The following is a 114,610-nucleotide window of genomic DNA, read 5'->3' as shown; positions in this document are numbered from 1 at the left end:
CGCGGGGCGCAGCGCGTGCGAAATGCGCCGCACTTCGCGCAGTACGTGCGACAGGCGCGTCAGCGCGGTGGCGAGCGCCGCCTCCGCGCTCGGTACGCGGACGTGCGGCGTGCCGGCCCGTTCGAGGCGCGCGAGCGCCGATTCGAGCAGCAGCTTGACCGAAACCATCATTTGGCTGATGCCGTCGTGCAGCTCACGCGATAGCCGCGCGCGTTCATGTTCCTGCGATTCGACGACCTGCTGCGCGAGGCGCTTGAGCTTCGCATCGGCGCTGCGATGTTCGGAGACGTTGAGGAACAGGGCGCATGCCGTGATGACGCCGAAACCCATCAAGGCGATGACACCGATCCACGTCATCGTCCGTCCGATGTTGGCTGCCGCGCGGGTGTCGATGCCGGCGAGCGTTTCCTTGACGCCGTCCAGATAGATGCCGGTGCCGATCATCCAGCCCCAGCGCCGCAGCGGCACGACGTAACCGAGCTTTTCCTCCAGACGATTCGTGGACGGCCGATGCCAGACATAGCGCACGTAGCCGCCGCCGTTGTTCGCTGCCGCAATGAGCTGCTGAATCGTGAGCGCGCCGTCCGGATCCTTGAGTAGCCACCAGTTGTGGCCGACGAGGTCGGGCTCGCGGGGATGCATTAGCGAATTGCCCTGCATGTCGTACACGAAGAAGTAACCGTCCGGACCGAAATCCATGCGCTGCAGGACGGCGAGCGCTTGCTGCTTGCGGGTAGCCGTGTCTTGCGCATTGCCGTCGGCGTCGTAAAGCGGCGCAATCGCGCTCGTGGCGAGATCGACATAATGCTTGAGCTCGGTTTGCTTGCTCGACAGGTAGGCGGCCCTGACCGTTTCTCGCTGAGCGTCGGCGAGCGCCGTCGCTTGCAGGTGCACCCCCATGCCGATACCCGCAATCGCCAGCAGAAATGGAACGATCGCCAGCAAGAAGATCTTCGTCTTGATTTTCATGGTCGATCGAAGGGGTGCAAAACGCCGCCTGGCTAGAAAACTGTTCATCTATTTTCGGGCATTTGCACGCGCGTTTCGCCTAGGCGTCAACCCTAACGAGCCTACTCGAGCGATCCGGCGCTTTGGCGCTTCGGTTGTCGGAACCTACGCGGTCGCTTTCAGCGATGCGGCAACGGGGCCGTCCCGGACAACGTAACGCCTCAAAACAAAGCGGCGCGGCCCCTTAGGACCGCGCCGCTCAACTTACCTGACGGGTGACGCGAACGCGAGGCGCCCGCCGGCGCAACGTCAGTGCGCCGCCGCCGCGCGTGCGTTCTTCGAATTGGCCGAGTGCTTGATCTCCTCGAGCTTGATCTCGACGTGACGCGAGAAGACGTATTCGGCCGGACGCTGCTTGTCGAGCGGAATGTCCTTGGAAAACGCGCCTTCGATCTTCGGGCCGCGCAGGCTCACGCCGAGCGCCTTCAGCGGATGGGCGACGGTATCCATCACGGCCGTCGCTTCGAAGCCGCTGTGAACCATGCAGTCGGCGCACTTTTCGTAGTTGCCCGTGCCGTAGGCATCCCAATCGGTCTCTTCCATCAGTTCCTTGAAGGTCTTCGCATAGCCTTCGCCGACGAGATAGCACGGACGCTGCCAGCCGAACACGGTACGCGCCGGGTTGCCCCAGGGCGTGCAGTGGTACGTTTGATTGCCCGCGAGGAAGTCCAGGAACATCGCCGATTGGCTGAACGACCAGTTCTTGCCGCGATTGCCGCGCTTGAAGATTTCGCGGAAGAGTTGCTTGGTCTTGTCGCGATTGAGGAAGTGCTGCTGATCGGGCGCACGCTCGTAGGCATAGCCCGGCGAAACGGTGATGCCGTCGACGCCCATCGGGCCGAGCGTGTCGAAAAACGCTGCCACGCGCTCGGGCTGTGCGTCGTTGAACAGCGTGCAGTTGATGTTCACGCGGAAACCGCGGCGCTTCGCTTCGCGAATCGCGGCAACCGCCTTCTCATAGACGCCCTCTTGCGAGACCGAGTGATCGTGCATCGCTTGGTCGCCGTCGAGGTGGACCGACCAGACGAAGTACGGGCTCGGCTCGTAGTCGTCCATCTTCTTTTCCATCAGCAGCGCGTTCGTGCACAGATAGACGAATTTCTTGCGCGCGATGATGCCCTTGACGATCGTGGGCATTTCCTTGTGCAGCAGCGGCTCGCCACCGGCGATCGAGACGACCGGCGCCCCGCACTCGTCGACGGCGCCGAGGCATTCCTCGATCGACAGCCGTTGATTGAGGATCGGGTCCGGGTAATCGATCTTGCCGCAGCCGTTGCACGCGAGGTTGCAGCGGAAGAGCGGCTCGAGCATCAGCGCGAGCGGATAGCGTTTGTTGCCACTGAAATGTTGACGCGCGATATAGGCGCCAACGCGAACTTTCTGTAAAAGTGGGATCGACAAGGCAACCTCCTTAAACTTGACGGGCTGCGACGGGCTCGAGGAGCTTCGTCGGCAGCTTGAATTCGACTTTTTCTTCGCGGCCGGCCATCGTCGAGACTTCGACGGGACCGAGCGCGCGCAGCGCGTCAATGACGTGCTCCACCATTTCTTCGGGCGCCGACGCACCGGCCGTGATGCCGACCGCCTGCGCATGGGCGAACCATTCGGGTTTGAGTTCCGAGCCGTCCGCGACGAGATAGCTCGGCACGCCCGTTTCGGCACCGATTTCGCGCAGGCGATTCGAGTTCGAGCTGTTCGTCGCGCCGACGACGAGCAGCACATCCACTTGCGCGCTCAGATCACGCACCGCGGCCTGCCTGTTTTGCGTCGCATAGCAGATGTCGCGCGTATCGGGCCCGACGATGTTGCTGAAGCGGCGCATGAGCGCTTCGATGATGCCGCGCGTGTCGTCGACGGACAGCGTCGTTTGCGTGACGTAGGCGAGCGGCGTGTCGAGCGGCAGATCGAGCTTGGCCACTTCGGCCTCGCTTTGGACGAGCAGCACCTTGCCGGGAATCTGGCCGATCGTGCCTTCTACCTCCGGATGCCCCGCATGGCCGATCAGGATCAGCGTGCGGCCGGCGGCGACGTACTGGCGGCCCTGGACGTGCACCTTCGTGACGAGCGGGCACGTTGCATCGAGCACGTCGAGGCCGCGCGCCTGTGCATCTTGCTCCACGCTTTGCGCGACGCCGTGGGCGCTGAAAATGGCGACTGCACCGTGCGGAACCTCATCGAGTTCCTCGACGAAACGCGCGCCCTTGCTGCGCAGGTTTTCGACGACGTGCCGGTTATGCACGATTTCATGGCGCACGTACACGGGGGCACCGTGCCGTTGCAGTGCGCGATCGACGATCTCGATCGCGCGGACGACACCCGCACAAAAGCCGCGGGGCTGAGCAAGGATGACTCGCATGTATGGCGAACTCCGACCGAATCGGGGTATCGAGCCGCCGGCATTGAGCCGCGTGATCGCCCTGACTCCAATATTATTAAGAACGCGGGCGTGATAGCCGGCAAACCAACCCAAACGCGCATTCTAACGCTATCGGGCCGCGAACGCTTCCTGACCGGCCCGGCGACCGTTGCAAGAATGCAAGTGGGTCCGTCCGAGGCCGGGGGCATTCTGGGGCACGCGTCGCAGCCGATCAGCCGGCGAGCCGCTACACTAGTGAGCTTCGCGTGCTTCGTTGCGGTTTCGTTGCGATCCTTGCGCCTTCGTTTTATTTTCTTTCTTTTTCCTTTCAATTTCATTCATCGCATGGCCGGCAGGATGTTTTCCGCTCATTTCTCTTACCGCTTACCGGGCTGCGGCCCCTTCGATGCCGCCGAGACGAACCGGGGGCGCGCATGACGAGCCTCGCGCTGTTCGCCTTGTCCATCCTCTCGCTCGTGATCTGGTGCGCCCTGCTGTTCGCGCGCGGCGGGTTTTGGCGCACGCGCTGCGCGCCGCGTGTCTTGAGCGAGGCCCTCGCCGCCATGGGAGACTGGCCGGCGGTCGTGGCCGTGGTGCCCGCCCGGAACGAGGCCGACGTAATCGGCGCGGCCGTCACGTCGTTGCTCGAACAAGCGTATGAAGGCGACTTCCATGTGATCGTCGTCGACGACCACAGCACCGACGGCACCGCCGATTGCGCCCGCGCGGCGGCGCTCGCCCTGGGCAAGCCCGAGCGATTGACCGTGATCAAGGCCGAACCGCTGCCGGCCGGCTGGTCCGGCAAAGTGTGGGCGCAATCGCAAGGCGTGGCGGCCATCGGCTCGCGCGGGTTGGCGGCCGATTATCTGCTGTTGACCGACGCCGACATCGCGCACCCGGCCGATGCCGTCGAACAGCTCGTTGCGCGCGCAACGATCGAGCGGCGCGATCTCGTTTCTTTGATGGTGCGCCTGCGCTGCGATTCCGTCTGGGAGAAGGCCCTGATTCCGGCGTTCGTCTTCTTCTTCGCCAAGCTCTATCCGTTCAGCCGCGTCAACAACCCGCGCAATAAGACGGCGGCTGCGGCCGGCGGCTGCATGCTCGTGAAGCGCACGGCGCTGGAGGAGGCGGGCGGCATGGAGTCGATCCGCGCGGCGCTGATCGACGACTGCACGCTCGCGGCCCGCATCAAGCATCGCGGCCAGGGTGGCCACGCGATCGCGCTCGACGTCGCGGCGAACAGCCGTTCGCTGCGCCCGTACGACGGCCCCGGCGAAATCTGGAACATGATCGCGCGCACGGCCTTCACGCAATTGCACTACTCGGCTTGGCTGCTCGTCGGCACGCTGATCGGCATGACCGTGATTTACCTCGTGCCGCCCGTCGTCGCGCTCGTGCTGGGCCCGCTCGGTTGGCCGGCATGGCTCGCATGGGCCGCCATGTGCTGTGCGTACGCGCCGATGCTGCGCTATTACGGTCGCTCGCCGTGGTGGGCGCCCGCATTACCGCTCGTCGCCTTGTTTTACGTCGGCGCGACGCTGGCCTCGGCCATTCGCTACTGGCGCGGCAAGGGTGGCCAATGGAAAGCGCGCGTGCAGGCGCCAGCGCCGGGGCAGGGCGGCTGACTGGGGCGCACTAGCGCTGCGTCAGCATCATGTAAAGCTGGACGGCGGCATCGGGCGAGAACGTGAACGGCACCCACCCGTGGCCCGTATGTCGCGCGATCAGTAGGCGATCGCCATTGGGCTGCTTTTGCATCGCCATGACGGGGTTTTTCGTCGATGCGAAACGCCAGCCGGCAGGAATCGCCATCGGCGGCTCCGGCGTCATCGAGGCGCGCGCGTTCGCCAACTCCTCGATCAATTGACCGATCTGCTCGGGGTGCAGCGTGACGGTTTGCGAGCCGATGCTCAGCGTCAATGCGTTATGTGAGGGGCGCGCCACGCACAGCGTGGGAATTTCGTCGTTCGTTTCAGACTCGCTGACGGCCGGCGATTCGGCTTCGGCTTCGGCCTCGATCTCGGCTTCAGCTGCTGCTTCAGCGATTACGCTGGCCGCTTGTTCCGCCGCCCGCGCTGCGTGGGCTTCGTGCAGGCGAGCCCGCTCCGTTTCCGCCCGCTCGGCGGCAGCTTGCGCCAGCCGGACGAGTTCACTGAGCCGATCGACTTGCGCGTCGATCGCACCGATCTGTTCTTCCAGGTTCATGCCGGGCCATTTCTACCAAAGAGACGCGATTTTACCGGCTGCTCGCCGCTTGTATCCCAGCGCGGTGCCGGCGAGTTGTAACAAAATGCACGCGCGGCGATCAGCGTTTCAGGTAACCGGCTTCATCGAACCATCGCAGCGCGTCGCGTAGTCCGTCGAGATAAGGCCGCGCGCGATAGCCGATGTCGCGTTCGGCCTTGGCCGACGTGAAATACATCTTGTTCTTCGACATCCTGAGGCCGTCAACGGTGACGAACGGCTCGCGCTTCGTCAGCTTGGCCACGCATTCGGCGCCCATGGCCAGCGGATAGAGCGGCCAGCGCGGCAGGCTGATCGTCGGCGGCTTGCGGCCCGTCTCCCGCGCGATGTCGGCGAGCATGCGTTGCAGCGGCAAATTCTCGCCGCCGAGAATGTAGCGCTCGCCGATGCGGCCGCGCTCCAGCGCGAGCAGATGGCCTTGCGCGACGTCGTCGACGTGCACCAGGTTAAGGCCTGTATCGACGAACGCGGGAATCTTGCCGAGCGCGGCTTCGACGATGATGCGGCCCGTGGGGGTCGGGCGCACGTCGCGCGGTCCGATCGGCGTGGACGGGTTGACGATGACGGCCGGCAGCCGATCGCGTTCGATCATGCGCTCGACGGCGCGCTCGGCCAGCACTTTACTGCGCTTGTAGACGCCGATGGCTTGTTGTGCGGTCAGCGGGGACGTTTCGTCGGCGATACGGCCTTCGCTCGTAACCTTCAACGTGGCGACGCTGCTCGTGTAGACGATGCGCTCGACGCCTTCCGCGAGCGCGGCCCGCATCGTCGCCTCGGTGCCTTCCAGGTTGGCGCGCTCGATCTCGGAGGGATCGGGGGCCCAGAGCCGGTAATCGGCGGCTACGTGAAACAGATATCGCACGCCGCGCAGCGCGGCGCGCATCGACTGCTCGTCGCGCATATCGCCGACGACGATTTGTGCGTCGAGTGCTTCGAGGTTTTTGCGTGGGCTCGTGGCGCGCACGAGCGCTCGCACGCGCATTCCGCGTGCGAGCGCCGCGCGGGCGACGGCGGAGCCGACGAAGCCCGACGCGCCCGTGACGAGCACGAGGTCGCCTGAAGATTCGGTCATGGTATGGCGCGAATGCGTTTGTGGGTTTGTTGCTCAGATGCGGCGAGATTGTACTTGCTGTCGTTGCCTGCCGTCCCCGATTCGACGAATCGCCGAACCGCGCCTAGCCATATGCGACCACGCCCTCGTTGAAATCCCGGATGAACGCATGCGCATCGGCGGCGGGCATGGGGCGCGCGAAGCGGTAGCCTTGCACGACGCAGCAGCCGTGCCGGCGCAGGAAAGCGAGTTGCGTCTCGGTCTCGACGCCTTCCGCGACGACTTTGAAGCCGAGCGCACGGCCGAGCGAGAGAATCGCGCGCGTGATGACTTCGTCTTCGCGATGGCGGCCGATGCCCGAGACGAACGACATGTCGAGCTTGAGCCGCTCGGCGTGGAAATTGCGAATGTAGGAAAGACTCGAATAGCCGGTGCCGAAATCGTCGATGGCCAGATCGATGTCCATCGCGCGCAACGCACGCAGCACGTCGAGCGCGCCCAGCGTCATCAGCGCACCCTCCGTGATCTCGATCTCGAGCAGGCGCGGCGACAGACCCGCACGCATGAGCGAGCGCTGCACGACGCGCAGGATGTCGCCGCGCCCGAACTGCCGCGGCGAGAGATTGACGGACATCCGCAGCCCCGGCAGGGTCTCCTGCCAGACTTGTGCTTGGAAGCACGCCTGCTGCATGACCCACTCGCCGATGGGAACGATCAGGCCGTTTTCTTCGGCGATCGGGATGAACGTCGCGGGACTGACGGGTCCGAGTTCCGTGTCGGTCCATCGCAGCAGCGCCTCTACCCCGGTCACGCGATTCGTCTGGAGATCGACTTGCGGCTGATACTCGAGCCGGAATTCGCCGTTGGCGAGCGCGGCGCGCATGCGGCGCGACAGCGCGAGGCGCTCGTCGGCGCGCCTGCCGAGCTCGGGCGTGAAGCGCTGCAACGCATTGCGGCCATTCGATTTGGCTCGGTACATCGCAAGATCGGCGCGCCGCAGCAGCGTCTCGGGATCGGTGCCGTCGCTCGGGAAGCAGGCCACGCCGATGCTCGTTTCGACGTGAAATTCCGTATCGTCGATCCACACGGGACGCGAAAATCCTTCCGCTACGCAGGCGAGCACTTCGTCCAAGCGATCGTCGCGCTCGCCCTGGCAAACCACCATGACGAATTCGTCGCCGCCGTAGCGTGCGACCGTATCGGCCTCGCTGACGCACGCGCTCAGCCGCGCGCTGATTTCGCGCAGCAGACGATCGCCGATACCGTGCCCGAGGCTGTCGTTGACGTCCTTGAAGTGATCGATGTCCATGAAGACGACGGCCACGCGTGTGCCGTCTCGCTGGGCGTCGCCTATCGCTTGGATCAGCCGCTCGTTCAGGCGGTAGCGATTCGGCAAGGCCGTCAGCGAATCGAAATTGGCCTGCCGCGTCAGCAGGTCGCGCGATTGGACGAGTTCGGTCACGTCGTTGACGACGCTGATGTGGTGCGTGACCTTGCCGTGATCGTCGCGTACCGGTGCGATATAGATTTGGTTCCAAACGAGCGAGCCGTCGCGCCGGTAGTTGCGCAGCAGCGTCGTGACTTCGCTTTCGTCGGCAAGTGCGCGGCGGATGGTATCGAGGCCTTCTTGGTTTTGGTCGTCGCCATGCAGAAAGCGAAAGTCCAAACCTTTGACTTCGTCGACCGAATAGCCCGTGATGCGCTGAAACGCGGGGTTCGTGTATTCGATCAGATCGCCGTCTTCGGTTACGCGCGTGATCAGCACCGCGTTGACGATCGCGTCGAGCGCGCGGCTTCGCAAGCGTAGCGCGAGCTCGACGCCTTTGCGTTCGGTCACGTCTTCATAGGTGGCGAGCAGACCCATGACGTTGTCATGGGTATTGCGCAGCGGCACCTTCGTCTTGCGCAGCCATCGCCATGTGCCGTTCGCCGCCGGTGCGAATTCCTCGTAGTTCGCGAGCGGCTCGCCCGTTTCGATGACTTCTCGGTCGCGCATGCGTGCGTTGCCGGCGGCCACGCGCCAGGGAAGGTCGTAATCGGTGAGCCCGATGATGTGCGATGCGTCGGCCAAGCCGACGTCTTGGGCGAACGCGCGGTTGCAGCCCAGGTAGCGCGACTCCGTGTCTTTCCAGAAGATGCGCTGCGGCACGCTGTCGATGACGGCTTCGAGCATTTGCTTCGATTGCCGCAACGCTTCCTTCGCGTTCTCTTTCTCGGTGACGTCGATGGCGACGACGAAGCATGCGCGCCGATTCGCGTAAGTCAGAAAGTGATAGGACGGTTCGACGAAAAAGCGCGAGCCGTCTTTGCGAACATGCTCGCGCACGCCCGTCGAGCCGCTGATCGGGGACTTCGCCGTGCCCATCGCGGCCGCGAGCTCGATGAAGCGAGCAATGAACTCGGCGCTCTCTTCGGGCGGCCGCAAGGCGGCGATCGACATTCCCGCCAATTCTTCGCGTTCGTATCCGTATTGCCGTACCGCGGCACCGTTGATGGCGGCGATGGTCAGCGTTTCGACGTCGTAGATGAGCATCGGCAACGGATGCTCTTCGAAGTATTCGCGAAAGCGCGCCTCGCCTTCCTGGCTGGAAATGCGGGCGCGGGCGCGCTCCAGCCCGAGGCGATGGTTCGCGAGGAACCCGTAGACGAGGAACACGAATGCCGCCGCGATGGCCGCGGAGAACGCCGTCCGCTCCGACGCATAGCGGCGCGCGATATTCTCGGCGCGCGGATCCGCGGAAAAGTTTTGTGCCGCATCGAGGCTGCGCAAGCCGACCGCCACCCGGTGGCGGCTGTCTTCGACGAGAACCAGTGCGTCGCGCGGCAGCAGGACCGAAGAGTCCTCCGGCGTTTCCCCGTGCGCGGTTTCGGCCACGCTGCGCTGCCATTCGTGCGTGGCCGAGCGCAGTTCGTCGACATCGTGCGCCTGCGTCGGCTGCTGCTTGAACGCCTGCGCCAGCGCATCTAGCGTTTGTTCGGTGCGTTGTACTCGCAACGCCGGCCAAGGATCGGTGTTCGAGCCCGGATCCGCGACGAGGCGTAAGAAATCCGCATCGGCCTCGGCGTAGAGCCCTTCCAGTTGCTCGACGTTGTCACGAAGTTGTAACGCGCGCGCCATCTGTGCGTCGTCCAACTCGCGTGCCGCGAAGATCTGGCTTGCGCCGAACGCGACGATGCCGACCGCGATCGCGCAGACGGCGACGGTCAGAAGGGTGGTGCTATGCTCGTCCAGCCACTGTTTCAGCAGGCTGCCGCGAGCGACTCGTGCCGCGCGATCCTGTAGCGCCACGGGTAGGTCTCCTCTCGCCAAGTGAGCGGTCGCGCATACGCAATCACTGCGTTTAACGACCGGGAGTGCGACTTTCTTTAGTACCGAATGTTAGGTCCAGCTAAAAAAATCGTTTTCGGCGGTGCGACTACAATGCGGGGGATCGATGTAAAGGCAATGGGGAAATGGTAATGGAAGGTCCCGATTTGGACAAAAAAGTCGAGACGTATTACGTGCATGTGCGCGGCGTGGTGCAGGGTGTGGGCTTTCGGCATGCCACTGTGCGGCAAGCGCACGCTTTGGGGGTCACCGGATGGGTGGCGAACCTCGCCGATGGCTCCGTCGAAGCGATGCTGCAAGGGCCCGCCAACCAAATCGACAGGATGCTCGAGTGGATGCGGCGTGGGCCGCCCTCGGCCCGCGTCACCGATTTCTTCAGCGAGGAGCGCAAGGTCGATAAGCGCTTCGCCCGCTTCGAACAGCATTGAATTCCAAATATTGGGCACCGATCGCGATATGCGCGTCATTGCCGATGACAATGACGTCGTAATCGGCGCTTGTGGCGCGCCGCACCTAAGATGAATCAACACGAAACGGGACGTGGGATTGCGCTGTCGGTCATCGCTACCACTTTGTTTGCGCTTTTATCCGTGTATACCCGGATGCTGCACCCACTCGATGGCTTGGGTATCTTTGCCTGGCGTATCGTCTGGACCGTGCCGGGCGCGTTGCTGCTAGTCGGGCTGCGGGGGCGCCGCGCGCAATTCGAGGCGCTCGTCCGTGCTTCGCTGCGCGAGCCGTTGAGAGGGCTCACGCTGATATCGGCAAGCGCGCTGCTCGGTTTGCAGCTTTGGCTCTTCATGTGGGCGCCGTTGCACGGCCGCATGCTCGAAGTGTCGCTCGGCTATTTCTTGCTGCCGTTATCGATGGTGCTCGTCGGGCGCTTCTATTACCGCGAGGAGCTCGTTCCGCTGCAGTGGCTGGCTGTTGCCTTCGCCGCGCTCGGTGTTGCGCACGAACTGTGGGCGACGCATGCCTTCTCTTGGCCCACGCTCGTCGTTGCCGCCTGCTATCCGCCTTATTTCGTTCTTCGCCGCAAGCTCGGCGGCGATTCGCTCGCTACGTTCGCGTTGGAGATGTTGCTGTTGCTGCCCGTCGCCATCGGTGTCATCGCGCTGAGTCCCGGTGCGCAGGCGGCGCTGCAGCGGCCGCTGCTTGGGGCGCTGCTGCTGCCGGGGCTCGGTGCGTTGAGCACGATCGCACTGGCCAGCTATCTTGCGGCGAGCCGCCTGTTGCCGATGGCGCTGTTCGGGATTCTCGGATATGTCGAGCCGGTGCTGCTGGTGCTTTTTTCGGTCACGCTGCTCGGCGAGACTTTTTCGGCGCGGCAGATCGGCACCTACGCGCCGATTTGGATGGCTGTGGCCGTGACGGCCTTGCATAGCGCGCTGTTGTTGCGCGCGCAACGAAGCGGCCGGATCGACTGACGCCCGCCGCTGCCTTCGCTTATTTCGATTTCAATCGCGCGATCGTGCTCAATAGAGCGTCGAGCATGACGGGCTTGGTCAAATGCGCATCGAAGCCGGCGCTGGTGGCTTCTTCGACGTCCGACGGCCGGCCGAACCCGCTCAGCGCGATGGCTTTCACCGCGCTCAGTTCGGGACGTGCGCGCACCGCCTCGATGAACGCCAAGCCGCTCATGCCGGGCATCCCCAGATCGGACAAGATCAACGACGGCGGCTCCTTGCCGATCCGCTCGAGCGCTTCCTCCCCGCTCATGGCAACCGTCACGACCGCTCCCTCCATCTCGAGCAGAAGCCTGAAGGTTTCGACTGTGTCGGGATCGTCGTCGACGAGCAGGACACGCTCGCCCTTCAAGAATGTCGTGGGGTAGGCGCCGCCCCCGGCATGGGCAACCGCATCGACGATACGCGGGAGCTTGACCGTAAACGTTGCCCCGCGACCGATGCCGTCCGAATGTGCCCGCACTTCGCCACCGTGCACGGCCACCAAATCCTTGACGAGCGAGAGTCCGATACCCAGGCCGCCGCGCACCGCGGACGCGCTGCTGCGGCTTTGCTCGAACATTTCGAAAATATTCGGCAACGCGGCAGGATCGATGCCGATCCCGTTGTCGGTGACGCTCAGCTCCGCATGGTGCTCGTCGATCGAGAGCTCGACGGTGATCTTGCCGTCGCCGTCAGTGAACTTCAGTGCATTGCTGACGAGATTCCAGACGATCTGTTCCACGCGCGTGAGGTCCGCATCGATCGAGACCGGCTCGTCGGGCACCGCCAAGCGGAAATCGATGTCCTTGCGCTCGGCTTCGTCTTGCATCGTATGACTGATGCGCAGCACGACCTCCTTCAGATCGACGGGCCGGCGCGTGATCGAGAGCTTGCCCGTGCGCATGCGCGACATGTCGAGCAAGTCGTCGATGATTTGCGCCTGCCCGAGCACGGTACGGCGTATCGTGTCCGCGGCGCGGGCGATCATCGCGTTCGCGCGCGCTTCGCGGGAACGCCCGATCAGCTCGGTGCTCGCGCTGATCAGATTGAGCGGATGCTTCAGTTCGTGCGAGACGACGGCGAGAAACTCGTCGCGCCGGCGCTCCTTTTCTTCGACCTTCGCTTTCAGTTCGGCGTTGGCGGTCGTCAGTGCCTCGCTGATCGCCTGCAACGCCTTCTTGCTCGTTTCGAGTTCTTCCCGCGCCGCGCGCAACGCCTCGTTGACCGCTTGCAGCTCCGCGTCGGCGTCGCCGGGCCCGGCGATGCGCAGTTCCTGGTCGACGATCGTGCAGATCAGCGGGGGCTCGACCACGTAGACGTGGTTTGGCTCCATGCGCACCGTCTGCCGGACCGGAACGACGGGCAGCGGGGTGACCGGCTGAAGCTCACGGCTGATCGAACGCGCCGAGCGTTCGGCCGCGCGCGGCACGATCACGAAAGCGGCGCCGGACCGCGCCGGCAGGGCGTTGAAGAGCTGCTTCAGCGCGTCGACGTCGTCGCCCGATGCGCCGATTCCCACGATGGGGAACGCCAACGATGGATGCGGGAGCGGACGTCCCTGACTTTGCTCGGACATATCGAATCTCGGTCGGAGCCAGGCCCGGCACGCGGGCAACTGGGGTTGATGGGCGCGTGCTGGCGCCTATGATACGCGGCCTAAGTGATGCGCGCGACGAATTGCAATCGATTGTCCAACCGCTACGGAACGCGTGCTACCGGTAAGCGAAATCGGGCGCTATACTCTGAGCCGCATTTGATTGCCCGATAGCCAGCTTTATCTTTCCCTTGCTGACGAATCGAGGGGGAAGAATGCCGAATTGCCCCATTCCACATGGAAAACAATAAGCGCGGCCAACTACGCCGATTGACGCCTGCAAACGGCTCGACTGGGCTGCGCTCGGGCGTTGCGGCAACCATCCTTTCGCTTGCGGCGCTGCTAGCATGTGGCGGCTGCGCCGTGGGGCCCGATTTCAAGCCGCCCCCGGCGCCGGCTGCGAAACGCGTCACGCCCGAATCGCTGCCGGCCGAGACGCAAGCCACACCCGTAGCCGGCGGAGCCGCGCAGCGGTTCGATCCAGCTGCCCAACTGCCGTCGCAGTGGTGGACGGCTTACGGATCCGAGCGGCTCGATCGGCTCGTTTCGGAGTCATTCGCCAATAGTCCGACGATCGCCTCTGCTCAAGCGGCGCTGCGCGTGGCGCAGGAGCAAGTCAACGCGCAGCGCGGGGCGTTGTTTCCATCCATTGGCGGTACCGTCGGCGTGACGCGGGAAAAGTTGAACGGCGCGCAGGAAGGCTTTCCGCAAGCCGGCAGCTTTTTGTTCACGCTCTACAACGCGTCGGTGAACTTGTCTTATAACTTCGACGTGTTCGGCGGCGTGCGGCGCGGTATCGAGGCGCAGGAAGCGGGGCGCGATGCGCAGCGCGAGGAGTTGCAGGCGACTTATCAAACGCTCGCCGCCAACGTCGTCACGGTGGCCGTGCTCGAAGCCTCGCTGCGCGCGCAGATGGAGGCGACGCGCGAGCTCGTCGCCTCGGCCCAGCACGAGGTCGATTTGACTCGGCAAGATTTCGAGCTCGGCGGTACCGCGCGTTCCGATTTATTGTCGGCACAGTCGAATCTGGCTTCGGTGCAGGCCACGCTGCCGCCGCTTTCGCAGCAGCTTGCGGCCGCGCGCAGCCAACTGGCCGTCTATCTCGGCAAGGCGCCGAGCGAATACGGCGATGCGCAATTCGATCTGGCTTCGCTGCAACTGCCTCTCGACATCCCGGTCATGATGCCGTCCGAGATCGTGCGTCAGCGGCCCGATGTAAGGCGGGCCGAGGCGCAGCTTCATCAAGCGAGCGCCCAGATCGGCGTTGCCACGGCGAACATGCTGCCGCAGATCGGCTTGACCGGTAACTACGGCGATTCGGCCACCTCATTCCGGTCGCTCTTCACGAGCAACGTCTTTTCGTTGGCCGGCAACATCACGCAGCCGCTGTTCCAGGGCGGTGCGTTGAGCGCCAAACGTCGCGCCGCCGTTGCGCAATACGACCAATCGCTCGCACAGTACCGGCAAACCGTGTTGCTGGCCTTCAAGAACGTTTCGGATGCCTTGCGCGCGCTCGACACCGACGCGCAAACGCTGGCCGCGCAGTATCGCGCGCAAGCGGCGGCAGCGGACAGCCTGCATTTGATCGAGCAGCGTTTCGGTCTCGGCGGTGCGAATCACCTCGACTTGCTCGTCGCGCAACAGCAGTACCAGCGCGCGCGCATCGCCTACGTTCAGGCGCTCGCGGCGCGCTACCAAGATACGGCTGCGCTGTTCCTTGCATTGGGCGGCGATTGGAAGGAAATCCATTAGATGACGGACAAATCGGATTTGTTGCGGCAGTTGCGAATCGAACGCGACGAGCGGCCCGCGCAAACGGCGTCTTCGCGCCGGTGGTGGTGGTTCGCGGCGCTGCTTGCGCTCTTGATTGCGCTCGGGGTCGGCGCATTTCTCGTGCTGCATACCGCGGCGCCGGTGGTGCAAGCCGCAGTGGCCAAGCCGGTCGCGACGGGCGCCGGAGGGGAAGGCGCGGCGTCGATTCTCGATGCGTCCGGTTACGTCGTCGCGCGTCGTCAAGCCACGGTCTCCGCGAAGATCACGGGTAAGCTCGATCAGCTGTTCATCGAAGAAGGCGTGCACGTCAAGGCAGGCGACGTCGTTGCCAAGCTCGACGAGCGCAACGCATCGGCCGCGCTGCTGCAGGCGAAAGCCGGCGTGACGCAAGCCGAAAGCACGGTGTTGCAGGCGAAGGCTGCTGCCGCCGACATCACGCCGATCTACGAACGCGACCGCAAGCTCGCCGCCGCGGGCGTCATCAGCGCGACCGCGCTCGAGCAGAGCCGCGCGAACTACGACGCGAAGCAGACGGACGTGGCCGTGGCGCAGGGCAACCTGGCCGTGCGCCGCGCGGCGCTCGAAGTCGCGCAGCGCGATCTCGACGATACGATCGTGCGCGCGCCGTTCACGGGCGTCGTGACGAGCAAGAATGCGCAGCCCGGCGAAATCGTATCGCCGCTGTCGGCGGGCGGCGGCTTCACGCGCAGCGGCATTTGCACGCTCGTCGACATGGATTCGCTCGAGGTCGAGGTGGACGTCAGCGAGAACTTCATCAGCCGAGTGCAGGCCGGCGAGCCTGCGACGCTGAAGCTCAACGCGTATCCGGACTGGTCGATCCCCGCCTATGTCATCGCGGTCGTGCCGACTGCCGATCGCAGCAAGGCGACGGTCAAAGTGCGCGTGGGCTTCAAATCGCGCGATCCGCGCATCCTGCCCGAGATGGGCGCGCGCGTCTCGTTTCTGAGCCGCCCGCAGAAGGACGCGAACGGCGCGGCGCCCACGAGCGGCGTCACGCTTCCGTTGGCTGCCGTGCAGGCGGCGAGCGATGCGGCGACGGGCGTAGTCTATGTGCTGCACGACGACACGGTCGAGCGGCGCGTGGTCAAGCTTGGTGCGCGCGGCACGGACGCGCAGACTGTGATTGCCGGAGTTTCGCCGGGCGAGCACGTTGCAGTCGGCGATTTGACGAAGCTTTCCGACGGCGCGCGCGTGAAGGTCGTCGAACATTGAACACTCAATACACGATACTGATCGCTGAAGTCTCGGCACGAGATTCTCATCGGCCGACGATGTAGCGGCCGTGACCGGCACGGCGCCCAGATCGAACGAGGAGCGATGCAAATGACTGCCATGGTGTCTCTCAAGAACGTCGTGAAGACTTACACGCGCGGCAAGCAGACGGTGGAAGTACTGCATCATCTCGACCTGGACGTGGCCGAGGGCGATTTCGTCGCGCTGATGGGCCCCTCGGGATCGGGTAAGACGACGGTACTCAATCTGATCGGCGGAATCGATCATCCGACGAGCGGCGAGCTGGTCGTGGCCGGAGAACGGATCGACCAATTGAAGGGCGGCGCACTGGCGCGCTGGCGCTCGAACAACGTCGGCTTCGTCTTCCAGTTCTACAACTTGATGCCGATGCTGAGCGCGGAGCGCAACGTGGAGTTGCCGCTCCTGCTTACGTCGCTCGGCAAGAGCGAGCGCATGAAACGCGTGCGCGTGGCGTTGGCCATCGTCGGCTTGGAGGACCGCGCCAAGCACAAGCCTTCGGAGCTCTCGGGCGGGCAGGCACAGCGCGTGGCGATTGCTCGGGCGCTCGTTTCCGATCCGAAGCTGCTCGTGTGCGACGAGCCCACGGGCGATCTCGACCGCACCACGGCCGACGAGATTCTCCATTTGCTGCAAGTGTTGAACCGCGACTACGGCAAGACGGTCGTCATGGTGACGCACGATCAAAAGGCCGCCGATTACGCGACGCATACGCTGCACCTCGACAAAGGCCGGTTCGTCGAAGAGCGGCAACGGACCGAGGCGTGATGCGATGAAATTCATCCCGTTGATATGGGCGATGCTTTGGCGCAAAAAGGTGCGCACGTCGCTGACGCTGCTTTCGATCCTGATCGCGTTCTTGCTGTTCGGCATGCTGCAAGGCGTGAATTCCGCGTTCAAGGAAACGATCGCGCGCTCGAACGTCAATCGCCTCGTGGTCACGAACAAGATTTCGATCACGGAAAGCCTGCCTTACGCCTACATGCAGCAGATCGAGGCGTTGCCGGGCGTCGAGCGCGTGTCGCACGAATCGTGGTTCGGGCCGTATTACCAGGACCCGAAGAACTTCGTGGCGGCCTTTCCCGTGGAGCCCGAACGCGAGTTTCCCGCGCATCCCGAGTACCAAGTGCCGAAAGATCAGTTGACCGCGCTCGAAAACACGCGTGACGGGGCGGTCGTCGGCGCGGGCCTCGCAAAGAAATACGGCTGGAAAATCGGCGATCACATTCCGCTGCATTCGACGATCTGGGTGAAGGCGGCAGACGGCAATTCCGATTGGGACTTCACCATCGTCGGGCTTTATGAAGACCCGGCCGATCGCTCGCGCGAAGATGCCATGTTCTTCAACTACAAATATTTCGACGAGGCGCGCAGCTTCGCGAAGGGCACGGTGGGCTGGTACATCGTCGTCGTGAAGGACCCCTCGCAATCGGCGCAGGTAGCGCAGGAGATCGATCGGCATTTCGCCAATTCGCCCGACGAGACGAAGACGCAAACGGAGAAGGAATTTCAGCAGTCGTTCATGAAGCAGATCGGCGATATCAATCTGATCGTGACTTACATCTTGTTTGCGGTGTTCTTTGCGTTGCTGTTCGCGGTCGGCAGCACCGTCATGCAGGCCGTGCGCGAGCAAGTGCCCGAACTGGCCGTGCTCAAGACGTTGGGCTTCAGCGATACGCGCATGCTCGTGCTGGTGCTCGTCCAATCGCTGACGTTGTGCATCGTGGCCGCGCTGCTTGGCCTCGGGCTCGCCGATCTGCTGTTTCCGGCGCTGCGCAATACGCTCGGGGTCGTCTCGCTGCCTGCGACGGTGATCGTCGAAGGCGTTCTGATGTCCGCGCTGCTGGCCGTTGCGACGGGCATCGTCCCGGCTTGGCGCGCGAAACGGCTCGTCATCGTGGAGGCTCTGCGGTCATGATCAAGCAAATCGTTGCCGTCACGTCGATGAACCTGCGCAGCTTGCCGCAGCGGATCAGCACGGCCTGGGTCATCGTGATCGGGATTGCCGTGACGGTGGCCGTCATGGTGTCGGTGCTCGCGATGGCGACGGGGTTTCAGCGCACGCTGAAGGGCACGGCGCGGGCCGATCGCGCGATCGTGCTGCGGGCGGGCTCACAGGCCGAGCTCGAAAGCACGATCGATCGCGGGAATGCGCAGACGATCATGGACGCGCCCGGCGTCCGTAAAGACGAGGCGGGCAGGCCCATCGCTTCTGCCGACGCGGTCGTGATCGTTTCGCTGCCGCAGAAGAAGGACGGTGCCGATGCCAACGTCACGCTGCGCGGCGTCGGTCCGAATGCGATGAAGCTGCGGCCGGAGATGCATCTGATCGCGGGCCGGATGTTTCGCCCCGCGGTGCGCGAGTTGATCGTCGGGAAGTCGGCCGTGGCGCAGTTCAAGGGGCTCGATCTCGGCAGCCATATCGCGTTTCGCAATTCTGATTGGACGGTCGTCGGCATCTTCGAAAGCGGGGGCGATGCGCATGAGTCGGAGTTGCAAGGCGATGTGGAGACGGTTTTGTCGGCTTATCGCCGCAACGGCTTTCAGTCGGTGACGGTGATGCTCGATTCGGCCTCGGCCTTCGATCGTTTCAAGGATGCGTTGACGACGGATCCTTCGCTGAAAGTTGGCGTGCAGCGAGAGGCGGACTATTACGCGGCCCAATCGCGCAATCTTTCGAAGCTGCTCGATCTATTGGCGTATTTCGTCGGCGGCATCATGGCGCTCGGCGCTTGCTTCGGTGCGCTCAATACGATGTACACCGCCGTTTCGACGCGCACGCGCGAAATTGCCACGCTGCGGGCGATCGGCTTCGGTGGGGCGCCGATCGTGATCTCGGTGCTCGTGGAATCGCTGTTGCTGGCGATCGTCGGCAGCGTAATCGGATCGGCCGCGGCTTGGGCGTTCTTCGATGGCAATACGGTCAATACGCTTGGGGCGGGATTCTCGCAGGTGGTATTTCATTTGACCGTGACGGCTTCGCTGCTCGTCACGGGCGTGTTCGTCGCCTGCACGATCGGGATGCTCGGCGGGCTGCTGCCGGCAGTGCGCGCGGCACGTCAGCCGATTGCCACGGCGTTGCGGGGGAGTTGAGGATCGGTGGCGTCACATCGCCTTAAGCGCGAACCGCTTCAGCTTGCCCGTTTCCGTTCTCGGTAGCGCTTCGATGAACTGAATCAGGCGCGGATATTTGTATGGTGCGACGGTCTGCTTCACGTACGCCTGCAATTGCGCGACGAGCGCATCGTCGGCCACGTACCCGGGCTTCACGACGACGAACGCCTTGACCACCTGCCCGCGTTCCTCGTCCGGCACGCCGATGACGCCGCATTCGGCGACGGCTTCATGCTGCATCAAAACGCTTTCGACTTCCGGCCCCGAGATGTTGTAGCCGGCGGAGACGATCATGTCGTCGGCACGTGCCTGATAGAAGACGTATCCATCCGCATCGACATAGACGGCATCGCCCGGCAGATTCCATCCCTCGCGCACGAACTTCTTCTGTCGATCATCGGCCAGATACTTGCATCCCGTCGGCCCGCGAACGGCGAGCTTGCCGACCGTGCCCGCGGGCACGGGCCGCATGTCGTCATCCACCACGGCGATCACGTACCCGGGAACGGCCTTGCCGATGGCATGAGGGCGAACGTCCGCGCCTGCGGATGCGATGAAGATGTGAATCATCTCGGTGCCGCCGATCCCATCGATCATTTCGATCCCGGTCGCGCTGCGCCACAGTTCGCGCGTCGAATCGGGCAGCGCCTCGCCGGCGGATACGGTGTTGCGAAGCGTACCGATATCGAATTGCGGCACGAGCGGCGCCATTTGACGATAGAACGTCGGCGCCGTGAACATCGTCGTCGCATGAAAGCGCTCGACCGTGCGCAGCAGCGTTTCCGGTGTCAACTTTTCGATGAGAACCGTCGATGCGCCCACGCGCATCGGGAAGCAGAGCAACCCGCCGAGCCCGAACGTGAACGCGAGCGGCGGCGTGCCGCAAAACACATCGGCTGCGGTCGGCTTCAGCACATGACGCGGAAACAGATCGCACATCGCGAGCACGTCGCGATGAAAGTGCATGCAGCCCTTAGGCGCGCCCGTCGTGCCGCTCGTGAATGCGATCAGACAGACATCGTCGGCCGCCGTGTCGCATGCGACGAACTGCGCCGGCTTCCCCACGGCCAACGATTCCATCGAATCGGGCGCGTCGCTATGAAAGACCTGCACGTCGCCCAGCCCGGCGCAGAAGAATTCGCTCTCCTGATCGCGGCATCGGTTCAGCTCGTCGACGAGCCGCGCATCGCACAGCGCCGCGCGAACCTGCGCTTTCTCGATGATCTGCTTCAACTCCTTAGCGCGCAAGAGCGGCATCGTCGGCACGACGACGAGCCCAGCCTTCAAGCTGGCGAGGAACGCAGCCGCCATCTGCAAGGTATTCGGCCCGCGCAGCAGAACGCGATTGCCGGGCACGAGGCCCATGTCTTGCACGAGCACGTGCGCCCAGCGATCGACCATCTCGCGCAATGCGCGGTACGTCGTACCGTGCGGCGCATCGTTCACCTCCGACCAGATCGCTACGCGATCGCCGTGGCCGGCCGCGATCGTGCCGTCGAGCAGCTCCGTCGCGCAGTTGAAACGCCTGGGATAGGCGACTTCAGGATGATCGAGCAGCAAGACGGGCCATTGATCTTGCGGCGGTAGATTGTCTCTTGCAAACGTATCGACATGGGCAGACGGTTCCATGGCTCGCTCCGGGTCAGTCGGGAATCACGGCAGTGGCTTCGATTTCAACTTTCGCTCGATCTTCGATCAGCGCGGCGACTTGCACGGCGCTCATGGCGATGTCGTAATCGCCGATCAATTCGCGGAATGCCTGGCCGACATCGCGCCCTGCGGCGAGGTACTCGCGCTTGTCGGTCACGTACCAGGTCATGCGCACGATGTGCTCGGGCCGGGCGCCGGCCTCCTTCAACACGGCGACGATGTTCGCGAGTGCCTGGCGTGCTTGATCGGCGAATCCGTCGGAGCGGAATTGCCCCTCTTCGTCCCAGCCGATCTGGCCGGCGACGAAAATCTGTGTGCCGTGTGCGGCGACGCCGTTGGCGTAACCGCGCGGCTTCGGCCAGCCGGCCGGCAAAAGCGGACGTTTCATGAGGTGCCCTTGTGTTCGGTCGTATAGGGAGAGGCGGCGGCCCGGGAAAGCGCCGCGCGGATGTCATCGGGAATGCTGATCGACCCCCCCGTCTCGAGCGACGTGGTGACGAGCACTTGCGTTGTGGCGAAGCGCACGCCGTCGTGCCCGCGGCCGACGATGCGAATCCGGATCGAGCGGCTGCTCACGTCCAGCAGCGACAAGGCCAACGAGATCGTCTCGCCCATCTTGCTCGGCCGCGAAAACTCGCAGTCCAGCTTGACGATGGGCAGGCCAACGCGGCGCGTGCCGATCATCTCGGCATAGTCGATACCGAGCGCGTCGGTGAACCAGTCTTCGACGAGCGCATTCGTGAGCACGAGATACTGCGGAAAGAACACGATGCCGGCGGGATCGCAATGGGCGAACCGAATGCGCACGGGGCGCTCGAATACGATCGGCGCGTTCTCGGTCATCGAGCGCTCCCCGCTTCTTGATGCGCTTTGAGCAGATCGCGGCCGACGATCAATTGCTGCACTTCGGTCGCGCCTTCATAGATGCGCAGTGCGCGAATCTCGCGATACAGCATTTCGACAGGCGTGCCGTTGCATACGCCTTGACCGCCCCAGAGCTGCACGGCCGCATCGATGACGCGCTGTGCGCCTTCGCTCGCATGCCACTTGGCCATGGCCGCTTCGCGCGTGACGCGCTTGCCCTGATCGCGCATCCACGCCGCGCGGTAAACGAGCAGGGCGGCCGAATCGATCGTCAGTGCCATGTCGGCGAGCTTCGCCTGCGTCAACTGAAAATCGCCGAGCGTTTGGCCGAACATGCGGCGCGACGATGCGCGGGTGAGCGCCTCTTCGAGCGCATGCCGCGCGAAGCCGAGCGATGCGGCGGCGACCGACGTGCGGAAGATATCGAGTGTGCGCATCGCGAGCTTGAAGCCTTCGCCCGGCGCGCCGAGCATTTGCGACTTCGGCACGCGGGCGCCGTCGAACCGGAGGCGCGCGAGCGGATGCGGGGCGATGACGTCGATGCGTTCGGCGATCGTGAATCCGGGCGTATCGGCATCGACGAGGAACGCACTGATGCCGCGTGCGCCCGGCGCTTCGCCCGTGCGCGCGAAGACGACGTAGAAGTCGGCGATGCCGCCGTTCGAAATCCAAGTCTTTTCGCCGTCGAGCACATAGGCGTCGCCGTCTTCGCGCGCGGCGAGCGACAGCGCGGCGACGTCCGAGCCGGCCTCGGGCTCCGACAAAGCAAACGCTGCGATGGCGTGCCCGCTTGCGACGCGCGGCAAATATCGGCGCTTTTGCTCGTCGGTGCCGGCCAGCGAGATCGCGCCCGAGCCGAGACCTTGCATGGCCAAGGCGAAATCGGCCAAGCCGGAGCGCGCGGCAAGCGTCTCGCGCAAGAGGCAGACGGCACGCGTGTCGATCGTGTCGCCGTGGCCGCCATAGGCTGCGCCGCCGACGCCATAGCGCAGCCAACCGCCGTCTCCGAGCGCACGCACGAGGTGGCGGCAGGCTTCGTCGACGCGGGCCCGCCCCTGTGGGCCCGATACGATCGGCTCGGCGTGTTCGAACGCGGCTCGATGTTCATCGCACCACGCATCGAGCTCGAGCGCCAAGGCGCGATGCCGTTCCTCGAAGAACGGCCAGTCCAGCATGTCGGATCGTTGTGCTGGGGCCATCTCAGTTTCCTTCGAACACGGGTCGCGTCTTGGCCGCGAAGGCCTGATACGCGCGCTCGAAGTCGCGCGTCGCCATGCAGATGGCCTGAGCTTGCGCCTCCGATTCGATGGCCTCGTCGACGCTCATGCTCCATTCCTGATGCAGCATCGTCTTCGTCACGCCATGAGCGAACGTCGGTCCCGCGGCGATGGTTCGCGCGAGCTCGTTCGCATCGGCCAGCAGACGCTCGGGCTCGCATAGGCGGTTGTAGAAGCCCCAGGAGAAGCCCTCTTCGCCACTCGCGGCGCGGCCCGTGAACAGCAATTCGGAGGCGCGTCCTTGGCCGATGATGCGCGGCAGAATCGAGCAGGCGCCCATGTCGCAGCCGGCCAGGCCCACGCGCGTGAAGAGAAACGCGAGCTTGCTGCGTGCGGTGGCGAGCCTTATGTCGGCGGCCATCGCGATGATCGCGCCGGCGCCGGCACATACGCCGTCGACTGCCGCCACGATCGGCTGCGGGCAGTGGCGCATGGCCTTGACGAGATCGCCCGTCATGCGCGTGAACATCAGCAGCTCAGGCATCGGCAGCCCGACGAGCGGGCCGATGATCTCGTGCACGTCGCCGCCCGAGCAGAAGTTCTCGCCCGCACCGTGAATGACGACGGCTTTGACGTCGGTGGCATAGGCGAGTTGCCGGAACAAGTCGCGCAACTCGGCATACGAATCGAACGTCAACGGATTCTTGCGTTCCGGGCGATCCAACGTGATGGTGGCCACGCCTTGCTCGAGCTGCCATCCGAAGTGGTGGGCCGAATACGAGGCCAGCGTCGTGCGATTGCCCGCACGCAAGGCATCGGCGCCCATAGCTGCATCCGTCATGGTTTCGTTCTCCTATTCAACTCGGGCTTTTGACACTGTCGCGCAAATGTTCCTTGAGCTTGCCGAGGCGTTGATGCATTTTCGATTTGTCGTCGATGGACAGGCCGCCGAACAATTCCACGACCCAACGTTCGTGCGCCTGCGCCATCTTGTCGAACAGCGTGCGGCCGGCCGGCGTGAGCCGTACCGTGAACGCGCGGCGATCATTAGGATCGGCGTCGCGCGCGACGAGGCCTTCCTTTTCGAGCTGATCAGTCAGCCCGGTGACATTGCCGCCCGTCACCATGAGCCGGCGCGAGATCTCGCTCATCTTCAGTCCTTCGGGATGACGCTCGAGTTGCGCCATGAAGTCGAAGCGGGGCAACGTGGTATCGAATTCGGCGCGCAGCCGCCGGCGCAACTCGGCTTGCACGAGGTTCGTCGTCGTCAATAGGCGCAGCCATAGCCGCAGGCTCATATGGCTATCGGCGCCGGTGCTCATTTCGAGGTCGACGACGTTTTCGGCGCGCGGCTCACGCGGTGCGGCCTTTCTTTTTGCGGAAGTGCGAAGGGTGTCGCTCACATCACTTCTCCACCGGAGATCGAAATCGACTGGCCCGTGATCGAGCGTGACTCGGGCATGAGGAGCCACAGCACGGCATGGGCAACTTCATCGGGCTCGATGAAGCGTCGTTGTGGGTTGGCACGTTGCAGGGCCGCGCGTGCGTCGCTCGCGGTGCGGCCCGTCTTTGCGATGACCTGATCGAGCGATTCTTGCAGCAGCGGTGTTTCCGTGTAGCCGGGGCAGACCGCGTTGACCGTCACGCCCGTCGTCGCGATTTCGAGCGCTAGCGAACGCGTGAGACCGATGACGCCATGCTTGGCGGCGCAGTAAGCCGCGACGTAGGGGTAGCCGATTTGGCCCGCCGTGCTGGCAACGTTGACGATGCGGCCGAAGCCGCGCTCGATCATCGCCGGCAAGGCGGCTTGCGTGCAAAGGAACGTGCCGGTCAAATTGACGTCGAGCATCCGTTGCCAGAGACCGAGATCGGTTTTGCCGAACGGGGCTGCTTGGGCTTGGCCTGCGTTGTTGACGAGAATGTCGACGGGGCCCAATGTCGCCGTCGCGGAAGCGAACGCGCGCTCGACTGCTTCGGGCCGGGTCACGTCGGCCGCCTCGCAATGCGTGGGCTGCGCCGTGCCAAGCGCCTGACGCTGCGCTTCGAGCTTCTCGGCGTCGCGGCCGATGAGCGTGACGCGCGCGCCGGCGCCGGCTAGCGCATGAGCGATAGCTGCGCCGATCCCGCTGCCTCCGCCGGTGACGACGGCGTGCTTGCCGTCGAGTGCGTTCGTTCGGGCGTTCATCGCGCGGCTCCTGCGATATGCGTGGCACGTTCGCGTTCGAGATTGCGTTCGAGTTGGGTTTTACCGGCCATGTATTGCTTAGGCCACGTAACGTCGAAGTAGCCGATCTTCGCGGCTTCGGTCAGCGTCCACGCCGGATTTGCCAAATGCGGGCGCGCCACGGCGCAAAGATCGGCACGGCCGGCAGCGATGATGCTGTTCACGTGATCCGCCTCGGAGATGGCGCCGACGGCGATCGCCGAAATACCGGCCTCGTTCCGAATACGGTCGGCGAACGGCGTTTGGAACATGCGGCCGTAGACGGGCCTTTCCGCTTTGCTGACCTGACCGGACGAAACATCGATCATGTCGGCGCCTGCCGTCTTGAAGGCGCGTGCGATTTCGACGGCATCGTCGGGCGTCGTGCCGCCGTCGACCCAATCGTGAGCGGAGATGCGGACCGAAATCGGTTTGCCTTGCGGCCAAACCCTGCGTATCGCTGCGAAGACTTCCAACGGATAGCGCAGGCGATTTTCCAGGCTGCCGCCATATTCGTCGGTGCGCTGGTTCGTGAGCGGGGAAATGAAGCTCGAGAGAAAGTAGCCGTGTGCGCAGTGCAACTCGAGCCAGTCGAAACCCGCCTCGTCGGCCATTTGCGTCGCGCGCACGAATTGCGCTTCGATCTCGCGCAGATCGTCGTGCGTGGCGGCATGCGACCATTGGCTCACGCCTTTGAGGTATTGCTGCGGCGACGCCGAAACGATCGGCCAATTGCCTTCGGGCAGCGGCTGATCGATCCCCTCCCAGCTCACGCGCGTGGATGCCTTTGCGCCGGCGTGCCCCAGTTGCATGCCGATCTTCGCGTCGCTCATACCGTGGACGAACTGAACGATGCGGCGCCAGGCCTGCAGATGTTCGGCATCGTACATGCCGGGGCACCCGGGCGTGATGCGTGCCTCCGGCGATACGCAGGTCATTTCCGTCATGACGAGCCCTGCGCCGCCCATCGCACGGGCGCCGAGGTGCGTCAGATGGTAGTCGCCCACGGTGCCGTCGACGGCCGAGTATTGCGCCATCGGGGAGACGACCACGCGGTTCTTCAGCGTGACGCCGCGGATGGAGAAAGGCGTGAACATCGGCGGGATCGAGTGACGATCGTCGGTGACGCGCTGCGCGCCAGCCTTTTCGGCGAGCCATTGCTCGAACGAGCGGACGTAGTGTGCGTCGCGCTCGCGCAGGTTCTCATGGGAGATCCGCTGCGAGCGCGTGAGCAGAGAGTAGGCGAACTGCTCGGGTTCGAACGAAGCGTAGCGATCGACGTGCTCGAACCATTCCGTCGAATTGCGCGCGGCGTTTTGAATGCGGAGCACGTCGACGCTGCGCGTTTCCGTGTAATGCGTCAGCGCCGCGCGCAGATCGTGCGGATGCGCATCGATGCTGTCGGCGAGCGCAATCGCGTCCTCTAGCGCGAGCTTCGTGCCCGAGCCGATGGAGAAGTGAGCGGTATGTGCCGCATCGCCCATGAGTACGATGGGTGTGCTTTCCCCATTGGCGCGCGGCCGATAGTGCACCCACTGCTGGTTGACGACGCGCGGGAAGCGAATCCATTGTGCCGAGCCGCGCAGATGGGCGGCGTTGGACATCAGCGGATACCCGTCGAGATACTTGGCGAACAGCCGCTCGCAAAACGCGATGCTGTCTTCCTTGCTCATGTCGTCGAGGCCGGCGGCACGCCAGACGCGCTCGGGGGCCTCGACGATGAAGGTGGAGGTGTCCTCATCGAAGCGATAGGCGTGCGCTTGAAACCAGCCCCATTCGGTCTTTTCGAAGGCGAACGTGAACGCATCGAAGAGTTTGTGCGTGCCGAGCCAGACGAAGCGGCAGTCTCGCATGTCGACGTCAGGGCGATAGGTATCGGCGTACTTTTGACGAATGGGGCTGTTCGCGCCGTCGCAGGCGATGATCAGATCGGCGTCGTAGTCTTCGTCGTTCGTGACGTTGGTTTCGAAGACGAGCTTTACGCCGAGCGCCTCGCAGCGCGCTTGAAGGATATTGAGCAGACGTTTGCGGCCGATGCCGCAGAAGCCGTGGCCCGACGAGCGGATCGTGCTGCCGCGGAAATGGACGTCGATGTCGTCCCAGTGATTGAACGCATCGAGAATCATCTCGGCGCTCGGCGCATCGGCGGCGCGCAGGTTTTCCAGCGTTTGATCGGAGAAGACGACGCCCCAGCCGAACGTGTCGTAGGGGCGGTTTCGCTCGATGACGGAGACTTCGTGCGCCGGATGGCGCAGTTTCATCAATAAGCCGAAGTAGAGGCCGGCGGGCCCACCCCCGATGCAGACGATGCGCATGGTCGCTCCTCGCGTGTCGATGGGGGAAATTTAGGTGTAAATAGTTTAGATGTCAAGTAAAAGGGTGATTCGGGACCGGTCACTTCGAGGTCGGTGATCCTAAGTAATAAAGTCCGTCATGGGAGAATAAAGTCCGTCATAGGGCCGGATCATGCGGGGACATTGCGACGACGACAGCGTGCGTGGTGGCAGGGAAGACCTGGCAAGCCGTTGAATTATCCGTCGGTGATGTGCTCAGATGCGTTACGACGGATGCTGGAGGCCGGTTCGGAAGGAGGCGTGCCTTTTTCGTCCGGACGTGCCTTCGGCACAAAGCTCTTATGCCCAGCCCGTGCCTGAATCAATGTACCGGCGACGCTAAAGGGCTCCCAAGATAGATGTCCACGCGTGCGGTTTCGGCTGTCTCGTTGAAGAGCAACACCATCACACCGCGTTGAAGTAAACGGTCGCGGTTCTTGCTGAACGTCGAGTGCTCCCATATCGTGCTGTCCATCGGTAGGCCGACGAACCAGCATGTTGTAGGAAATCTGTTCCACCCGCATGCGCTCGCTACGAACCGGGTACAGCACCTGCAGCAAAAGAGCTCGCACCAGGTTCTCCCGCGCGATGCTCGGCCGACCTCCTTTCACGTCAGCCTCGCACATCCGCGCGAAAACCTCGTCTATGCGTTTAAGCGCGTCATTGAGCCACGCGCAAATCGGACGCAACGGATGATCCTTCGGCACAAAATCGTCGTCCTTCAGCCCCGTGAACGTTGATTCCGCAAAATCGATCCAAATACGCGCACACTAATGAACATCCTGCATCGTCAACCGCGACATTTTCGGATGCGCACGTAGGAGGTCAACATTTGGAATCACCGGTTGCTATCGAGGCCGGACGACGTATCCGCACCGCAATGTCATACCCTTCGGCGTAACGGGAATGTCCGTCAAAGCGATTGAACCTGCGAGGAAAAACACGAGGGTGAAGTTCGTACCCCTGGTAGAGAAGAAACGCGGGTGTCGACATGTTGGTCACTCCACAGGGGTGGCGACCACTGTACTCCGGAACAGGCAATGCAGGGCGACGCAGATTTTTCCGAATTGCATTTCCCGAAAGTGCCGGTGCGTGTGAGGTCAACCACGCAGTTCGCAGAGCGGCGCATGTCCGCACCGGTATCCATCTTCTTTCCGAAGGCTGACGAAGGCACATGCACGGTTCGCGGCGCGGCGAAGCTGGATGAAGTAACGGCTGATATCGGCAAGGTCGTCAAAGGGGTAGACCTGAAGATACAGGCGTAGCGTGTCGAGTGGGAGCCGAGATGTTTGACGACGCGCTGGTCAGAAGCGGTGGCGCACGCAACACGCGCTTGCAATACCGCATCGGATCCTGATGAGCCCACTGTATACCCTCTTGAGCGGGAAAGGCAGCAATTCCGTTAGCCGCGATAATGGACATCGGCCGTCTTTCCAAAATCGCCCGTCTGGAGGGCCTGCATGGGTACCCCCGAAAATAGATCGCGACAGCATCATCAAAAGCGCCCAAACTGCGTGGCACGATGGTCGCGTCTGCGGCCAGCGAAATTGGAGAAATACGATGGCAAAGGGTCAAATGCGCGGCAACCGGGAAGCGAAAAAGCCTAAGCAACCGAAGAAATTGCCGGCCCCCGTGGCAGGTACGTTGTCGGCGGCAGTGCCAAAGCCCGCCTCATCCAGAGAGTCCGCAAGGAAGAAATAACAGCAACCAATCACGCAGACTGCGGTCTGCCTCTCTGTTGCGTCATCCCCCCACGCTTGTCGCAGCGTCTACGGATTGGCAACAGCAAAGCCCCGCACATTCCCCGCTCCGGAATGAATTGCGCAGTTCGTCGATGATCTGCACACGCGCGTCATCAATCCGGCACTAGTGACCTCCGCCCGTCCCAAAGTCCTCGCACGGCACCCTCATACGCGGTTCGTGCCGCGGCACCGGCATATCTCCGTCACACCGGCGGATCAAGGCGATGGCCGTGAACGTTCGACCGAGTCCTGTTTCGCCACGGCTGCCATCGATGGCGCCGGCCACATGCACATTTACCGGCGGTACACACCCGCTTTTTTCGTTCCGTCCATTTGCATCGGTTTGCGTGTTCAACCGCACAGGACGAGCGCCACCTCAGTCCGTACGCGCGGCGTCTCGTCCGGCTGTCACAGGAAGAACCCATCATGTATCAACCCGACAAACCGTGCACCGCCCCGAAGATGGCGCGCGGCACGGCCTTCGAAAGTATCGCGCGCGCGAACCGTCCGCCTCGTCTATTGACACTATCGACGCCGCAGGACGGACGCTCATGAAAACACTCCACCACTTTGCCGCGCTATTGCGTCCACGGGCGCCGCCATGGACCGACATCAAACCGGTGCGAGATGAATTGTTCGGGATCGAACGACTCGAGCAGCACGCGCAAAGTCTCGCTGCCGCACAGCCGGTGACAGACCAGCCGCCTGCCGTGCTGTCACTGCATACACGGCTCGACGACAACGCCGCGGTCCTGCTCGCCGCCTATCGTGCAAGCGCCGGAGAACTGGAGCGCGGCCGTAGCGTGGTGCCCGCCGCGGAATGGCTGCTCGACAACTATCACCTGGTCGAAGAACAGATCCGCGAGATCCGCGACGATCTGCCTCCCGGCTACTACCGGATGTTGCCGAAACTCGCGATCGGTCCGTTCGCCGGCTACCCGCGCGTGTTTGGTCTTGCGTGGGCGTTCGTCGCACATACCGACAGCTACTTCAACCCGCAGATCCTGCGGCGTTTCATCGATGCCTATCAACGGGTTCAACCGTTGACAATCGGCGAGCTATGGGCGGTCGCGATCACGCTGCGAATTGTGCTGATCGAGAACCTGCGGCGCCTCGCCGACCAGATCACGGCCGGCCGGGCCGCACGCGCCGATGCCGACCTACTGACCGACCGTCTGCTCGAGTCAGGCAGCGCGCGCTCCGCGCTCGAAGCAGATATTTCGACGCGCTCGTCGGGCTTGCTATCGGAACTGTTCGCGGCCCAGCTCGCTAAGCGGCTGCGCGATCAGGATCCCCGCACGACACCCGCGCTCGGCTGGCTGGAAGAGCGGCTCCGACAGCAGGGCTCGTCCGTGGAGGAGGTGGTGCGCCATGCACAGCAGCGACAAGGCGCGTCCAACGTCACCGTGCGCAACGTGATTACCAGCATGCGGATGATCTCCGACATCAGCTGGATCGATCTGATCGAAAGCGTGAGCCTCGTCGACGAACGGCTACGCGCGGGGAGTGCCTTCGCGGCAATGGATTTTACGACCCGCAATCGGTATCGCAGCGCAATCGAGCAACTGGCGCGCGGCTCGGCCTTCACCGAACTCGAAATCGCCGACCTCGCGCTGCAGCTGGCGCACACGGCCGCTAGGCCCGGCTCCGATCCAGCGCATGACGAACGCACGGCAGAGCCCGGCTATTACCTGATCGCCGAAGGCCGCGGCGCACTGGAAAACGCGATCGGGTTTCGTCCGCCGACGCGGTTGCGGCTCACGCGCTTCGGCGTCTGCCTTGGCATCGCTGGCTATGCCGGTGGGATTCTGGTGGTCGCTGTGACGCTTCTTGCGATGGCATTGTGGGCGGTGTTCGTGCTGGCACCGCAATGGCACGATGCCTGGGTGCTCGTGCTGTTCGCTGCATGCGGATTCCTGCCTGCTACGGAAATCGCGGTCGCGCTCGTCAATCGCGCGGTGACCTGGAGTTCCGGAGCGACCCCGTTGCCCGCGCTCGAGTTGACTGCCGGCGTGCCGTCGTCGCTACGTACGCTGGTGGCAGTGCCCATGCTGCTGACCAGCGAAGCCGATGTGAGCGAGCTCGTCGAACGCCTCGAAGTCCATCATCTCGCGGGCACGGGCGGCGATCTGTCGTTCGCGTTGCTGGCCGACTGGCTCGACGCTGATCAGGAGACCCTCGATGGCGATGCGCCGCTGCTCGCCGTCGCCGCAGCGGCCATCGAAGCGTTGAACGACCGCTATGGGCCCGGCCCCGGTGGCGACCGTTTCCTGCTGCTGGCCCGCCGGCGCGTGTTCAATGCCGGCGAAAACTGCTGGATGGGCTGGGAACGAAAGCGCGGCAAGCTGCACGAGCTCAACCGTTTGCTGCGCGGTGCGACCGATACCACGTTCGTGCCGATCGCGGGGTGCATGCCGCATGTGCCACCTGATGTGCGCTACGTCATCACGCTCGATGCGGATACCCGGCTGCCGCGCGACGCCGCATCGCGCCTGGTCGGAAAAATGGCCCATCCGCTGAACCGGCCGAGATTCAGCAGCGTCGAGCAACGCGTCGTGGGCGGCTACGCGATTCTTCAGCCGCGCGTGACGCCTTCGCTGCCGGTAGGCCAGGAAGGGTCGCTACATCAGCGCGTGTTCTCCGGCCCCGGCGGGATGGATCCCTATGCTGCCGCTGTCTCTGACGTTTATCAGGATCTGTTCGGCGAAGGCTCGTTTACCGGCAAGGGCATCTATGACGTCGATGCATTCGAAGCCGCGTTGCAGGGGCGCGTGCCCGAGAATGCGTTGCTCAGTCACGATCTGTTCGAGGGCGTCTTTGCGCGTGCGGGGCTGGCGTCGGATGTCGAAGTGGTCGAAGAAGCGCCGGCTCGCTACGACGTCATGGCGAAGCGCCAGCATCGCTGGACGCGCGGCGACTGGCAGTTGCTTCCGTGGATCGTCGGACATCGGCGCGGGGACCGTCAGGCGATGCCGTTGATCGGCCGTCTCAAGATGCTCGACAATCTGCGCCGCTCGCTGATCGCTCCGCTGATGGTCGCCGAGCTTGCGGTGTGCTGGCTCATGCCACTGCCCGCCGGGATTGCCGGTGTGGTGTGGATGCTATGCGTGCTCGCGATTCCTGCCTTCCTGCCGACCGTGTTTGCGATCCTGCAGCGTCGCACGGGTGTTCGTCTGCACAGCCGCGTTCGTACGCTGGGCGGTGACGCGCGGCTCGCCGCGCTGCAAACGCTGCTGTCCGCCGCGTTTCTCGCCGACCACGCGTGGCGCATGGGGGATGCGATCATCCGGACCCTGGTACGGCTGTTCGTGACGCACCGGCATCTGCTCGAATGGACCACCGCCGCGCAGTCGAAAGGCGACCCGCGGCTCGACCTGCGTGGCTTCTATCGGCGGATGGCCGGCTCGACCGCGCTCGCGCTGGCACTGCCTGCCGGGGCGATCGCCGTCGCGCCGTCGCGTTGGCCGCTGGTGCTGCCGATCGCATTGTTGTGGCTTGCCGCACCGGCGCTCGCGCTGTGGTCGAGCCGATCGCCGGCCGCCGCGCGGCGACTTGCCACATCCGGGCAGGACACACGCTACCTGCGTTTGATCGCACGACATACCTGGCGTTTCTTCGAGACGTTCGTGACCCCGGAAGAACACATGCTTCCGCCGGATAATTTTCAGGAAGACCCAAAGCCGGTCGTCGCGCACCGTACGTCGCCGACCAACCTCGGGCTGTATCTGCTTTCGGCCGTCGCCGCGCGCGATTTCGGCTGGGCCGGTACGACGCAAACCGTCGAACGGCTCGAAGCTGCATTCGCTTCGATGCAAAAGCTGACGCGCTTCAAGGGGCATTTCTATAATTGGTACCGCACCCAGGACCTGCAGGCGCTCGCACCGGCGTATGTCTCGTCGGTCGATAGCGGCAATCTAGCCGGTCATTTGATCGCACTCGCCAATGCCTGCGAGGAATGGCGGGATGCGCCGCTCGCGCCGGGAGCCCGCTCCGGCATGCTCGACAACCTGCATCTGGCGCGTACGGCACTGGATACATTGCGTGCGTCCGGCGGCGAACGCGGCAGGCAGTTGCTTGCCATCCTCGAAGAAATCGACACCCAGCTGCGCGGACTGCAGACGCTCGAAGCCGTGTCGCCAGTGCTTGCGCGCCTCACGAAGAAAGCGCTGGACGCCACGCGTGACATCATGCCCGCCGGCGGCGACGACGATTACGCCGACCTGCTGTTCTGGGTCGAGGCCATGGTGGAAAACGTGGCAGAACACGGCCGCGACCAGTTGGACCAGACCGCCGACCCGCAATCGCTGCGGAGGCGCCTGACCGCGCTCGCCGAAACCTCGCGTGCGATGGCGTTCGGCATGGACTTCGCGTTCCTGCTCGATCCCGAACGCAAGCTGCTGTCGATCGGCTACTCGCTTGCCGATAACAGCCTCGACCCGAGCTGCTACGATCTGCTGGCCTCCGAAGCGCGACTCGCGAGCCTGTTCGCGATCGCGAAGGGTGACGTAACGACGGCGCACTGGTTCCGCCTCGGCCGGGCCGCGACGCCGGTCGGCACTGGCTCCGCGCTGATCTCGTGGTCGGGATCGATGTTCGAGTATCTGATGCCGTCGCTGGTGATGCGCGCGCCGGTCGGCAGCCTGCTCGAACAGACGAGCACGCTGATCGTGGAACGACAACGCTCGTATGGGTGCGCGCTCGGCATTCCTTGGGGCATCTCGGAGTCCGCCTATAACGCGCGCGACATGGAATTCACCTACCAGTATTCGAACTTCGGCGTGCCGGGCCTTGGCCTCAAGCGCGGCCTCTCCGAAAACCGCGTGATCGCGCCTTACGCTACTGGCCTCGCGACAATGGTCGCACCACAGGCAGCCTGCGAAAACTACGCTCAACTCGCCGCGCTCGGTGCATTGGGACGCTATGGTTTCTACGAGGCGCTTGACTTCACCCGCAGCCGCCTGCCCGACGGCGAGCACTTCGCTATCGTGCGTAACTTCATGGCTCATCACCAGGGCATGACGATCGTGGCGATCGCCAACACCTTGCTCAACGCGCAGATGCGGACGCGTTTTCATCGTGAGCCGATGATTCAGGCAAGCGAGTTGCTGTTGCAGGAACGCATGCCGCGCGATGTGGCCGTCGCGCACCCGCGTGCCGAAGAAGTGAACATATCGGCGACCGACGCTGGTACGGCGCCGCGCATCGTGCGCCGTGTCGTCGAGCAGACATCCGCCACGCGGGCCCCCATCACGCATTTGCTGTCCAACGGCCGGTACGCGGTGATGTTGACCGCGACCGGCGCAGGCTACAGCCGCTGGCGCGATCTGGCGATCACGCGCTGGCGCGAAGACACGACCCGCGATAACTGGGGCTCATTTATCTTCCTGCGGGATACGCTACGCGACCATGTCTGGTCCGCGGGAGCGCAGCCGTTCACCGGCGAAGTCGAGTCCGGCGACGTGGTGTTTGGCGAGGATCGCGTCGAATTTACCCGCCGCGACGGCTCGCTCACCACCACAATGGACGTGCTCGTGTCCGGCGAGGCGGACGGCGAAGTCCGCCGCGTATCACTGACGAACAGCGGCCGCAGTGCGCGAGAAATCGAACTCACGTCGTATGCCGAATTCGCGCTGACGACCCAGGCCGCCGACAACGCGCATCCGGTCTTTTCCCGGATGTTCGTGCAGACGGAGCAACTCGCGGAATTCGGCGCACTGGTGGCGACGCGCCGCCCGCGCTCGCACGACGACCCACAGATCTGGGCCGCGCATTTTGCGGTCGTCGAAGGCGAGATCATCGCCGAACCGCAATACGAAACCGACCGCATGCGCTTTCTCGGCCGTGGCCGCAGTGTGGGCAACGCCGCATCCATCGTCAACGGCAGGCCGCTGGGCAATACCACCGGCACCGTGCTTGACCCGGTCTTTGCGCTACGCTATCGCGTACGGGTGCCACCGGGCAAGGTGGCGCGCGTAACCTTCTGGACCGTGGTGGCCGAGTCGCGCGCACAGTTGCTCGACCTGATCGACAAGCACCATGATCGCAACGCGTTCGATCGCGCGAAGACACTCGCGTGGACCCAGGCTCAGGTGCAGTTGCGCTACCTCGACGTCAAAGCCGAAGAAGCCGCGGATTTTCAGCGGCTCGCCGCACCTATCCTGTACGCCGACCCACGCTTCAGGGCGCCGTCCGAGGCGATCGTGCGCGGGGCCGGCACGCAGTCGGGCCTGTGGCCGCACGCGATATCGGGCGACCTGCCGATCGTGTTGCTACGCATCGGAGACGTCGAAGATATCGCCCAGGTCCGGCAGTTATTGAAAGCACACGAATACTGGCGAATGAAGCGGCTCGCCGTCGATCTCGTGATCATCAATGAACGGGCCTCGTCGTATATCCAGGGATTGCAGACGACAATCGAGACCGCTGTGCGCAGCAGCCAGACACGCCCCCGCTTTGGCGAAGAGCTGGCGCAAGGAACGGTCTACACGCTGCGCGCCGATCTGATGAGCATGGATACGCGTGCGTTGCTGCAATCTGCCGCGCGGGTCGCCCTGATCGCCCGGCACGGGTCCGTCGCGACACAGCTCGCACGCATGCCGTATGCCGAGAACGAGGCGCCCGAGCCGCGCCGGCAAAGCCGGCCGATGTTGTCGCCATGGGCCACCCCGCTCGATGCATCCGGGACCTCTCTCCCGATCACGGCCGTGCTCGAGTTTTTCAACGGCCTCGGTGGTTTCGACAAGAACGGCCGCGAATACGTGACCGTGCTGACTGCGGGCGCCGCAACACCGGCACCGTGGATCAACGTGATCGCCAATCGGGATTTTGGCTTTCAGGTTGCGGCGGAAGGCACTGGCTATACGTGGGCTGAAAACAGCCGCGAGAACCAGCTCACACCGTGGTCGAACGATCCTGTCGAGAATCCCGCCGGCGAAGCGCTCTACGTCCGCGATGAAATGACCGGAGACGTCTGGGGCGCCACCGCGCTACCGATCCGCGACGGCGGGACCTATATCGCGCGTCATGGCCATGGCTACAGCCGCTTCGAACACGAAGCGCACGGCGTTGCGCTCGAATTGCTGCAATACGTGCCGCTCGCCGATCCGTTGAAAATTTCCCGACTCACGCTGCACAATACGTCCGGTATCGCACGGCGCTTATCGGTGACGGCGTGGATGGAATGGGTGCTTGGTACATCCCGCGGTGCGTCGGGGCCGTTCGTCGTAACGGAAATCGATCCGGTCACCGGCGCGATGTTCGCGCGCAATCCGTGGAGCATGGCATTCGGCACGCGCATCGCGTTCGCCGACCTCGGTGGCCGGCAAACGGCATGGACTGCGGATCGCACCGAATTCCTCGGCCGTCACGGCGACGCCGCCGCGCCGCTCGGGCTGACGGGTGACGTACCGCTGTCCGGCGCAATCGGCGCGGGGCTCGACCCGTGTGCGGCCTTGCAGGGCTTCATCGAACTGGGCGCGAACGAGACGGTCGAGGTGGTCGCGTTCGTCGGTCAATGTGCGTCCGCCGACGAGGCGCGAGCGTTGATCCAGCGCTATCGCCGCGCCAATCTCGACGCCGTGCTCGCGGACGTGACGCAGCACTGGCAGAACGTGCTCGGTGCCATTCAGGTGAAAACGCCCGACCGCGCGATGGACCTGATGCTGAACGGCTGGCTGCTGTATCAGACGCTCGCGTGTCGTATCGAGGCGCGCTCGGCGTTCTATCAGGCCAGCGGCGCATACGGGTTCCGCGACCAGTTGCAGGACGGCATGGCGCTCACGCACGTGCAGCCCGACGAAACGCGGCGGCATCTGCTGCGCGCGGCGTCACGGCAGTTCGTCGAAGGCGATTTTCAGCACTGGTGGTTGCCGCACTCCGGGCAAGGGGTGCGCACCCGGATCTCCGACGACCGTGTCTGGCTGGCATTCGCCGCCGCGACGTACATTGGTTGCAGCGGCGACGCCGCCGTGTTGGACGAAAACGTATCGTTCCTCGATGGGCCGCTATTGCGGCCCGGCGAGCACGATGCGTTCTTCCAGCCGATGATCGCGGACGAATCCGCGTCGCTGTTCGAGCATTGCGCCCGCGGCCTCGATCAATGTATCGCGTTGACCGGCGTGCATGGCTTACCGCTGATCGGCACCGGCGACTGGAACGACGGGATGAATCGGGTCGGTGCGCAAGGCAGCGGGGAAAGCGTCTGGCTCGGCTGGCTGCTGCTGCGCACCGTCGAGCTGTTCGCTCCGCTCGCCGAAGCGCGCGACGCACAGCGTGCCGCACGCTGGCGCGCGCATGCAACGTCGGTGCGCATTGCGCTGGAGCGCGACGCATGGGACGGCGAGTGGTATCGCCGTGCGACATTCGACGACGGCACATGGTTAGGCTCACACACGAACGAGGAATGCCGGATCGATTCGATCGCTCAGTCATGGGCAGTGCTGTCGGGTGCCGCGGACCCGGCGCGTGCCGCGCTGGCCATGGTTTCGCTGGAGAAGCATCTGATCCACCGCGACGACGGGATGGCGCTGCTGTTCACGCCGCCGTTCGATCGCACGTCGCGCGATCCGGGCTATATCAAGGGCTATCCGCCGGGGCTACGCGAGAACGGCGGTCAGTACAGCCATGCGGCGATGTGGGCGATTCTGGCGTACGTGAAACTCGGCGACGGCAACCGCGCAGCTGAACTGTTTGCGCTGCTCAATCCGGTCAACCATGCGCGCACGCCGGTCGAGGTCGATCGCTACAAGGTCGAGCCCTATGTCATTGCAGCCGACGTATATTCGGTGGCGCCTCATGTCGGCCGCGGCGGCTGGACCTGGTACACGGGGTCGGCGGGATGGATGTACCGCGCCGGTGTGGAGGGCATTCTGGGAATCAGGCGGGAAGGCGATTGGCTGGTGATGAACCCTTGTATTCCGGATGCGTGGCCCGGCTTCACGGCAACCGTTGACATGCATTCGACGCGGTATGAGATTTGCGTCGCATCAATCTCGCGCTGCGGCCCGATGCATGCCGTGCTCGACGGCGAGCCTGTTGACTGCAACGGGGAAGGCGTCCGGGTGCCGCTGGATGCAGGATCGCATACGCTGTTGCTGGACTTATCTGTGTTGGTCGCGACCTTATCTGAAAGTTAGCCCGAGGCACACATTCAAAGAGGCGGCGAGCCAAACCCATGGACGTTCTGCAAAGAAAGAACACCGGTATTGTACAAAGGGTGTACAGTGGTTTGACCGGTCGCCTTACGCTACCTACTGCTGCGAGAGCAATCATGCAATCACCCATCAAACCTGCTTCCAGACCGACTGGCGCCCCGAGCGAATACGCCATCGAGCGCAAGACCGCTGCTCAACGACTCGAAACGGCGGACGCTCTGCGCGCTGACAAGAGACGTCTGAGCTACGCCTCCATCGATTCAAACGCCAGCAAGTGGCGTTATTCGGTCACAAACGAGAAAAGCTGATCGTGGCGCTCCAATTTCCCAACCCTAGTCGCAGCTATGATGCGGGCCGTCACTGCGTAAGCTTCTGGGGATACGACAACTCCCGGGAAATCACCTTCGTGGTCGACGATGCGATGCTGAAAATCTGCAGCCTGGCGTGGGCAATGACGAACGCTCGATACTCGGTGCCTTCGATGTGTGCCGCGAGAAGCTGCTCGAAATCGCCAGAAAGCTGTATGTAGGTGGTCTGCAAAACCGCTATTCGATTTTGTGATCCTTATTATCAGAATGGCCGCTACCGCCCCCAACCTATCGTGGCACTCGGCTGAACTCACCCTGATCGTTCCATTCCAGCCGCGCACCATCGTTGCAGATGACGGTTCGATTTCGATCGATGGGGGCCGAAGTCTAGGAATTTTACAACGGCCGTTGCGCCTTGACACCATCACGCACCCAGCCGAGCCAGCGCAGGGTAGAGGATCGCCAGTTCGTCGATGTGCTTTGCCGAGCTATACCGGCTTTGCATCTGTTCGAGAATAGTTCGAGTTTCATTGGCAATCATCAATGGCGCCCCCATTCGGCTCGCATACATGCAGCCTTCCTGTAGATGCTTCGTTGCTTCCTGAATGGACGAAGCACTCAGATACTCGCCTTCCGTCAGCGCATGAAAGATATTCCGAGATGCAGGGCGCATTCAACCGGTCGTCGCAACACCTTTGATCGAGGAGGTGTTGCATGAGACGCAGTGCGAAGCAGGTGTATCGGTTGACAGGGCGTGAGGCGATGTACTCTCCGGGCGCGCCATCACTTGGACATGAGATCGAGCGTCGGTTCTGGCAACACATCGCGACTGGCATTACAAGTGAGAAAGCAGCGGAGGCGGTCAGCGTGTCTCAAGCGGTAGGTTCGCGCTGGTTCCGCTATCGTGGCGGGATGCCACTATTCATGTCGAAACCTATTGCGGGGAACGTTTGGAGGGCAAAGTATATGGCACTGATGGACGTGAAATTTCCGGGCCGAGGCAGGCGCCGTTCAAGGGACGAAATAAACCGCATCGCGGTGACCGAACGTGGGTCAACAGCTGGTCACCCGAGCAAATTTCCAATCGATTGCAGGTAGATTTCCCGGACGATGAATCTATGCGCATCTCTCACGAAGCGATTTACCAAGCGCTCCAATGCTCACATGTCGTTCAACACCTCTTCCAGATGTCCGTTCCTAAATGAGATAAAGTCGCCGCCATACATCCAAAGATCAACGATACCTGTAGGCGTTTGCTTGGTGATCACGCGATTTGGCTTCCCCCAAGCTGACGCCAGTACCTGTTCCTCGGTCATTCCAAATGAAACGTTGGAAGGCTTTTCGGCGTCGGGACCCAGTGATGCATACCACCCCGCGCCAGGCCGACCTTTGAGGCGAGCATCGACCGCTCGAGGGTCTTCCTCAAAAATCTCAGGGGTAATTTTCATTTTGACCCTGGGGTCAGCATTGTATAAATGAATGTTGAATGCTGAATCATCCATCCACTTCAAGGTCCCGTCAGAGAAGCGGACCTGATATGTTCCGCTATCGGAATTGGGTCGCGCTGAAAGCTGTGTCACCGTAAAGCTTTCAGTATCCTTAGCCGCAATGCCGTGTGTAATGCTATCGGCCGTATTTTCGTCGCCGAAGCGCACGAACTGATAGGTGGAGTTAGCATTCGGCCTCACCCAGTAAGTCCTTCCTACCCGGCTCATCAGGCGTACCTGGCCTCGCGTGGTAGCGTGTTCCGGCTGATGCCGCGCCGCTATATGTAGTCCGAGAAGCTGCAAGTAGTGGCCTACTAGGAGCAGTCCCAGGCCAATGCCCAACCACTTGTATTTGCGTTGCATAGCCACCCCGTTATCCTTTCACTTTCTGGTCTCTCTACCGGCCAACCTGCATCGCGCCGATTCTATCGTTGAAAGCTCACAATCCGTAGAGTATCTGTATTTGGGGGCCGTTAACGACTAATAACAGTCCTCTGACTGGCAGTGGCCCGAAGGCCGAAGTGGGTCGTGCGTCGCCGATCGGTGACGCGGGCGATCAGTCCACCCGGTACCAGCGACCAGATTCCGGGCACACAGCAGCCGGTGCGCCGTTCAACAAGACCTGCTCTTCATCCCGTTGCAGCGAGTCCGAAGTGTCGATATCGAATGCCACCTCGAGCGCGCGCGCGACATCGGCGTCTTCAATCGGAAGCTCCCACGTCAGGAATATCTGGAGGCAATCCTGGTCTGGCCCGAAGTCGGCCATACTAAAACCGCTGCTGCGTCGTTGAATGACGCCATGAGGGTGGCCAGTATCGAATATCACGGCTGTTCCCCGGGTTAGAGGAATGTGAAGGCCTGTAGAGGGAAAATGCAAGTCCAGCCCCTTGTCCTCGCTCAGGAAGAGATTGCAAAAGGCCGCACCGCCATATTGGGCACCGTCATGGTGGTACCTCGCGCCGCGACAGGCCATCAGGGCCACGTCACTGGAGGCAAGTACGTTGGACAGTCCAAGCGCGCCCGTCCAGTCGGACATTGCCTGCACGCAGCGCTTGTAGTCGGGCCAGCGCGCTTGCGTTCGTGCCAAAGGCATCACCTCGACGTCCCCGGGTTCCAGGACGAGCCGCGACGACGTCTCCCTATCCCAATCCGCAAGTACGCGTGCAGACGGCACAGGCACGTCGACCGTGCCTGATAAAACGATGTCGCTCACGCGTCGACTGCGAATGGCATCGCCGCTCCAAAACCAGGACGTCAGAATGTCTCGCACTCGGTACTTCCGAAGGAGGAACTCAACGGGGTAATTGTAACGATTCAACGGGGATCATTTCGGCGCAAATCGGCGACGACACGTCGTCCTCCGAGACCGCCAGGCGAACCCTCGTACGTCGGCCCCACCTTCGGAAGCGGACATCTGGCTTCCACCAGGGCGACCGGCCGCTTGGGGCCGGCCTCTCCCCGGCCTCCGGCGTCGGACCGTAGTGCCTACCGCGCGAGCGGTTTAGTCCGTCGGCCAGTTTGGAGCCACTTCGAACGTGGGCGACAAATCGACGAGTGCGCGTATCGATCATATCGTGCAGGCCGTCGTAGGTGCTTTCCCTAGAGTTCGAGAGATGTGATTGACGGCCGAATACGGGCCTCGTAAATTTGCACGATCGATTGCCTGGTTTCAAGGGCAATCAGCGGCAACGATGCCGCGCTACATATGGAAGGCTATGCAGCCCCCGAACTTGCGTACTACGCCAGTTCGGGGGCTTTTTGCTTTTGGAGAACAAAATTGGAAATCAAGCAGCACGCTCTGCCCGAGCAGGGGAGCACCAGCACCTTCGTCGCTTGCATACAGATGGAGCCCCACGTCGGCGAAAAGCGAGAAAACGTCGAGCGTTCGGTTCGCTACATCGAAGAGGCGGCACGCAATGGCGCCTCCCTGGTGGTATTGCCCGAGCTAGCCAACACGGGGTATGTCTTTGCGGACAGAGATGAAGCGTTCGCGCTCTCGGAAGTATTGCCGGACGACGTAACGACTCGGATTTGGGCGGATGCGGCACGACGGCTCGGAGTTCACATCGTTGCGGGCATTGCCGAACGGGCGGACAACCGGCTCTTCAATTCGGCCGTTTTTATCGGTCCGTCAGGAACGATCGGGACGTACCGAAAACTCCATCTTTGGAACGACGAAAACCGTTTCTTCGAACCCGGCGATCTCGGCGTGCCGGTCTTCGATACCCCCTTGGGGCGGATCTCGATCGCCATCTGCTACGACGGATGGTTTCCCGAGGTCTATCGGTTGGCTGCCACGCAAGGTGCCGACATCGTCTGCGTCCCGACGAACTGGGTTCCGATGCCGGGACAACCGGGCGATCGAACGGCGATGGCCACGATACTCACGATGGCCGCGGCGCATAGCAATGGTCTGATGATCGCTTGCGCGAATCGGATCGGAACGGAGCGCGGCCAGCCCTTTATCGGCCAGAGCTTGATCGTGGGCGCCGACGGATGGCCCATGGCCGGCCCGTCCAGTTGCGACCGCGAGGAAATCCTGTACGCCGCACTCGATCTGGAGCGGGCGCGGTCCGGGCGCACGCTGAACGCATTCAATCACGTACTGCGCGACCGGCGCTCCGACGTGTACGACCCAATGCTGGGCACTGGCTGGACTTCCTCGCCCGCATAAGCGAGCCAACGATGTCCGCATGATTCTGAATCCAATCCCACGATACGTGAAGGAGACACTATGAAACCGTCCAAACTACAGATTCTCATCGGCGCCGTCAGCATGGTCGTGGCTGCGCTGGCGTCGAGCACCGCTTCATGCGCCGCGGAACCCATCAAGATCGGCGTTGCCGTGGGTTTGTCCGGCGCCAACAGCGTGGTCGCGCCTGCAGTCGTGCAGTCGTCGCAGCTTGCCGTCGACGAAATCAACGCGGCAGGCGGAATTCTCGGGCGCAAAGTTCAGCTCGAGATCGCGGATGACGCGTCCGGCGCCGTCGGCGCGCAAAAGGCGTACGACACGCTGGTCTTCCAGAAGAACGTCGATGCCGTCATTTCGATGGAAACCAGTGCGGCCCGCAACGCGGCGCTGCCCATCGTGGCCCGGGGAAAGAAGCCATTCATCTATACGTCGTTCTACGAGGGCAAGTCTTGCAGCCCATGGATGTACGTCAACGGTTGGGTGCCGGACCAGCAGGTTGCGCCGGTGGTCGACTACTTCGAGAAAAGCAAAGGCGCGAAAACCTTTTATCTCGTCGGCAACGATTATGCCTTTGGCCGCGGCATGCTCGATTTCACGGCGAAATACATCACGCTGCACGGCGGAACGGTGATCGGCGAAGAATACTTGCCGATCGACGGCACGGACTGGACGCCGATCCTCTCGAAGATCCGCTCGGCTCATCCGGACGCGCTGATCAGCGCGACAGCCGGCGGCGCGCCCAACGTCGCCTTGGCCAAGCAATTGAAGGCGTCTGGGCTGACGCTGCCCTACGGCAACCTGGCCATCGACGAAGGTACCGCGAAGAGCATGGGGGACGTCGCCACGGGCATCTATATGTCCGGCTCCTACCTGACGAGTATCGGTACGCCGGAGAACGGTAAGTTTCTCGACGCGATGCGCAAACGCTTCGGCAAGAATCTGAAGACCCCGAATGAACTTTCGGAGCCGCAATACGAAGCGTTTTTCCTCTACAAGGCAGCGGTCGAAAAGGCCGGCACGACGGATCCCGATAAGGTCATCAAGGCACTCGGGCAGGTGTCGTTCGACGGGCCGCGCGGCCCTGTGAAAATGGACGAGAGCCGCCACACGCCGCTTGCGATGCGGCTCGGGCAGATTCAGACGGACGGCTCGGTGAAGATCCTTCAGACATTCACGAATGTCGACCCGGGCAAGCAATGCCCGAATATCAAGTAAGGATTTGAGATCGCACGTTTGCTTGCTCGTCCTTCGATAGGTTGTGCGGGCAAACGTGAACCGGAGACGGACATGGTTTTGGCACTGGACGTTTTAACGACCGCGGCGATCCTTTTTATCGTGACTGCCGGGTTGATGGTGATTTTCGGCGTGATGAAAATCGTCAACTTCGCGCATGGCGCTCTGCTGACGATGGGCGCCTATGCAAGCTTCGTTGTGACGCAATTGAAGCTCGATCCTTGGATCGGGCTACCGCTCGCGCTGGTCGTCGGCGTGGCAGTCGGCATGCTGGTCGAACAAGTGATCGTGCGGCCTCTGTATAAGCGCCCGCTCGATGCGATTCTCGCCACATGGGGGCTCGGGATCGTGATCGGCCAGCTCATCGTCATGGCGTTCGGTCGCGAGGTGCAGTTTGTCGAAACACCGCTGAAGGGGGCCATTTCGGTCGCAGGCGTCGAATATTCGGCCTACCGCTTGCTGTTGGTCCCGATCGCCGCGGGCTTGTGCTTGCTTTTGACCGCGCTGCTTTCCGGCACACGCTTCGGCGTCAAGACCCGCGCGGTAATCATGAACGAGGACCTGGCACGCGGGCTCGGAATTCACTCCGGCCGGATTCGCTTCATCACCTTCAGCCTCGGCGCCGCGCTCGGCTCCCTGGCCGGAGCGTTGATGACACCGCTATCCAGCGTCGAGCCGAACATGGGACTGGCTTATCTGATCAATGCTTTCATGCTGGTGATGGTGGCGGGATATTCGATGGTGAGCCTGCTGGCCACGTGCCTGGTATTCGGCGCATGCCAAGTGCTGGTCAGTACCTTCGTCAGCCCGGTATTGGGCGGCCTGACCATCGCTGTGCTCGCTGCTTTTACGTTGCGTATCCGTCCGCAGGGGTTCTCTCATGGCTAAGGTTACTGCGTCGCCGGGCAATGTCGGCATCGGACTGCGCGCGGCCGACAATCGGATGCGGCACATGCGCGGATTGCTCCTGGTCGGCGGGCCGGCGATCGCGCTTCTGATCGCCGGTCCTTTCCTGTTCGGCACGTATCTGCTGAACGTCCTGATTCAAGCGTTCTTCTTCTCGATCGTTGCTGTGACCGTGGACGTGCTCTGGGGCTATACGGGTTATCTGACGTTCGGTCAATCGGCCTTTTTCGGCATCGGCGCTTACGCGGCGGGTCTCGTCTTCACACATGGCGGGTTTTCGCCGAGCTACGTCTTGCTGGGACTCGGCGTGGCGATCGCGGTGGCCGCGGCCGTCGCCGCAGTGCTCGGCTGGCTGTCCTTCTACCGCGGCGCATCGCCTTTCTTCGCGACCGTCATGTCGCTCGTGCTGCCGATCGTGCTGTCCCAATTGCTGTTGTCGGGCGGCGAGTGGACGGGTTCGAGCTCGGGCCTCACGGGGTATGAAACCTTCGACCTGTCGCTTCAGGCATGGTATGGAATCGCGGGTGCGGGCTTGCTGATCGTCGCAACGCTAGCCTGGTTCTTCGTACGCAGCGACGGCGGCCGCACGCTGGTGGCGATTCGCGACAACGAGTCGCGCTGCCAGTACCTCGGTATCGATACGTCGCTCGTCAAGATCGTCTTGTTGATCGTAGCGGCGATCGTCGCCGGTGTCGCGGGGTTTGGTTACGGCGCGTTTAGCGGGGTGGTCGCGCCGGAACTCACCGGGTTCGTTCTCGGCACGCAATTGATCATCTGGGTGGCGCTCGGCGGCCGAGGCACCCTGTGGGGGCCGGTCGTCGGCGCGCTCTTGATCAATGTCGTGACCTCGTACCTCAGCGGCAGCTTGCCGTTCGCGTGGCAATTGATTCTCGGCGCTGCGTTCGTGGCCGTCATCGTCTTGCTTCCACAGGGGCTTGTGCCGTTGCTCGCGAGGCCATTCCATAGGCTGGCCGGTGCCGGCACCGGCACACAACCTATCCTGGTCGAGCGAGCTGTGCAAGCGCGGTCCGCGCAGGGGGCCTCAGAACCTGCGCTGCAAATGAACGACGTCGCAAAGCATTTCGGCAGTCTGAAGGTGCTGCAGGGTATCGATCTGCATGCCGATGCCGGCGAGTTGATCGGTTTGATCGGCCCGAACGGCGCGGGCAAGACCACATTGATGCGTTGCATGAGCGACGGCGCCGAACGTTCCGCGGGACGAGTCGTGCTGTGCGGCAACGATATCAAGCAACTCCCGCCGGACCGCGGCGTGCGGTTCGGGTTGGGCCGCAAATTCCAGAATGCCAATATCTTCGATAGCCTGACGGTCGCGGAATGCCTGCGGATCGCGGGTACGCTCATCGAGCAGCCTTCGCTGTTTCAGCGCTCGAACTCGCTGGCGCTACCGCCCTATGCGCTTGAAGTCGTTCGCGCGACGGGCCTCGACCGGAAGCTCGGCACCGTTGCGAAGGATCTGTCGCACGGTGAGCAACAAGCGCTAGAGCTCGCCATGGTGCTGGCGCTGGAACCGCGCATCGTTCTGCTCGACGAACCGACAGCGGGGTTGACCAAGACCGAACGTACTCAGATCGGGAGTGTCCTTGCCTCGCTGGCCCATCGATATCGGCTCTGCTGTCTGCTTGTCGAACACGATCTCGATTTTGTCGCCGAGATCGCCACGCGGATCGTGGTCCTTCATCACGGTCGCATCGTGATGCAAGGCAGCTTCGATGAAGTCGTCAATTCGGAGCTTGTCAAAACGATCTATGCGGGGACGCCGCAGTCTGCGGCGGGCCACGGATCCGCCAATCGCGGGGAACCATCATGAGCGCTATCGCATTGAACTTGCAGGACGTGACCAGCGGATACAAGGCCTCGATCGTGCTGCGCAAGCTATCGATGACGGTGTCGGGCGGCGAGGCCGTCGCATTGCTCGGCAAGAACGGCATGGGCAAATCGACCTTGCTCAAGACGATCATGGGCTATCTGCCGAAGAAATCCGGGGCGATCCAGGTGAACGGGCTCGACATCACTCATGCACCGTCGCACCAGATCGCGCGGGCCGGCATTGCCTATGCGCCCCAGGAGCACGCGCTATTTCAGGACCTCACCATCCGCGACAACCTGCGGCTCGGGCTGCCGAAGGTATCCGTCTTCGACGAGCGCTTCGCGGAAATCGAGCCCATATTTCCTGTGTTCAAGAGTCGCCTCAAGCAGTACGCCGGAACGCTCTCCGGCGGCGAACAGAAGATGCTGCTAGTTGCCAGAGCGTTGATGATGCGACCCTCGGTCATCCTGCTCGATGAAATCACGGAAGGCCTGCAACCTTCGGTCATCGATCGTCTTGCGCAAGCGCTGCTGTGGGAACGCAACCGCCGCGGCACGTCACTCCTGCTCGTCGAACAGCACGTTCCGTTTGCCCTCGAGGTCGCGGACCGCTATGCCATCCTGAAGCAAGGCGAGATCGTCGACCACGGCGACGCGAAGGATGAAGGCGCGGCGGAATCGATCTTCGGTCACTTGCGCGTCTGATCGCTGAAAACAGGAAACCCGAATCCGATGATTGCCAATTCTCTTTATCAGCCCGTCTCGGGATTGAAACCCGCGCTTGGAGCCGGTGGCGTTCCACGTGAGCGCGGCGCCATGGTGCTCGACTCGCTCGCGCGCATCGACGAAGTCGATCCTCGAATCAACGCGATGACTGCCGTTACACGGCGCGAGGCGGCGATGGCGAACGCCGCGGTTGCGTCGGGGCCTTTGGCCGGCATTCCGGTTGCGGTGAAAGACATCTACGACACCCAAAATTTGACGACGAGTTACGGGTCGCCGATATATGCCGGACATCAGCCCAAATCCGATGCGGCCATCGTCACGCTGTTGCGCAGGAACGGCGCGATCATCGTCGGTAAGACGACAACCAGCGAGTTCGCCTATATGGCGCCGACTGTTACGCGCAATCCGTACGACATGGAGCGAACGCCCGGGGGATCGTCGTCGGGATCCGCTGCCGCCGTGGCAGCCGGAATGGTACCGTTCGCGATCGGCTCGCAGACGGGCGGCTCGACCATCCGTCCCGCGTCGTTTTGCGGGATCGCCGGCTATAAGCCCACGTTTGGATTGCTATCGACGGTCGGTATGAAGTGCTTCTCGTGGTCGTTCGACACGGTAGGCCTTTTCGCCGCGGGCGTGCCCGACGTGGCGTACTTGGCTCAGGCCTTGTCGGGGCGTCAACTCGCGGTCGGCGATGTGGGCGACATGCCAGCGTTTGGCATTCCGGAAAGCTACCCATGGACGAAGGCATCCGCAAATGCGAGCGCCGTGCTGGATGTCGCTATTGCAGCGATCGAAGGGGCGGGCGGTCGTGTGAAGCGGATTCGCTTCGATTCTTGGATGGCCGATTTGATTGACGCGCACGACACGATTCAAAGCTACGAGGCGTGGCGCGCGTTGGGATACGAGTTCGATCATCATCGAAACGACTTGTCGCCCATCCTTGCGGGATTCATGGATCGGGCGAGCTCGGTGGACACGGCGGCATACGCGAAGGCGTGTGCCTTGATGGGGCATGCCAAGGATAGGCTCGCGCGATTGTTCGAGGGTGTCACCGCGCTCCTGACACCGAGCGCGCCCGACGAGGCGCCTGTGGGATTCGATTCCACGGGCGACCCCTCGTTCAATCGGAATTGGACGCTACTCGGATGTCCGTGCGTCAGCGTCCCTGGATTGCTCGGCGAACGAGGGGGGCCGATCGGCGTGCAGATCATCGGCCGTCCGTGGGACGACGCACGATGCCTGAGTGCCGCGGCATTCGCGGAACGCGCGATTGCTGCGTATCGTTCTTGAATCAGGGAGTTGCTTCATGACTAAGGAAAGCCAACCTGCGAGCAACGGGCGCGACGAGCAATGGCGCATCGGCGTTTTGTATTCGCGGGCCGGCGTGACCTCGGTAACCGAATCGGAGCACTTCTTCGGTACCGTTCTCGCGATCGAGGAAATCAATGCGGCGGGCGGCGTCGCAGGGCGCCTGCTCGATCCGGTGGTCTACGATCCCAAGGGAGACGCGGACGAATACCGCCGCCTTGCCACGCGCATGCTGCAGGAAGACGATGTGACGGTCATTTTCGGGTGCTCGACTTCGTCGAGCCGGAAGGCCGTGTTACCGGTGATCGAGCGCAATAACGCGTTATTGTGGTATTGCTCGATCTATGAGGGATTCGAGTATTCGCCAAACGTGATCTACACCGGCGCGGTGCCCAACCAGAACAGCTTGCAACTCGCGGCCTGGCTGCTGCGCAACGTCGGGCGACGGTTTTTTCTTGTCGGTGCCGATTACATCTATCCGCGTGAATCCAACCGTATCATTCGAGACATCGTGGAAGACCACGGAGGGGAAGTCGTCGACGAAGTCTACCTGCCGAGCGATGCCGATCCGGCGTCGCTAAAAACCGTCATCGACGAGATCGAATCCGTCGGCCCGGATGTGGTGTTTTCGACGCTGATTGGCCGCGGGGCGCGGACCTTCTACAAGTTGTACCGCGAACGGGGCTTCGATCCGACGCGCCATCCCATCGCCAGCCTGACCATGACCGAAGGCGAGATTCGTATGATCGGCCCGGAACTGTGCGGCGGGCATATCGTTTCCGCCAGCTATGTCAATACGCTGGACAACGAGAGCAATCGCCGCTATTTGAATGCGTGGCGCGCGCGATTCGGAGATGAGCCGGCCAGCATGTGGTCCGAGATGGCTTACAACCAAGTGCATCTATTCGCCCGGGCGCTTGCGCGGGCGCAAACGCTCGATACGGCGAGACTGGTCGAAGCCGTTCATGAGGTGGAATTCGATTCGCCGGAAGGCCTGCTTAGGATCGATCCCGGCAACAACCACGCTGTCTTGACGCCGCGCATCGCGATTTGCAGATCGGACGGCAGGTTCGATGTCGTATGGGAGAGCCGCGGGCCCGTCAAACCGGATCCCTATCTAACCGCATACGGCCTAGCCGAATTCTGGCTTGACGGGGAACGTTCATGACGAGCGCGCGTCGCTTATTCGATGATCTGCGCTCGCTGCGCGCGGCCGTCATCCATCCGCCGGGTGACGACCGAAGCGTCTTGGAGGAGCAGTTGCGCCGGATCGGCTGCCCGGTCCGCGTCATCTGGCCGTTTCCTGCTCAGTTGCCGGCGGATGCCGACGTCATATTTTTTCTGGTGGGACCGGAGCTTCGATGCGCTGGCAATTGGTGCGCGGCCGATACGAACGCGACGTTGATCGCCTTGTCCGACTACGAGAATCCCACTGCCCTGAAAATGCTGGTGGACACGCAGGCGCACGGCGTGATCACGAAGCCGTACCGTTCCAGCGGGATCCTGAGCACGCTCGTGCTCGCCCGGGCCTCGTCGGGCTACCAGCAACGGCTGCAAAACAAGATCGGCAAGCTGGAGGAGGCGATCAAGGCGCGGCGCCATGTCGAAAAGGCCGTGCGTATCCTGATGGAGGCGCAGCGGCTTACCGAGAACGAAGCCTATGAACACATGCGCTCCCGCGCGACGGGATTGCGTGTCACCGTGGGCGAGATCGCGACGATGGTGATCGACGCGTACGAGGCAATCGAAAAGCTTGGACTGGGGAAGGTACCGAAGGTTTGAACAACCGAGTTCGCCCGCATCGATGAGCCGCTGACACGAGGAGGCTGCTGAACACCATGAACGAACCGCGGAATACCGCCTTGGCCAAAGCGCGCGCCGTGCCCATGCCTAGTAACAGCGTGCTCGCACCGCTTTACGCTGGCGCGGACCTTTTGGACGCCTTTGCAATTCGACTGCCGGCGGAGGCCAGCGATGATCTAGAGGTGTTGGCACGCACGGCGTTCGAGCGGCAGGCGTGGTGGATTCGCGCGCTCACGTGTGTTCGCGATGGGGTGATGGTGACAGCCGGCGTCAAATCGTCTCGCGCCGTCGGTCTTGCCGCAGCGGCGCGTGGGCCGGTAATCGGCTACTTGCCGCTGCTGTCAAAGAGCGCGACGGAGTTGGTAGTGGGCGCGGATGACCGGCATCTCGACTTCCGCGCCACCATCCAACTTCTCGCCGAAGCGGAAAATGGACGAGAGCTGCTCGCGGGTACGGTGGTGCATTGCCATAACAGACTAGGCCGAATCTATCTTGCGGCAATTGCGCCGTTTCATCGCGTGATTGTGCGGGCAAATTTGGAACGGGCAGTAAGGGCAATGAGGATTTAGGCATGATTGACGCGCGGCAATCTCCGGCCATTCGCCCCAAAAAAATTTGCTCTGAATCTGTGCTCTTAAACCAGCATCGACTGCTGGGCGAATATGCCTGCCATCGCGCCCTGCGATGATGCCTGGGTGACCGAGGGCAAGAAGGGGGTGGCGAGGTCGCCGGCGGCGTAGATGCCGGGCATGCTGGTTTGGCGGCGCTCGTCGACTTTGAGGACGATGCCAGTCGGCGTATCGACCGTGGCGAGGCCTAGTGATTCATGCAGGCTTGCGGACGGCTTGTTGCGCGGATGCGCGAACAGGATGTCGACCGCGACATTGCGGCCGGAATCGAGATTGACGGTGGCGGTATGCCCACCGTGACGGGCGATCTCGACGATCCGGCCATCGACGACAGGTATCTTGCGGCGCGCCAGATCGACCTGGATATCGGGGGAAATGTCGTGACCATCGGCGAAGACCGTCAACTTGTCGGTCCAATCGTGGAACAGCCTGGCAGACTGGTGCGACTGCGGGCCGGACCAGACGAGGCCCCAATGCTGGCCGGCGACTTCAAAGCCGTCGCAGTAGGGGCAGGGCACGATGGACGTGCCCCAGCTTTCGGCAAAGCCCGGAACATCAGGCATCTGGTCGGCGACGCCATAGCTCAGGATCAGGCGGCGCGCCCTTAGGCTTTCGTTATCGTCAGTGACGACGCAGAAATCGTCGATGGCGCCGGTCACGCTTTCCGCCCGGGCATGGACCAGCCTGATCGTTGGATAGCGCGCCAGCTGCTGCCGCGCCTCGAGTAGGATGTCCAGCGGCGGCTTGTGATCATGGCCGAGCAGGCCATGCGAGTGGCCGGCAAAGCGGTTACGCGGCCGGCCGGTGTCAAGAACGGTGACCTTGCGGCGGGCACGGCCGAGCTGCAGGGCGGCGGCGAGGCCGGCAAAGCTGCCGCCAATGATGATGACGTCATCCATGGTGATGGGCTCCGTGTTGTGGATGGAGGGGTGGGCTGGGCCTGGTGCGCAATATCGTCCGGCGATACGCGCTCAAGACGGGCAACGCGCAGGGCTTCGGCATCGACGAGAAAGTCACCCATTGCTGTGTTGACCGGCCGGACAATGCGGCTTCGATATCGCCGGACGGCCCTGCGGAAACCTCATTTGGAGGACGCCAACCCATTGGCTTGCACATTTCAGGTACTGCATGGTATCGTAATTAAAGTATTGAGATACTGTCAAGTACTGGAATTGTCGTGACCGAAAGTAGACAGGGCCGGCGTGGCCGGCCCGCGAACGAGGCGCTTGCCCAAACGATCGTCGACGCCGCGGGCGAGCTCTTTGTGGAATTGGGTTTTCAAGCGACGACGTTGGACAAGGTCGCCCAGCGGGCGAAGATATCGAAGCTCAGCATCTATCGGCACTTCGAGAACAAGGAGGCGCTGTTCAGCGCGGCCATCGCGGCCGGCTGCCATCAGTTGTTTGCACCACAGGCCCTTCTTGAAGGCGTCGACGGTTCGGTCGAAGATCAGCTCATGGCGGTGGGATCGTTACTGCTTCGCACGCTGTTGAGATCAGACGTCCGCAGTGTCGAAGCCATGGTCATGGCCGACAAGACGAATCAAAACTCGTTGAGCAAGCTCCACTACGAAGCCGGCCCCGCCCATGTCATCGCCCAAATCGAGGCCCTGTTGCGTCAGTTGCATGTGAAGGGGGTTCTGAACGTGCCCGATCCTCTCCGGTCCGCCCGCTTGTTTGCCGCGCTTTTCAAAGGATCCGATCTCCTGATGATCGCGCGCTTCGATCAGGCGAGAGCCGAGGACGACAACGAAATCGAATCCTATTGCCGGTCGGCCGTCGCCATGTTCATCGCCGCGCACCGTGGCAACGACCGCGCGGACAGATAGTCTGGTTAAGAACGGATTGGAAAAGGAGATGGCATGGCAGAGAAGAATGTTTATCAGGTAGCCGACTGGAAGGGCCAAAGCGGGGAGCGCTGGGTCGCGTACCAGGCCCGGCTCGATGCCATGATGGCGGCCTTCGGTCAAGCCGCGATCGAAGCCGCCGCGCCCGCCGCGGGCGAACGCGTGCTGGACGTCGGCTGCGGCGCGGGCGCGTCTAGTCTGGATCTGGCCGCCCGCGTCGGCGCGGGTGGCCAAGTGCTCGGCGTGGACATATCCGAACCGCTGATCCGCCGAGCGCGCGCGCTTGCGCCACAGGATACGCCGGCCCTGTTCCGGGTGGCCGACGCCCGCAGCGCCGAGCTGCCCGAGGGCGCGTTCGACATCCTGTTCTCGCGCTTCGGAGTGATGTTCTTTGACGATCCTACGGCGGCGTTCGCTCATATGCGCCGTGCGCTCAAGCCGGGCGCGCGGGTCGCGTTCGTCTGCTGGCGCGGCATGGCCGAGAACGATTGGGTGCGCCTGCCGATGGGCGCGGTCAAGGGCATCGTCCCGCCGACGGCGCCGCCCGATCCCGAAGCGCCCGGCCCATTCTCGTTCGGCGACCGGGGGCGCGTGGCACGCATCCTGACGGCGGCCGGCTTCACCGATATCGCAATCGCGCCCTTCGATGCTTCCGTCCCGTTCGGCGAGGGCGGGACGCGGGACGCGGCGATCGACGACGCGGTGAAGATGACGCTCGAGGTCGGCCCACTGTCGCGTGCGCTCGCCGATCAGCCCGACGACATCCGCGCCCGCGCCTCGGCCGCGGTTCGTGCCGTCTTCGCGGACCTCCGCGGCGAGCGGTCGGTGATGATCGACGGCGCGGCATGGATCGTCATGGCACGCAATCCGGCAAGCTGACTTACCTTCATTTCCCGATGCGCGGTCAGAGCTTGTACCCGCCGCTCGCTTCAATCGTCTGGCCGGTCACCCAGTGGCCTTCATCAGAGGCCAGGAACGCCACGACGGCGGCAATTTCCGAAGGCTCGCCAAAGCGGCCCAGCGCAATCTGGGCCTCGACCGCCTTGACGAGTTCGGGATTCTCGCGAAAATCGGCGTTCGCATCGGTTCGCGTGAAGCCCGGCGCTACGGCGTTCGCGGTGATGCCACGCGGCCCCAGCTCGATTGCGAGCGTATGGGTCAGTGTATTGATCGCCGCTTTCGCCATCGAGTAGACGGGCGCAGCCGTGACGGGCTTCGTGGCGGCCGCGGAAGAAATGTTGACGATGCGGCCACCATCGGCGAGACGCTCGAGAGCGGCCTGAATGATGAAGAAGGGCGCGCGGGCATAGACGGCCATTAGGGTGTCCCAGCTCTCCGGCGTTGCCTCCTTGAAGCCAAGCCAGCCGGAATTGCCGGCGTTGTTCACCAAAATATCGAGGGCCTTGCTTCCGTGCCGCTTGGTGAACTCGTCGTCGAGTCTTTCGAATAAGGTTGGGACGGTCGCCGGGTCAACGAGATCGGCGTGGATTGCGAACGCGGTGCCTCCCGTTTTCTCGATGGCCGCGATCGTCTCGTCCGCGCTGGATTTGCTGGCGTTGTAGGTCAGTGCGACTGTCGCCCCGTCGTTTGCAAGACGTTCGGCGATGGCGCGGCCAATGCCCCGCGATGCTCCGGTAACGAGCGCCGTTTTGCCCTTTAGTGATTGCGTCATCTGATTTTGCTCCTCAGAGTTGAGCCAAGCCGCCGTCAACGGCGACCTCGCTGGCGGTCATGAAGCTGCTGTCCGGCGACGCAAGAAAGGCGGCCACGGCTCCGATCTCTGCCGGATCGGCCATACGCTGGAGCGGCGTCATTGCACCGTAGGCCTTCTGGCCCTCTTCGCCCAGCGCCTCCTTGGCTAGTTCGGTCGCTGTCGCCCCGGGCGACAGCACATTTATCCGGATGCCGGTTCCCTTCAGGTCCTCCGCCCAAGTCCGGGCGAGATTGCGCACCGCGGCTTTGCTCGCGCTGTAGGCCGTGAATCCCGGGGCGCCCGTGGTGCCGGCGCTCGATCCGGTCAGGATGATCGAACCGCCCGAGTCCATCAGCGGCAGCGCCTTCTGCACCGTAAAGATCGTCCCTTTCACATTCGTGCCGAAGATGTCGTCGATGTGCTCGGCGGTGATCTGGCCGAGAGGAAGCGGGCTTCCCGTCCCGGCGTTGGCGAAGACGATGTCGAGGGTTCCGCGCTCCGCCTTGACCGCCGCGTAGAGCCGATCGAGATCGGTTGGATCGGAGACCGAGCCCTTCACCGCGCGGACATTGGGTCCAAGGTCGGCCACCGCGGCGTCGAGCGCCTCCTGCCGGCGGCCGAAGATGAAGACGAAAGCGCCTTCCTCGATGAAGCGCTTGGCTGCGGCGCGGCCGATGCCCGTTGCGCCACCGGTGATCACAGCGGTCTTTCCATTCAGTCTGTTCATGTCATGCATCCTTCGAAACGAAAGCGACAACCCCGATTCTGGCGTGCTTGATTCATGAAGCCAATTGACTGAATATCTATAAGTACCATCTACTTTCTAGATACATGCTCGACAACGTCACCATCAATCAACTTCGCGCGTTCGTCGCCGTGTGTGACCAAGGAAGCTTTTCCGGGGCCGCGCGGGAACTGAGGCGTGCGCAGTCGGCGATCAGTCACGCGATCAGCGCGCTCGAGAATGCCTTTGACGTGATGCTGTTCGAGCGCAATACGCGCAGAGCGACGCTGACGGCGGCGGGCCGCAGCCTCCTGCCTGATGCGCGCGGCGTGATCTCACGCACCGAGGAAATGAAGATGCGTGCGGTTGCGATTGCTGAGACCGGCGTCCCGCAAGTCTCGATCGCGGTGGATACGTATTTTCCGCGGGCGCACCTGATTGAATGCCTGCGCACACTGCAGGCGGACTTTCCAACGATTGCCATCAATCTGCGCATGACGACCATGCAGGGCGGCGAGCGGTTGGTTCTCCAAGGCACGTGCGGATTGGCGGTAACGATCACGGACGTGCCCGAGGTCAGCCCGGGCACCATAGAACGACATCATTTATGTGATGCGCAAATGGTGACCGTCTGTGGGCCATCGCATCCGCTGGCCGCAATGGCGAGGCCTATCCCGCGGGAGGAATTCGGCCGGCACATCCAGCTCGTCGTAACCGACAATCAGCCGGATGCCGAAAAGACACAACAGGGGGTCGCCAGTGAACGCCAGTGGTGGGTGAACGACCTCGGCGCAAAGCACGATCTACTCAGAGGAAGCTTGTGCTGGGGGCACATGCCGCGGCATATGGTCGAGGAAGACCTGGCCAAGGGGACACTTGTCGAACTGCAACGACGCGCATGGCACATGCGGCCGCTCACGTTCATGATCTCGCAGCGGCGCGGGTACTCGTTTTCCGGATGTGAGACACGGCTGGTCGAACTTCTTGGCAATCGCTTCGAAACCCTCGACGGCCGGCGATGATCAGAGATCGCCGCGTACTTCGCCGGTTCCCAGGACGTTCCGCCGGTGGTTGACTGCTTCCCAAACCTCATTGCTGTCGTCATTGCGCAGCAGGATCACCCAGTCCAGTTGATCGTTGGTTATGCCGAAGTAGTCGAGGATTTCCTTGCGAATGGCATCGAGGAACTGCGCGTATTCCGGGGTTGCTTGGGCCTGTGCGTGCAAAGCGTCGTATGCCGCATCGTCCGCGCCACCGCCGTGCTCATCGATGTACCGCGAGATCCACTGCTCCCGTTCGTAGTCGTAGTCGGCCTCGGCGCGCATCGCTTGCATGGCCGTGTAGAAATCCAGTTCGGCAAACGCGGCGATCGCCGCCGCTGTGGCCTCGTCGAATGCAGGTGTCATTTCAAATCTCAGGTTTGCCGTGGTGCATCATCGCACGGCTGCGGCTGGACGGGGGCGGGGGCCGGATAGGCAGTGGGGCCCTGAGCGCTGCATGGGCGAGTGCAATGGACGCGGCCCGGCCGGCGGCGGTCTGTAGGCGACCCAGTTCAGTCTTCCGTTCCACGCGTATGAACGTCATGACCGAACTCAACACCAGTCACTCCAGGCGTCGTTCATGCCCGAGCCTGCGCGCGACGCGGCCCTTGTTGTGACGGACGCTTGTCTGCCACGACTAGCCGGCGGGGACCGCGGCGTGCGGCATCAGTTCGGTTACATCGCGGTGCGGTGGCGTGCCGAATTGCCTCGCGTATTCCCGGTTGAATTGGGAGGGACTTTCATAGCCCACTTCATAGGCAACTGTCGACGCATTCAAGCCCTTGACCAACATCAACCTTCGAGCCTCGGTCAGGCGCAGCCACTTCTGGAACTGCAGCGGACTCATCGATGTGAGGCGCTTGAAGTGGTGGTGGAAGCGGGACACGCTCATGCCCACTCGGGCGGCGAGCTCAACGATGTGCAGGGGCTCACGAAAATGGTTTTTCAGCCAGTCGATGGCCCGAGCGATGCGCTGGTTCTGATCGGCAATGGAAGCCATCTGCCACACGTGGCCCTTAACGTCGCTGCGAAGTAGGCGATAAAAGATCTCGCGCTGTAGCAGTGGGGCTAGTACTGGCAATAACTCGGGCTCGTCCAACAGCCCGATCAGTCGATCCAAAGCAGACAGTAGCCCTGCCGTCGTCTTGCCCAACACGATGCCGGGACCGTTGGCCGCCCGCTCCCGGAGATGCTGCAGGCCGGTCTCCACGACTATGTCACTGATCGCACGCGAGTCGAGTCGCAACACCACGCTCAGGAACGGCAAGTCGAGCGAAGCCTGCGCAACCTGCATCGCCACAGGCAAGTCCAACGACGTGAGCAAAAAGCGATGCCTGTCGTAGGTGTAGACCTCGGAGCCCAGCCACGTTTGCTTCACGCCCTGAACCGGCACCGCGATGGCGGGTTCCATCAGGCAGTCGAAGGGCGAATCGGCGTGTGTGTGCCGGTGCAAGGTCAGGCCTGCAATCGCAGGCCTGTACTGCTCGGCGTCGCCAGTCCACCGCGCGATTCGCGACGCCAAGCGGCGTCGATATGTCTCGAAGTCGTCGTCCATGGACCCAACTTTAAGCGTGGGCTCCGCCTTCATCAAGAAGATTGGCCTGACCTCAGGAGGATTAGGCAATTTTCCGGGAGCATCCACCTTCCGCGACCGATCGGGTCGGGCCAAACTGCATTGCGTGCACGACAGGTGTCGTGCCAGGCGTGATCGCCGTTCTGAATACCGCAAAGGAATCCCGATGAAAGCTCATGTGTACCGCCGAAACGGCGAGCCGACCGAAGTGCTCGGCTTCGAAGACATCGCCGCCCCGGCGCCACCTGGTCCCAACGAAGTCACAGTCCGCATCACCAAGCGCATGGTGCATCCGCTCGACGACTTGATGGTGCGCGGCTACATTCCCGCGCCGATCCCTGCTGAGGGAACTGTTCCCGGCGGCGACGGTGTCGGTGTCGTTGAACAGGTGGGCGCGGGCGTCGATCCCGCCACCGGCATCAAGCCGGGCCAACGTGTGATGCTCTTCCCGGCGAGCGGTACGTGGTCGGAGCGCGTGGTCGCGCCCGCCATGGCCGTCATTCCGGTCCCGGATGATGTCAGCGATACGACCGCGTGCCAGATTGCCATCAATGGCATCACCGCGATCGTGCTCATGCGTGCGGCACTAGCTGCCTCCGGCGGCGCGCCGTTGCTGGTCACGGCCGCCGGCTCCGGCGTCGGCCACAACCTGATCGCGCTGGCACAGATGCACGATGCCAAGGCCATCGCGCTGGTGCGCAGCGACGCCGGTGCAGCGATCCTGGCGCCCAGCGTTCCCGGCGTAGCCGTCGTCAGCTCGGAGCACGACGGATGGGCTGCCAAGGTGACCGCCACAGGCGGGCAGGCCCCGGCCGTGGCGATCGATCCGATCGGCGGCGAGATGAGCGCCCAACTTCTGAACGTGCTCGCCGATGGTGGCACCTTGCTGACCTATGGTGGCCTCGACCCACGACCGTCGGCGATCTCCACGATCCCCCTGACGGTTCGGCAACTGACGTTGAGGGGGTTGAACGCCTATGGCTGGCTTGCGAGCACGCCTGTGCAACGTGCATCCGACATCGCCGACCTGTTCGAACTGGCGCGCCGGGCGCCGCAGAACTTCGCGGAATACCGCGAGTTCGTTTTCACGCAAGCGACCGAAGCGCTCGCTGCGGCCCACGCGACGCCGCGACGCGGAGCGACGATCTTGACTTCGGAAACTTGAACCATGCAGCAGCTCTTCCCTGACCTCTGGCAGACGCAGACGGAACATCCGTTCCACGGCGTCACCTCGCACGCCTATCTGCTGACGCGGCCGGAAGGCAACATCCTGTTTTACGGCACCGGTGTCTTGGAGGAGCTGCAGCCGATCAAGGATCTGGGCGGGATCGTCCGCCAGTACCTGTCCCACCGGGACGAGGCCGGGCCGGCACTGGCAACGATCAAGCAGACGTTCGGGTCGGCCCTGTGCTGCCACAAGCTGGAGGCCAAGGCGGTCAAGTCGTACAGCCCCATCGACGTGACCTTCGACGCGCGCGAGACGCACCTGGGCAACATCGAGGTCATTCCGACGCCGGGGCACACCTCGGGCAGCACCTGCTTCATGTACCGCTCGCCGCACGGCAAGACCTATCTCTTCACCGGTGATTCGCTCTTCCCCAAGGGGCAGTCTTGGGGAACGCTGATCTGGCCCCTCTCGGGAGGGCGAAAATCCAGTCTCAGAGCCAGTCTTGGCCTGTTGCGCGAACTCGATCCCGACGTGGTGATTGCCAGCGCCTGCCAGGGCCCAACGCCGGTCTCGATGACCTCCGCTGATGAATGGCACGCCATCGTGGACGGTGCTATTGAACGGCTATAGCCATACGGCCGCGTTGATCTGATGGAAATTAGCACCGTCGCAAATTTCGTTGACGACAACGATGTGAACTGTCCGCGAATGGGATTGATGCGTGCGGAGACTGCCCAGCCAGTAGCCCATGGTGCCCGGCTCGATTTCAACGCCGTGGCGCGCGTACATGACCGACTGACGGTAGAACGCGATAAGGTACGCGAATTTCGACACGGGGAACGGTACAAGTCAGATGCTTACTGAGAGAGCGTCGGAGGGACGCGACATCTACCGCATGCGTCCCTTTGTGAGTCGGAAACGGCCTTTCAATAAATCGTCGTAGATGTCTGTTCCTGACCGACCCCGGCCAGACGTCGACCAGCGGGCGAAGTCGGCCATAGTCCGGGCCGCGTCGGACAGCTGTCGACCCACAACGGTCCTACGCCGCCCTCCAGAGCGGACGGTCATGCGCTACGGGCCAGCATCCACCCGAGCCTTCCGCTCGCCAAAGCTGTTCCGAAGAGCACGATCGCGCATCCAGCGATCATCACCAATGTGATCGCCTCCCCCAGGAAAGCCGCGCCCCAGATCATTCCAAAGATAGGGATGAGAAAAGTGACAGACGCAGCGTATGCGGCACCGACACGCTCAACCAGCCTGAAAAACAACACCGAGCTCCGGTGCCGCCACACGCATAAAAAGAAACGATGCGCCCCAGATAGCAGCAAGCACGAGCAGTTCGATTACGTTCATTGAATATGTCGATCCAGTGGTTGAATAACAATAGGCACTTGCATTCGTCACTTCTGCAAGGCTGCGAGTGGCGGGTGCACGAGTGAACCGCGCGACAATGCTTCGTCGCGATGGAGATCGGGGCCGTTAAAGATCGCCTCGCCCGGGACACTCAAGGCACCTTCGCTCTACGGGCCGTGAACTCGGCAGACTGGGGTTATTCGCGTTGCGCTTCGTGGCGACGCCAAACGTGCAACGTTGCATAAGCTCGCCACGGCTGCCATCGTTGGGCGTGTTGGTTAAGTGCTGGTGCGCTCGAATAACCTAGCTGCTTCTTCAGTACGGCATCGCCGTGCGCTTTGATCTACGCATTCGGTCGAGCGGTCGGTTTCGGCAGGTAGGAATTCTCGCCAATGATGAAGGGAAGGATTCGGGACGAAGAGGCCCGCGAGCGGTTGATCCTATGGATCCGGCGTCGCATGGACGAGTTCGGCATCACGCCGCAAGTTCGCCGAGTCTCGAGTGGTCGGCCACCGAGAAATCTTCCATGCCAATTATTCCGCTAGCGATGATCACGAAACGCGCTAGCGGTATGCACGAAACCCGCTAGCATCGGCTATGTCCAAATGCAGCCGTGCGGCGGCAGACATGCCGTCATCGCAGCGCTGCGAGCGCTCGATCGACTTGATGCCCAGAGGGCCGGGCCCGAGCGCGACATCGCCGTCGCGCTCGGTGAACGTGGCCGAGAGGGCACAGCGCCTTCGCGAGAAACCGTTGTTAGCGCAATTTGAGACGACGATTCGGCTGCTATCAGGTTTCCTGAATGGCGCTGCAAATATTGTGGCTTAATCGCCAATTCGCGAGTGACACCCGTAGGAAGAAGAAATTTAATGAAATCAAAGGCTTGAGATGCCTTCTCGCTAGCACATTTCGTGATCATCGCTAGCGGAATTTGCGGATCTCAACACCGGATAACCCCGAACTGATGGATCTCCTTGATGGATCAAAAGCAGATCCCCTCCCGGAGGTGCGATTCGCATCGAACTTTGACCACGACGCATGAGTTTTCAAACGTCGCAAGAAAAGGAATCGCGAACGCGAAGGGATTGCATAGGAAATTTGAAGCAGGAGGGCATAGGTCATTGACCACAATCGCCACGCGTGCTAACTCCAGTTATCTTAATAGCCTATCTGCAATGTCCATATCGGAGCGCCATTTGACCGTTCGTCGAGGTGCTCCCATTTCAGCGAACACCCCGTCGTCGCCTACACTGCATTACATTCGAACCACGTCAAGAAGAACCTTCTTGCCATCCCTATAAGAAAAGATAGATATCGCACCATGCCGGAGATCCCCCTGCGGCGTAAAGCTCGTTTCGCCAATCACGCCCTTGTAGTCTGTGGACGGCATCGCTGCGAGGATTTTAGTCGGATCGATCGAATCTGCTCGCTTCATCGCGTCGACGATAATGTAGACCGCATCGTAAGAAAACGGAGCGTAGACCTGCAGCGGCTGGTGGAAACGCGCCTCGTATTTCCGCGCAAACTCTACTCCGCCCGGCATTTTCTCGAGGGCCATGCCTGCCTCCGAGCACACAATGTTGTCCGCTGCCAGCCCGGCGAGCTTGACCACATCGGTCGAGCAAACACCATCGCCGCCGAGAATCTTCGCTCTCACGCCCAGCTGCCGCGCCTGTTTAGCGAACGGTCCACCCGTTGCGTCCATGCCGCCATACATGATCGCGTCGGGATTTTCGCCCTTGATCTTGGTTGCGATTGCTCGAAAATCGACGGCCTTGTCATTCGTTGCGTCTCGCGACAACACTTTTACGCCAACGGCGCTGGCCGCCTTTGCGAATTGATCGGCAAGCCCCTGTCCATACGCGGTCGCATCGTCGACGATCGCCACGGTCTTCACCCCCAAGCTCTTCGCCGCATACATCGCCAGCGCAGGACCTTGCTGGGAATCCGTCGCGACGACGCGATACGTCGTATTGAATCCTTGCTGCGTGTATGCAGGATTCGTCGCGGCCTGAGAAATTTCGACCACGCCGGCTTCCTTGTAGATCCGCGACGCGGGGATGGTCGTACCCGAGTTCAAGTGACCAACCACGCCCACCACCTTATCGTCGACGAGCTTCTGAGCAACCTGTGTGGCAGTGCGAGGATCTCCCGCGTCATCTTGGGGATCCAGTTGCGGCGTCACGCGCTTTCCGCCGACGACAAGCCCCTTGGCGTTAATTTCCTCAATGGCGAGGCGAGCACCGTTCTCGCTGTCTTTGCCGAGATGGGCGATTGCGCCGGTAAGCGGTCCAACATGGCCAATGCGCACGATGTCATCAGCATTCGCTGCGAAAGGAAGCGTAAGGACCGCCGTTGCGATCAGGTGGCCCAGTGTGTTTTGTCTCATTCCCATGTCTCCTTTGATGCGCGCGCATGCACGGGTGCGCGCGCGGATTTTTCGTGCCTTCAATGGCGAACAACTGCCTGTGCCGATGAAATTGGCTTCGCGTGCTCGCCAAGCGCGCTGCTTACTGCCATGCCGTACAAATCTTTCGGATCGTGCGGTGCCGGAATGAGATCGAGTTCAATGCCGATGTTCCGCTCTCGCGCGGCAGCATAGAGATAGCGAAGCGCCGAGAAGTCTTCCAGCGCAAAGCCTACGGAATCGAACACCGTTACCTGCTCGGGCGACTCTCTGCCCTTATCTTCGCCAGATACGATTCGATGAAACTCGACAACGGGGAACTCGGCCGGCAATTGCTGAATGTCGCCCTCGATGCGCGTTTGCGGCTCATATTCGACGATGACACGTGCGCGCCGCAGGACATCCGCATGCAGTTCCGTCTTACCCGGACAATCGCCACCTACGGCGTTGATATGTACGCCCGCTTCGAGCATGTCTGGCGTCAAAATCGTCGCATTGGTCTTGTCCGCCGTCACTGTCGTCACGATGTCCGCGCCGCGCACGGCTTCCGCGGTGGAGCCGCTGCGAACGATACGAAGGTCCCTAAAGCGCTTCAGATTGCGCGCGAGCTTCTCGGTCGCCGCTTCATCGACATCGAATACGCGAATTTCGTCGATACCCAGCATCTCGTGAAAGGCGATGGCTTGGAATTCGCTTTGCGCACCGTTGCCGATCAACGCCATCGAGCGCGAGTCCTTTCTTGCTAGAAAACGCGCGAAGAGCACGGAGGTCGCGGCAGTACGAATTGCAGTCGTCAGCGTCATTTCGCTAAGAAGCAAAGGGTAGCCTGTATCGACATCCGCGAGCACGCCGAAGGCCATCACCGTCAGCAAGTCCGCCTTGGTATTCTTCGGATGGCCGTTGACGTACTTGAACGAGTACAGTTTTGCGTCCGACGTGGGCATGAGTTCGATGACCCCGTCGAGCGAATGACTCGCTAGCCGAGCTGTCTTTTCAAACGTATTCCAGCGCCGATAGTCTTGCTCGATGTAGCTCGCCATCGAGGCGATGACACCCGTTACGCCTACTTCGTGGATCAATTTCGAAACATCGTTGACATCGATATATCGCGTCATGTTTAGTCCCTCTGAGTTTTCCTGAGTTTCATATAGCGCGGCGTAGCTGCCCCAAGCCTCGTCACACTTTGCCCTCGAAGCCAAGTAGGACGTTTACCGCGTTGATCCCGATCTCATCCACCATGTAGCCGCCCTCCATCACGAATAGCGCGGGGAATCCGAACCGCGCGATGGTTGCCCCGATGCGCAGGTAATCGGGTGTACGCAAGCGAAAGTGACTGATGGGATCGTGCTCGAACGTATCGACGCCTAGCGAAACGACCAGCGCATCGGGTGCATGCCGCGCAATCGCGGAGCCGGCCAGACGCAGCGCGGCCTCGTATTCGGTCATCGCCGTGCCCTTCGGCAAACCCAGGTTCAGATTGAAGCCCTCTCCCGCCCCGACGCCTCGCTCATCGGCATAGCCCGAGAAATACGGGAAACTCACTGCCGGATCGCCGTGCAACGATATGAACAGGACATCGGAACGGTCGTAGAAGATCTCCTGTGTGCCGTTCCCATGGTGAAAATCGACATCGAGCACGACCACGCGCTTGGCGCCTTGCTCAATGCATCGTTGTGCTGCGATCGCTGCGTTGTTCAAGTAGCAATAGCCACCCATGTATTCACGACCGGCGTGATGGCCGGGGGGGCGGCATAGAGCGAACGCCGCGCGCGAGCCGGTGGAGAGGCGATCCGCGCCGGTCAACGCAGAGTTCGCGCTCGCGCACACCGCGCCCCATGTGCCGGCGTTAATGGGTGAGCCTGCATCCATCGAAAAGAAGCCAAGCTTCCCGTCTATGAATTGTGGCAGTTCGTGGCTGGGCAATCCGCTTACGGGCCATACGAGCGGCAGCGCCTGGCAGGTGCGGCCGGTTTCCATCCATTCGCTCCATGCGGTTGCCAAAAATTCGACGTACCGCTCGCTGTGCGCGCCGATATAGGCTGAGCGGTCGTACGATTTCGGAGCGATGACGTCGCCCAATCCTGTGGCCATAACCTGCGCAAGAACGGTCTCGGCACGGGCGGGTTTTTCGAATGATTCAGAAACGACGCCGTCCTTGAGTTCGACGCCGTGATGCAAGCGATGATCGCTGCTGTAGATGGTGAGCATGTTTGACTACCCGGTTGACGGTAGCAAACAGTCTACGGACGACCGGGTGCAAAGATTTTGCTTTCCATATCGGCTGAGGCTAGACTAGTGGATAATTTATCTACGAAACGCGGAAAGTGAGCACAAAAGGTCCAAAGGTGGAAATGGATACGGTCGACCGTTCAATGTTGCGCCTGCTTCAGGATGATGGCTCGCTGTCGAATGCAGCCCTGGGAGAGAGGCTCTCGCTGAGCGTGACGCCCTGCTGGAGGCGGAGGAAGCACCTCGAAGACGCGGGCGTGATTACGGGTTATCACGCGAACATCGATCGGCGCGCGGTCGGCCTGGATCTGCTCGCCTTTGTGCAGATCCGAATCAATATTCACTCGGACAAAACGGCTGACAACTTCGAAGCTGTGATCCGTGGTCGGCCCGAAGTTCTGTCGTGTCACAAGATTACCGGCGACGCTGACTACATCTTGCAAGTCGTTGCACCCGATCTCGATGCGTATGGTGAGTTCGTTGAACGCGTGTTGCGGCGGCAAGCCGGCGTTGCGTCAATTCAGTCGAATCTGGCGCTGCGCGAAGTGAAGCTCTCGTCACGCATTCCCATACCGGATGAAAGCTAGCTCGCAGCGCCCGGAACCGCGTCCCGTATAGATGATTTTCACGCACCGTCTTCTCGTTCGCATATTTTAAGGTCACTGCAGGAGGAATTTGCGAACACGAAGCGAAGCCGTTAAAAAGCCTGGGAAGAGGTCATACGGAGGGGTATCGTCTCTCTACTCTAACCATGAGACGGGAGCCGCCATGCGCGCGATCGTTCTTGAGTTTTGAAGTTGGCGATGGGAGCGTGGTCAAGCGAATCGAGGTCATGTGGCGCAACCGGGTCCCTGAGGACCCCAGACCTCTGAGGACGTGGGACTGTCGCTTGCTGAAGGCAAGTCATTTATCCATTGCATCCAGCAGCTGATCCCGTTTCCTTCGAAGAAAACGAGAGGGGAGAACTCACCGCGATGTATCGCGAGTTACGCCCCGGTACGAAGGTCCATCGATGGGGCTTCATCAAAGGAGTGAATCTTCGACCTGCCCAATGCGCAGCCGATCCCCGAGCCGCCCAAAGTCGTGCCGCCCCGCCCGGGCAAGCAGCGCCAAAGCGTGCGCGGTGGAAATCCCTGCCCGGAAGCCGGCTGGTGGTATACGCACGCCATGCAAAACAGCCGGCGATATTTCAAGCAAGGAGAACCGATGCCGGTTATCGAGGGCAGCAAGTGGGGGGCAACGTATTGGATTTGGGAGCCCAGCCAAGCCTGCAACTGCGCGGTGCCGCCCGGCGAGGTTTTCTGCCAGCGGCGCAGCACCGTGGCGCGCAGGGAACGGAACTCGGCGACCACATCGTCGATGCTGAATCCGTGCGACAGGTGATCGTCCGCGTGCAGGCGCGCTACCCGGTCGAAGTTGGAATTCGGGGCGTCCTTATCGCCGCGCGATTTGGTTTCCTGCTGCGCGGCGCTCTGCGTCTCACGCATGTCCGTCGCGATCGCCGTGAGGATGTCAGCCGCCGAATTACGCAACTGTGCTTCCGTCAACTGGCTGTCCTCCTGACGAGCGCGAGCGCATAAGTGGTCCAGTCGTCCACCAGACCGGGAAGATCGGCATCAATGAAGTCGGCGAGGTTCATCGGGATCTCCAGCAGATTTCGACCTCCGCGGTCGTACAGAATGCGTTGGCCGGGACTTGAATCGCGACCCGGCTGCTACGCCTGATACGGATCGCGCCGCACGATCGTATCGTTGCGCTCCGGGCCCGTCGTGATCAGGGATAGCGGAGCGCCGGCGATCGCTTCGACGCCTTTCACGAAATCGCGTGCTTCCCTCGGTAGATCGTCGAAGTGCCTTTGACCTTTGACCGGCACTGACCATCCCTTGAAGCGTTCATACACCGGTTTCGCGCGCGATTGGGCCGCTAGGCTCGCCGGTAAGAAATCGGCGCGCCGTCCGTCGATGTCATAGCCGATACACACTTCGATGAAGTCGAGTCCGTCCAGCACGTCCAGCTTCGTTAGGGCCAATGAATCGATGCCCGAAACCTTCACGCTTTGCCGCAATTGTGCGCCGTCCAACCAGCCACAGCGGCGTGGTCGCCCGGTGTTCACACCGAATTCGCGGCCTTTGTCCCTGAGCATTGCGCCAATCTCATTCCAAAGCTCGCTCGGAAAGGGACCCTCGCCCACTCGGGTCGCGTAGGCCTTGGTGACTCCGAGTACATGCCCGAGCCGCGAAGCGCCGACCCCCGCCCCCGTGGCCGCCGCTGCGGCGATCGTGCTGGAGGACGTGACGTAAGGATACGTGCCCCAATCGACGTCGAGCATGGCTGCTTGCGAACCCTCGAAGAGAATCTTCTTGCCCTCGTCGATCGCTTCGTTGAGGTATGCCCATACGGGGCGGACGAACCGAAGCACTCGGGGCGCGATGTCACGGAGGGCCGCCAACATGGAATCCGCGGAAAACCCATCGAGCCCGAGTCCTTTGAACCAGGCGTTGTGATGATCAACCAATGCTTCGAGCTTTTGCGCCATTGCGTCTGGGTCGGCAAGATCGCAAACCCGCAGGCCGCGACGACCGACCTTGTCCTCGTATGCTGGGCCGATCCCTCGCAGGGTGGTCCCGATGGGTTCGCGCCGCAGTTTCTCCTGTGCGAGATCCACTGCTCGATGGATGGGCAACACGAGCGTTGCATTTTCCGCGATTGCGAGGTTGTCGGGCGTCACGGTCAGGCCGAGTTGTTCCATGCGAGCGATCTCGGCGAGCAGCGCCTCAGGATCAAGCGCGACGCCATTTCCGATCACGCCACATTTCCCTCTGACGAGGCCGCTCGGAAGCAGCGCGAGCTTATAGGTTTTTCCATCCACGACGAGCGTGTGCCCCGCATTGTGACCGCCGTTGTAGCGCGCCACGATGTCTGCCTCTGCGGCCAGCCAATCCACGAGACGTCCTTTTCCTTCATCGCCCCATTGGGCGCCGACCACCACGATATTCGGCATTGTGTAGTACAGTCCGTGTGAGAATTTGAGACACGGTCATTCGTTACTGATGACCATTTACCCGGAATATAGGCCGTAGTAGTACATGGAATCAAACGATTAAACCTGACGAGTCATGTGAGAAATTTTCACGCGAACGAATGATGGCCCGCAAACTTCCACCGTTGAATTCGCTACGTGCTTTCGAGGCGGCTGCGCGCCTAAGCAGTTTTTCACTCGCCGCGGATGAGTTGTGCGTGACGCATGGCGCGATCAGCAGGCACGTCCAGCAGCTAGAGTTGTGGCTTGGGCATCCCTTGTTCGAGCGATATAACAGGCGAGTCGTGTTGACCGACGCTGGGAGCAGCTATCTTGCGGAGATCGGAGCCTCGTTTGATCGTATCGCGATCGCTACCGCGCAGCAGATGCAGCGCGGGCAACAGAAAGTGCTACGCGTAAGCGCGCCGGCCACTTTCTCCTTGCGCTGGCTCGTGCCGCGGCTCTCTTCTTTTCAGGTCGTCAATCCGACAATCGAGGTACGGCTTTCGACCTCGAGCGAGCCGATCGAAAAGTTGCGCGACGATATCGACATCATCATTCGAGGCGGCCCACAAAATATCGACGGATATGTCGCCGAGGAATTTCTTTCCGAGGTGCGTCTTCCGGTGTGTTCACCGAAGATTCTCGAGGGCAAGCCGCTGAAAAAGCCGAGCGACCTGGCCCACTTCACGCTCCTGCATGCCGCAACCTACCCCAGCATGTGGCCCGATTGGCTCGCGCAAGCCGGCCATGCCGATCTGAAGCCGCGACGATCGCTCACGCTCGAGCATTTCTATTTGACGCTGCAAGGCGCACTCGACGGGCTCGGCGTGGCAATGGGACCCACCGCCCTGGTGGCGGACGATATCGAAGAAGGGCGGCTCGTGCGTCCCTTTGAGGGGCCGGCGCTTCCGCCCTGGCGGTATGTCGCCTACGTCGCAGCTTCTCGGTTCGAGGATCGAGCCGTGCAAGCATTCATGAGCTGGCTCAGAAGTACCGGTGGCGCTACCCCACAGGCTGCAAATCCTGAAGCATCGTCGGCACGAGTTCGCTTACGGTCGGATGGATATGCACCGCGCGGCTGATCGTGGTGTACGGTGCTTTCGCGTACATCACGTCGAGCAGCGAATGCACCACTTCGTCGCCGGTCACACCAAGAATCGAGGCGCCGAGAATCGCCCGGGTGTCCGCATCGACGATCACTTTCATGAATCCCTGGCTCTCGCCTTTTTCCACGGCGCGTCCGACGCGCGTCATCGGCCGGGTGCCCACCAGCAGCTTACGGCCTGACTGTTTCGCTTCATTGAGCGTCATGCCGACACGGCCAAGCGGGGGATCGATGAACAACGCGTACACCGGGATGCGGTCGGACACCATGCGCGGGTCGTCGTCGAGCAGGTTGGCCGCAACGATCTCGTAGTCGTTGTACGACGTATGGGTGAACGCGCCGCGGCCGTTGCAGTCGCCCAGTGCCCAAATGCCGGGGACGTTGGTGCGTAACTGTTCATCCACCTCGATGTAGCCGTGCGCGTTGGTCGCAACTCCGGCTTTCTCCAACCCGAGATCGTCGGTGTTCGGCGCGCGCCCGACAGCGAGCAGAAGATGCGAGCCCGCGGCTTCCCGTGCCCCGCCGGAGCAATCCAGTCCGACGACGATCTTGTCTCCATCGCGTCGCGCGCTCAGGCAGTTGGAGTCGAGTTGGACATCGATCCCCTCGGCCTCGAGGATTTCCCGCACGGCCTGCGACACGTCCTCGTCCTCGCGCGGAATGAGGCGCGGCCCCCTCTCCACGATCGTCACGCGCGACCCGAAGCGCCGGTACATTTGGCCGAACTCGAGCCCGATGTAGCTGCCGCCGACTACGATCAGGTGCTCCGGTAGGAAGTCGACTTCCATCATGGTCGAATTCGTGAGGTAGGGCACCTGATCGAGCCCTGGCATGGACGGAATCAGTGCCCGTCCGCCGACGTTGATGAAGATCCGTTCCGCTTCGAGCAATTCCCCGCCGACTCGCACGGTATTCGCGCTTTCGAAGCGGGCATGGCCCTCATAGACCGTGCAGTGCTCCAGGCCACGCATCCAATTTTCGACGTTGCGGCTGGAGCGCTCCGAAATCTGATCTTTGCGCGTCTTCACCTGCTTCATGTCGACGGTGACCGGCCCACCGATCATGACGCCGTACTCGGCAGCTCGCCGGGCGAGATGGGCAGCATAAGCGCTGGCTACGAGCGTCTTGGTTGGGATGCAGCCGGTGTTCACGCACGTTCCGCCGAACCGCGCCCGTTCGATGACGGCGACTTTCATGCCCGCTCCTGAGAGCCTCGCGGCGAGTGCGGGGCCGGCCTGTCCGGTACCGATGATGATTGCGTCGAAGCGTTGACTCATCGTGCTCTCCTTTGCGGCTTGGCCGCCATCGGACGGCGTTTTCGCCGCTGGGTTGCGTTCGTTCCTGCTCATGGTGTCGGTGTCGTTTGCGCGCGCACTGACTCGAGTACGATTGATTCTTCCTTCGGGCGTCCGTATATTTGCATGCCAAGCCGCAAGCTGCGCGAGGGTGCGCCAACTCCAAGATGAAAAAACTTCTGCCGCTCGCCGTGTGCCTCGCTTTTACGGCGGGACATGCCATAGCCGCAAGTTCCTCTACCGCCGAGATGCGCAAAAAGGCTTGGGTCGCGACCAAACACGAGCCTAGCGACATCGACGGTGTCGATTGGGTTGCGTCATACGAGCCCGGCCCGCTACGCGCCGCTTATCGCGCAGAGACCTTATGCTCGCTGCCGCTCAACGACCCGTACGTGATTGAACGCGATGCCGACAAAGGCCTGGTTTTTCTGAAAGATCAGCATGATCGAAGGGTCAAGGAGTACGCGATCCCCGGCGGGCGGATACGCGCGATCGTCCACATCAAATACGGTACGAATGCTCCCGACCGGGCCGACCTGGTATTCACCGACGGCCGCGGCCGAAACCTCGTGCTGATCCATACGACCATCGAGAATGCCGGAATATTCACGAGCAGCGATGTTTATCCGCTTGCATACCGGCACGGAAAGGTAATCGACAGCCATCATCTGATAGATGACCCCACCTTGGCCAAAAGGGTCGCAATGGGCGTTTCGCTCTATCGCGAGGCGTCGCAGGCCGCCCGTTCGAGGTAGAGCGTGTCTCGCTGAGCGAACTGCTAAGCCACTTATTCGTCCGAGCCTACCGTCTGCCGGGGCCGATCGAACAGGCAAGCGCGTGGCTTTTTCGCGTCGCCCGCAACCGCATCATCGACGGCTTCCGCAAGAAAGAGGAACAACCGCTCGTCGATCTGTCCGACGGTGATGCCATCGCGGACGAAGACGACTACAGGCTGGATCTCGCACTGCCCGCTCACGATGCCGGCCCCGAAGCGCTCTACGCGCGCAGCGTCGTGCTCGAGGCGCTGCAGACGGCGCTCGACGAGTTGCCGGCGAATCAGCGCGAAGTGTTTATCGCGCACGAACTAGAAGGGCGAAGTTTCAAGGACATGGCGGCGGAAAGCGGCGTGGCGATCAACACGTTGCTCGCACGCAAGCGCTACGCCCGCTGCCTACCGCTGCGCGGCGGCCCGTTCTCGAAAAACGGACGGGTTATGCCAGTTCGGCGAAGAACCCATGAAGTCGTCGAAGTAGGCAATGGCGATCGACGGTTCCTCGATCAGATTTTCGCGGAACGATTGCCAGATCTTGATATCGTCGAATTTTTCGGATGGAGCGACGAACTGGCCGCATTCCTGCGCGATGACTTTGCGCACGAGTCCGACGCAGAACATCGTCGAGGCAAAACCCGTTGGCCACCACTTTGCGATCGCGTTGCCGTTGCGTGCCGCTTGCTCTCCCTCGATACCGGGCACCGCGTCGATCGCATGCGCCGCCAGCAGTCGCGCAAGCAGAGACCCGACGAGGAACTGAAAATAATCCGGGGTCTTGCGGCGGGGATCCGCAGCATGACTCTCCACGATTTGAGCCCACCCGAAGAATGCGGTCACGAGCGCGCGCTCGTTGATCTCGACGGAGATGCCGAAATCCGAGGCCATCGCTTTGCAGTGCTCGTGAAGCAGCTCGTTGAATGACGAGTGCCTGGTGGCTGCTTGCCAAACGTTGCGTCCGCGGCCTTCAATGGTCGTGCTGCGCTCGCGCATGCCAAAACCCCCATCAAAGGAATTTCATGATCGATGCGAATTCTTGCTCGAGCGCCGCTTCCGATTTTCGCTCGTGTAGAAGCTCGCGAAATCTCGGCTCGCGGGCACCGAGAATGTCCGCGGCGAGGCTCACCGCATGGTCGGGATCGACAGGGAGCGAATCCGGGCAGGCGCTTCTTGCGCACCCGAGCAACCCGAGCAGCAGGAACACGTAAGCGTTCGGCTCGGCGACCAGCCACCAAGGCGCGAGGACGTTCGGGAGTTCGACGAACCGAGCACTGCGGATGGGATGTTTGTCGATCAGCGATAGGCACAGGCGCGCGAATACTCGGCACACTTCGGCCAAGGTGCGCAATGGCGGGGCGACGATGACTGCCTCGGACGACGACAAGCCGCGAGAAGCGTCGCAAAACGCGACGAATCCCTCGTTGATGCGATGTTCGAAGATCAAGACGTCCGCCGCGCCGGCGCGCAGAATGAAACGCTTCGCAGCAGCGTAATAGACGGCCGAATAACTTCGAACGCGCTTCATATCGTCAGCGCAATGCATGAGCGATTCGACGTCGATGTCGAGATCGACGGGAAGCTTCCAGTGGTCTTGCAGCGGCGGAATGGCGTGGCCGGCATAAGTTTCGGCCGTTTCGAGCAGCGAATCGGCGAAGTGCCCGACCGAGCCGAGAAAACGCGGCAGCGGTGGGCGCCCGATCGCCGATTGCCGAGGTGGCGTTCCGCTTACGGCCGAGTCCGTGCCCGGAACGTTGCGCGCCGTGTAACGGAACTGCCTGGCGCAATCGACGAGCGCAAGATGGATTTGATTCAAATCCGGGCCGATATGACGGGGAATCAAGGGCTTCGCTTCCATGTTACCTCGGCGATGCGGCGTTCGAAGTTAAGATAGCACGATTGCCTTGACTCGACTGCCACTTTCAATAGGGAGAAAACGGGGTGCCGAAAGCGACGAACAAGCTGCGCCAAGACGATGTCGACGATCGAAATCCGGCTCAGCGGCTGCGTTTGCGCGCTTCCTGGATGTATTACGTCGAGGAGATGACACAGCAGGAAATCGCGCAGCGCCTGGGTATCGGGCGCGTCACCGTCGTGCGCATGCTCGCGCAAGCGCGCGAGCGCAATGAAGTCAGAATCGTCATTCAGGATCGGCTCGCTGAATGCGTCGATCTCGAGCGCAGGCTCGAGCAGCGGTACGGCTTGCGAGAGGCGATCGTCGCTCCGCTCTCCTCGCCGGATGCGGATGCCACCGGGCCCGTCAGCGCGGCCGCGGGCGCCTATCTTTCCGACCTGGTGCGTTCCGACATGCGTATCGGCGTTGGCTGGGGGCGCACACTCGTGAATGCGCTCGCCTACATGAGCGAAAAACCCGTGGAGAACGTTTCGGTCGTATCGCTGCTCGGCGGCATCATGAAAGCGCGCGCATTCAACCCCGCCGAGTTCGCATGGCGCTTCGCCGCGCTCTATCAAGCCGACTGTCATCTGATGACGGCGCCGATCGTCGTCGATAGCCCCCAGACGCGCACGACGCTGATCGAACGCTGTGGGTTGCGCGATCTCTTCGACATGGCGCGCACGCTGGACGCGGTCGTTCTTGGCGCGGCAGGGATGGGCAAAGATGCGACGGCCTATCGCTCTCACTTCATCACCGACAGCGATCGTGAGTCGTTGATCGCGGCCGGAGCGATTGGCGATCTGCTGTTCAACTTTCTCGACGCGGAAGGTCAAATCGTCGACCATCCGATCCACGAGCGCGTCATGTCCGTACCGCTGCCCATCGTCAAGGAAGTGCCGCAGCGCATCATCGCGGCGGGCGGGATGACGAAGGTGCGCGCGCTTCGCGCATCGATCAATCTCCTCGCGCCCACCACCCTGATCACCGATCAATATGCGGCCGCCGCGCTGCTGAGCTGAGTCGGACAGGCCGAACGGGCCGAACCGGCCCGGTACGCTCGACGCGCAACCCCTCTGCGCGCTGCCTTTCTCGGCGGCGTGCGATGTTCTGCCCTCGCTTCCTCGCTTTTCCCACCCCATCCGAATTTACCCTGAGAAACGACGTTTCGTCGTGGTCGACGCTTGCTCTTGAGTGAACATATCACTAGTATAAAAGACAAATGTACATCAAACAACCTCGGAGCCGGCATGGCGCAGCACGTTGGAGGTGATCGCCGCCACTCGGTCGAAACTCGGTTCGGCGCCTGTACGGGCCCTCATCTCAGGAGATTTTGCTGATGTTGAACATCATCCCAAGCGGCCTCGCCGCCTCGCTGCAGGCTCGCGCGCAAGCGGGCAATCCCATCCGAATCGGCCTGATCGGCTCCGGAGAAATGGGGACGGACATCGTCACGCAAGTGGCGCACATGCAAGGCCTTCAGATCGGTGCCATCGCCGATTTGCGCGTGGAGGCCGCGTGCGACGCGGTGCGCGTGGCGCGTCAAGCCGACGACGGCTATCGGGTCGTCGAAAGCGGAAGCGACATCTCGCGTGCGATCGAGTCGGGTTCCATCGCCATCACGCAGGACGCGGCGTCGATCTGCACGCACGATCAGATCGACGTCGTCATCGATGCGACGGGCAAACCGGCCGTCGGCGCGCAAATCGGCCTGCTCGCCATGGAGCACGGCAAGCATCTCGTCATGATGAACGTCGAGGCCGACGTCACCATCGGCGCGTACCTGCGCCGCGAGGCCGAACGGCTGGGCGTCGTGTACACGCTCGGCGCAGGCGACGAGCCCAGTTCCACGATCGAGCTCATCGATTTCGTGAGCGCGCTGGGCTATCCGATCGTCGCCGCCGGCAAGGGCAAGAACAATCCGCTCAATGTCGACGCGACGCCGGACGACTACGCCGCGGAAGCCAAGGCGCGCAACATGAACCCGCGCATGCTCGTGGAATTCGTCGATGGCTCTAAGACCGCGGTGGAAATGGCCGCAATCGGCAACGCAACGGGCCTCGTGCCGGACGTCCCGGGGATGCACGGCCCGTCGGCAACGCTGGACCGGCTTCACGACGTGCTGTGCCCGGTGGCGGACGGCGGCATTCTGAGCCGCAAGGGCGTGGTCGATTACACGATCGGCAAGGGCGTCGCGCCGGGCGTATTCGTCGTGGCCGAGTTGGCCCATCCGCGTCTACGCGAGCGCATGCACGATCTCAAGCTCGGCAAGGGGCCGTACTACACCTTCTATCGCCCATATCACCTGACGAGTCTCGAGGTGCCGCTCAGCTGTGCGCGCGCCGTGCTCTACGGCAAGTCCGACATGCGGCCGCTGCCGGTGCCCGTGGTCGAGGTTTGCGCCGTGGCGAAACGCGATCTCGAGCCGGGCGCGCATCTCGATGCGATCGGCGAATACACCTATCGCGCTTGGGCGTTGGCGGCCGACGACGCGTTGGCGAAGGACGCGCTTCCCTGCGGCTTGCTCGAAGGCGGCACCGTCAAGCAGCCGATCAAGAAAGGCGAGCTGCTCACGCGGCAGAACTGCGCCGTCGATCCGAACGCGGCCATCGTGCGGCTGCGTCAGCTGCAAGACGAACTGGTGCTGGGCGCGCGTCGCGCCGCGGCTTGAGGAGCGATTCATGGGATATGTTGAAGACAAGGTCGACGGCACGCCGGCGATATTCCGTGCCGTTTCCGAATCGGCGCTGCGCGAGGCGCTGCGAAAAATGATTCTCGTTCGTCGCTTCGAGGAGAGCGCGGAGCAGGCCTACATGCGCGGCCTCATTCACGGCACGATGCATCTGTCGATCGGGCAGGAAGCCTCGGCGATCGGCATGACGATGCTGCTGAACGACGATGACTACATCACGTCGACGCATCGCGGCCATGGGCATTGCATCGGCAAGGGTGCGGATCCGAAGCGGATGTTCGCGGAGTTCTTCGGCAAGGAGACGGGCTACTGCCGCGGGCGCGGCGGTTCGATGCACATCGCCGACGTCAGCCGCGGCAATCTCGGGGCCAACGGCATCGTGGGCGGCGGGCTTCCCATCGCGGTTGGGGCAGGGCTCTCGATCAAAAAGCAGGGCCGCGATTCCGTCGTGGTGTGCTTTTTCGGGGATGGGGCGAACAATGAAGGCGCGTTCCACGAGTCGCTGAACTTCGCGGCGATCTGGGATTTGCCCGTCATCTTCGTCTGCGAAAACAATCGGTACGGCATGTCGATGTCGGTCGAGCGCTCCACGGCGGTCAGCCACATCTCGCAACGTGCGGCGGCGTACGACATGCCCGGCGTGACCATCGACGGCAACCGGTTGAGCGATGTGCTGCAGGCGGCGCAGCAGGCCATATCGCGAGCGCGGACCGGTGGCGGCCCCACGCTCATCGAGTGCGAGACCTATCGAATCCGCGGCCACTCGAAGAGCGACCGCAATCGCTATCGGACGCGGGAGGAAATCGACGCTTGGGGGGCCCGCGATCCGATCACGCTCTTCGAAAAGCAATTGCTCGAGTATGGATTCATCGATGCGGCCACGGTGCAAGCCATGCGCGCCGACGTCGAAGACGAGGTCAAGGCGGGCCTCGATTTCGCGCAGGAGAGCCCCTCGCCGGAGATCGGGGAACTGACGCGCGATGTCTATACCGGCGCCCCGCAACTGACGCGACAAGGAATGCGGCAATGAACACGGCAACGAACACGGCAACGAACACGGCAACGAGCGAAGAGCGAGAACTGACTTACGCCCAAGCAATCAACGAAGCGCTGGCGATTGCGCTGGAGCGCGACGATAGGGTGTTCCTGATGGGCGAGGACATCGGCGTATACGGCGGCGCGTTCCAAGTGACGGGCGGCCTTTACGAGCGCTTCGGCCCCGAGCGTGTGATGGATACGCCCATTGCCGAGCTCGCCGGCGCTGGCATCGCGGTGGGTGCGGCGATGACCGGCTCGCGGCCCGTCTATGAATTTCAGTTTTCGGATTTCGCCACGCTTGCGATGGAGCAGATCGTCAATCAGGCAGCGAAGATGCGATACATGCTCGGCGGAGGCGTCTCGGTTCCCGTGGTCATGCGCTTTCCCGCGGGCTCGGGCACCGGCGCCGCGGCGCAGCACAGCCAAAGCCTCGAAGCATGGTTCGCCCACGTACCGGGCCTCAAGGTCGTTCAACCGAGCACGCCGCACGATGCCAAAGGGATGTTGCTGGCTGCGCTCGACGATCCCGATCCGGTGATGATCTTCGAGCACAAGCTGCTGTACAAGAGCAAGGGCGTCGTTCCCGAAGGCTATTACGTCGAGCCGCTCGGCAAGGCCGTGATACGGCGCGAAGGAGCGGACGTCACGATCGTTGCCACGTCGATCATGAGCGTGCGCGCCGTCGAGGCCGCCGAGGTGCTGGCCCAAGAGGGCATCGATGCGGAGGTCGTCGACCTGCGCAGCATCCGTCCGATCGATCGGCAGGCGATCATCGACAGCGTGCGGAAAACCGCTCGGCTGATCTGTGTCTACGAGGGCGTGCAGCAACTGGGCATCGGTTCGGAAATCGCGGCCATCGTGAGCGAGGGCGAGGCGTTCGATGCACTCGATGCGCCGATCGTTCGGCTCGGCGGCGCGGACTGCCCGCTGCCCTACAACCCGCAGCTCGAAAAGGCTGCGGTGCCGCAGGTGGCCGACATCGTGGATGCGGCCCGGCGGCTCGTCGGCGGGAGGATCTGAGATGCCGACAGAGGTCATTCTTCCCCGCGTCGACATGGACATGACGGAGGGCTCGATCACTGCGTGGTACGCGAGCGACGGCGATGCGGTCAAAGCGGGTGCGCCGCTGTTCGACATCGAGACGAGCAAGGCCACGATGGAAGTCGAGTCGCCCGCTTCGGGCATCGTGCGCAAGATCACCGCGAGCGTGGGGGACACCGTGCCGGTCGGGACGGTGATCGCATGGATCTATGCGAGCGATGAAGCGGTGCAGGCGCAGCCGGAAGAGGCGCTACAAGCCGCAGGGGCGCGAGCGCCCGAGCCGTCGGCGGCGGTTGCCGACCCTCAGCCCGCGCCGGTCGCACGCGAATTGGCCGTTGCCGATGCGGTAGAAATGCGGGCTGGCACCCGGGCGAGCCCCGCCGCACGCAAGGCCGCACGCGAAAGCCGCATCGAACTGACGGAGGTCAGAGGATCGGGCCCGCACGGACGCATCGTGAAGAACGACGTGCTGTCTTTTTTGCGGCATGCGCCGGCAGCGGCAGACTCGTCGGTGCGCCTCAATCGCATATGGCTGCACGAGGGAAATGCGGCTACGATCGTCCTGGTGCACGGGTTTGGCGCGGAATCCAACAGCTGGCGGCCACTCTTGCATGCGATGCGTGAGGCCGGCGTGCTCGCCGATATCGGCGTGCTTGCCATCGATTTGCCGGGACATGGAAAGTCACCCGATGGCGACGGCCTTTCGCTGCAGTCGATCGCCGATGCAATCGAAGCGGTATTGCGCGAGGAATATGCGGAGCCGGCACACCTCGTCGGTCACTCGTTCGGTGGTGCGGTCGCCGCTCAACTCGCCGCGTCTTCGCGGTTTGCAGTGCGGTCGTTGACCTTGATTGCGCCGGCCGGCATCGGCGAAAGTTGCAATTGGGCATTCATCAACGGCCTGACGAAAGCGACGGATCGTGCAACGCTCAGACCATGGCTGGAGGAACTCGTGCAAGACGCGTCGTTGATCGATGAGGCGTTCGTTGCCACGGCGGAGCAGCAGCTCGGCCGCCCGGGCAGGCGGGAGACGCTCCAGCGCATGGCCGCCGCTTTCTTCCGCGATGGTCGGCTGCAGATCGATCTGACACCGGTGCTGTCGGACTTGCGAATACCGGTGCGGGTGATCTGGGGCGTAGCCGACCGCATTTTGCCGATCACGCATGCGGAGCGCCTTCCGCGCAACGTCGCGCAACATCGATTCGCAGGCGTCGGGCATCTCCCGCAAGTCGAGGCTGCCGAGGCGGTAGCGCGCGTAATCAGCGAGCAGTTGATGCGTTAGCGGCGCAAGCCTTCCGCGTCTTGCCCGAGACATCCGCGCCGATATATGTATTAATAAGTAGGATCAAACGCTCAACAGCCGGGTGCGCGGTATGCCCGGCCCCCGCCGAGCTCGGCCATGGGCCGAGACGGCAAGGAGACAGGCAATGGAACTCGTCCGGCTTGGTTTGTTGCTGCTTGCTTTGATGTGGGCCCTGCAAATCGTCGCTTCGTGGATTCAATTGCGCTACTACCGGAGCGTCGTTCGAAGAACGGCGACAGCGTGGAACAGCGGATTTCTCGGGGCCGGTTCTTTCAAAGCCAGGCTCGGGCGGGGTGCAGTCGCAATCGTCGTGATCGATGATCAGGCGCGTGTGTGCGAGGTGCTCAGCATGTCGGGCCTGTCGGTTTTTGCGCGCTTCGAGGCGCTCGACGATTTGTGCGGCGCGGCTGCCGATTTCAATCAGCGTGTCGCTATGTCTCCGCTTCCCTCGAGCGTCAAGCAGGCGCTCGCGAAAGCATTCGAAGTCGCATGCCGGACGGCGAACGAACGTCAGCAGGCGCCGCTGATGACGTGGTCTTAGCCGAGATTCCAGTTTTTCCGCGGTTGGTTTCAGTTCGACAATTACAAGACAACTTGTTAAGCACGGTGTTCCATATCAGGAGAACAGCATGAACCCTTTGGATTTTCTGACTCACGCTGCCGAAGCGTTTATCGGTGTATTCAATGCGGGCGGCAAGACGTTCGTCGGTTTCGTGACGGGAATCTTACCGACATTGATCGTACTGTTGACGGCGGTTTATACCATCATTGCACTCGTTGGCGAGCAACGGATTCAAGGTCTCGCGCGCTTCTTCTCAAAGAACGTGATCACGCGCTATACGCTGTTGCCGTTGCTGGCGATGTTTTTTCTGACCAATCCGATGGCCTACACATTCGGCGTCTTTCTCGAAGAAAAGCACAAGCCGGCATTTTACGACTCCGCCGTATCGCTTTGTCATCCGATCACGGGCCTCTTTCCGCACTGCAATCCCGGCGAGCTCTTCGTCTGGCTCGGGGTGGCCGCCGGCATCACCAAACTCGCCGAAAATCACGCCGCTCCATTCTCCCTTCCGAAGCTTGCGCTGTTCTACCTCGGTGTCGGCTTGGTGGTGAATCTGTTGAAGGGCATCGTGACTGAAGGGATCACCCGGATGATCGCGAAGCGCGAAGGGCTCAAGCTCTGATCACCACGAGAAACCACAAGAGACCACAAAAGGACACTGGAGGAAGACATGGACACGCGTACTTATCGTGCCGTACGGATCGAGAAGGGACCTAACGGCTGGGGCGGCCCGCTCGTCATCACCCCCACGCTCGAGCGCAATAAGATCGTTGCCGTCACCGGCGGCGATATCCCGAAGGTAGCCGCGCGGCTAGCGGAAATGACGGGCGGTATCGTCGTGGATGGCTTTCGCAATCCGCCGCTCGAATCCGAGATCGCGGCGGTCGTCATCGATTGCGGCGGCACCGCACGATGCGGCGTTTATCCGCGCAAGCGCATTCCAACGATCAATCTGAGCCCCGTGGGGCAATCCGGACCGTTAGCGCAATTCATCACCGAAGACGTCTATGTATCCGGCGTCGAACTGCATAGCCTCCATGCGGTCGACGATGATGCGGCGCAAGCCGCGCCTGCCATCGTCGCGTCCCCTTTTGCCCCAGCCACCGGTGCCGCGGCGGCCACCGCCTCAGTGGCGGCCGCGGGCGCGGAGCCCGTGCACTCGGGGGGGATAGTAGGTTGGATCACGTCGATCGGGCGAGGGATGGGCGGTGTGGTCAATGTGCTGTTCAACAGCGGCCGCAAGTCGATCGACACCGTGATCCGGAACGTCCTCCCCTTCATGGCGTTCGTGACGATGCTGATCGGCGTCATCAACTCGACAGGGATCGGGATGGGGCTCGCTCACGTGCTCTCGCCGTTGGCCGGGAATATCATTGGACTCGTGGTTCTGTCGGCGATTTGCGGGTTGCCGTTTCTGTCGCCGGTGCTGGGCCCGGGTGCGGTCATCGCCCAGGTTATCGGCGCCGCCATTATCGGCCCGGCGATCGGCAATGGGACGGTCCCGCCGCAAATGGCCCTGCCTGCGTTGTTTGCCTATGACACGCAAGTCGGCTGTGATTTCGTGCCGGTGGGCATGGCGCTTGGAGAGGCGAAGCCGGATACGATCCGCATCGGCGTGCCGGCCGTGCTCATTAGCCGTCAGATCATGGGGCCGGTTTCGGTGCTCATCGCGTGGGTTGCAAGTTTCGCCCTTTGATCACATTCGGAAATGACTATGCATTACTACAAGACCGTTATCTCGTCGATCGGAGAAGAAGTGCAGGCACTGCTGGAGGGCGGGGTGCTCATCCTTTACTCCGACGGTGCCCCCCCGGAATTGGCTGAAGTTTCCGTTCTTCATCGCGTCGAGCAGGCCAGCCGTGAGGTACCGCGGATCGGCTCCGTTTTGCGCATCGGAGAAGACTCGGCGATCGTGACTGCCGTTGGACCGACAGCATGGAACAAGGTCAGCGAACTGGGCCACGTCGTGATCAATTTCAATGGTTCGCGCACAGCCGATCGTCCGGGCGAAATCTGCGTGTCCGAAGTCGATTGCGCTCGGCTCTTCGACGGCATGAAAAGCGGCACCGTCATCGAGATCGTCGACGCTTGATGCGCGCGTAGCCATCGAACCGATATTTTGCCGAAACCTAGAAAGGGCACGTCATGTTGGAGACACCGGTCGTCGTCAAGGTGCATGAAGGGCTGCACGCTCGTCCCGCCACGCAATTCGCCAAGCTTGCCAAGAGCTTTACCTGCTCGCTGAAGATTGGCCGAGGCGATGCGTGGGCTGACGCGAAAAGCGCAGTGAAACTCATGCTGTTGGGTATCAAGCAAAACGAGCAGATCGTCTTGCGCGCGGAGGGCGAAGACGAATGCGAAGCGTTGGGGCGGCTGGCGCAATTCCTCGCCGATCCGAGCATTGCATCGCCGGCTGCCGGCCAGGCGGGAGTGTGCGTGCCCGGCGCCGCTGCCGAGCACGAAAGTCCGACGTTGAATGGCGCAGGTGCCGGCGCGCCGGCCGTCGATGCACGGGGTCTTTCATTCAATGGCGTCGCGGCGAGCGAAGGCTTGGCCTTCGGGCAGACGTACGCTTATTTCAGGGAGGAGATCGTCGTGGATCGGCAGTCCATCGCGCCGCATGAGGTAGACGGCGAATTGGGCCGTTTCGGTACGGCACTCGAGGATACGCTGCGAGCGATGCTCGCGCCGCGCGGCGATGCCGCCGAACACGACGAGATCTTCGATGCGATCGCGGAAGTGGCAAGAAGCGACGATTTTGCCGGAGCGATTCGCGCACTGGTGTCTTCGCAGTGGAGCGCCGAAGCGGCCACGCTGAAATGCGGGCTCGATTTGGCGGTTGCATTCGCGACGCTGCCCGATGAGTATCTGCGCAGCCGCGCCGATGATATCCGCGGGTTGACGCGCGCGGTTGCCGCATCGCTTCTCGGCAAGCCGCTGCCGTCACTCGGCGAATTGCCGGGCCCGAGTATCGTTCTTGCTGAGGACCTCAGTGCGCCCGATCTGGCACGCGCCGATTTGCGGAACATTCTCGGCATCGTGTGCACCTCTGGAAGCGCGACGTCGCATGTCGCGATCATCGCGCGTGCGCACGGCATTCCCGCCATTCTCGGCGTGCAGGCGGATCGAGAAACGCTGCGCGCGGCGGCCAGAGCGGCGATCGATGGCGGAAGCGGTCAGCTATGGCTCGATCATTCGCCCGAATTGGAAAAAGCCATGTCACGGCGGTTGGATCTGCAGCGCGAAGCGCAGGCGAGCTTGCTCGCATACCGGGACGTTCAACCGCGGACTCAGGATGGCCACAAGGTCCAGGTCGCGGCAAACCTTGGATCGCTTGCGGAAATCGAGGCGGCACAGCGTGCCGGGGCAATGGGAGTCGGTTTATTCCGGACGGAACTGCTGTTTATGGATCAGCGCCGCGTGCCCTCGGAAGACGAGCAGTATGAGGTGTATTCGACGCTCGCGCGCGCGTTCGCACCGTGGCCCGTCATTATCCGGACGTTGGATGCTGGAGCGGACAAACCGCTGCCTGGGGTGCGCTTTCCCGAAGAGGAAAACCCATTCCTTGGGTGGCGCGGGATTCGCATGTGCCTCGATTGCCCGGAGATATTCGAGCCGCAGTTGCGTGCACTGCTGCGAGCCGCGGTGCATGGCAACCTGTGCGTCATGCTGCCGATGGTGGACGATATCGAGGAAATTCGCCGGACGAAAGCGATCATGGCGCGCTTGTCGAGTGCGTTGACCGAGGAGGGCATTACTCACGGCCAACCGAAATTGGGCATCATGATCGAGACGCCGGCCGCTGTGCTGACGGCGGATCTATTGGCGAAAGAGGCCGATTTTTTCTCGATCGGCACGAACGATCTCACGCAATACGTCATGGCCGTCGACCGGATGAATTCTCGTCTTGCTGCGCTGTATCGCACCGATCATCTCGCCGTGCTTCAGGCAATCCGCATCGTATGCGAGGCGGCGCAACGCGCAAAAATCAGTGTGGGGGTGTGCGGCGAAGCCGCGTCGCGGCCGGAGATGATACCGACGTTGGTTAGGCTCGGTGTCGACGAATTGAGCATGAGCCCTTCAGCGATCCTTCGAGCGAAGAAAATTATTACCGAGATCGAAGGGACGCAGCGGGATGCTGCTTGACATTGCCCGTTGGACGCCGCATCGAAACGGCTCGTTTCGAGCGGCGACGGTCATCACGGAAATCGAAGCGGTTCAGTCGCCGAACAACTCGCGGTAACCCCCGGCCCTGAGCCGCGCGCAGCGCGCGCAGCAATTGCGCCGATCTTTACGCATTTTTTATATCCCCACCGCTAATCTTATCGCGGCGTTTACTCCGGATCGCCTACGCTTGACGCTGTCCTGATCCGCTAATGGGAAACGCCGAAATGGATTTCGTCTACATCGCGGGCATCGCCGCCTTTACGGGGCTGTGCCTTGCATTCGCAGCCGGTTGCGAGAAGCTGCGCAGCCGCGCGCCGGGAGGCCGTCCATGACGGCGTGGATGCTGTGGCTCGCCGGAGCCTCGACGGCGATTCTGCTCGCCTATCTCGTCTACGCGTTGCTGCGCGCGGAGGACCTCGACTAATGAATGCCAACGATATGTTTCAGACGGCGCTTTTGATCGTCGTACTGATTGCATTGGCGGTGCCGCTCGGCCGGTATATGACGTCCGTGCTGGACGGCTCTTCGGTGGTGGTGCGCCGGATCGGCAGGCCGATGGAGCGCGCCATTTACTGGGTCGCCGGTGTCGATGATCGGGCGGAAATGTCCTGGAAAGCCTACGCTGCCGCCCTGCTGATTTTCAACGCATTGGGGGCGCTTGCCGTCTACGGATTTCTGCGCCTGCAGCAGTGGCTGCCCGCGAATCCCGAAGGATTCGGGCCCATGACGCCTGACGCCGCGTTCAATACGGCCATCAGCTTCGTGACGAACACGAACTGGCAGGACTATGCGCCCGAATCGACGGTCAGCTACCTGACGCAGATGGCCGGCCTGACCGTGCAAAACTTCGTCTCGTCCGCGACGGGGATCGCCGTCGTGGTCGCGCTGATTCGCGGCTTCGCCCGGCATACGGCCAAGACGATCGGCAACTTTTGGGTCGACCTGACACGCATCACGCTATACATTCTTGCTCCGCTCGCGATCGTCTTTGCGGTGGTCCTCATCGGCCAGGGCGTGATCCAAAACTTCAAGTCTTACGAGGACGTTTCCACGCTGCAGGTGACGACGTACCAAGCGGCGAAGACGGACGCGCGAGGCGATCCCGTGAAGGATGCGAAAGGCGATCCCGTGATGCAGGACGCGAAAGCCGATAAGCAGACGCTTGCCATGGGGCCCGTCGCTTCGCAGGAAGCGATCAAGCTGCTCGGCACGAACGGCGGGGGATTCTTCAATGCGAACTCGGCGCACCCGTACGAGAACCCCACGCCCCTTTCGAATTTTCTGCAAGTTCTCGTGATGCTGATCATTCCCGCGGCGCTCTGCGTGGTTTTCGGCCGCATGGTCGGTGATCGCCGGCAAGGCTACGCCGTGCTCGCTGCGATGACGATCGTGTTCGCGGTGGCGTGCTGTGGCGAAATCACGGCCGAACAAGCCGGCAATCCGGCTTTTACGTCGCTCAATATCGATCAAAGTGCCTCCCCGCTGTCTCCGGGCGGCAACATGGAAGGCAAGGAAGCGCGATTCGGCATCGCGCAGACGGGCATCTTCACGATTGCGACGACGGCCGCATCGTGCGGTGCCGTCGACGCCATGCACGATTCGCTCACGCCGATGGGCGGCTTCGTGCCGCTGCTCCTGATACAGCTCGGCGAAGTCATTTTCGGTGGAGTCGGTTCGGGCCTGTACGGCATGCTCGTCGTCGCGCTGCTCGCGGTCTTCGTCGCCGGCTTGATGATCGGACGCACGCCCGAGTATGCGGGCAAGAAGATCGAATCGTTCGAGATGAAGATGGTGGCGATCGCGATTCTCGTCACGCCGTTCCTCGTCCTCGTCGGAACGGCGATCGGCGTGCTGTCGCCGCCGGGCACTGCCGGCATCGCGAATCCCGGTCCGCATGGTTTCACGGAAGTGCTCTATGCGTTCAGTTCTGCCGCGAACAACAACGGCAGTGCGTTCGCAGGGCTTTCGGTGAACACGCCGTTCTACAACGTGCTGCTTGCGATTGCGATGTGGTTCGGTCGCTTCTCGTCGATCGTGCCGGTGCTCGCCATTGCGGGCGCGCTGGCGAGCAAGAAGCGTTTAGCGGTTACAGCGGGCACGCTGCCCACGCACGGTCCGCTCTTCGTGGTGCTGCTCCTCGGCACGCTCTTGCTCGTCGGTGCGCTCACCTATGTGCCTGCACTCGCACTCGGCCCGGTCGTCGAGCATCTCCAGCTGATCGCAGGCCACTGATTTCGAGGAACGCATGACTCCTGTTCATCAAACGTCTGCCCATCGTCCCGACAACCTCGGGCAGGCACGCACGGCAGTGCGCTCGATGTTCGACTCGGCGTTGTTGAAGCCGGCGATCGTCGATTCGTTCAAGAAGCTCGCCCCGCGCACGCAGCTTCGCAATCCGGTCATGTTCTGCGTCTATCTCGGCAGCGTCCTGACGACGATACTGTGGGTGGCGGCGGTCGCGGGCGAGGCGGAGGCACCGGCCGGATTCATTCTTGCGATTGCGCTCTGGCTTTGGTTCACGGTGCTCTTCGCCAACTTCGCGGAGGCCCTCGCCGAAGGGCGCTCGAAGGCGCAGGCCGCTTCGCTGCGCAGCGCGAAGCACAACGTGACGGCCAAGAAACTCGGCGAGCCGCATCCGAAAGCACCGATCCGCATCATGGCGTCGACGGATCTGCGCAAGGGAGACGTCGTGCTCGTCGAGGCGGGCGATACGATCCCGGCCGACGGTGAGGTCATCGAAGGCGTTGCGTCCGTCGACGAATCGGCCATCACCGGCGAATCGGCGCCCGTCATCCGAGAATCGGGCGGCGATTTTTCGTCGGTCACGGGCGGCACGCGCGTGCTGTCGGACTGGATCGTGGTGCGTATCAGCGTGAATCCGGGTGAAGCGTTCCTCGACCGCATGATCGCGATGGTCGAAGGCGCGAAGCGCCAAAAGACACCGAACGAAATCGCGCTGACGATCCTGCTCGTCGCGCTGACGCTCGTGCTGCTCTTTGCGACGGCCACTTTGCTGCCGTTCTCGATTTTCGCCGTGGCCGCCGCCAACGCAGGACATGTCGTCACGATCACCGCGCTCGTCGCGCTGCTCGTGTGCCTCATTCCGACGACGATCGGCGGTCTGCTCTCGGCCATCGGCGTAGCGGGCATGAGCCGGATGATGCAGGCGAACGTCATTGCCACGTCGGGCCGCGCGGTCGAAGCGGCCGGCGACGTGGACGTGCTGCTGCTCGATAAGACCGGCACGATCACGCTCGGCAATCGTCAGGCGTCGACGTTCCTGCCGGCGCCTGGCCTGACGGAGGAGGCGCTTGCCGATGCCGCGCAGCTTTCGTCGCTCGCCGACGAAACGCCCGAGGGCCGCAGCATCGTCGTGCTCGCCAAGCAGCGGTTCAACATCCGCGAGCGCGACATGGGAACGCTGCATGCCGAGTTTCTCGGGTTCACCGCGCAAACGCGCATGAGCGGCGTCGATATGCCTAATCGGGAAATCCGCAAGGGCGCTGCCGATGCGGTTCGCCGCTATGTCGAGGGCAGCGGCGGCCGTTTCCCCCAGGAAGTGCAAAAGGCCGTCGACGACGTGGCGCGCCGCGGCAGTACCCCGCTCGTCGTAGCCGAGAAAGCGGGTGCGCGCGGCGAGGGGCAAAATGCAGCGCGCGTGCTCGGCGTGATCGAGCTGAAGGACATCGTCAAGGGCGGCATCAAGGAGCGCTTCGCCGAGTTGCGCAAGATGGGCATCAAGACGATCATGGTGACGGGCGACAATCGCTTGACGGCGGCGGCCATCGCTGCTGAAGCCGGGGTGGACGATTTTCTGGCGGAAGCGACACCCGAGGCCAAGCTGACGATGATTCGCTCGCATCAGGCCGAGGGGCGACTCGTCGCGATGACGGGCGACGGCACCAACGACGCGCCGGCCCTGGCGCAAGCCGACGTTGCGGTGGCGATGAATACCGGCACGCAGGCGGCGAAGGAAGCGGGCAACATGGTCGATCTCGACTCGAACCCGACGAAGCTCATCGAAATCGTGGAGATCGGGAAGCAAATGCTGATGACGCGAGGCTCGCTGACGACTTTCTCGATCGCCAACGACATCGCCAAGTACTTCGCGATCATTCCGGCGGCGTTCGCCACGACGTATCCGCAACTGCGGGTGCTCGACGTGATGCATCTTGCGTCGCCGGCGTCGGCGATTTTGTCGGCCGTGATCTTCAACGCGCTCATCATCGTTTTCCTGATTCCGCTGGCATTGAAGGGTGTCAAATACCGCGCGCTGGGCGCCGCCGCACTGCTGCGCCGCAATCTGCTCATCTACGGGCTCGGCGGCATCATCCTGCCGTTCCCGTTCATCAAGCTGATCGATGTGTTCCTCAAGGCGATGGGCTGGGCTTGACGCTGCCACCACTGGAATCGAACGACCATGAAGACTCTTTTGCGACCCGCGGCGGTATTGTTTTTGGCGCTGACGGTGGTAACCGGCATCGTCTATCCTGTCATCGTCACGGCGATCGGTCAGGCGATGTTTCCCCGGCAGGCGAACGGCAGCCTCATCGAAAAAGACGGAAAACCCGTCGGCTCGGCGCTGATAGGGCAGCAGTTCGACGCGCCGTATTACTTCTGGGGCCGGCTCTCGGCCACGACGCCCAATCCCTACAACGCGCGCAATTCGGGCGGCTCGAACCTAGGCCCGACGAATCCGGCACTCGTGGCTGAAGTCAAGGGGCGGCTTTCCGCGTTGCACGATGCCGACCCGGCCAACGCGGCGCCCGTGCCCGTCGACCTCGTGACATCGTCGGGCAGCGGTCTCGATCCCGACATCTCGCCAGCGGCGGCCGATTATCAGGCCGGGCGGGTTGCGAAGGCGCGCGGGGTCGCGCTCGACCAGGTTCGACGACTCATCGAGCAAAATACGGCAGGGCGTCAATTCGGCGTGCTCGGCGAGCCGCGCGTGAACGTCCTGAAGCTCAATTTGGCGCTCGACCGGCTGAAACCGGTACATTGACGCAATAGGCCACACGAGCCGCGCCGGTATAGGATGCGATGCACGCAGGGGTGCAGCCTGCGATAACCAGCTAGACCGAACGCTGGGGTTTGTTTGCCGACATATGGAACACACGTGCGAATGCTCGAAGTCGTTCGGGGGCAAGCAGACCTCAAGGGATGACGCCTCATGGAACGACCTGATCCCGACGCGCTGCTCGACAAGATTCAGCGCGACGAAGAAAAGCAGCGGCGCGGCCGGCTCAAGATCTTTTTCGGGGCCTCGGCTGGCGTGGGGAAGACGTTTGCCATGCTGCAAGCGGCGGCACGCCGCAAAGAAGAAGGTGTCGATGTCGTGATCGGCATCGTCGAGACGCACGGCCGCAAGGAAACGCTTGCGCTGCTGGAAGGGCTTCCCGTCATCGAGTCCGCCAAGATCGAGTATCGCGGGCGGCTTCTCAATGAATTCGATCTCGATGCGGCGCTCGCGCGCATGCCCGAGCTCGTGCTCGTCGACGAGCTCGCGCATACGAACGTGCATGGCTCGCGCCATTTGAAACGTTGGCAAGACGTCCATGAGCTGCTCGACGCCGGTATCGACGTCTATACGACCATCAACGTACAGCACCTCGAGAGCCTCAACGACATCGTCGGACAGATCACGGGTATCCGGGTTTGGGAAACCGTCCCTGATCGCGTGTTCGATCTCGCCGACGAAGTCACGCTCGTGGATCTGCCCGCGCAAGAGTTGCTCGATCGCCTGCGTGACGGCAAGGTCTATTTGCCGCATCAAGCCGAAAACGCCGTTCGGAATTTTTTCCGCAAGGGAAACCTCATCGCGTTGCGTGAGTTGGCCTTGCGCCGCACGGCCGACCGCGTCGACGCCCAGATGCGCGAGTACCGTGCCGATCAGTCGATCGAGCGAATCTGGCAGGCGCGCGAGCGCATCATCGTTTGCGTCGGCGCCGGGCCCGAGAGCGCCATGCTCGTGCGCGCGGCTGCCCGCCTTGCCGCGAGCCTGAAAGCAGACTGGCTAGCCGTCTATGTCGAGACGCCGAAACTGCAACGGCTGCCCGATGCGATGCGCGAACGCACGCTCGATGCGCTGAAGCTTGCCTTGGATCTGGGTGCCGAGACGGTGACCTTGCAGGGCGAGGACGAAACGCAGACGTTGATTGCCTATGCGCGCATGCGCAACGTGTCGAAGCTCGTCGTCGGTGCGTCGTCTTCGTGGGGGCTTCGCGCGTGGTTGCGTCGTTCGACGGCGGAGCGCCTGGTCCGGGCGGCGCGCGACATCGATGTGACGCTCGTGAATACCGGTGCGGTGCGGGAAGAGGCCGAGCGTCGCGAGTCGGCGGCCCGGTTCGCCGGCATTGGCCTCGGCGGCCGACGTTCGAAGCCGATATCGTATGCCTATGCCGTTGGAATCTGTGCGGCGATCACGGTGCTCGCGAGCCTCGCGCTCGGTCGGATTTCGCTCGCGAACCTGATCATGCTTTATCTGCTCGGCGCGATCTTCACGGCTGCGCGGCTCGGGCGCGGTCCGGGCGTGCTGTTTTCGTTCCTTGGCGTGGCATTGTTCGATTTCTTCTTCGTCCCGCCGCGCATGTCGTTCACGGTTGCCGATACCCAGTATCTGCTGACGTTCGCCGTGATGCTCGTCACGTCCTTGACGATCAGCAATCTGACTGCGAGCCTGCGCAGGCAGGCGCGCGTCGCGACGATGCGCGAGCGACGCACGGGCGCGATGTTCGCGATGACGCGCGAGCTCGGTGCCGCGCTTGCGACCGTGCAGATCATCGAGATCGGCTCGCGCCACGTGGCGGAAGTTTTTCAGGCTCGCTTGGCGATTTTGCTGCCCGACAGCAGTGAGCAGGTTCGTCAAAAGCTCGACAACCCGGATCCCGCCGTTACGCTCGACGAAGCGGACCTCGACAGCGACATCGCGCAGTGGGTTTATGATCAGCAAAAGCCCGCCGGTCGCGGCACCGACACGCTCCCAGCCGCCGCGGCGCTTTATTTGCCGCTGAAGGCCCCGATGCGCACGCGCGGCGTCATCGCGCTCGCGTCGCCGCATATGGACGAGCTCCAAGTGCCCGAGCAGCGCACGATGATCGAAACGTTCGCGGCGCAGATCGCGCTTGCGCTCGAGCGCGTCCACTACGTCGAGATCGCGCAGGATGCACTCGTCAATATGGAATCCGAACGATTGCGCAACTCGCTGTTGTCCGCGATTTCGCACGACTTGCGCACGCCGTTGACGGCGATCGTCGGATTTGCCTCGGTGCTCGCTGAGGATGAGACGGATAAGGGCGCGCGCGGGACGCGCGCGCACGAGCTTGCCGAAGCGATACACGACGAAGCGTTGCGCATGACGGGGCTCGTTACGAACCTGCTCGATATGGCGCGCCTGCAGGAGGGCAGCATGCGGCTCAATCGCCAGTGGTCGTCGATCGAGGAGGTCGTCGGCGCCGCCTTGGCCGGCTGCCGGCGCGTGCTTGCCGGCCGACGCGTGCAGGCCACGGTGCCTGCCGATTTGCCGTTGGTGCGGCTCGACGCGGTGCTCGTGGAGCGGCTTTTCGCGAACCTGTTCGAAAATGCCGCGAAGTACACGCCGACGGGCTCGCCGCTGTCGATCTCGGCCAGGGTGATGCACGACGGGGATGCGCGTTTCGTCAGAGTGGAGGTTCACGATAGCGGCCCCGGCTTACCGGCCGGCATGGAAACGCGCGTGTTCGAAAAGTTCACGCGCGGCGAGAAGGAGTCGGCGAAGCCCGGCATCGGCCTGGGCCTTGCCATTTGCCGCGCGATCGTCGAGGCGCATGGTGGCAAAATTGGCGCGACGAACCGGCTGGCTGTGGACGGCACGATCGCCGGATCGACGTTCTGGTTCACGTTGCCCGCCGACGAGACCCCTCCCGAGACACCGATGCTCGATATGGAAGATGCCGAACCTACCTGACTGACATAGCCATGTCCGACGAATCTCCCACCACCATCGTTTTGATCGAAGACGACAGCCATATCCGCCGCTTCGTGCACGCATCGGTGCAAACCACCGACATGCGCGTGCTCGATGCCGAGTGCGGGCGGCGCGGTCTCGCATTGGCGGCCAGCGCGAGGCCGGATCTCGTCATTCTCGATTTGGGGTTGCCCGACATGGATGGCGTCGACGTCATTCGGCAATTGCGCGATTGGTCGTCGATACCGGTCATCGTGCTTTCGGCGCGTACGCGCGAGGACGAGAAGGTGGCGGCATTGGATGCGGGCGCGGACGACTACCTGACGAAGCCGTTCGGTGTCGCCGAGCTCATGGCACGGATTCGGGCGCATCTGCGCAGGCACAACCGCAATGCGGCCGACACGGCTCAAACGTCGAGAATCTGCTTCGGCGAGGTTGCCGTCGATCTCGAGGTTCGGCGCGTCGAGCGAGAGGGGCAGGTGGTTCACCTGACGCCGATCGAATACCGCTTGCTGGTATCGCTGATCCGGCATGCGGGCCGCGTCCTCACGCACAGGCAATTGCTGCAGGAGGTCTGGGGCCCGGGGCGTACCGATAGCGCGCACTACCTGCGCATCTACATGGGCCACCTGCGCCGCAAGCTCGAGCGCGATGCGGCGCAGCCCGAGCACATCGTGACGGAGACGGGCGTTGGCTACCGCCTCGTCGGCGTCAAATAGCCGTCGATGCCTCTTTGCCGGTCATTCGGAGGGAGGCTGCCGGCACTCCGTTTGGAACCAATAATCGACGAGCCGCTGCGCGGCTTGTAGGTCAGCTGGGTAGTACGGATCGTCAACCCATGGCCACGGATCGTAGCCCGCTTTCCTCAGCACTTCGGCCTCGGTTTGATGTTCGGCCAGCGTCGGGTGCGCGCTCGTCTTGAGCGCCGCCAGGTCGTGGCACTCCGCCGGGCTCAAGTGCCGCCCGGTGTACGTCGGCATGCCGCCGACGGCGCAGCCAGCAAGCAGCAGCGCGAGAACGCAAACTATCAACGGGGTTTTCTTCGGCTTTTTCATCGGACGTATCCCTTAGCCGCGGCGGCATCGTTCGATCACGGTTGCTTGCTCGAATGATATGCCTCCTGGCAGCAAGGACCGTTCCGTGACACCGCATGGGCGACGCTTCGCTCGGAAGGCGTTCGATGGGAGCACGCTCGCGACAGCGCGCCGTGGGATCTGCCGAAAGGCAACGGGCGCCTTCAGCCTCGGTGCAGGGTGATTGCGTCTGATAAGACTCCGCCGTTTGCCGGCCCGATCCTCACTGCTGGCAACATCACGGGTCCAAAGATCGGAACTCAGATCGCGCCCTAGACACCTATACCACTGAGTGGTATAGTTAACTCACTCCAACGTCCGTATGTTCGTCGCCAGAGCACCCCTGAGAGTATTCAAAACGGCATGGTTCACGAAGAAGGCGAGGACATCTGAAATATCCGATGCAACCTTGTGCAAGGCTGCTAGGGAACTGGGCGCCGGGCAGGGCGATGATCTCGGCGGGAACGTTTGGAAAAAGAGGCTGGATAGGAACACGAAACGAGGCATCATTGTCAATAAAGTGGGCGATTTTTGGGTGTTCGTCTACCTGTTCGCGAAGAGTGAACGAGAGAATATCGACGATCGCGAGTTGCGCGATTTCAAGCGACTCGCTCGCGACTTTGGTAGGGCAAAGAGCGCCGACATCGAGCGCATGTTGTCATTGAAGGAATTAGTGGAGATTTGCCATGGCTCGGACTCGCTTCAGAAGTGATGCGTCGGAAGCGATTCATGGCGCTGCGTCTGGTATGCACCGCGCGAAGGTCATCGATAAGAAGACGATGCGGGAGTATGACGACCTGTGCATCGAAAAGGCACCGGAGTTCAATCCCCAAGAGATTGCCCGCATTCGCAAGGGCGTGAATGTTAGTCAAGGCGTGTTCGCCTTATATCTGAACACGACGGCATCCACGATACGGCAATGGGAGCAGGGGGATAAGAAGCCGAGCGGCATCGCGGCTCGTATGCTCCAACTCGTGCAAAAAAACGGGCTGGGAATATTTGCCTGATGGGAGTGCGCCGGCAGCCGCGCCACCACGGCCTCGACAACGATATCGGCGCGGTCCTCAGCGTCTATAAGCGTTCTAAGCTCGAGGCGGCGCAATGTCCATATCGAGCACGATCGAGCTGACGGACTTGCCGTGTGCATCGAGTGCGAGCGATCGCGTGACGCCGCCTCCGAGCGCATTGCCCAGAACGAGATTGAACGCGGCGAGCCGAGGCAGGTCGTAGCGAACGACGTCTCCCAGCACGAAATCGGCGAGCCATGCTTTCACGCGCTCCGGCGTCAAATGAGCGCGCAGATGCTCGTAGTGCTTCGGATCGCGACAGATCACCGAAACGTTCAGCGTATTGCCCTTGTCGCCCGTGCGCGAGTGCGCGAGTTCGCGTAGCTTCACGTCAAGCCTCCACGAAGGTGAACGCGGGTGCAACGGTGCCGCGCGGCAGTAGGATCGATTGCACGGCGAGCACCTCGCGAGTCGATTTGGTCACGCCGCCGCCGCCGGCGGGGCCGTTCGTGTAAAGCGTCTCCACCTCGTTGCCTATGCGTTGCGCCTCTTGCGCGTTGGCGGTGCGACCGGCCACACGCAGCCGCACCTCGGCAGGCTCGGCCCGTGTCGACGCCCCCGTCTCGCCATATAGGGAATCGACGCCGATCAGATCGAAGCGCAATTCGCTAGCCAATACGTTCGTGAAAGCGAGCCGCTCGCGCACGATGTCGAGCGCAAGGCGCGCACGCGCCACTGCGCCGGGTCCCCCATACGAGATCAGTCCCTCGCCGATGAAGCCGTCGGCATATCCGACCGATACCTTGAGCGTGTCCGTCCTCGCGTGACCAAGGCCTCCCGTTACGCGCACGCGATCGGGCGCTTCTTCGAGCACCTCGACTTCCGTGAAATCGGCGACGACGTCGGGTTGAAGATAGCGGCTCGGGTCGTGGATTTCGTAGAGCAATTGTTCCTTGCACGTTGCCGCCGACACGCGCCCGCCCGCTTGCGGCACTTTCGTGATGACGACCGATCCGTCCGCCGAGACTTCACCGATCGGAAAGCCGAGACGAGCCAAGTTCGGCACGTCTTTGTAGCCGGGATCGGCGAAATAGCCGCCCGTCACTTGACCCGCGCATTCGAGCAGATGCCCAACGACAGTGGCCTGTCCGAGCGTGTCCCAGTCGTCCATGCGCCAGCCGAACTCGTGAATGAGCGGGGCCGTGAACAGCGACGGGTCGGCGACGCGCCCCGTGAGCACGATATCGGCTCCGGCCGCCAACGCACCGACGATCGGAGCCGAACCGAGGTACGCATTGGCCGAGACGATCTTCTCGCGGTAGCCGGCAACTTCATCGCCCGATTCCACGAAGCGAAAGTCGCCGTTTAAAACGAAGTCGAGCACGTCGTCGCCGCTGACCGCTGCAATCCTCAGTCCGCTCAAGCCGAGCGATTGCGCGATGCTCGCGGTCTTGAGCGCCGCCGCATGCGGATTGGCCGCGCCCATGTTCGAGATGATGCGCACACCGTTGCGCACGGCGACGGGCAACACCGCGCGCATGCGGGCTTCGAGCAAGGGGTCGTAGCCGAGATGCGGATTGTTGCGCTTCGTTTGCTGAGCGATCGCGATGGTTCGCTCCGCGAGACATTCGAAGACCAGATAGTCGAGCGCGCCATGTTCCGCGAGCTCGACGGCCGGCTCGATGCGGTCGCCCGAGTAGCCCGCACCCGCGCCGATTCGCACGCGGCGAGTCTGCTCTTCGAGTTTGAAGCCGTCTGTTTGATTCGCTGTCATTGCCTTGCCGTCGGTTGCACACACTCAAAGAGAAAAGACGCCGAGCACGACGCACGCGATCGTCATGACGATCGACGCCCCGAACAGCAGGGGAAAGGTGAACTTCTGGTGCTCGGCCAGCTCGATCCCGCACAGGCCGACGACGAGAAACGTCGCGGGCGTCAGTGGGCTGACGGGAAAGCCTGTCGTCATCTGGCCGAGCAGCGCGGCTTGCCCGATGTGCACCGCGGGCACGCCGAGTTGACCTGCCACTTCGGCGATCACGGGCAGCACGCCGAAATAGAACGAATCGGGATCGAACAGCAAGCTCAGCGGCATCGAGAGCAAGCCGAGAACAACGGGAATGTGGCTTGCCATCGACGGCGGGACGAACCCTACTGCTGCCTGCGCCATCGCTTTGAGCATGCCGCTGCCCTGCATGATCCCCGTGAACACGCCTGCCGCCAGCAGAATGCCGGCCATCATCAGTGCGGCGCGTGCATGAGCGTCGATGCGCTTGCGCTGCATTTCGACGTTCGGATAGTTGACCATCAGTGCAATGCACAGCCCGACCATGAACATGATCGCGGGCGGAATCTTCTCGCCCATGACGACCATCGTTCCGAGCACGATCAATGTCAGGACGATGTTGAACCAGAAGTTGCGCGGCCTGCGCAGCGCCTGCTCCTCCGGCGTCAATTCACGCTTCGGCACCACGATCTCGCCGCTCTGCGTGAGCACGCCGAGGCGCTTTTCTTCGCGGCGTCCGAGCCAATAGGCCGCGCCGAACACGAACACGAGGCCGATGGCTTGCACCGGGATCAGGGGATTGAAGAGAGCGGACACGGGCAAGTGCAGCGACGCCGATGCGCGAATCATCGGGCCCGTCCATGGCAGGAAATTGATGCCCGCCGCCATCGACGCGGCAGCCGCCAGCACACGCTTGTCCATTTGCAGGCGCTCATAGAGCGGCAGCATGGCCGGAATCGTGACGAGAAAGCAGACGGCGCCCGAGCCGTCCAGGTGAATCAACAGTGCAAGCAGCGTCGTGCCCATGACGATGCGTGTGGGTCGCGTGCCGACGGTACGCAAGATGCGGTCGATGATCGGATCGAGCGTGCCCGCATCGGTGATCGTGCCGAAGTACAGAATTGCGAAAACGAACATGCCCACGACGGGCGCGAGGCTCTTCAGGCCATCGACGACGAACTTGCTCGTGTGCAGCCCGAAGCCGCCGATCAGCGAGGCCGCGATCGGCACGACGATGAGCGCGACGAGCGGCGACATGCGCTTCGAGAGGATGGCGCCGAGCAGCACGGCGATCGTAAGAAGCCCCAGTAACGGCAGCATGACCTTGTCTCCAATCTTGTTTTTTGAGAGCTTCGAGCGTAAGTTCGCGGTGTCGATTACACAATTGAAATAATGTGATTGCAGCAATCACGATTCGTTATGGATCTGAATCTTCGCGAAATTCGTGCGTTCGTCACGGTGGCCGATGCGGGCAACTTCACGCGCGCCGCCGCTCAGTTGCATTTGTCTCAGCCCGCGTTGACCGTCCAGATCAGGCGCTTGGAGGAGCTCGTTGGCGCGCGGCTTTTCGATCGCAATAGCCGCAGCGTGGTGCTCACGCAGACGGGGCGGGAACTGTTGCCGCTGCTGCGCCGTTCGCTCGACGACATGGAAAGGGTGTTGCGCGATGCCCGCGCGCTGGGCGAGGGCGTGAGCGGTACGATCCGGCTGGCTTGTCTGCCGACGTTTGCAGCCAGCGCGCTACCGGAGTTGATTCGTACGTTTCGCGAGCAAGTGCCGCGTGCGAGCTTCCAGATTCGCGATGCGGTCGCGAGTACCGTCGTCGATCTGGTGCGCAGCGAGGAGGTCGATATCGGGCTCACGGGCGGCGACGTCGTCGATGCTTCGCTCGAGGTGCTGCATAGCGGCTCGGATCGCCTCGTGGTCGTATGCCCGAAAACGCACCCGCTTGCGCGCAAGCGGCGCATCAAAGCGGCCGACCTGGCAGGTTCGTCGCTTGTGCTGACCGCGTCCGGTACCAGCGTGCGGACCGTCGTGGATCGGGCTCTCGGTGCCACCGGATACTCGCTGGAGGTGGCGTGCGAGCCGACCTACATGATGACGGCCGTCGCGATGGTTCGGGGTGGCCTAGGGGTCACGATCCTGCCGGCGACCGCGCGCGAAGTGCTGGCTGAACCGGATCTCGTCGCGCGTCCGGTCGACGATCCCGCTTTCGTCCGTGCCACCGCGCTCGTGAAGAAGCGCGGCCGAACGCTGCCGCGTATCACAGAGGCGTTCATCGGGGCGTTTTTGGCGCGGTTGTAGCCGGTGCAGTGCATCGAGAACGTCCTTTGCACAGGCTGCTTGGCTTTGAACGTAACGTATTTCATGCGGTACATTACAAGACGATGTGGCGTTAACGATGTATATATAGCACATTACGGCTGCGCCGAAAATGTATCGTATGTGCTACACTATGTTGTAAAAACGTCATAGTGTACGGAATACGGAACATGACCCTTTCCCAACTCGGTGAGTCGTTTCGCCAAGCGCGGATGGCTGCTAACCTCACGCAGCAGCAGGTCGCGGATATTAGCGGGGTGACACGCGGCCGCATCAGCCTGTTTGAAACCGGAACACTTCCCGAAATCGGTACTGTCAAGATGCTGAGCCTTTTCGACGCGGTAGGGTTGGAGCTGATTGCGCGTCGGCCGGGCCATCAGCGCACGCTGGACGACGTCGTGATCGAGTCGGCCGGATTCAGCGATGAGCCGCCGCGACAGCGTGTCAGAAAGCGGGCGGGGCACCGCAAGGCTGTCGAGGGCGACTCGTGACCCGTTCCTCGCTCGATGTTTATGTGTCCGGAGAGCGAGTAGGCACGCTTACCGAAGAAGCCGGCAGATATGTTTTCTCCTATCTGCCCGACATTCCGTCAGCAAGCCTCGTTTCGCTTCTTATGCCTGTACGAGCGGCGTCGTACGACTGGGGCACGTTGCATCCCTTCTTTCAAATGAATCTGCCGGAAGGGTTCAAGAAGGATCTGATGATCCGCCGGCTTGGCCCACATACGGACGTGAGCGATTTCGGTTTGCTCGCGCTGACCGGCGCAAACGCGATCGGGCGAGTTCAGGTCGTGCCGCGGGGCGTCAAGCCCACAGCCGCAGTGAGCAATGCCGATATGGCTGGGCTGTTGGCATCGGCCGACTCGCGTGAGAACCTCTTGCAGTTGCTGGAAGCCGGGGTCGCAGAAGGCGTGTCGGGCGTCATGCCGAAGGCGTTTGCCCAACCGGCCGATAAGACTACGGTTTGGACCGACGAATTCATCCTGAAGACGGGTTTTGATGATTTGCCCGGGCTCGCAATCAACGAATATCTATGCCTTGAGGTCGCTCGTGAGGCCGGCCTCGAAGTACCCGAAGCACAGTTGTCCGACGACGGACAAGTTATAGCCGTTCGCCGATTCGACCGCATCGCGGAAGGCGGAATGCTGGGAGTGGAGGATTTCTGCGCTCTCAAACCCAACGATGCCGTGAACAAATACAAAGGATCTGTCGAGGATCTTGCCAAGCTCACCCATGCTTACGTATCGCGGGCGACATTCAAGGACAATGCAAGGCGTCTTTACGCGCTTCTATTGCTGAACCATGCGGTTCGCAACGCTGATGCACACCTCAAGAACTTCGCGCTCGTCTACTCCAGTATCGAGGATGTACGGCTTTCACCGGTGTACGACGTGCTAAGCGGAACCGTCTACCGGCAATATGCGACCCACTTGCCAGCGCTGACGTTGCAGGGCAAACGCGTTTGGGCGGCGGGCTCGATGCTGGCGGCCTACGGAGGGGGGCGGCTTGGTTTGAGCCGGGCGGATATGAACGAGGCGCGCGAGCGCGTTTCGCGTGCCGTCCATAAAGTCGTCCCAATGGTTGCTGAATATGCGGAGCGTTACCCGAGTTTCCGGCAAATCGCCAAGAGCATGTTGGATGTATGGGCTTGCGGGCTCGAAGATATCAAGCCCGACGCGAAACCTGGGAAGGGTGTTCCCGCGCCCTTACGCGAGCAGATGGGCATGTCTGCGGACGATTCGCCGACTCAACGCAAGGAAGGCAATCCATACGCCAATATCGACGGAGCGTTCAGCCATAAGGCTCGATAGTCGAGCGTTCGCTCATGCGGTGCGTTGGTGATGGGTCTGTGTCGTCGGGCAAGCTGTAACGCCTACATATCGTCAGGGCGAATGGCGGCGGGCGCCGGCCTCGCGGATCGGGATGACGGTTCGGCCGCCACTGTTGCGCAATAGGTCGCGCAATTCGAGGATGACGGGGAACACCTCATGGTTCCAATCGGCACCTTGCTTATCGTGCGCTTCTTGCTCCTGCTCGACGATCCACCTATCTTCCTTGAAGATCCGTTCGGTGAACCAGACGAGCAGTGGCCACGCCAGGTCCAGCGCAAATGGAATACGCGGCTTGCGGATCGAAAGCAGACCAAACGTGCGGTTCGTACGCTGTTCGGCATCGAGCGGCACGTAGACGATCCACAAGTCCATCACCAGCGTGCCGTCGCTCGAGCGAATCTGCAGGGTTTGGTACGGATAGCCGGTGCGTATCGTCATGACGTCCTTGTCGTCTTCTCCCCGGTCTCCCTTGGCGGCACCGAATACCAGCGCCTCCCCCACTGGCTGCTTCCCCTCCATCCGTGCGAACGTGTAATCGACTTCGACCCAATCCTCGCCGCGGCGGCGGCCCAGCGAGCGCGCGCGCATCTGCCCCATCTCGCGCCGGTGCAGGAACTGATGGTTCATGTCCATCAGGTTTTCGTGCATGAAGGAATAGTGGCACTTGACTTCACGGCCGAAGCGGCGCGTCTTGTACGCCTTGTCTTCCACCGAAGGCAACTCGGGCAGCGGCCGCGTGTCGGCAAGTGCCGCATCGCCGGGAAAGACGAAGATGAGGCCATGCTGCTCGCGGCACGGATAGGCGCGCACGCCGTTGGGCAGTCGCTCGCGCCCGAGATAGGGCACGTCGACGCAGTGGCCGGCGCAGTCGTAGGTCCAGCCGTGATAGCCGCAGCGGATGGATTCGCCGTCCACCACGCCGGCATGCAGCGGAACCTGCCGATGCGCACACCGGTCCTCCAGTGCGAATATCGTGCCCGACTCGGTTCTTACCAGAACGATGGGCTCGCCCGCAAAGTGCACCCCGAGCGTTTTGCCCCGTTTGACCTCGCGCGACCACGCCAACGGATACCAGTAATCGGGATGGATGGGAACGCGGCGCAGATCGCGCTCGGGCGCGTGTGTGGAGGGGGTGACGGCACTGCTGTCCAAAGGCACTGCATGCATGCGTGAGGCCTCCTTTATAACGGGCTTATGACGGGACAGGTTCGAGCGTTGCGTGTGTGGACGCACGAGCGAAAGGGCGCGTAGGGCAGTCTACGCCAAACCGGCTCGCCAAGCGTACTATGTCCAGGTTGACCAGCGAGCTTCGGGAGGCGCCATGAAAGCCAGGTGTCCGTTGCATGGGCCGACGACCATCGTCGGCACGAATGCCTATGGATTCCCGATTTATGCATGCTGCTGCGACGATCCACCCTACGTCGCGCCGCCGGACGCATGCGCGAGAGAGCCGAATCGACGCGGGGCCGACCCGCGGCAAGCGCCGCAGCGGCCGAAGGCGGAAGAAGAAGGGCGCCGTTGATTCGCTGGGCGAGCGCCTCGGGTCGAGAACGGACAATTCGGTACGTGAGTCTCGCACGCTACCTGCAGCTGTCATCCCGGCACGAATACGCCGACCGCCGCGACGGCCATCGCGACCGTCGCGATCCATCCGCCCCAGGCCATCAACCCTTTGACGGCGAACTGGCCCATGATGCGACGGCTTCCGGCCATGAGCATGATGATCGCCATGATCGGTACCGCGGTGATGCCGTTGATCACCGCGCTCCAGTACAGCGCGTGGATCGGGTCGAAATGCATGAACGTGATCATTACGCCCCCGGCGATCGACAGCGCGATGACCGCATAGAATTGGCGCGCGAGCGACAGATGCAGCGCTAGCGAACTGCGCCAGCGGAAGCTGCCCGCGGCGGCGTAGGCTGCCGATCCCGCAAGGACGGGCAGTGCGAGCAGACCGGTGCCGATGATGCCGAGCGCAAATAGCGCGTAGGCGAAGCGCCCACCGATCGGCTCGAGTGCCCGAGCGGCGTCTGCCGAGGTTTTCACGTCGATGTGGTGCAGATGCAGGGTCGCTGCCGCCGTCAATACGATGAAAAATCCAATGAGGTTCGACACGCCCATGCCGACCCACGTGTCGAAGCTGATGCGCATCATCTGCGCCGGTGCCTGACGAGGGACGCGGCGCAGCGGCTGTTGGCCCGGCTGCGATCGCATTTCCTCGACTTCTTGCGAAGCCTGCCAGAAGAACAGATACGGGCTGATCGTCGTGCCGAGCACCGCCACGATCGTCGTCAGGTAGTCCGAGCTCAGCGAGAAACGGGGCATGACGATCGAGCGTGCAACATCGCCCCACTTGACGGGAACGATGAGCGCGACGGCGACATAAGCGAGGAGGACCAGCGCTATCCACTTCAGAAGGCGCGCATATCGGTCATACGGAACGAAGATCTGCAGGCAGACCGATAGCGCGCCGAGCACGACGACGTTCAGTTGCTGAGGAGTCCTCACCAGCAACTGGGCGGCCGCGCCCATCGCGGAGAGATCCGCCGCGATGTTGATCACGTTCGCGACGATCAGCAGCAGCACGGCGCCATAGAGCAGCCACTTGGGGTAGTGCGTGCGAATGTTCGACGCGAGGCCCTTCCCCGTCACGCGGCCGATCGTTGCGCTCACGAGCTGGATCGCCGTCATGAGCGGGTAGGTCAGCAGCAGCGTCCATAGCAAGTTGTACCCGAACTGCGCGCCGGCTTGCGAATACGTGCCGATCCCGGAGGGATCGTCGTCCGCCGCGCCCGTGATCAAGCCCGGCCCGAGGCGTCGGATCCACGATCGTTCGACGGGGTCTTCGACCGTGCTTTCGGGTTCGTGAAGTTTATCGTCGCTCACGGCTGCCTCCTGTGATGGAGACGCGCCTGCAATAACCAGGCCTGATCGTTCAGAAGCGATCGGCGCGAAACGGCGTCGGGTCGGCGATCGTCGGTGTGCCGGTCATCATTTCGGCGAGGAGCCGCCCCGTGATCGGGCCGAGCGTAAGACCATGATGCGCGTGGCCGAATGCGAACCAAAGATTTCGATGCTTCGTTCCTGGGCCGATGATCGGCAGCATGTCGGGCGTGCATGGCCGGCTGCCGAGCCAAGGCTCGGCATCGACCCGTTCGCCCAGGGGGAAGACGCCGCGCGCGAGCGGCTCGACGGCTTCGAGTTGCACGGGCGTTTTTGGGGCATCGCGATAGCCGAGCTCGACGCCGGTGGTCAAGCGGATGCCGCGCACCATCGGCGTGATCAGATAGCCTGCCTCGGCGTCGAGCACGGGCTGGTTCAGCCGGGCGCCGTCTCGCGCCGCATAGTGCATGTGATACCCGCGCTTCGCGGCGAGCGGCAGCGCGTAGCCGAGCCGGCGCGTCGCGTCGTTCGACCACGGGCCCAGCGCGATCACGGCCGAATCGGCATCGACGGGGCCTTCTTGCGTCTCGACGTGCCACGACGGCGCGAGCGTGCTCGCGTCTCCGATCAGAATGCGCCCGCCTAGCCGCTCGAAAAGACGCGCATATGCCGTGACCAGGCCGTTCGGATCGCTGACGGAATCGGAGGATGGGTACCGGACCGCGCCGATCAGCACCGGCCTCAACGCGGGTTCGGCCGCCCGTAGCGCAGTGCCGTCGAGCGCCTCGTGGTGCACACCGTACTCCGCCTCCCAACGTCGCGCGTCCGCGATGGCCGCGTCGAGCGCGCGAGACGTGCGAAACACCTTCATCCATCCGCCGGTGCGCAACAGCGATCGAGCACCGGCCTCCTCGATGAGCGTGCGATGTTCCGTCACGCAATGCTCGATCAACGTCGAATAGGCGCGCGCGATGGCGGCATGTCTGTCCGCGCGCGAATGGTGCCAATACCGGTAGAGGAACGGCAGCAGCTTCGGCATCGCCGCGGGGTGGTAACGCACGTCCGTCGCGCGATTGCTTGCGTAGCGCGCGAGCGAAGCCCAATCCCGCGGGAACGCATAGGGATAAACGCCTTCACGCTGAATCAGCCCGGCGTTGCCGAACGACGTTTCGTTGCCGGGCGCCTTGCGGTCGACGAGCGCAACCGATAGGCCGCGTCGCTTCAGTTGGAGTGCCACCGAGACGCCTACGATGCCGGCGCCGAGGACAATTGCATCGACTTTCATCACATCCTTTCGTGCATCCGCATCCGCATCCGCATCCGCATTTCCGTTTCGCCTATGCAGCCGGTGCTGCCGTTGCGGCCCGTGGCGATCATACCGCCGACGGCCCCGATGCGTAGCGGACGCCTGCGTTCAAATCCGGCGGCGTCGTGACGATCGATTTCAGCGCCGGGTTCGGCTCTGTGAGACGCGTCAGATCGGGGCGCGGGCGGCGCAGCGTCGGCGAAGCCGCGAACGCCTGTTCGAGCGCTCTCGCCGTTCGCAAAGTCTGCAAATCGCCGCGAAACGGGCCGACGACCTGCAAGCCGAACGGCATGCCGGCCGCATCGACGCCGCACGGCAACGCAAGCGCAGGGTGGGTCGTGAGCGTCACGACATAGGTGAGGGCGAGCCAACGGTAGTAGTTCGCTTGCGGCCGGCCCTCGACGGTGGCCGCGTAGAGTTCGGTCCATGGAAACGGCGATACCGGTGTGACGGGCGAAACGATCACGTCGAACTTCGAGAATGCCCGCTGAAAGCGCTGAAAGATGCGAGTTTGCTCGGCATGCGCCCAGGCGCAATCGGCGAGCGACATCTTGGCGCCCATTTCGTAATTGGCCCGCGTATTCGGCCCGAGCGCGCCCGGGTCGCGCGCGTAGATCGCATGCAAGCCCGCGACGAAGCTCTCGGCCCGAATCACGTCGAAGCAACGGTGCGCATCGCCGAAATCGAACTCCACGGGCTCGCACGTATGAACGATGCGTGCAAGCTCGGCCACCCGCGCGCGGAACGCGGAGCGGATGTCGCCGTCGACGTCGCAGCACCCGAAGTCCTCGGTGTAGCCGATGCGCAGCGTCGAAGGATCGATATCCGGCGAGCGCAAAAACGCTAGCGGATCGACCGCATAGCTCAGCGGATCGAGCGCCGATTCGCCCGCGGTCGCGGCCAGCTGCAACGCCGTTTCGGCGACGTCCCGCCCCATCGGACCGACCACCGAGATCGGTGTCCAGCCGAGCAGGCGCCGTGAATTCGGCACGAGCCCCGGTGACGGGCGAAAACCCACGACGCCGCACTTCGCCGCGGGAATGCGCAGCGATCCTCCCGTATCGGAGCCGGTACACACCGGCAGCATGTCGCACGCGAGCGCGGCGGCCGACCCGCCCGAGGAGCCGCCTGCGTTCAGCGCAGGGTTGAAGGGGTTGCCCGTCGCGCCCCATACCGGGTTGCGCGTGTTCGCGCCCGCGCCGAGTTCGGGCACGTTCGTTTTGGCGACGAGGATCGCGCCGGCCGCGCGCAGGCGCTGAACGAGCAGCGCATCGCTGGATGGAACGTGGCCGCGCGATGCCGGCGATCCATAGGTGGTGAGCAAGCCCGCGGTGTCTTCGAGATCTTTGACACCCAGCGGAAGGCCGTGCAGCAAGCCGAGCGGCTGGCCGTCCATTACCGCCTGTTCGGCGGCTTTCGCGGCGTCGCGCGCCGCGTCGAAGCACGTTGCCGTCACGGCATTGACGGCCGGATTGACCGCTTCGATGCGGGCGATGCAGGCGTCGAGCAGTTCGACCGGAGAAACGGCCTTGGTACCGATCAACCGTCTCAATTCGACGGCGGATAGGCTTGTGAGCCCGGCGTTGTCATGCGTCATTGAGCGCTCCAACGAGAGAGGGGTCAGCCGATCGCTTCGCCGGTGCGATCGCGCAGCCAGAACACCGGAATCAGCGACACGGCGCAGGCGGCCGCGACATACCACGCCGGCGCGAGCGGACTGCCGGTGCGGGCGACGAGCCAGCCGGCGATCAGCGGCGAGAAGCCGCCGAAGAAGGATGCGCTGACGACGTAGGTGAGCGCAATCCCCGTGGCGCGAACTTCGCGCGGGAAGAGCTCGGGAATCATGACCAGCACCGGCACGATCTGGCCGGCGACGAACACCGCAAAAAACGCCGAGAGCGCGCAGAGCAAGCCGACCGACGGTTGCGCGGTCAGCCACGCGAATGCAGGGTAGACGCACAGCAACAGCGTGACTCTCGATGCTATCAACACGGGCTTGCGGCCGATGCGATCCGCGAGTTTGCCCGCGAGCGGCGCAACGAGGAACAGCACGAGCGCGCTGACCACGGCGGACAACACGGACGCCGTGTGAGACAGGTGCAGCGTGCGCACCGCATGATTGGGCAAATAGAACGTCATGACGTAGACCGACACCGATCCGCCCAGCTCCGCGAAGGTTCCGAGGACCGTGAGCCGCCAGTGCGTCGTCAGCGCGGCCTTCACGGCATTGCGGCGATGGCTGCGCTGCACGGTGACGCTCAGCGTTTCTTCGAGCCGGCGGCGAATCAGCGCTCCGACCGGCGCCGCCAAGACGCCGAGCAGGAAGGGCAGGCGCCATCCCCATTCGCTGACGGCTTCCTTCGATAGCACGGCATTCAGGAGCGACGCGACCGTCGCGCCAAGGGCGACGCCGAGCGCCGTGGCCGCGAAGTTCCAGCTCGCGAAGAACGCGCGGCTTGCGTCGCTCGCATATTCGACGAGCAGCGTCGTACCGGGGCCGAATTCGCCGCCGGCCGCGAATCCCTGCACGAGCCGCGCCGCGAGGACGAGCAGCGGTGCGGCGATGCCGATCGCCGAATACGTGGGCGCACAGGCGATCAACGCGCAACTGAGCGCCATCAGCATGATCGTGAGGACCATCGCATTCTTTCTGCCGGCTCGATCGGCATAGGCGCCGATGACGATGCCGCCGAGCGGCCGGACGACGAAGCCCACGCCGAACACGGCGATCGACAACAGAAATTGATTCACTGGCGATGCCGACGGAAAGAAGAGCTTGCCGATCGGGATCGCGAAAAAGCTGTAGATCGTGAAGTCGTAGTATTCGAGCGCCGTCCCAAGCGTGGTCGCGACGATGACTTGACGCTTCGAAAGACCGGCTTTCGTTAGGGCAATGGAGGCCACGGCTCACTCCTGAGGTCCTGAGGGGTAGGGACGGCGTGCGAGTTATCATATACGAGAAAAAATTGATTCTCGTATACGATAAAACCCGCACGGGAGAACCGTTCCTTTCATGGAAATCGATCACAAAGTCATCGGTGCACGCCTACGCGAGGCTCGTAAGGCGCGAGGCTTCACGCTGATGCAGTTGTCCTCGCTCTCCGGGATTGCCGTGTCGACGATTTCGAAGGCCGAGCGGGGCGACATTGCGCTGACCTACGACAAGTTCGCTGCGCTGGCGCATGCGCTGAGCATTGACTTCGATGTGATCTTCGGCAAGCCGGAGCGCGCGAAGACGGGGCGGATGGAGCCGTCGCTGACACGCTCCGGCGAGCAGATGACGTACGACACGCCGCTCTATGAGTACGGGATGATTGCCAACGATCTCACGGGCAAGCGCATGGTGCCGGTACGCGGACGGATCCATGCGCGTTCGCTCGGCGATTTCCCGGAATTCATTCGCCACGGCGGCGAGGAATTCCTCTTCGTGCTCGGGGGCGAACTGCAATTGCATTTCGAGGATGGCACGGTGTACGCGCTTTCGCGCGGCGACAGCTTGTATTTCGACAGCGCGGTCGGCCACGCGTACATCAGCGTCGGCGACGACGATGCGGACGTGCTCGTTTGCTGCGTGGATGCCGATCCCGTGCGCTCGCCTGAGGTGCTCTGAAAGGGCGGTCATCATGTTCGAAATCAGCCAAATCCGTTGCTTCGTCGCCGTTGCCGAGGAGTTGCACTTCAGCCGTGCGGCCGAGCGCCTGAACATGACGCAACCGCCGTTGAGCCGGCAAATCCGGTTGCTCGAGCATCAGATCGGCACGCCGCTCTTGGACCGCACGAGCCGCTCCGTTCGGCTGACCGCCGCGGGCCGCTCGTTCTTGCTCGAGGCGACGCGAATTCTCCGTCTGGCCGAGGAAGCGGCCTACACAGCTCGTCGCGTCGCGAAAGGCGAGACTGGGTTTCTGTCGATCGGCTTCACCGCCGCCTCCGGCTATGGCCTGCTGCCGAAGCTCGTGCGCCTCGTGCACGAGCACTCGCCGGGCGTCGCACTGACCCTCAAGGAGTTCGTGAGCCGCGAGCAGCTCAAGGCGCTGGCGTCGGGGCAGCTCGACCTCGGGCTCTTGCGCCCGCACGTCGACAGCGGCGAGCTCGAAACGGCCGTGCTCGGCAACGAAGGCCTCGTGCTCGCGATTCCCGAGAGCCAAGCCGCGCATTGGCCCGAGCACCCCGTTGCCGCCGACCTGCATGGCCGCCCGCTTCTGATGTACTCGCCCTACGAGGCCGACTACTTTTACCGGCTCATGCAGGCGATCTTCGACCGTGCCGGCGTCGTGCCGGACTTCGTCGAGCATGTCGCCCAAATTCATACGATGCTGGCGCTCGTCCATGCGGGCATCGGTGCCGCGTTGATTCCGCAGGCGGCGACGCGGCTGCGGTTCGAAGGCGTCGTCATGCGCCCGATCGACACCGATCCGCCGCAGCCGGTCGAAACGATCTGCGCGTTCCGGCGCAGCAACGACAATCCGATTCTGGCGATCGTCAAGCATCAAATCCTGCCTACCTTCGCGGATCGATGAGCCGATACGGCCGCGTGCCCAGGAACGAGGCGCGCATTCGCCGCTTCGAAGATTCGTAGCGGAGTCCTCAGCGCCGATCGGCCAATCTGTGTGTGTCCACCGTGCTATTGATCCAAGTTTTGAATCAATCGAGTCACGGGTTGATTTGATCCTGAATCGACCTCCCCCGAGAATGCAACGGACAACAACGCCGGAGCGATTCACCCTGCAGGGCGAACGCTCGAATCGGAGGAGACGGAACATGGAACAGATACACGCGCCGGCCGCACCGGTCGTTCGCAAGCTCGCATCCCGCACGCGCTGGGGCATCCTTGCGATGCTTTTCATCGTCACGACGGTCAACTACGCGGACCGTGCCACGATCTCGATCGCAGGCCCGGCGATCCGCAAGGCGATGGAGCTCTCTCCCGTGGAGATGGGCTACATCTTTTCAGCATTCGCGTGGTCGTACGTCGTCGCGCAGCTGCCGGGCGGATGGCTGCTCGATCGCTTCGGCTCGCGGATCACCTATTTCTTCAGCATCCTGCTGTGGTCGGTCTTCACGCTGTTTCAAGGGACGATCGGGTTCCTGACCGGCGGTGCGGCCGTTGCCGCACTGTTCTTGCTGCGGCTCGGTGTCGGTGCGGCCGAAGCGCCGTCGTTCCCGGGCAACAGCCGCATCGCCGCCGCTTGGTTTCCATCCCATGAGCGCGGCATGGCCGCCGCGATCTTCAACTCGGCCCAGTACTTCGCGACCGTGCTGTTCGCGCCGATCATGGGCTGGCTCGTGCACAGCCACGGCTGGCAAAGCGCGTTCGTGTTCATGGGCGTGGTGGGCATCGTCTGTGCCGGCGTGTGGCTCAAGGTGATCCACGGGCCGAAAGAGCATCCGGCAATCAGCGAGAGCGAGCTGCGCTATCTCGAGGAAGGCGGCGCACTGGTCGCGCTCGATGCCGGCCCGGGCGACGCCAAGCCCAAAGAGGTGCAGACCTGGGCTTGCATCAAAGAGCTGCTCGCGAACCGCATGCTGCTTGGCGTCTATATCGGCCAGTACTGCATCACGACGCTGACGTACTTCTTCCTGACATGGTTCCCGGTGTATCTCGTCCAACAGCGGGGCATGACGATCTTGAAGGCCGGTTTCGTGGCGTCGCTGCCGGCCATCTGCGGTTTCCTCGGCGGGATCATCGGGGGCTGGCTGTCGGACCGGATGTCGACGGCGGGCTTCTCGCTGTCGGCCTCGCGCAAGACGCCGATCGTCCTCGGCATGCTGATGTCGATGAGCATGATCGCCTGCAGCTACATCAGCGACAACACGCTCGTCGTCATCGTGATGTCGCTCGCGTTCTTCGGCAAAGGCGTCGGCGCGCTCGGCTGGGCCGTCGTGTCCGACACGTCGCCGCGCGAAGCAGCGGGGCTGTCCGGCGGGCTTTTCAACACGTTCGGCAATACGGCCGGCATTACGACGCCGATCGTCATCGGCTACATCGTGCAGGCGACGGGCTCGTTCGCCGGTGCGCTGGTGTTCGTCAGCGCGAACGCGGCGATGGCCATCGTCAGCTACCTCGTCATCGTCGGCGAAATCAAGCGCGTGCACCTCGTGAAATCGCTGGCGAGATAAGCCGCGCCGCCGATCATTTTTACCCAGCGGAGCTTTTTGATGAATACCACTTTCTCCGGCACGCCGGTCGTAACGGACCTGCGGGTCGTTCCGGTCGCCGGCCAGGACAGCATGCTGCTGAATCTCAGCGGCGCACACGGCCCGTGGTTCACGCGAAACATCGTCATCGTGCGCGACAGCGCCGGGCGCACGGGCCTTGGCGAGGTGCCCGGCGGCGAGGCGATCCGCAAGACGCTGGAGGATGCGCGAGCGCTCGTCGTGGGCCGTCCCATCGGCCGCTACAACGAGATCCTGAATGCGATGCAGGCGGCGTTCGCCGAGCGCGACGCCGGCGGTCGCGGGCTGCAGACCTTCGATTTGCGCACGACGATCCACGCGGTGACGGCAATCGAGTCCGCATTGCTCGATCTGCTCGGGCAATTCCTCGACGTGCCGGTCGCGGCGCTGCTCGGCTCGGGGCAGCAGCGAGACGCGGTCGAGATGCTCGGTTATCTGTTCTACGTCGGCGAGAAGCGCAAGACGCCGCTCGCCTATCGCACGGAGCCCGATGCCGACGACGCTTGGTTCCGTTTGCGCAACGAGGCCGCGCTCACGCCCGAGGCCGTCGTCCGGCTCGCGGAGGCGGCGCAGGCGCGCTACGGCTTCAATGACTTCAAGCTCAAGGGCGGCGTGCTGAGCGGAGATGAAGAAATGGATGCGGTCGTCGCGCTGCACGAGCGTTTCCCCGATGCGCGCGTGACGCTCGATCCCAACGGCGCGTGGTCGCTCGCCGAGGCGGTACGGCTGTGCCGCGACAAGCACGGCGTGCTGGCTTATGCCGAGGACCCGTGCGGAGCGGAAGGTGGTTATTCGGGCCGGGAAGTGATGGCCGAATTCCGCCGCGCCACGGGGCTGCCGACGGCGACGAACATGATCGCGACCGACTGGCGCCAGATGGCGCATTCGATCCAATTGCAATCGGTCGATATTCCGCTTGCCGATCCGCACTTCTGGACGATGCAGGGCTCGGTGCGCGTGGCGCAGCTGTGCCAGATGTTCGGGCTCACGTGGGGATCGCATTCGAACAATCACTTCGACATCTCTCTCGCGATGTTCACGCACGTCGGCGCCGCGGCGCCGGGCAACGTGACGGCGATCGACACGCATTGGATTTGGCAGGACGGACAGCGTTTGACGCGCGAGCCGCTGCGGATCGCCGGCGGCAAGATCGAGGTGCCGCGGAGAGGCGGTCTCGGCATCGAAATCGACATGGACGAAGTCGAAAAGGCGCACGCGCTGTACCTGAAGCATGGTCTCGGCTCGCGCGACGACGCCGCGGCCATGCAATACCTGATTCCCAATTGGACATTCGACAACAAGCGTCCCTGCCTCGTGCGCTGAGGGCGTTGCGTACCCGATTCATTTACGGACTCTATGAGCAGGACCAGATCATGACCACACCGCAAGAACTGAAAACGATCGTTTCCGAGGGCCTCCTGTCCTTTCCGGTGACCGACTTCGACGCCCAGGGCGAATTCCGGCCCGACACCTATGCGGCCCGCCTCGAGTGGCTCGCGCCCTATGGCGCCAGCGCGTTGTTCGCCGCGGGCGGCACGGGCGAATTCTTTTCGTTGACGAAGAGCGAGTACTCGAACGTCATTCGGACCGCCACTGAAACGTGCAAGGGCAAGGTGCCGATTCTGGCCGGCGCGGGCGGCCCGACGCGCGTGGCGATCGAATACGCCCAAGAAGCGGAGCGCCAGGGCGCGCAGGGCATCCTCTTGATGCCGCATTACCTGACGGAGGCGCCGCAAGAAGGCATCGCGGCGCACGTCGAGCAGGTATGCAAGGCCGTGCCGAGGATGGGCGTGATCGTCTACAACCGCGCAAACTCCAAGCTCGATGCCGACATGCTCGAGCAGTTGGCGGATCGTTGCGACAACCTCATCGGCTTCAAGGATGGCGTGGGCGAGATCGAGGCCATGGTGACGATACGCAGGCGGCTCGGCGATCGCTTCGCCTATCTCGGCGGCTTGCCGACGGCGGAAGTGTATGCGGCCGCCTACAAGGCGCTTGGCGTACCGGTGTACTCGTCGGCCGTGTTCAATTTCATTCCGAAGACGGCCATGGCGTTTTATCGCGCTATCGCCTCCGACGATCACGCTACGGTGGGCCGCTTGATCGACGAGTTCTTCCTGCCTTATCTGAAGATCCGCAATCGTCGGGCGGGCTATGCGGTCAGTATCGTGAAGGCCGGCGCGAAGCTGGTCGGCCGCGATGCCGGCCCCGTGCGCGCGCCGCTGAGCGATTTGAACGCCGAGGAAATGGGGCAGCTCGACGCGTTGATCAAGAAGCTCGGGCCGCAGTGAAGGGGGAGACGCCAAAGCGTGGGGTTGGCTACTTGCGCGTACTGGCTAGATAGCGAGAACGTTCGACTTTCGAGCAAATATGCTCGTACGTCGAGCGCGCGATCGGCAAATTTCGTACGGAGGCCGGTAGATGCCCGGCGGCTTCGCAGACTTGATCGATGACAGCCGCTGCGTCTTCCTTCTTGATGCCCGCCTTGGACGCGAGATCAAGTAGATGTGAACGCTCGATCCGCATTGCCTCGCCGCAGACGTCCATCTGGTGATAGCCCCCGGGACCCTCGTTGAAAGTGAGGTCGTATCCGGGGGCGACACACCAAGTGCCATCCCGCCTCATCAGAAACGACAGGTTCTTCGCATGATCGTCCCGGTTGTGAAAGACCACATTGAACACACAACGCCGGTACATCTGCAAGACTTCCCGCTCGTCTGCGGTGAGCAGGCGAGTGAGCCTCAGCACTGAGAGGTAGTCGAGCGAGGGAAGCCGGAAGTCTGCGTGCGCCAGACCAGAAACACTATGCACTGGGACACGCATTCCCTCCACGCGGTCGAAACGCTCGATGCCGAATGCAGTCACGTCGTCAGCGAGCGCGAAGAAGTGTGTCGCGGGCATCGGAATCCCTGATATGCGGGCCATGCCTGCATATGCGTATTCGATCGCGCAGACTTCCGGAGCCTCTTGTCGACCGGGGAACTTAACGAGCCACGGCGAACCGGGTCCGTCTTCCGACATGGATGCGACGCCTGCGGTCCAGTCCAGGTTCACTCGAACTTTCGGCCGCGCACCGTGCGGGGATCCTCCCATCAGCGCAAGATCGCGCAGCATGTCCTCACTGTCCCCCGAAAGAACGCTGCGTACACTATTGGCGATTTTTAGCAGATCGACGTCACGCGTTTCAAGGTGCGGCTCTGACGGCGGCTCGAACGCTAGCGCACCCATGGCATCCTCGCCAATGAAGGCTAGCCGATCGAGCGGGGAAACGGTAGCGACATCGACGCCATTCTTGCGGAAGAGACGGTCCATGACGAGCATGCCCCACCCGTCGGGGAGCGCGTCGCTCACGAGGCCCGGCAGACGGTGCTGATGCCTCGGAAAATCGCCGTATGCCTCGCGTGAGAGCACGAGATGATAGGGCGACAGTTCTAGCCCGCGGGCCAGTGCATTCGGCGTGTATTGGAAGAGTAGATCACGTCCGTCGTCGGCCAACTGTGCCAGCGCGAATCGCTCGCCCCAGCCAACGTACGTTACGGTAAGTTTTTTCATGCTTCGACTTTCCGACGGCCGGCGCGCCGACGTGAGCGGCTCGCGGCCTCCATCTGCTCAATGCTGGCGGGGCGAGTGACGAACACGGGCTCCAACTGATGCAGCAGTCCGAGCGTGCTGGCTACTCGCAACATGACTTCGACCGTTACTAGGCCGGTTCGCTCGAGGTTACGGACGGCGCCAAGAGAAACACCCGCCCGCGCGGCCGTTTCGGCCTGCGATTGATTGAGCGACAGCCGGCGGGCCCGCAAGCGCTGCCCGAGTTCGCTCGCAACTTCTTGTGCGGTGGCTATCTTAAAGAGCATTATGATGACGTTTAGCCAAATAAATCGAGTTAATCGTCATTATAATGTCGGTAAGCCGGATGAACAACACTGTGCTGCCGCCAAATGCAATCGCCGTGCAATCCCGCCGCTCACCAGGGCACGACGCGCCCGAGGTAATCCACGTAGTGCAGCCCCGTCCGTCCTGCGTGCGCCTCGATCGTATCGACCAACTTCGGGATGCTCTCTTCGATGCTCAACCGCGCGTTTGGCCCACCCATATCCGTT

At 62.7% G+C, this 114,610-nt stretch carries 95 protein-coding genes and 7 pseudogenes (1 of these 102 cut by a window edge); 57 read left to right on the top strand and 45 right to left on the bottom strand.

Annotated elements, in window-relative coordinates:
- The 3 genes from ACTHNZ_RS06475 to ispH form a co-directional block, all read right to left on the bottom strand.
- On the bottom strand, positions 1-969 hold the 5' portion of the coding sequence (locus tag ACTHNZ_RS06475; RefSeq protein ID WP_440541668.1) for a cache domain-containing protein. It extends 462 nt beyond the left edge of the window; the window shows 969 of its 1,431 coding nt (coding positions 1-969); the start codon lies at positions 967-969; the stop codon falls past the left edge of the window.
- Between the two features lie 288 nt (positions 970-1,257).
- Complete coding sequence (gene hpnH / locus ACTHNZ_RS06470; RefSeq protein ID WP_440541667.1) at positions 1,258-2,409, bottom strand: adenosyl-hopene transferase HpnH; 1,152 nt, start codon at positions 2,407-2,409, stop codon at positions 1,258-1,260.
- Between the two features lie 10 nt (positions 2,410-2,419).
- Positions 2,420-3,364: a 4-hydroxy-3-methylbut-2-enyl diphosphate reductase gene (gene ispH / locus ACTHNZ_RS06465; RefSeq protein WP_440541666.1), complete on the bottom strand. Its 945-nt coding sequence runs from the start codon at positions 3,362-3,364 to the stop codon at positions 2,420-2,422.
- A gap of 434 nt (positions 3,365-3,798) precedes the next feature.
- On the opposite strand from ispH, the gene ACTHNZ_RS06460 reads away from it, so the two are divergent.
- Positions 3,799-4,989: a glycosyltransferase gene (locus tag ACTHNZ_RS06460; protein ID WP_440541665.1), complete on the top strand. Its 1,191-nt coding sequence runs from the start codon at positions 3,799-3,801 to the stop codon at positions 4,987-4,989.
- A 10-nt stretch (positions 4,990-4,999) separates the two neighbouring features.
- On the opposite strand, the gene ACTHNZ_RS06455 is transcribed toward ACTHNZ_RS06460, so the two are convergent.
- From ACTHNZ_RS06455 to ACTHNZ_RS06445, 3 genes are all read right to left on the bottom strand, one after another.
- Entirely contained in the window at positions 5,000-5,569 is a 570-nt protein-coding gene (locus ACTHNZ_RS06455) for a hypothetical protein (RefSeq protein WP_440541664.1), read from the bottom strand.
- Positions 5,570-5,669: 100 nt separating this feature from the next.
- Positions 5,670-6,680 (bottom strand): hopanoid-associated sugar epimerase, encoded by a 1,011-nt coding sequence (gene hpnA / locus ACTHNZ_RS06450; RefSeq protein ID WP_440541663.1) that lies wholly within the window; start codon positions 6,678-6,680, stop codon positions 5,670-5,672.
- Between the two features lie 103 nt (positions 6,681-6,783).
- Positions 6,784-9,948, bottom strand: coding sequence for a sensor domain-containing protein (locus ACTHNZ_RS06445; RefSeq protein WP_440541662.1), 3,165 nt, complete (start codon positions 9,946-9,948; stop codon positions 6,784-6,786).
- Positions 9,949-10,118: 170 nt separating this feature from the next.
- Between ACTHNZ_RS06445 and ACTHNZ_RS06440 the strand changes: the two genes are divergently transcribed.
- Both ACTHNZ_RS06440 and rarD read left to right on the top strand, forming a co-directional pair.
- A complete protein-coding gene (locus ACTHNZ_RS06440; protein ID WP_440541661.1) occupies positions 10,119-10,415 on the top strand; it encodes an acylphosphatase in 297 nt (98 codons plus the stop codon).
- Between the two features lie 90 nt (positions 10,416-10,505).
- Positions 10,506-11,414: an EamA family transporter RarD gene (gene rarD / locus ACTHNZ_RS06435; protein ID WP_440541660.1), complete on the top strand. Its 909-nt coding sequence runs from the start codon at positions 10,506-10,508 to the stop codon at positions 11,412-11,414.
- Positions 11,415-11,433: 19 nt separating this feature from the next.
- Here the strand turns inward: rarD and ACTHNZ_RS06430 are convergent, their stop codons facing one another.
- A complete protein-coding gene (locus ACTHNZ_RS06430) occupies positions 11,434-13,011 on the bottom strand; it encodes an ATP-binding protein (RefSeq protein WP_440541659.1) in 1,578 nt (525 codons plus the stop codon).
- Between the two features lie 255 nt (positions 13,012-13,266).
- On the opposite strand from ACTHNZ_RS06430, the gene ACTHNZ_RS06425 reads away from it, so the two are divergent.
- The 5 genes from ACTHNZ_RS06425 to ACTHNZ_RS06405 all read left to right on the top strand — a co-directional run bounded on the left by ACTHNZ_RS06425 (position 13,267) and on the right by ACTHNZ_RS06405 (position 19,167).
- Positions 13,267-14,781, top strand: a complete 1,515-nt coding sequence (locus ACTHNZ_RS06425) for an efflux transporter outer membrane subunit (protein WP_440541658.1) — start codon at positions 13,267-13,269, stop codon at positions 14,779-14,781.
- Complete coding sequence (locus tag ACTHNZ_RS06420; RefSeq protein WP_440541657.1) at positions 14,782-16,035, top strand: efflux RND transporter periplasmic adaptor subunit; 1,254 nt, start codon at positions 14,782-14,784, stop codon at positions 16,033-16,035.
- A gap of 105 nt (positions 16,036-16,140) precedes the next feature.
- Positions 16,141-16,842, top strand: coding sequence for an ABC transporter ATP-binding protein (locus ACTHNZ_RS06415; protein ID WP_440541656.1), 702 nt, complete (start codon positions 16,141-16,143; stop codon positions 16,840-16,842).
- A gap of 4 nt (positions 16,843-16,846) precedes the next feature.
- On the top strand, positions 16,847-17,992 hold the full coding sequence (locus ACTHNZ_RS06410; protein ID WP_440541655.1) for an ABC transporter permease: 1,146 nt from the start codon (positions 16,847-16,849) through the stop codon (positions 17,990-17,992).
- The gene (locus ACTHNZ_RS06405) at positions 17,989-19,167 is read left to right on the top strand and encodes an ABC transporter permease (RefSeq protein WP_440541654.1); all 1,179 of its coding nucleotides are present in this window, start codon (positions 17,989-17,991) and stop codon (positions 19,165-19,167) included. Before ACTHNZ_RS06410 ends, ACTHNZ_RS06405 begins: the two co-directional genes overlap by 4 nt.
- A 12-nt stretch (positions 19,168-19,179) precedes the next feature.
- Here the strand turns inward: ACTHNZ_RS06405 and ACTHNZ_RS06400 are convergent, their stop codons facing one another.
- From ACTHNZ_RS06400 to ACTHNZ_RS06360, 9 genes and pseudogenes are all read right to left on the bottom strand, one after another.
- A complete protein-coding gene (locus ACTHNZ_RS06400) occupies positions 19,180-20,817 on the bottom strand; it encodes an AMP-binding protein (protein ID WP_440541653.1) in 1,638 nt (545 codons plus the stop codon).
- A 13-nt stretch (positions 20,818-20,830) separates the two neighbouring features.
- Positions 20,831-21,226, bottom strand: a complete 396-nt coding sequence (locus tag ACTHNZ_RS06395; RefSeq protein ID WP_440541652.1) for a RidA family protein — start codon at positions 21,224-21,226, stop codon at positions 20,831-20,833.
- The gene (locus tag ACTHNZ_RS06390; RefSeq protein WP_440541651.1) at positions 21,223-21,681 is read right to left on the bottom strand and encodes an acyl-CoA thioesterase; all 459 of its coding nucleotides are present in this window, start codon (positions 21,679-21,681) and stop codon (positions 21,223-21,225) included. Before ACTHNZ_RS06390 ends, ACTHNZ_RS06395 begins: the two co-directional genes overlap by 4 nt.
- Entirely contained in the window at positions 21,678-22,901 is a 1,224-nt protein-coding gene (locus ACTHNZ_RS06385; protein WP_440541650.1) for an acyl-CoA dehydrogenase family protein, read from the bottom strand. Before ACTHNZ_RS06385 ends, ACTHNZ_RS06390 begins: the two co-directional genes overlap by 4 nt.
- A gap of 1 nt (position 22,902) precedes the next feature.
- A complete protein-coding gene (locus ACTHNZ_RS06380) occupies positions 22,903-23,760 on the bottom strand; it encodes an enoyl-CoA hydratase family protein (protein ID WP_440541649.1) in 858 nt (285 codons plus the stop codon).
- Positions 23,761-23,776: 16 nt separating this feature from the next.
- Positions 23,777-24,322, bottom strand: a complete 546-nt coding sequence (locus ACTHNZ_RS06375) for a MarR family winged helix-turn-helix transcriptional regulator (protein ID WP_440541648.1) — start codon at positions 24,320-24,322, stop codon at positions 23,777-23,779.
- The gene (locus tag ACTHNZ_RS06370) at positions 24,319-25,104 is read right to left on the bottom strand and encodes an SDR family NAD(P)-dependent oxidoreductase (RefSeq protein ID WP_440541647.1); all 786 of its coding nucleotides are present in this window, start codon (positions 25,102-25,104) and stop codon (positions 24,319-24,321) included. Before ACTHNZ_RS06370 ends, ACTHNZ_RS06375 begins: the two co-directional genes overlap by 4 nt.
- A complete protein-coding gene (locus ACTHNZ_RS06365; protein WP_440541646.1) occupies positions 25,101-27,437 on the bottom strand; it encodes a bifunctional salicylyl-CoA 5-hydroxylase/oxidoreductase in 2,337 nt (778 codons plus the stop codon). The genes ACTHNZ_RS06370 and ACTHNZ_RS06365 overlap by 4 nt, the downstream gene beginning before the upstream one ends.
- 275 nt (positions 27,438-27,712) lie before the next feature.
- Positions 27,713-28,216, bottom strand: a pseudogene (locus ACTHNZ_RS06360) (transposase); the annotation flags it as partial.
- Positions 28,217-28,495: 279 nt separating this feature from the next.
- Here ACTHNZ_RS06360 and ACTHNZ_RS06355 point away from each other — a divergent pair.
- The 4 genes and pseudogenes from ACTHNZ_RS06355 to ACTHNZ_RS06340 all read left to right on the top strand — a co-directional run bounded on the left by ACTHNZ_RS06355 (position 28,496) and on the right by ACTHNZ_RS06340 (position 38,910).
- Positions 28,496-28,720, top strand: coding sequence for a hypothetical protein (locus ACTHNZ_RS06355; RefSeq protein WP_440541645.1), 225 nt, complete (start codon positions 28,496-28,498; stop codon positions 28,718-28,720).
- 1,028 nt (positions 28,721-29,748) lie between these two features.
- A complete protein-coding gene (locus ACTHNZ_RS06350; protein WP_440541644.1) occupies positions 29,749-38,331 on the top strand; it encodes a GH36-type glycosyl hydrolase domain-containing protein in 8,583 nt (2,860 codons plus the stop codon).
- Between the two features lie 134 nt (positions 38,332-38,465).
- On the top strand, positions 38,466-38,657 hold the full coding sequence (locus ACTHNZ_RS06345) for a hypothetical protein (protein ID WP_440541643.1): 192 nt from the start codon (positions 38,466-38,468) through the stop codon (positions 38,655-38,657).
- 2 nt (positions 38,658-38,659) lie between these two features.
- Positions 38,660-38,910: pseudogene (locus tag ACTHNZ_RS06340) on the top strand (DUF1488 domain-containing protein).
- A 171-nt stretch (positions 38,911-39,081) separates the two neighbouring features.
- On the opposite strand, the gene ACTHNZ_RS06335 reads toward ACTHNZ_RS06340, so the two are convergent.
- Positions 39,082-39,330 carry a hypothetical protein gene (locus tag ACTHNZ_RS06335; RefSeq protein ID WP_440541642.1) on the bottom strand — a complete coding sequence of 83 codons (249 nt, stop codon included), beginning with the start codon at positions 39,328-39,330 and terminating at the stop codon, positions 39,082-39,084.
- Positions 39,331-39,392: 62 nt separating this feature from the next.
- Here ACTHNZ_RS06335 and ACTHNZ_RS06330 point away from each other — a divergent pair.
- Positions 39,393-39,811: pseudogene (locus ACTHNZ_RS06330) on the top strand (IS30 family transposase); the annotation flags it as partial.
- A 6-nt stretch (positions 39,812-39,817) separates the two neighbouring features.
- Here the strand turns inward: ACTHNZ_RS06330 and ACTHNZ_RS06325 are convergent.
- Both ACTHNZ_RS06325 and ACTHNZ_RS06320 read right to left on the bottom strand, forming a co-directional pair.
- Positions 39,818-40,507: a hypothetical protein gene (locus ACTHNZ_RS06325; protein ID WP_440541641.1), complete on the bottom strand. Its 690-nt coding sequence runs from the start codon at positions 40,505-40,507 to the stop codon at positions 39,818-39,820.
- A 193-nt stretch (positions 40,508-40,700) separates the two neighbouring features.
- Positions 40,701-41,405 (bottom strand): hypothetical protein, encoded by a 705-nt coding sequence (locus tag ACTHNZ_RS06320; RefSeq protein WP_440541716.1) that lies wholly within the window; start codon positions 41,403-41,405, stop codon positions 40,701-40,703.
- Between the two features lie 582 nt (positions 41,406-41,987).
- On the opposite strand from ACTHNZ_RS06320, the gene ACTHNZ_RS06315 reads away from it, so the two are divergent.
- The 9 genes from ACTHNZ_RS06315 (at position 41,988) to ACTHNZ_RS06275 (ending at position 51,208) form a co-directional block, all read left to right on the top strand.
- On the top strand, positions 41,988-42,818 hold the full coding sequence (locus ACTHNZ_RS06315) for a nitrilase family protein (RefSeq protein ID WP_440541715.1): 831 nt from the start codon (positions 41,988-41,990) through the stop codon (positions 42,816-42,818).
- Between the two features lie 102 nt (positions 42,819-42,920).
- Complete coding sequence (locus ACTHNZ_RS06310) at positions 42,921-44,051, top strand: substrate-binding protein (RefSeq protein WP_440541714.1); 1,131 nt, start codon at positions 42,921-42,923, stop codon at positions 44,049-44,051.
- Positions 44,052-44,123: 72 nt separating this feature from the next.
- Positions 44,124-44,957, top strand: a complete 834-nt coding sequence (locus tag ACTHNZ_RS06305) for a branched-chain amino acid ABC transporter permease (RefSeq protein WP_440541640.1) — start codon at positions 44,124-44,126, stop codon at positions 44,955-44,957.
- Between the two features lie 55 nt (positions 44,958-45,012).
- Positions 45,013-46,803 (top strand): ABC transporter permease subunit, encoded by a 1,791-nt coding sequence (locus tag ACTHNZ_RS06300; RefSeq protein ID WP_440541713.1) that lies wholly within the window; start codon positions 45,013-45,015, stop codon positions 46,801-46,803.
- Positions 46,800-47,507, top strand: coding sequence for a branched-chain amino acid ABC transporter ATP-binding protein (locus ACTHNZ_RS06295; protein WP_440541639.1), 708 nt, complete (start codon positions 46,800-46,802; stop codon positions 47,505-47,507). The genes ACTHNZ_RS06300 and ACTHNZ_RS06295 overlap by 4 nt, the downstream gene beginning before the upstream one ends.
- 27 nt (positions 47,508-47,534) lie before the next feature.
- A complete protein-coding gene (locus ACTHNZ_RS06290; RefSeq protein WP_440541638.1) occupies positions 47,535-48,818 on the top strand; it encodes an amidase in 1,284 nt (427 codons plus the stop codon).
- Between the two features lie 16 nt (positions 48,819-48,834).
- Positions 48,835-50,004 carry a transporter substrate-binding domain-containing protein gene (locus ACTHNZ_RS06285; protein WP_440541712.1) on the top strand — a complete coding sequence of 390 codons (1,170 nt, stop codon included), beginning with the start codon at positions 48,835-48,837 and terminating at the stop codon, positions 50,002-50,004.
- On the top strand, positions 50,001-50,618 hold the full coding sequence (locus ACTHNZ_RS06280; protein WP_440541637.1) for an ANTAR domain-containing response regulator: 618 nt from the start codon (positions 50,001-50,003) through the stop codon (positions 50,616-50,618). The genes ACTHNZ_RS06285 and ACTHNZ_RS06280 overlap by 4 nt, the downstream gene beginning before the upstream one ends.
- 56 nt (positions 50,619-50,674) lie before the next feature.
- The gene (locus ACTHNZ_RS06275) at positions 50,675-51,208 is read left to right on the top strand and encodes a DUF2867 domain-containing protein (RefSeq protein WP_440541636.1); all 534 of its coding nucleotides are present in this window, start codon (positions 50,675-50,677) and stop codon (positions 51,206-51,208) included.
- 65 nt (positions 51,209-51,273) lie between these two features.
- On the opposite strand, the gene ACTHNZ_RS06270 is transcribed toward ACTHNZ_RS06275, so the two are convergent.
- Entirely contained in the window at positions 51,274-52,167 is an 894-nt protein-coding gene (locus ACTHNZ_RS06270; RefSeq protein ID WP_440541635.1) for an NAD(P)/FAD-dependent oxidoreductase, read from the bottom strand.
- Between the two features lie 278 nt (positions 52,168-52,445).
- Between ACTHNZ_RS06270 and ACTHNZ_RS06265 the strand changes: the two genes are divergently transcribed.
- Together ACTHNZ_RS06265 and ACTHNZ_RS06260 are read left to right on the top strand one after the other, a co-directional pair.
- Positions 52,446-53,096 carry a TetR/AcrR family transcriptional regulator gene (locus ACTHNZ_RS06265; RefSeq protein WP_440541634.1) on the top strand — a complete coding sequence of 217 codons (651 nt, stop codon included), beginning with the start codon at positions 52,446-52,448 and terminating at the stop codon, positions 53,094-53,096.
- Between the two features lie 33 nt (positions 53,097-53,129).
- Positions 53,130-53,993: a class I SAM-dependent methyltransferase gene (locus ACTHNZ_RS06260; protein WP_440541633.1), complete on the top strand. Its 864-nt coding sequence runs from the start codon at positions 53,130-53,132 to the stop codon at positions 53,991-53,993.
- Between the two features lie 25 nt (positions 53,994-54,018).
- Here the strand turns inward: ACTHNZ_RS06260 and ACTHNZ_RS06255 are convergent, their stop codons facing one another.
- On the bottom strand, positions 54,019-54,786 hold the full coding sequence (locus tag ACTHNZ_RS06255; protein WP_440541632.1) for an SDR family NAD(P)-dependent oxidoreductase: 768 nt from the start codon (positions 54,784-54,786) through the stop codon (positions 54,019-54,021).
- Positions 54,787-54,799: 13 nt separating this feature from the next.
- Entirely contained in the window at positions 54,800-55,534 is a 735-nt protein-coding gene (locus ACTHNZ_RS06250; RefSeq protein ID WP_440541631.1) for an SDR family NAD(P)-dependent oxidoreductase, read from the bottom strand.
- Between the two features lie 104 nt (positions 55,535-55,638).
- On the opposite strand from ACTHNZ_RS06250, the gene ACTHNZ_RS06245 reads away from it, so the two are divergent.
- Positions 55,639-56,553 carry a LysR family transcriptional regulator gene (locus ACTHNZ_RS06245; protein ID WP_440541630.1) on the top strand — a complete coding sequence of 305 codons (915 nt, stop codon included), beginning with the start codon at positions 55,639-55,641 and terminating at the stop codon, positions 56,551-56,553.
- Here ACTHNZ_RS06245 and ACTHNZ_RS06240 read toward each other — a convergent pair whose 3' ends face one another.
- Positions 56,554-56,937 carry an ATP-dependent protease gene (locus ACTHNZ_RS06240; RefSeq protein WP_440541629.1) on the bottom strand — a complete coding sequence of 128 codons (384 nt, stop codon included), beginning with the start codon at positions 56,935-56,937 and terminating at the stop codon, positions 56,554-56,556.
- A gap of 271 nt (positions 56,938-57,208) precedes the next feature.
- Positions 57,209-58,126, bottom strand: coding sequence for an AraC family transcriptional regulator N-terminal domain-containing protein (locus ACTHNZ_RS06235; protein ID WP_440541628.1), 918 nt, complete (start codon positions 58,124-58,126; stop codon positions 57,209-57,211).
- 184 nt (positions 58,127-58,310) lie between these two features.
- Here ACTHNZ_RS06235 and ACTHNZ_RS06230 point away from each other — a divergent pair, with 184 nt between their 5' ends.
- A complete protein-coding gene (locus tag ACTHNZ_RS06230) occupies positions 58,311-59,309 on the top strand; it encodes a zinc-binding dehydrogenase (RefSeq protein ID WP_440541627.1) in 999 nt (332 codons plus the stop codon).
- Positions 59,310-59,312: 3 nt separating this feature from the next.
- Complete coding sequence (locus tag ACTHNZ_RS06225) at positions 59,313-59,942, top strand: MBL fold metallo-hydrolase (protein ID WP_440541626.1); 630 nt, start codon at positions 59,313-59,315, stop codon at positions 59,940-59,942.
- A gap of 96 nt (positions 59,943-60,038) precedes the next feature.
- Here ACTHNZ_RS06225 and ACTHNZ_RS06220 read toward each other — a convergent pair.
- The 5 genes and pseudogenes from ACTHNZ_RS06220 to ACTHNZ_RS06200 all read right to left on the bottom strand — a co-directional run.
- Positions 60,039-60,161, bottom strand: a pseudogene (locus tag ACTHNZ_RS06220) (IS66 family transposase); the annotation flags it as partial.
- Positions 60,162-60,376: 215 nt separating this feature from the next.
- A pseudogene (locus ACTHNZ_RS06215) lies at positions 60,377-60,583 on the bottom strand (EamA family transporter); the annotation flags it as partial.
- A gap of 1,337 nt (positions 60,584-61,920) precedes the next feature.
- Positions 61,921-63,054 (bottom strand): branched-chain amino acid ABC transporter substrate-binding protein, encoded by a 1,134-nt coding sequence (locus tag ACTHNZ_RS06210; RefSeq protein ID WP_440541625.1) that lies wholly within the window; start codon positions 63,052-63,054, stop codon positions 61,921-61,923.
- Positions 63,055-63,113: 59 nt separating this feature from the next.
- Positions 63,114-64,187, bottom strand: coding sequence for an ornithine cyclodeaminase (locus ACTHNZ_RS06205; protein ID WP_440541711.1), 1,074 nt, complete (start codon positions 64,185-64,187; stop codon positions 63,114-63,116).
- A 61-nt stretch (positions 64,188-64,248) separates the two neighbouring features.
- Positions 64,249-65,280 (bottom strand): histone deacetylase family protein, encoded by a 1,032-nt coding sequence (locus ACTHNZ_RS06200; RefSeq protein WP_440541624.1) that lies wholly within the window; start codon positions 65,278-65,280, stop codon positions 64,249-64,251.
- A 143-nt stretch (positions 65,281-65,423) separates the two neighbouring features.
- Here ACTHNZ_RS06200 and ACTHNZ_RS06195 point away from each other — a divergent pair, with 143 nt between their 5' ends.
- Complete coding sequence (locus tag ACTHNZ_RS06195; RefSeq protein ID WP_440541623.1) at positions 65,424-65,888, top strand: Lrp/AsnC family transcriptional regulator; 465 nt, start codon at positions 65,424-65,426, stop codon at positions 65,886-65,888.
- Positions 65,889-66,287: 399 nt separating this feature from the next.
- Here the strand turns inward: ACTHNZ_RS06195 and ACTHNZ_RS06190 are convergent, their stop codons facing one another.
- Together ACTHNZ_RS06190 and ACTHNZ_RS06185 are read right to left on the bottom strand one after the other, a co-directional pair.
- Positions 66,288-66,848, bottom strand: a complete 561-nt coding sequence (locus ACTHNZ_RS06190; RefSeq protein ID WP_440541622.1) for a hypothetical protein — start codon at positions 66,846-66,848, stop codon at positions 66,288-66,290.
- A 167-nt stretch (positions 66,849-67,015) separates the two neighbouring features.
- The gene (locus tag ACTHNZ_RS06185) at positions 67,016-68,302 is read right to left on the bottom strand and encodes an adenylosuccinate synthase (RefSeq protein WP_440541621.1); all 1,287 of its coding nucleotides are present in this window, start codon (positions 68,300-68,302) and stop codon (positions 67,016-67,018) included.
- Between the two features lie 143 nt (positions 68,303-68,445).
- Between ACTHNZ_RS06185 and gcvA the strand changes: the two genes are divergently transcribed.
- Entirely contained in the window at positions 68,446-69,405 is a 960-nt protein-coding gene (gene gcvA / locus ACTHNZ_RS06180; protein WP_440541620.1) for a transcriptional regulator GcvA, read from the top strand.
- On the opposite strand, the gene ACTHNZ_RS06175 is transcribed toward gcvA, so the two are convergent.
- Complete coding sequence (locus ACTHNZ_RS06175) at positions 69,326-70,705, bottom strand: FAD-containing oxidoreductase (RefSeq protein WP_440541619.1); 1,380 nt, start codon at positions 70,703-70,705, stop codon at positions 69,326-69,328. The two genes, gcvA and ACTHNZ_RS06175, sit on opposite strands and share 80 nt — an antisense overlap.
- A gap of 185 nt (positions 70,706-70,890) precedes the next feature.
- Between ACTHNZ_RS06175 and ACTHNZ_RS06170 the strand changes: the two genes are divergently transcribed.
- Both ACTHNZ_RS06170 and ACTHNZ_RS06165 read left to right on the top strand, forming a co-directional pair.
- On the top strand, positions 70,891-71,478 hold the full coding sequence (locus ACTHNZ_RS06170; protein WP_440541618.1) for a hypothetical protein: 588 nt from the start codon (positions 70,891-70,893) through the stop codon (positions 71,476-71,478).
- A gap of 29 nt (positions 71,479-71,507) precedes the next feature.
- Positions 71,508-71,888: pseudogene (locus ACTHNZ_RS06165) on the top strand (sigma-70 family RNA polymerase sigma factor); the annotation flags it as partial.
- A gap of 610 nt (positions 71,889-72,498) precedes the next feature.
- Here the strand turns inward: ACTHNZ_RS06165 and ACTHNZ_RS06160 are convergent.
- Positions 72,499-73,347 (bottom strand): hypothetical protein, encoded by an 849-nt coding sequence (locus ACTHNZ_RS06160; RefSeq protein WP_440541617.1) that lies wholly within the window; start codon positions 73,345-73,347, stop codon positions 72,499-72,501.
- Positions 73,348-73,430: 83 nt separating this feature from the next.
- On the opposite strand from ACTHNZ_RS06160, the gene ACTHNZ_RS06155 reads away from it, so the two are divergent.
- From ACTHNZ_RS06155 to ACTHNZ_RS06080, 16 genes are all read left to right on the top strand, one after another.
- Positions 73,431-74,405, top strand: a complete 975-nt coding sequence (locus ACTHNZ_RS06155) for a sugar-binding transcriptional regulator (protein ID WP_440541616.1) — start codon at positions 73,431-73,433, stop codon at positions 74,403-74,405.
- Between the two features lie 317 nt (positions 74,406-74,722).
- Complete coding sequence (locus ACTHNZ_RS06150) at positions 74,723-76,054, top strand: NAD(P)H-dependent oxidoreductase (RefSeq protein ID WP_440541615.1); 1,332 nt, start codon at positions 74,723-74,725, stop codon at positions 76,052-76,054.
- Between the two features lie 10 nt (positions 76,055-76,064).
- Complete coding sequence (locus tag ACTHNZ_RS06145; protein WP_440541614.1) at positions 76,065-77,105, top strand: thiamine pyrophosphate-dependent dehydrogenase E1 component subunit alpha; 1,041 nt, start codon at positions 76,065-76,067, stop codon at positions 77,103-77,105.
- The gene (locus ACTHNZ_RS06140; RefSeq protein WP_440541613.1) at positions 77,102-78,133 is read left to right on the top strand and encodes an alpha-ketoacid dehydrogenase subunit beta; all 1,032 of its coding nucleotides are present in this window, start codon (positions 77,102-77,104) and stop codon (positions 78,131-78,133) included. Before ACTHNZ_RS06145 ends, ACTHNZ_RS06140 begins: the two co-directional genes overlap by 4 nt.
- 1 nt (position 78,134) lies before the next feature.
- Positions 78,135-79,436 (top strand): acetoin dehydrogenase dihydrolipoyllysine-residue acetyltransferase subunit, encoded by a 1,302-nt coding sequence (locus tag ACTHNZ_RS06135; protein WP_440541612.1) that lies wholly within the window; start codon positions 78,135-78,137, stop codon positions 79,434-79,436.
- Positions 79,437-79,581: 145 nt separating this feature from the next.
- A complete protein-coding gene (locus tag ACTHNZ_RS06130) occupies positions 79,582-79,998 on the top strand; it encodes a transcriptional regulator GutM (RefSeq protein ID WP_440541611.1) in 417 nt (138 codons plus the stop codon).
- Positions 79,999-80,086: 88 nt separating this feature from the next.
- Positions 80,087-80,641, top strand: coding sequence for a PTS glucitol/sorbitol transporter subunit IIC (srlA, locus tag ACTHNZ_RS06125; RefSeq protein ID WP_440541610.1), 555 nt, complete (start codon positions 80,087-80,089; stop codon positions 80,639-80,641).
- 48 nt (positions 80,642-80,689) lie between these two features.
- Positions 80,690-81,715 (top strand): PTS glucitol/sorbitol transporter subunit IIB, encoded by a 1,026-nt coding sequence (gene srlE / locus ACTHNZ_RS06120; protein ID WP_440541609.1) that lies wholly within the window; start codon positions 80,690-80,692, stop codon positions 81,713-81,715.
- An 18-nt stretch (positions 81,716-81,733) separates the two neighbouring features.
- Complete coding sequence (locus tag ACTHNZ_RS06115; RefSeq protein WP_440541608.1) at positions 81,734-82,111, top strand: PTS glucitol/sorbitol transporter subunit IIA; 378 nt, start codon at positions 81,734-81,736, stop codon at positions 82,109-82,111.
- 53 nt (positions 82,112-82,164) lie between these two features.
- Positions 82,165-84,165 carry a phosphoenolpyruvate--protein phosphotransferase gene (gene ptsP / locus ACTHNZ_RS06110; protein ID WP_440541607.1) on the top strand — a complete coding sequence of 667 codons (2,001 nt, stop codon included), beginning with the start codon at positions 82,165-82,167 and terminating at the stop codon, positions 84,163-84,165.
- Positions 84,166-84,514: 349 nt separating this feature from the next.
- Positions 84,515-84,610 carry a K(+)-transporting ATPase subunit F gene (kdpF, locus tag ACTHNZ_RS06105; protein WP_440541606.1) on the top strand — a complete coding sequence of 32 codons (96 nt, stop codon included), beginning with the start codon at positions 84,515-84,517 and terminating at the stop codon, positions 84,608-84,610.
- Complete coding sequence (gene kdpA / locus ACTHNZ_RS06100) at positions 84,610-86,418, top strand: potassium-transporting ATPase subunit KdpA (RefSeq protein ID WP_440541605.1); 1,809 nt, start codon at positions 84,610-84,612, stop codon at positions 86,416-86,418. Before kdpF ends, kdpA begins: the two co-directional genes overlap by 1 nt.
- A 13-nt stretch (positions 86,419-86,431) precedes the next feature.
- Complete coding sequence (kdpB, locus tag ACTHNZ_RS06095) at positions 86,432-88,579, top strand: potassium-transporting ATPase subunit KdpB (protein ID WP_440541604.1); 2,148 nt, start codon at positions 86,432-86,434, stop codon at positions 88,577-88,579.
- A 27-nt stretch (positions 88,580-88,606) separates the two neighbouring features.
- Entirely contained in the window at positions 88,607-89,188 is a 582-nt protein-coding gene (kdpC, locus tag ACTHNZ_RS06090; RefSeq protein ID WP_440541603.1) for a potassium-transporting ATPase subunit KdpC, read from the top strand.
- Between the two features lie 168 nt (positions 89,189-89,356).
- Positions 89,357-92,128, top strand: a complete 2,772-nt coding sequence (locus ACTHNZ_RS06085) for a DUF4118 domain-containing protein (RefSeq protein WP_440541602.1) — start codon at positions 89,357-89,359, stop codon at positions 92,126-92,128.
- 11 nt (positions 92,129-92,139) lie between these two features.
- On the top strand, positions 92,140-92,847 hold the full coding sequence (locus ACTHNZ_RS06080) for a response regulator (RefSeq protein WP_440541601.1): 708 nt from the start codon (positions 92,140-92,142) through the stop codon (positions 92,845-92,847).
- Positions 92,848-92,868: 21 nt separating this feature from the next.
- Here ACTHNZ_RS06080 and ACTHNZ_RS06075 read toward each other — a convergent pair whose 3' ends face one another.
- A complete protein-coding gene (locus ACTHNZ_RS06075; protein WP_440541600.1) occupies positions 92,869-93,183 on the bottom strand; it encodes a DUF4148 domain-containing protein in 315 nt (104 codons plus the stop codon).
- Between the two features lie 340 nt (positions 93,184-93,523).
- Between ACTHNZ_RS06075 and ACTHNZ_RS06070 the strand changes: the two genes are divergently transcribed.
- Both ACTHNZ_RS06070 and ACTHNZ_RS06065 read left to right on the top strand, forming a co-directional pair.
- Entirely contained in the window at positions 93,524-93,913 is a 390-nt protein-coding gene (locus tag ACTHNZ_RS06070; protein WP_440541599.1) for a type II toxin-antitoxin system RelE/ParE family toxin, read from the top strand.
- Complete coding sequence (locus tag ACTHNZ_RS06065) at positions 93,888-94,208, top strand: helix-turn-helix domain-containing protein (RefSeq protein WP_440541598.1); 321 nt, start codon at positions 93,888-93,890, stop codon at positions 94,206-94,208. Before ACTHNZ_RS06070 ends, ACTHNZ_RS06065 begins: the two co-directional genes overlap by 26 nt.
- A 75-nt stretch (positions 94,209-94,283) precedes the next feature.
- Here ACTHNZ_RS06065 and ACTHNZ_RS06060 read toward each other — a convergent pair whose 3' ends face one another.
- From ACTHNZ_RS06060 to ACTHNZ_RS06050, 3 genes are read right to left on the bottom strand one after another with little or no spacing between them, the layout of a single operon-like run.
- Positions 94,284-94,598 carry an AtuA-related protein gene (locus ACTHNZ_RS06060; protein WP_440541597.1) on the bottom strand — a complete coding sequence of 105 codons (315 nt, stop codon included), beginning with the start codon at positions 94,596-94,598 and terminating at the stop codon, positions 94,284-94,286.
- 1 nt (position 94,599) lies between these two features.
- Positions 94,600-95,982 carry an acyclic terpene utilization AtuA family protein gene (locus ACTHNZ_RS06055; protein WP_440541596.1) on the bottom strand — a complete coding sequence of 461 codons (1,383 nt, stop codon included), beginning with the start codon at positions 95,980-95,982 and terminating at the stop codon, positions 94,600-94,602.
- A gap of 24 nt (positions 95,983-96,006) precedes the next feature.
- The gene (locus tag ACTHNZ_RS06050) at positions 96,007-97,311 is read right to left on the bottom strand and encodes a CitMHS family transporter (RefSeq protein ID WP_440541595.1); all 1,305 of its coding nucleotides are present in this window, start codon (positions 97,309-97,311) and stop codon (positions 96,007-96,009) included.
- 99 nt (positions 97,312-97,410) lie between these two features.
- On the opposite strand from ACTHNZ_RS06050, the gene ACTHNZ_RS06045 reads away from it, so the two are divergent.
- The 3 genes from ACTHNZ_RS06045 to ACTHNZ_RS06035 all read left to right on the top strand — a co-directional run bounded on the left by ACTHNZ_RS06045 (position 97,411) and on the right by ACTHNZ_RS06035 (position 100,123).
- Entirely contained in the window at positions 97,411-98,295 is an 885-nt protein-coding gene (locus ACTHNZ_RS06045) for a LysR family transcriptional regulator (protein ID WP_440541594.1), read from the top strand.
- A 188-nt stretch (positions 98,296-98,483) separates the two neighbouring features.
- A complete protein-coding gene (locus ACTHNZ_RS06040; RefSeq protein WP_440541593.1) occupies positions 98,484-98,804 on the top strand; it encodes a helix-turn-helix transcriptional regulator in 321 nt (106 codons plus the stop codon).
- Positions 98,801-100,123 carry a type II toxin-antitoxin system HipA family toxin gene (locus ACTHNZ_RS06035; protein WP_440541592.1) on the top strand — a complete coding sequence of 441 codons (1,323 nt, stop codon included), beginning with the start codon at positions 98,801-98,803 and terminating at the stop codon, positions 100,121-100,123. The genes ACTHNZ_RS06040 and ACTHNZ_RS06035 overlap by 4 nt, the downstream gene beginning before the upstream one ends.
- A gap of 72 nt (positions 100,124-100,195) precedes the next feature.
- On the opposite strand, the gene ACTHNZ_RS06030 is transcribed toward ACTHNZ_RS06035, so the two are convergent.
- The 5 genes from ACTHNZ_RS06030 to ACTHNZ_RS06010 form a co-directional block, all read right to left on the bottom strand.
- Complete coding sequence (locus ACTHNZ_RS06030; protein WP_440541591.1) at positions 100,196-101,311, bottom strand: Rieske 2Fe-2S domain-containing protein; 1,116 nt, start codon at positions 101,309-101,311, stop codon at positions 100,196-100,198.
- A 426-nt stretch (positions 101,312-101,737) separates the two neighbouring features.
- Entirely contained in the window at positions 101,738-103,030 is a 1,293-nt protein-coding gene (locus ACTHNZ_RS06025; protein WP_440541590.1) for an NRAMP family divalent metal transporter, read from the bottom strand.
- Positions 103,031-103,079: 49 nt separating this feature from the next.
- A complete protein-coding gene (locus tag ACTHNZ_RS06020) occupies positions 103,080-104,312 on the bottom strand; it encodes an NAD(P)/FAD-dependent oxidoreductase (RefSeq protein ID WP_440541589.1) in 1,233 nt (410 codons plus the stop codon).
- 88 nt (positions 104,313-104,400) lie between these two features.
- Positions 104,401-105,930, bottom strand: coding sequence for an amidase (locus ACTHNZ_RS06015; protein WP_440541588.1), 1,530 nt, complete (start codon positions 105,928-105,930; stop codon positions 104,401-104,403).
- A gap of 23 nt (positions 105,931-105,953) precedes the next feature.
- Positions 105,954-107,237 carry an MFS transporter gene (locus ACTHNZ_RS06010; RefSeq protein ID WP_440541587.1) on the bottom strand — a complete coding sequence of 428 codons (1,284 nt, stop codon included), beginning with the start codon at positions 107,235-107,237 and terminating at the stop codon, positions 105,954-105,956.
- A 109-nt stretch (positions 107,238-107,346) separates the two neighbouring features.
- Here ACTHNZ_RS06010 and ACTHNZ_RS06005 point away from each other — a divergent pair, with 109 nt between their 5' ends.
- The 5 genes from ACTHNZ_RS06005 (at position 107,347) to kdgD (ending at position 112,798) form a co-directional block, all read left to right on the top strand.
- Entirely contained in the window at positions 107,347-107,943 is a 597-nt protein-coding gene (locus ACTHNZ_RS06005) for a helix-turn-helix domain-containing protein (protein WP_440541586.1), read from the top strand.
- Positions 107,944-107,956: 13 nt separating this feature from the next.
- Entirely contained in the window at positions 107,957-108,850 is an 894-nt protein-coding gene (locus ACTHNZ_RS06000) for a LysR substrate-binding domain-containing protein (RefSeq protein ID WP_440541585.1), read from the top strand.
- Positions 108,851-109,091: 241 nt separating this feature from the next.
- A complete protein-coding gene (locus ACTHNZ_RS05995) occupies positions 109,092-110,450 on the top strand; it encodes an MFS transporter (protein ID WP_440541584.1) in 1,359 nt (452 codons plus the stop codon).
- 39 nt (positions 110,451-110,489) lie between these two features.
- Entirely contained in the window at positions 110,490-111,830 is a 1,341-nt protein-coding gene (gene gudD, locus ACTHNZ_RS05990) for a glucarate dehydratase (protein ID WP_440541583.1), read from the top strand.
- A gap of 50 nt (positions 111,831-111,880) precedes the next feature.
- The gene (gene kdgD, locus ACTHNZ_RS05985; RefSeq protein WP_440541582.1) at positions 111,881-112,798 is read left to right on the top strand and encodes a 5-dehydro-4-deoxyglucarate dehydratase; all 918 of its coding nucleotides are present in this window, start codon (positions 111,881-111,883) and stop codon (positions 112,796-112,798) included.
- A 28-nt stretch (positions 112,799-112,826) separates the two neighbouring features.
- On the opposite strand, the gene ACTHNZ_RS05980 is transcribed toward kdgD, so the two are convergent.
- From ACTHNZ_RS05980 to ACTHNZ_RS05970, 3 genes and pseudogenes are all read right to left on the bottom strand, one after another.
- Positions 112,827-114,059, bottom strand: a complete 1,233-nt coding sequence (locus tag ACTHNZ_RS05980) for a type II toxin-antitoxin system HipA family toxin (RefSeq protein WP_440541581.1) — start codon at positions 114,057-114,059, stop codon at positions 112,827-112,829.
- Positions 114,056-114,364: a helix-turn-helix domain-containing protein gene (locus ACTHNZ_RS05975; protein ID WP_440541580.1), complete on the bottom strand. Its 309-nt coding sequence runs from the start codon at positions 114,362-114,364 to the stop codon at positions 114,056-114,058. The genes ACTHNZ_RS05980 and ACTHNZ_RS05975 overlap by 4 nt, the downstream gene beginning before the upstream one ends.
- Before the next feature lie 110 nt (positions 114,365-114,474).
- A pseudogene (locus ACTHNZ_RS05970) lies at positions 114,475-114,610 on the bottom strand (3-oxoacyl-ACP reductase); the annotation flags it as partial.

Origin of the sequence: Trinickia sp., assembly GCF_051953955.1 — a bacterium.
GTDB lineage: Bacteria > Pseudomonadota > Gammaproteobacteria > Burkholderiales > Burkholderiaceae > Trinickia.
The sequence above is the reverse complement of the archived record's forward strand: the minus strand, read 5'-3'. Positions and strand labels throughout refer to the sequence as shown.

What these genes read in the sequence shown, in the direction of transcription:
- ACTHNZ_RS06185 (WP_440541621.1), bottom strand. Translation starts at nt 68,302, where the DNA reads ATGCCGAATATCGTGGTGGTCGGCGCCCAATGGGGCGATGAAGGAAAA.
- ACTHNZ_RS06455 (WP_440541664.1), bottom strand. Translation starts at nt 5,569, where the DNA reads ATGAACCTGGAAGAACAGATCGGTGCGATCGACGCGCAAGTCGATCGG.
- ACTHNZ_RS06260 (WP_440541633.1), top strand. Translation starts at nt 53,130, where the DNA reads ATGGCAGAGAAGAATGTTTATCAGGTAGCCGACTGGAAGGGCCAAAGC.
- ACTHNZ_RS06005 (WP_440541586.1), top strand. Translation starts at nt 107,347, where the DNA reads ATGGAAATCGATCACAAAGTCATCGGTGCACGCCTACGCGAGGCTCGT.
- ACTHNZ_RS06000 (WP_440541585.1), top strand. Translation starts at nt 107,957, where the DNA reads ATGTTCGAAATCAGCCAAATCCGTTGCTTCGTCGCCGTTGCCGAGGAG.
- ACTHNZ_RS06045 (WP_440541594.1), top strand. Translation starts at nt 97,411, where the DNA reads ATGGATCTGAATCTTCGCGAAATTCGTGCGTTCGTCACGGTGGCCGAT.
- ACTHNZ_RS06385 (WP_440541650.1), bottom strand. Translation starts at nt 22,901, where the DNA reads ATGGCCCCAGCACAACGATCCGACATGCTGGACTGGCCGTTCTTCGAG.
- ACTHNZ_RS06160 (WP_440541617.1), bottom strand. Translation starts at nt 73,347, where the DNA reads ATGGAAGCGAAGCCCTTGATTCCCCGTCATATCGGCCCGGATTTGAAT.
- ACTHNZ_RS06205 (WP_440541711.1), bottom strand. Translation starts at nt 64,187, where the DNA reads ATGACGCGATATATCGATGTCAACGATGTTTCGAAATTGATCCACGAA.
- ACTHNZ_RS06230 (WP_440541627.1), top strand. Translation starts at nt 58,311, where the DNA reads ATGAAAGCTCATGTGTACCGCCGAAACGGCGAGCCGACCGAAGTGCTC.
- ACTHNZ_RS06020 (WP_440541589.1), bottom strand. Translation starts at nt 104,312, where the DNA reads ATGAAAGTCGATGCAATTGTCCTCGGCGCCGGCATCGTAGGCGTCTCG.
- kdpC (WP_440541603.1), top strand. Translation starts at nt 88,607, where the DNA reads ATGAAGACTCTTTTGCGACCCGCGGCGGTATTGTTTTTGGCGCTGACG.
- ACTHNZ_RS06410 (WP_440541655.1), top strand. Translation starts at nt 16,847, where the DNA reads ATGAAATTCATCCCGTTGATATGGGCGATGCTTTGGCGCAAAAAGGTG.
- ACTHNZ_RS06050 (WP_440541595.1), bottom strand. Translation starts at nt 97,311, where the DNA reads ATGCTGCCGTTACTGGGGCTTCTTACGATCGCCGTGCTGCTCGGCGCC.
- ACTHNZ_RS06040 (WP_440541593.1), top strand. Translation starts at nt 98,484, where the DNA reads ATGACCCTTTCCCAACTCGGTGAGTCGTTTCGCCAAGCGCGGATGGCT.
- ACTHNZ_RS06315 (WP_440541715.1), top strand. Translation starts at nt 41,988, where the DNA reads ATGGAGCCCCACGTCGGCGAAAAGCGAGAAAACGTCGAGCGTTCGGTT.
- ACTHNZ_RS06310 (WP_440541714.1), top strand. Translation starts at nt 42,921, where the DNA reads ATGGTCGTGGCTGCGCTGGCGTCGAGCACCGCTTCATGCGCCGCGGAA.
- ACTHNZ_RS06355 (WP_440541645.1), top strand. Translation starts at nt 28,496, where the DNA reads ATGCAGGGCGACGCAGATTTTTCCGAATTGCATTTCCCGAAAGTGCCG.
- ACTHNZ_RS06290 (WP_440541638.1), top strand. Translation starts at nt 47,535, where the DNA reads ATGATTGCCAATTCTCTTTATCAGCCCGTCTCGGGATTGAAACCCGCG.
- ACTHNZ_RS06140 (WP_440541613.1), top strand. Translation starts at nt 77,102, where the DNA reads ATGAACACGGCAACGAACACGGCAACGAACACGGCAACGAGCGAAGAG.
- gudD (WP_440541583.1), top strand. Translation starts at nt 110,490, where the DNA reads ATGAATACCACTTTCTCCGGCACGCCGGTCGTAACGGACCTGCGGGTC.
- ACTHNZ_RS06380 (WP_440541649.1), bottom strand. Translation starts at nt 23,760, where the DNA reads ATGACGGATGCAGCTATGGGCGCCGATGCCTTGCGTGCGGGCAATCGC.
- ACTHNZ_RS06285 (WP_440541712.1), top strand. Translation starts at nt 48,835, where the DNA reads ATGACTAAGGAAAGCCAACCTGCGAGCAACGGGCGCGACGAGCAATGG.
- ACTHNZ_RS06440 (WP_440541661.1), top strand. Translation starts at nt 10,119, where the DNA reads ATGGAAGGTCCCGATTTGGACAAAAAAGTCGAGACGTATTACGTGCAT.
- ACTHNZ_RS06225 (WP_440541626.1), top strand. Translation starts at nt 59,313, where the DNA reads ATGCAGCAGCTCTTCCCTGACCTCTGGCAGACGCAGACGGAACATCCG.
- ACTHNZ_RS06420 (WP_440541657.1), top strand. Translation starts at nt 14,782, where the DNA reads ATGACGGACAAATCGGATTTGTTGCGGCAGTTGCGAATCGAACGCGAC.
- srlA (WP_440541610.1), top strand. Translation starts at nt 80,087, where the DNA reads ATGAACCCTTTGGATTTTCTGACTCACGCTGCCGAAGCGTTTATCGGT.
- ACTHNZ_RS06275 (WP_440541636.1), top strand. Translation starts at nt 50,675, where the DNA reads ATGAACGAACCGCGGAATACCGCCTTGGCCAAAGCGCGCGCCGTGCCC.
- ACTHNZ_RS06280 (WP_440541637.1), top strand. Translation starts at nt 50,001, where the DNA reads ATGACGAGCGCGCGTCGCTTATTCGATGATCTGCGCTCGCTGCGCGCG.
- ACTHNZ_RS06335 (WP_440541642.1), bottom strand. Translation starts at nt 39,330, where the DNA reads ATGCGCCCTGCATCTCGGAATATCTTTCATGCGCTGACGGAAGGCGAG.
- ACTHNZ_RS06305 (WP_440541640.1), top strand. Translation starts at nt 44,124, where the DNA reads ATGGTTTTGGCACTGGACGTTTTAACGACCGCGGCGATCCTTTTTATC.
- ACTHNZ_RS06245 (WP_440541630.1), top strand. Translation starts at nt 55,639, where the DNA reads ATGCTCGACAACGTCACCATCAATCAACTTCGCGCGTTCGTCGCCGTG.
- ACTHNZ_RS06080 (WP_440541601.1), top strand. Translation starts at nt 92,140, where the DNA reads ATGTCCGACGAATCTCCCACCACCATCGTTTTGATCGAAGACGACAGC.
- ACTHNZ_RS05980 (WP_440541581.1), bottom strand. Translation starts at nt 114,059, where the DNA reads ATGAAAAAACTTACCGTAACGTACGTTGGCTGGGGCGAGCGATTCGCG.
- ACTHNZ_RS06030 (WP_440541591.1), bottom strand. Translation starts at nt 101,311, where the DNA reads ATGCATGCAGTGCCTTTGGACAGCAGTGCCGTCACCCCCTCCACACAC.
- ACTHNZ_RS06430 (WP_440541659.1), bottom strand. Translation starts at nt 13,011, where the DNA reads ATGTCCGAGCAAAGTCAGGGACGTCCGCTCCCGCATCCATCGTTGGCG.
- kdpB (WP_440541604.1), top strand. Translation starts at nt 86,432, where the DNA reads ATGACTCCTGTTCATCAAACGTCTGCCCATCGTCCCGACAACCTCGGG.
- ACTHNZ_RS06270 (WP_440541635.1), bottom strand. Translation starts at nt 52,167, where the DNA reads ATGGATGACGTCATCATCATTGGCGGCAGCTTTGCCGGCCTCGCCGCC.
- ACTHNZ_RS06300 (WP_440541713.1), top strand. Translation starts at nt 45,013, where the DNA reads ATGCGGCACATGCGCGGATTGCTCCTGGTCGGCGGGCCGGCGATCGCG.
- ACTHNZ_RS06055 (WP_440541596.1), bottom strand. Translation starts at nt 95,982, where the DNA reads ATGACAGCGAATCAAACAGACGGCTTCAAACTCGAAGAGCAGACTCGC.
- ACTHNZ_RS06065 (WP_440541598.1), top strand. Translation starts at nt 93,888, where the DNA reads ATGGCTCGGACTCGCTTCAGAAGTGATGCGTCGGAAGCGATTCATGGC.
- ACTHNZ_RS06325 (WP_440541641.1), bottom strand. Translation starts at nt 40,507, where the DNA reads ATGCAACGCAAATACAAGTGGTTGGGCATTGGCCTGGGACTGCTCCTA.
- ACTHNZ_RS06075 (WP_440541600.1), bottom strand. Translation starts at nt 93,183, where the DNA reads ATGAAAAAGCCGAAGAAAACCCCGTTGATAGTTTGCGTTCTCGCGCTG.
- srlE (WP_440541609.1), top strand. Translation starts at nt 80,690, where the DNA reads ATGGACACGCGTACTTATCGTGCCGTACGGATCGAGAAGGGACCTAAC.
- kdgD (WP_440541582.1), top strand. Translation starts at nt 111,881, where the DNA reads ATGACCACACCGCAAGAACTGAAAACGATCGTTTCCGAGGGCCTCCTG.
- ACTHNZ_RS06415 (WP_440541656.1), top strand. Translation starts at nt 16,141, where the DNA reads ATGCAAATGACTGCCATGGTGTCTCTCAAGAACGTCGTGAAGACTTAC.
- rarD (WP_440541660.1), top strand. Translation starts at nt 10,506, where the DNA reads ATGAATCAACACGAAACGGGACGTGGGATTGCGCTGTCGGTCATCGCT.
- hpnA (WP_440541663.1), bottom strand. Translation starts at nt 6,680, where the DNA reads ATGACCGAATCTTCAGGCGACCTCGTGCTCGTCACGGGCGCGTCGGGC.
- ACTHNZ_RS05995 (WP_440541584.1), top strand. Translation starts at nt 109,092, where the DNA reads ATGGAACAGATACACGCGCCGGCCGCACCGGTCGTTCGCAAGCTCGCA.
- ACTHNZ_RS06170 (WP_440541618.1), top strand. Translation starts at nt 70,891, where the DNA reads ATGAAAAAACTTCTGCCGCTCGCCGTGTGCCTCGCTTTTACGGCGGGA.
- ACTHNZ_RS06240 (WP_440541629.1), bottom strand. Translation starts at nt 56,937, where the DNA reads ATGACACCTGCATTCGACGAGGCCACAGCGGCGGCGATCGCCGCGTTT.
- ACTHNZ_RS06295 (WP_440541639.1), top strand. Translation starts at nt 46,800, where the DNA reads ATGAGCGCTATCGCATTGAACTTGCAGGACGTGACCAGCGGATACAAG.
- ACTHNZ_RS06070 (WP_440541599.1), top strand. Translation starts at nt 93,524, where the DNA reads ATGTTCGTCGCCAGAGCACCCCTGAGAGTATTCAAAACGGCATGGTTC.
- ACTHNZ_RS06135 (WP_440541612.1), top strand. Translation starts at nt 78,135, where the DNA reads ATGCCGACAGAGGTCATTCTTCCCCGCGTCGACATGGACATGACGGAG.
- ACTHNZ_RS06365 (WP_440541646.1), bottom strand. Translation starts at nt 27,437, where the DNA reads ATGCGCATCGTCTGCATCGGGGGTGGGCCCGCCGGCCTCTACTTCGGC.
- ACTHNZ_RS06195 (WP_440541623.1), top strand. Translation starts at nt 65,424, where the DNA reads ATGGATACGGTCGACCGTTCAATGTTGCGCCTGCTTCAGGATGATGGC.
- ACTHNZ_RS06370 (WP_440541647.1), bottom strand. Translation starts at nt 25,104, where the DNA reads ATGAACGCCCGAACGAACGCACTCGACGGCAAGCACGCCGTCGTCACC.
- ACTHNZ_RS06235 (WP_440541628.1), bottom strand. Translation starts at nt 58,126, where the DNA reads ATGGACGACGACTTCGAGACATATCGACGCCGCTTGGCGTCGCGAATC.
- ACTHNZ_RS06150 (WP_440541615.1), top strand. Translation starts at nt 74,723, where the DNA reads ATGTTGAACATCATCCCAAGCGGCCTCGCCGCCTCGCTGCAGGCTCGC.
- ACTHNZ_RS06350 (WP_440541644.1), top strand. Translation starts at nt 29,749, where the DNA reads ATGAAAACACTCCACCACTTTGCCGCGCTATTGCGTCCACGGGCGCCG.
- ACTHNZ_RS06400 (WP_440541653.1), bottom strand. Translation starts at nt 20,817, where the DNA reads ATGGAACCGTCTGCCCATGTCGATACGTTTGCAAGAGACAATCTACCG.
- ACTHNZ_RS06460 (WP_440541665.1), top strand. Translation starts at nt 3,799, where the DNA reads ATGACGAGCCTCGCGCTGTTCGCCTTGTCCATCCTCTCGCTCGTGATC.
- ACTHNZ_RS06145 (WP_440541614.1), top strand. Translation starts at nt 76,065, where the DNA reads ATGGGATATGTTGAAGACAAGGTCGACGGCACGCCGGCGATATTCCGT.
- ispH (WP_440541666.1), bottom strand. Translation starts at nt 3,364, where the DNA reads ATGCGAGTCATCCTTGCTCAGCCCCGCGGCTTTTGTGCGGGTGTCGTC.
- ACTHNZ_RS06255 (WP_440541632.1), bottom strand. Translation starts at nt 54,786, where the DNA reads ATGACGCAATCACTAAAGGGCAAAACGGCGCTCGTTACCGGAGCATCG.
- ptsP (WP_440541607.1), top strand. Translation starts at nt 82,165, where the DNA reads ATGTTGGAGACACCGGTCGTCGTCAAGGTGCATGAAGGGCTGCACGCT.
- ACTHNZ_RS06085 (WP_440541602.1), top strand. Translation starts at nt 89,357, where the DNA reads ATGGAACGACCTGATCCCGACGCGCTGCTCGACAAGATTCAGCGCGAC.
- ACTHNZ_RS06250 (WP_440541631.1), bottom strand. Translation starts at nt 55,534, where the DNA reads ATGAACAGACTGAATGGAAAGACCGCTGTGATCACCGGTGGCGCAACG.
- kdpA (WP_440541605.1), top strand. Translation starts at nt 84,610, where the DNA reads ATGAATGCCAACGATATGTTTCAGACGGCGCTTTTGATCGTCGTACTG.
- ACTHNZ_RS06425 (WP_440541658.1), top strand. Translation starts at nt 13,267, where the DNA reads ATGGAAAACAATAAGCGCGGCCAACTACGCCGATTGACGCCTGCAAAC.
- ACTHNZ_RS06200 (WP_440541624.1), bottom strand. Translation starts at nt 65,280, where the DNA reads ATGCTCACCATCTACAGCAGCGATCATCGCTTGCATCACGGCGTCGAA.
- ACTHNZ_RS06210 (WP_440541625.1), bottom strand. Translation starts at nt 63,054, where the DNA reads ATGAGACAAAACACACTGGGCCACCTGATCGCAACGGCGGTCCTTACG.
- ACTHNZ_RS06115 (WP_440541608.1), top strand. Translation starts at nt 81,734, where the DNA reads ATGCATTACTACAAGACCGTTATCTCGTCGATCGGAGAAGAAGTGCAG.
- gcvA (WP_440541620.1), top strand. Translation starts at nt 68,446, where the DNA reads ATGGCCCGCAAACTTCCACCGTTGAATTCGCTACGTGCTTTCGAGGCG.
- ACTHNZ_RS06175 (WP_440541619.1), bottom strand. Translation starts at nt 70,705, where the DNA reads ATGAGTCAACGCTTCGACGCAATCATCATCGGTACCGGACAGGCCGGC.
- ACTHNZ_RS06015 (WP_440541588.1), bottom strand. Translation starts at nt 105,930, where the DNA reads ATGACGCATGACAACGCCGGGCTCACAAGCCTATCCGCCGTCGAATTG.
- ACTHNZ_RS06395 (WP_440541652.1), bottom strand. Translation starts at nt 21,226, where the DNA reads ATGAAACGTCCGCTTTTGCCGGCCGGCTGGCCGAAGCCGCGCGGTTAC.
- kdpF (WP_440541606.1), top strand. Translation starts at nt 84,515, where the DNA reads ATGACGGCGTGGATGCTGTGGCTCGCCGGAGCCTCGACGGCGATTCTG.
- ACTHNZ_RS06390 (WP_440541651.1), bottom strand. Translation starts at nt 21,681, where the DNA reads ATGACCGAGAACGCGCCGATCGTATTCGAGCGCCCCGTGCGCATTCGG.
- ACTHNZ_RS06405 (WP_440541654.1), top strand. Translation starts at nt 17,989, where the DNA reads ATGATCAAGCAAATCGTTGCCGTCACGTCGATGAACCTGCGCAGCTTG.
- ACTHNZ_RS06345 (WP_440541643.1), top strand. Translation starts at nt 38,466, where the DNA reads ATGCAATCACCCATCAAACCTGCTTCCAGACCGACTGGCGCCCCGAGC.
- ACTHNZ_RS06130 (WP_440541611.1), top strand. Translation starts at nt 79,582, where the DNA reads ATGGAACTCGTCCGGCTTGGTTTGTTGCTGCTTGCTTTGATGTGGGCC.
- ACTHNZ_RS05975 (WP_440541580.1), bottom strand. Translation starts at nt 114,364, where the DNA reads ATGCTCTTTAAGATAGCCACCGCACAAGAAGTTGCGAGCGAACTCGGG.